This is a genomic window from Brevundimonas sp. NPDC092305 (genome assembly GCF_044755415.1).
In the GTDB taxonomy this organism is placed as follows: domain Bacteria; phylum Pseudomonadota; class Alphaproteobacteria; order Caulobacterales; family Caulobacteraceae; genus Brevundimonas.
This window is the reverse complement of record NZ_JBIVQY010000001.1, coordinates 997,636-1,109,780: the sequence shown is the minus strand read 5'-3', so window position 1 is coordinate 1,109,780 and position 112,145 is coordinate 997,636. Positions and strand designations below refer to the sequence as shown.

The window sequence follows — 112,145 nt, the reverse complement described above, 5'->3', positions numbered from 1 at the left end:
GATGAGCTGGCGTCGCTGGCCAATGCGGGGACACTGGCGGCGTTCTTCGCCGTGGGACTGAGCCTCGTCGTGCTGCGGGTGCGCGATCCGAATCGGCCGCGGGTGTTCAAGGCGCCGCTGTGGCCAGTGGTGGGGGCGATCACGATGATCGGCTGCGTGGTCTTTTTCCTGAGCCTGCAGGCGAAGACCCAGCTGTGGTTCCTCGTCTGGAACGTGGTCGGGCTGGTGATCTATTTCGCTTGGTCATCGCGGAACTCGCGGCTGGCCCGGGGCGAAGAGGTCGAGGGCTGATGGCGCGGCGCGACCTGTCCGGGGCGGTCGATTTCGGCGTGCTGGAGTCGATGACCGGCGGGGACGACGCGATCGGCGAGGAGGTGCTGGGCCTGTTCGCTCAGCAGGCGGCATTGTGGGAGCCGATGCTGGACGTGCGCGAAGAGGGCTGGCGCGACGCCGCCCACACGATCCGGGGCGCGGCTGCGGGCATCGGCGCAGGGGCGCTGGCCGAGGCGTGTCAGGCAGCCGAGGCGGCGGAGACCGCGGATGCGCCGCCGCTGCTGGAGCGAGTGCGGGACGCGCTGGAGACGGCGCTTACAGACGTGGCGGCGTATCGCCATGAACTGATGCTGAGATCGCTGAAAGGCTAGCCCCGCGTCCGGTCCCAGGCCGCGAACTCGTGGGCGATGCAGCGGTCGATCAGGGTGCGCCAGACGGGTTCGGCGATGTCGGCCGAGAGGCCGGCGGGACCGGCGGCGGCGAGGACCTTCGACACCACATCCTCAATACGGGCGTCGTCATGGACCACGTCCCGGCTGGGCTTGATGCGGGCGGCGGCCTCCATATAGCGCTGGCGCTCGGCCAGCATCAGGACAAGCGCGCGGTCGAGGGCGTCGACGCCCTGACGGACATCGGTCATGGACTGACAGGCCTCGGGCGCGACCCGGGCGTCGATGCGAACTTCATCCGACAAAGGCGCGCTCCAGCACATAGTCGCCCGGCTCGGCGTTCGAGCCTTCCTTCAGGCCATAGGTCTCGAGCAGTTCGCCCGTCTCCTTGATCATGGCCATCGAGCCGCACAGCATGATGCGATCGCTGTTGGGCGAGAAGCCGATCGGCAGGCCGAGGTCGGCGAAGATGTCGCCCGACTTGATCCGGTCGGTGATCCGGCCAGGCGTCTCGAATCGCTCGCGGGTGACCGTGGGATAGTAGGTCAGCTGCGCCTTCGCCTCGTCGCCGATCAGCGGGTCCTCGTGGATGCCGGCGGTGAAGAAGTCGCGGTAGGCGAGGTCGGCCACGTTACGCACCGTGTGGCAGACGATGACCTGTCCGAAGCGGCTATAGGTGTCGGGATCACGGGCAACCGAAAGCCACGGCGCGAGGCCGGTGCCGGTGCCGATCAGCCAGAGACGTTCGCCGCCGGTCAGGGCGTCCAGCACGAGGGTGCCCGTGGGCTTCTTGCCCATCAGGACGATGTCGCCCGGCTGGATCTTCTGCAGGCGGGAGGTGAGGGGGCCGTCCGGCACCTTGATGGAGAAGAACTCCAGTTCCTCGTCCCACGCGGGCGACGCGATCGAATAGGCGCGCAGGACGGGCTTGCCGCCGTCTTCGCCGGGCAGGCCGATCATCACGAACTCGCCGGAGCGGAAGCGGAAATCCTCGGGCCGGGCGATGCGGAAACTGAACAGCTGGTCGGTCCAGTGATGGACGGACAGGACTTCCAGTTCGTGGAAGGGCGAGGCCTTGGCGAGAGGGGCGGAGACGGCGACGTCGGTCATTGCGGGGGCTTATTAGGGGGTGCGGAGCCAATGCGGAAGGGCAGGCGGCGCCGCATCTCGCAACCGGGCCCCTGTCACTGGAAAAAGTGCGAAACCCTGTCTTCTCGATACTCCCTGCCAACGTAGCTCCCGCGAGCCGATCGCCACCGGGGCCGCCGCCAGACGGGAACTCAGGATTCGATTGTCAAAGATCCGGGTGGCCTGAGGTCTAGCAGGCGGCTGCGTCAGATCGGGTCGTACCGCGTGTTTCCGTCGTTCTGGTGCTCATGACATCGGTGCGGGATGGAGGCTTTGTGCAGGATTTGGCAGGGATGGAAGGTGTCGGGAGTGTTGGGGGGGTGACGACGGCGGATTCCGCCTCTAGCGTCCGGCCATGCGTAACATCCTGCTCGCCTCCACCCTGTTCGTCGCGTCGGTCACGCCGCTTTCAGCCGCTCTGGCGCAAACTCCGGACCCGGCGGTCCTGACGCCCGAGAGGGTGTTCGCCAATCCGAGTCTGGCCGGGCCGGTGGCCAAGGGCGTCAGCCTGTCGCCTGACGGGGCGCTGGTCGCATTCCTGCGGTCGCGCCCTGACGACGTGGACACGCAGGATCTGTGGGCGGCCCCGACGGGCGCCGGCGAACCCTTCAAGTTGATCGATGCGCGGGCGCTGGTTCCGGATGCTGGAGAACTGTCCGAGGCCGAGAAGGCCCGTCGCGAGCGGATGCGGATCAGCCAGCGCGGCGTCGTCGAATATTCATGGGACGAACAGGGGCGCTACATCCTTGCGCCGCTGGAGGGCGACGTGTTCCTCGCCAGCCGTGAAGGCGGGCAGGTGCGCCGCCTGACCGAGACCGCGGCGGACGAGATCGACGCCAAGGTGTCGCCCAAGGGGAACTTCGTTTCGTGGGTCCGGGACCAGGATCTGGTCGTCTATGATCTGGCGACCAACGCCGAGACCGCCGTTACGACGGATGGCGACGGCCTGATCACCTGGGCCACGGCGGAGTTCATCGCGCAGGAAGAGATGGATCGGGACACCGGCTACTGGTGGAGCCCGACCGAGCGCTACATCGCCTTGCAGCGGACCGACGAGTCAACCGTCGACGTCATTCCCCGTCTGGACATCACCGGCGCCGGCGCGACGACGGTTCAGCAGCGCTATCCGCGCGCCGGGCGGCCGAACGCCGTGGTCGAGCTTTATGTGCATGACCGGCAGTCAGGCCAGCGGGTGAAGGTGGATCTGGGCGACAACCCCGACATCTATCTGGCGCGGGTCAACTGGTCGGCCAACGGCGCAATCCTTTACGTGCAGCGCGAGAGCCGGGACCAGAAGACGCTGGACCTGCTGAGCGTCGATCCCGCGACGGGTCAATCGCGGGTGATCGTGACCCAGCGCTCGGACGCCTGGGTGTCGCTGAACAACGACTTCCGCGCGTTGGAAGACGGCAACTTCATCTGGTCGTCGGAAGAGAGCGGCTGGCGGCATCTCTACCTCTACAACCGCGACGGTCGCCGGCTGCGGGCGATCACGCGCGGCGACTATGCGATCAAGGGCCTGAGCGGGGTCAACCAGCGGACGGGCGAGGTCTTCTTCACTGCCTCCATGCGCGACGGCAAGGAAATGCCGATCGAGCAGCAGCTGTTCCGCGCCAGCCTGAACCGGACGACCACCCCGGTGGCGGTGACGCCGGCCGGCGGCTGGTGGAGCGCGTCGATGAACCGGACGGGCACGTCCTTCGTCGGCAACTACACCGACCTGACCACGCCGATGCAGTCGGGCCTGTATCAGGCGGACGGCACGTTCGTGCGCTGGATCGAGCAGAACAAGCTGGATGAGACCCACCCGTCCTGGCCCTACGTGTCGCGCCGCGGCGAGGTGACGTTCGGCGAGCTGGAGAGCCACGGCGAGACGCTGGTCTGGCAGATGACGACACCGCCGGGGTTCGATCCGACGAAGACCTATCCGGTCGTGATGCAGGTCTATGGCGGGCCGTCGGGCGGCGGGGTGCGTCGGGGCTGGCAGCCGGCGACCAACCAGCTTCTGACCGAGGCCGGCTACATCGTCTTCCGTCTGGACAACCGCGGCGAGGGCGACCGGTCGGCCCGGTTCAAGCAGGCGCTCTATCTGAAGATGGGTCAGCCGGAAATCGAGGACCAGGTGCTGGCGGCGGACTATCTGCGGTCGCTGCCCTATGTCGACGACGCCCGGATCGCGATGATGGGCTGGTCGTACGGCGGCTTCATGAGCCTGATGGCGATCACGGAGCCGAAGATGGGTCTGGCCGCCGCCGCCGTGGGCGCGCCGCCGACAGAGTGGGGCCTGTACGACACCCACTACACCGAGCGCTTCATGTCGACGCCGGAGCTGAATCCGGAAGGCTATGCGGCGTCGGACGCCATTCCGCGCCTGCCGAACATGACGGGCCGGATGCTGCTGATGCACGGCATGGCGGATGACAACGTCATCCTTGAGAACTCGACCCGTGTGATCAACGCGCTGCAGCAGAACAGCCAGCCGTTCGAACTGATGCTCTACCCCGGCCAGCGCCACGGCGTGCGGGGCAACGAAAGGCAGCTGCAGCAATGGCGGACGTATCTGGACTTCTTCGATCGCACGATCGGAAGACAGTCGCACGACGCGGAGTAGCGCTCGCGGGACTGATGACCACTCTGGTCATCGCAGGCTGTGCAACGCCCAATAGCGACGGGACATGGGCAATCTCGGCAGACGACGGCGGACGGGTGTTTCAGTCACCATCCGTCGCTGACGTTGTGGACGGGCGCGTTCCCGGGCGGAACGCCCTGGACGGCTCGATCGCCGTGATGCTGAGTGCGGATGCGGGAGATAGACCGCTGAACGCAGTGATCGCCGGCCACCCCGCGATCCTTGATGGCGGCGGCATCGCGATCCCGAATGGCCCATTGCGAGGCACGCCCATCCTGCTCAAGGACAATATCGAAACGGCGGACATGCCGACGACGGCCGGTTCGCTGGCGTTGGCGGGCAATGCGCCGGGCCGCGATGCGCCGCTGGTCAGAAGGCTGAGGGACGCCGGCGCGGTCATCATCGGCAAGACCAATCTGTCGGAATGGGCCAATATCCGGTCGAACAACTCCACCAGCGGATGGAGCGCGGTCGGCGGGTTGACGCGCAATCCGCATGCGCTGGACCGCAACACCTGCGGCTCGTCCTCGGGCAGCGGGGCGGCGGTGGCGGCGGGGCTGGCCCCGGCGGCGATCGGAACGGAAACGGACGGGTCGATCGTCTGTCCGGCGGCGATCAACGGCATCGTGGGCTTCAAGCCGACCGTCGGGCTGGTCAGCCGGACGCACATCGTCCCGATCAGCCATTCGCAGGACACGGCCGGGCCTATGACGCGGACGGTCGAGGATGCGGCAATGGTGCTCTCCGTCATCGCCGGGACTGATCCGGCCGACGCCGCGACGGCTGAGGCGGATGCGCGCAAGGTCGACTACCGGTCCGCGCTGGACGCCGGTTCGCTGCGCGGCGCGCGGATCGGCGTCATGCGCTTCGCCATGGGCTACTCGGCGAAGACGGATGCGGTGTTCGGGGCCAGTCTGGCGCGGCTTCGGGAAGCGGGCGCGGTGATCGTCGACCTGACCGAAGGCCCGGACGAGAACGCGATGGGCGGGGCCGAACTGACGGTGCTGCTGACCGAGCTGAAGGTGGATCTGAACGCCTATCTGGCCTCGACCGACCCGGCACAGGTGAAGACCCGGACTCTGGCCGACGTGATCGCCTTCAACGAAGCCAAGCCCCGCGAGTTGGCGCTGTTTGGGCAGGAGCTGTTCCTCCGCGCCGAGCAGACGAAGGGCCTGAGCGACCCCGAGTACATCCGGGCGCGCGAGACCTCGCTGCGGCTGGCGGGCGCGGAGGGCATCGACAAGCTGATGCGGGAGAACAATGTGGTCGCCCTCATCGCGCCGACGACCGGCCCCGCGTGGACGACGGATGTGATCAACGGCGACCACTACGGCGGCTCGGCGTCGAGCATGCCGGCCATCGCGGGCTATCCGCACTTGACCGTGCCCATGGGCTTCGTCGACGGCTTGCCGGTCGGGATGAGCTTCATCGCGGGCAAGTGGGAAGACGCCAAGGTGCTGTCGCTGGGTTATGCGTTCGAACAGCTGACGCAGGCCATTCGGCCGCCGACGTTCGCACGCTCGATCGATGACATGGAGGCGACGGCTCCGCTGCTGGCCCCGCTGCACTGAATCCAAAAGAAAACGCCGGGGCGGGATTGGGCCCGCGCCCGGCGTGAGGATGCTGCTTGGGAGCAGAGAGGGTCGTCAGAACTTGTAGCGGGCGCCCACGAAGACCTGACGGCCGGTGTGGTGGTAGACGTAGGTGCTGTCGCGCACCCCATCCAGTTCGCTGTGGTTCTGGCGGTTGAACTCGTCGGTCAGGTTGATGCCTTCCAACGACAGGGTCAGGTTATCGGTCAGGCTGTACGAGGCCGAGGCGTCGACGCTGAAGGTCTCCGTCTTGCCTGTGACGGCGATGCCGCGCGTACCGCCGTTGGCCGCCGGAACCTGCTGGTAGTAGTCGTCCCGGTAGGCGCCCGAGATGCGGGCGTTGAACTTGCCGTCGTCGTAGTAAAGCGTCGTGTTCCACGCGTTGGGCGACAGGTTCACCAGATTGGCGGTCACGAACACCGCGCAGGTGGCCGTCGTGCAGTAGTTGATCTCGGATTCGACGTGCGTGTAGTTCGCCTGGATGCCGAGGTTCGAGAATGCGCCCGGCAGGAAGGTGAAGGGCTGCTGATAGCTGATCTCGAAGCCTTTGAGGGGCCCCCCGGGCGTGTTCGTCGGGGTGGAATAGGCGTACGACAGGGTTGGGTCGCGCTGGGGGCTGGCGGGGAAGGCTACAGGATTGAGCGCCGTCAGCTGGGCGTATGGCAGGTTCTGGATCGTGGTCTGAACGTAGGTCGAGATGTCCTTGTAGAAGTAGGCGAAGGACAGCAGGGACTCGGGCGCGAAGTACCATTCCACCGAAAGGTCGTAGGTCTTCGCGCGATAGGGTTCGAGCTCGACATTGCCCAGCGAAGCGCTGGGGTTCGGAGCGGCGACGGCGCTGAGCGTGAAGACCGGAGCGAGACTGGTTGCGGGCGGGCGGGCCATGACCTTGGCCGCAGCGAACCTGACGATCAGATTTTCCATTGGTTCGATCGAGACGTTCACCGACGGCAGGGTGTCGTCATATTCGTTCAGGCCCGTCGTCGGAACCGCGACGCCCGCGACGGCGGAGTAGCCCAGGGCCTCGACTTCGGTCTTCACCTGACGGACGCCCACGTTGCCGCGGAAGGGCATTGAGCCGATCTCGGTGTTCCAGTCCATCTGGACCCACAGACCGGTGTCCTTCTCAGTCACGTTTCGCCAACTGCCCAGCGTCGAGGTGTTCGAGAGACCCAGCAGGCGGAAATCGCCGCCCGGCGCGCCGGTGATGCAGTTGCAGTCCCAGTCGAAGACGTTGCGATACTTCTCGAGGTCCGGAATGACCCAAGAGGTCGCCGAACCGGCCGGAAGGCCAAGGCCCTTGCCGAAACCGGTCAGGATGCTGGTGACGTCAGCGATAGTGACACCGGCGGGCAGGGCGGGGCCCGGGTTGGTCAGGCGGGCCGTGCCGGACCCGACAGACTCATACTCCTTGAAGCTGGCGCCGGCCTTCAGGGTGAAGATGTCGTCCAGCACCCATTTGAAGGCGCCCTCGGCGGTCGTGTAGGTGTTGACCTGCGCCGTGGTGCTGATGCGGATTTCCGACTGCAGCAGGCCGGTCGGGCCCGTGATGCTCCAGTTGGCCGGATTGGCGACATCAAAGCCGTAGGTGATCAGCGGCAGGTTCCGGTCCTGACGGAAATCCCAGCTGTAGCCGTCGGTATTCTGACGATCGATGATGGCCGTGATTGACAGGGGGATGCTGAAGCCCGACCGGGATTGGCCGACGGTGCCGGAGAAGCTGAGGCTGTCGCTGAACTCGTGCTCAAGTTCGGCGGTGTACTGGGTGAAGGTCGTCGCCAGTTCGTCGAAACGCTGCTCGCTGCGCATGTCCATGTCGTCCAGCACGACGTAGACCATTTCGCCGGTCTCGGGATCGACCTCGACGGTGTTGATGTCCACCTCGGGCTTGCCGCCCTGCGAGGCGTTGCGGCTCAGCGACCAGGCTTCGAGGAAGTTCTCGTAGCGGCTGGAGTCGAGCTTGGAATAGAGGGCGTCGACAGTGAGGGTCGTGCGGCCATCGTTCGGACGCCATTGCAGCGACAGGGTGGCGCCTGTGCGCTCTTGCGAATGCTCCAGTCGGCCGAAGCGGGGGATGCGCGGGTGGAAGATCCCGCCGGCTGCGGCCGCGCCGCCGGGCAGGGCGGCCGGGTTCTGGAAGCCGTTGTCGCCGTTAGCCGGACCCCAGCGAACCGAGCTGAAGCCTTCCTCGATCGAGTCCTTGTCGCTGTAGGCGATCGAGAACAGCACGCCGACCTGATCGTCGAAGAAGCGGTTCGAGACCAGCGCCGCGTAGCGGGGGCTCCAGGACTCCGACAGGTCGTTGTAACCGAACTGGACCGAGGCCGCGGAGGTGAAGCCGGAGTAGTCGAACGGCCGGCTGGTGCGCAGGTCGACGGTGGCGCCCAGCGACCCTTCCTCGACCTCGGCCGACGAGGTCTTGCGGACGGTGATGTTGTTGAAGAGTTCGGACGCGAAGACGTTGAAGTCGAAGCCGCGGCCGCGGTTGGTGCTGCCCGACGAGTCGGTGGCGCCCGTGGTGGCCTGCGATTCGATGCCGTTGATGCGGGTGCGGGTGAACTCGGAGCTCAGGCCGCGCACGGTGATCGAGCGGCCTTCGCCGGCGTCGCGGTCGATGGAAACGCCCGGGATGCGCTGGATCGATTCGGCGAGGTTGGTGTCCGGGAAGTCGGCGATGTCTTCGGCCGAGATGGCGTCGACGACACCGGCTTCATTGCGCTTGATGTTCAGGGCGCTGGCCAGACTGGCGCGGAAGCCCGTGACGACGACGTCCTCGACGGAGGTGGCCTCCTCGTCCTGGGGCGCAGGATCCTGCGCAGGGTTCTGTGCGGCGGCCGAGCTGGCGGCGGCGAGGGCGAGAACGCCCATGGATGCGCCAAGCAGGCGCGCGCGATTGCCCGTAATGGTTTTCATAGCCTTATCCTCCCAGACGCCGTCGAGCTTCTCGGGCCCGATCAATGCGAAGTAACCGGTGTCATTTCTGCACCACGCCTAAGTGCCACCGGTGTCATCAAAGCTACACCGATTTGCGTTTCCCGCAAGTGACAACAGCGCAACCTTCACTGTTCGGCGGGGTTATGCGGCCATGAACAGGTTCTTTGTCCGCTTCGCCACCTTGACCGCCAAGGTTGCGGGCAAGCCGTGGACATTCATCGGCTGCGTGCTGATCGTCCTGTTGTGGGCGGTGACGGGGCCGATCTTCAAGTTCAATGAAACGTGGCAGCTGGTGATCAACACCGGCACGACCATCATCACCTTCCTGATGGTCTTCCTGATCCAGAACACCCAGAATCGGGACGGCGCTGCAATGCAGGCCAAGCTGGATGAGCTGGTCTTTGCGGTACGGGCGGCGGATGCCCGGTTTATTGGCATCGAGCACCTGACCGAGGATGAGCTGGACAAGATCCTCGAGGAGGTTGAAGCGCGAGGCGCGGCCGTTCACAGCGGCAAGCCGGCGAGGGCGATCAAGGGCAGGCCCGCAAGGAAAGAAATCTCGGCCGACACGCAGCCGGGTGCTGCGAAATCCTCACGCACTTCGAAGGCCCGGGTATGAGCCAGATCTGGGCGAACGTGGTCGGCACCGGCGCCGCCTTGTGCTCCATCGCCAGCTTCGCGCCGCAGATGATCAAGATCTGGCGGGACAAAGACGCTTCGGCGGTGTCCCTGAAGACCTATTCGCTTACCGTCATCGGATTCATCCTCTGGACGACCTATGGGGTCATCAGTGGGGCGTGGCCGATCATCGTGGCCAACAGCTGCGCGCTGGCGATGTCAGCCGTCGTGCTGGGGCTGAAGTGGAAGTTCAGCCGATCAGGCGATCGCGGATAGCCGACAGGATCAGGTCGCAGGCCTCTTCGGGCGATGTGCGCGAGGCGTCGATGTGGATGTCGGGGTCGTTCGGCCGTTCATACGGGCTGTCGATGCCGGTGAAGTTGGTCAGCTGACCCGAGCGCGCCTTGCGATAGAGCCCCTTGGGGTCACGGGCCTCGACGATGTCGAGGGGGGCGTCGACGAAGATTTCAACGAACTCACCCGGCTGCATTCGCTCGCGCGCCATGCGACGCTCGGCGGCGAAGGGCGAGATGGCGGAGACGAGGACAATCAGGCCGGCGTCCGCCATCAGGCGGGCGACTTCGGTCAGGCGGCGAATGTTCTCGACACGGTCGGCTTCGGTGAAGCCGAGGTCGCGGTTCAGGCCGTGGCGGACGTTGTCGCCGTCCAGCAGGAAGGCGTGGCGGCCTTCGGCGAACAGGCGCTTGTCGATCAGGTTGGCGATGGTCGACTTGCCGGCTCCTGACAGGCCGGTGAACCAGAGCACGAGCGGTCGCTGGTGCTTCAGCTCGGCCCGGGCCTTGCGGGTGACGTCGATGGCCTGCCAGCGGACGTTGGACGCGCGGCGCAGGGCGAAGCGGATCATGCCGGCGCCGGCTGTTTCGTTGGTCTGGCGGTCGATCAGGATCAGGCCGCCGAGATCGCGGCTGACCGCGTAGGGTTCGAACGGCACGTTCGCGTCCAGACTCAGGCGGCAGATGGCGATGTCGTTGAGTTCAAGCGTGCGGGCGGCGAGCGGTTCCAGCGTCTCGACGTTCACCTTGTGACGGATCTCGGTGATCCGGCCGGGCAGGGTCGTCGCCCCCAGCTTCACCAGATAGGTCCGGCCGGGGAGCAGGGGGGCGGCCGACATCCAGGCGAGGTCGATCTCGAACTGGTCCGCGATCTCGGGCGCATCATCGGCGGCGGCAAGGACGTCTCCCCGGGCCACGTCTACGTGCTCACGCAAGGTCAGGGTGACGGAGCGATCGGCGCCGGCTTCGTCGAGGTCGCCGTCCATATCGACGATGCGGTCGATGATGGCTTCAGCGCCCGAGGGCAGGACGCGAATCCGGTCGCCGGGGCGAACGGTTCCGAAGACGATCCGGCCTGCGTAGCCCCGGAAATCCCGGTCAGGTCGGTTGACCCATTGAACGGGCATGCGAAACGGAGTCGGCGCGGCGTCGTCGATCGTGACGGTCTGGAGCCAACTCAGCAGGTTAGGGCCCTCGCGCCCGTCATCCGCGGGGCGGGCGACGTTCTCCCCTGTGAGAGCGGACAGGGGGATGGCGTCCACCTGATTCACGCCCAGTTGGGCGGCGAGGACCCGGTAGTCGGCGACGATCTCGTCGAAGACCTCCGGCGACCACCCGACCAGATCCATCTTGTTGACCGCCAGCAGGATGCGGCGAACGCCAAGCAGGGCGACCAGGTAGGTGTGGCGACGGGTCTGCGGCAGGACGCCCTTGCGGGCGTCGACCAGCACCACGGCGATGTCCGCCGTCGAGGCGGCCGTGACCATGTTGCGGGTGTACTGGGGATGACCCGGCGTATCCGCGAGGATGAAACGACGGCCGCCGGTTTCGAACTGGCGGTAGGCGACGTCGATGGTGATGCCCTGTTCCCGCTCTGCCGCGAGGCCGTCGAACAGCCGGGCCACGTCCGGTTCGCCCGAGGTGTCGCGGACGGCGTCGATCTGATCCGCCGGGATCGCGCCGACGTCGTGCAGCAGGCGGCCGATCAGGGTGGACTTGCCGTCGTCAACCGAGCCGCAGGTGATCAGCCGGATCAGGTCGCGAGCCATCAGAAATAGCCCTCGCGCTTCTTCAGCTCCATGGAGGCGCCGGGGTCCTGATCAATCACCCGTCCCTGACGCTCTGACGCGTCGGAGGCCAGCATTTCGGCGATGACGGCGGGCAGGTCGGCCGCGTCGCTCTCGATGGCGCCGGTCAGGGGCCAGCAGCCGAGGGTGCGGAAGCGAACGCGCAGCGTTTCGACGGTCTCGGATGGCCGCAGCGGTGCCCGGTCGTCGTCCAGCACGATCAGAGCACCGTCGCGACGGACGACGGGGCGCTCGGCCGCGAAGTAGAGCGACGCCACCTCAAGCCGCTCGCGCAGGACGTACCGCCACACGTCGATCTCGGTCCAGTTCGAGAGCGGGAACACCCGAACCGATTCTCCCGCATGGACGCGGGCGTTATAGAGCGACCAGAGCTCCGGCCGCTGCGCACGGGGGTCCCACTGGTGCGCGGCGTTGCGGAAGGAGAAGACGCGTTCCTTGGCGCGGCTCTTCTCCTCATCCCGGCGGGCGCCTCCGAAGGCGGCGTCGAAGCCGTGGTGGTCGAGGGCCTGCTTGAGGCCCTGGGTCTTCCACATGTCGGTGTGGACACGGGCGCCGTGGTCGAAGGGGTTGATCCCCGCCGCCTCAGCCTCCGGATTACGCCAGACCAGCAGAGGCATGCCGGCGAGCGCGGCGGCGGCGTCGCGACAGGCGTACATCTCCCGAAACTTCCAGGCTGTGTCGACATGCAGCAAGGGGAAGGGCGGCGGGGCGGGAAAGAAGGCCTTCCGCGCCAGGTGCAGCATGGCCGCCGAGTCCTTGCCCGCGGAATACAGCATGACCGGCCGGGCGCATTCGGCGACGGTTTCGCGCAGGATCTGGATGGCTTCCGCTTCCAGATGGTCGAGGTGGCGATCGTCGGTCAGGGCGCAGCTCTGCAAGGGATTGGCGGCGAACCTGACGGAGGCGGGGGCGGGGATCAAGCGGCCTGAAAGAACAGCCTTCGAAAGTCCGTTTGCATCCGGAATGCCACCGGTGTCATAACTGGCATCGGCCAGCCGGGAGGGCGGCCGCTTTCACCAAGCCCGACAAGAGGCCGTGTCCGATGCCCCATCCGTTGCGTCTTCATCCCGACCGCCTGTTTCCGGCCGATCCGGACACACGGACTGTGGCCCGTCGGCTGTACGCCGAGATCAAGGACCTGCCGATCATCAGCCCGCACGGGCACACGGATCCGTCGTGGTTCGCGCTGAACGAGTCGTTCGCCAACCCGGCGGAGCTGTTGATCACGCCCGACCATTACGTCTTCCGCATGCTCTACAGCCAGGGCGTGGCTATGGAGGACCTGGGCGTTCCCCGGGCGGACGGTGGGGCGGTGGAGACTGATCCGCGCAAGATCTGGCGGCGGTTCGCGGAGAACTATCATCTGTTCCACGGCACGCCGTCGCGCATCTGGCATGACTGGGTTTATTCGGAAGCGTTCGGGATCGACGTGCGGCTGTCGGCCGAGACGGCGGACCACTATTACGATGTCATCGATGCGGCGCTGAAGACAGACGCGTTCCGGCCACGCGCCCTGTTCGACCGCTACAATATCGAGGTGCTGACCACGACGGAGTCGCCGCTCGACGAACTGAAGCACCACCAGACCATTCGAGACTCGGGCTGGAAGGGTCGGGTGCTGACCGCCTATCGGCCGGACCCGGTGCTGGACCCGGACTATGAAGGCTTCCGCGACAATCTGAAGGTTCTGGCCGATCAGACGGGCCGCGATACGCTGAGCTGGGAGGGTTATCTGCAGGCGCTGCGGGACCGCCGGGCCTTCTTCGCGGAGATGGGGGCGACCTCGACAGACCACGGTCACCCGACGGCGTTCACCGCCGATCTGTCGAAGCCCGAGGCGGAGGCGCTGTTCCGTCGGGTCTCGACCGGACCGGCGAGCGCGGCGGACGCTGAGCTGTTCCGCGGTCAGATGCTGACCGAGATGGCGGCGATGTCGGTGGAGGACGGGCTGGTGATGCAGCTGCATCCCGGCAGCTTCCGCAATCACAACGGCACGGTCTTCGCCCGCTACGGCCGGGACAAGGGCGCGGATATTCCGACGCAGACCGACTATGTGCGCGCGCTGAAGCCGCTGCTGGACCGGTTCGGATCGGACCCGCGCCTGACGCTGATCCTCTTCACGCTCGACGAGACCAGCTACAGCCGCGAGCTGGCGCCGCTGGCGGGGCATTATCCGTCGCTGCGGCTGGGGCCGCCGTGGTGGTTCCATGACAGTCCGGAGGGCATGCGCCGGTTCCGCGAGCAGGCGACCGAAACAGGTGGCTTCTTCAACACCGTCGGCTTCAACGACGACACGCGGGCCTTCCTGTCGATCCCGGCGCGGCACGACGTGGCGCGGCGGATGGACTGCGGCTGGCTGGCGAAGCTGGTCGTCGAGCACCGGCTGGAAGAGGACGAGGCGCATGAGACGGCGCGGGCGCTGACCTATGATCTGGTCAAGGCGGCCTACAAGCTGTGACGCGACTGTCGGACCAGACGCTGGCGGGCTTGCCCGCCGAGGTCGCGCGGCCGGGTTATGACCGGGCGGCGGCGAAGACGGGCGTCGTGCATCTGGGCATCGGGGCGTTTCACCGGGCGCATCAGGCGGTCGTGTTCGACGATGCGCTGGCGAGCGGCGACCTGCGCTGGGGCGTGCTGGGGGCGTCGCTGCGGTCACCGGGCGTTCGGGATCAGCTGGACCCGCAGGACGGGCTCTATACGCTGGTCGTTCGCGACGGGGCGGAGGAGCACCTGCGGGTCATCGGCGCCTGTCGCGGCGTGCTGGTGGGGCCGGAGAAGCCGGCGGCGCTGGTCGCGGCGATGGCGGATGCAGATGTGCATATCGTGACGCTGACGGTGACCGAGAAGGGCTATCGGCTGGACCCGACGACGGGCGAGCTGCTGATGGATGATCCCGAGGTAGCGGCGGATCTCGCGGACCTGTCGGCTCCGCGCACGGCGCCAGGCTTCATCGTCGCGGCGCTGCGGGAGCGGAAGGCGAGGGGGCTGAGGCCGTTTACGGTGATCAGCTGCGACAACCTTCCGCATAACGGCAAGCGCATCCGCGCCGGCGTGCTGGCGATGGCGCGGCGGGTGGAGCCGGCGCTGGCCGACTGGATCGAGGCTGAGGGGGCCTTTCCGCAGACGATGATCGACCGGATCGTGCCGGCGACGACGCCCGACGATGTGGCGCGGCTGGAAGCGCGGCTGGGCGTACGGGACGAGGGCATGGTCAAGGCCGAGCTCTTCACCCAGTGGGTTATCGAGAATCGGTTCGCGGGCGAGCGGCCCGATTTCGCGGCTCTGGGCGTCCAGCTGACCGACGCGGTCGAGCCGTGGGAGGACGCCAAGCTGCGCCTGCTGAACGGGGCGCACTCAGCTGTCGCCTATCTTGGCGCACTGTCCGGATATGAGCATGTGCACGAGGCGGTGGCCGTGCCGGCGTTCCGGGCATTCATCGAGGCGCTGTGGGACGAGGCGGAGACGACGTTGAACCCGCCGCCGGGTCTGAACATCGCGGCCTATCGCGCTGAACTGATGGCGCGTTTTTCCAACTCGGCGCTTATGCACCGGACGCGACAGATCGCCATGGACGGGTCCCAGAAGCTGCCGCAGCGGCTGCTGGCCGGAGCGGCGGAACGGCTGGCGGCGGGGCAGGACATCAAGGCGATGGCGCTGGGGATCGCGGCCTGGATGCGCTGGCAATCGGGCGTGACAGAGAGCGGCGAGGCTGTGGTGGTGGACGATCCGCTGGCGGGCCGGACGGCCGGGCTGCTGGCGGGCGCGGACGGCGAAGAGGCCAAGGTCGCGGCCCTTCTGACGCTGTCGGCGGTATTCCCGTCGGCGCTGGCGGCGGACCCGCGCTTTGTCGAGGCGGTTACGGGCGCCTATCTATCCCTCAGCGCGAACGGCGCCGTCGAGGCCGCCCGACGCGTGACGGAGTAAGCCATGAGCCGCGTCCTTGTCCTGAACTCCGTCGACGACGTCGCGATCGCGCTCGACGACATATCCGTGGGCGAGACGCCGGACGGGCTGGTTGCGGCGGCGCGGGCCGAGGTGGCGACGGGCCACAAGATCGCGCGCAGAGCGATTGCGCCGGGCGGCGTGGTCCGGCGCTACGGTCAGGTGATCGGGCGGGCGAAGGTGGACATCGCTGTCGGCGACCATGTGCATGTGCATAACCTCGCCATGGCCGAAGACGGGCGTGAGGCGGAGGTGGGCGTGGATGCCGTGCCGCCGACCCCGCTGGACGGCGCGACCTTCATGGGGATCGTGAGGCCCGACGGGCGGGTCGGGACGCGGAACTATATCGGCGTGCTGACCAGCGTAAACTGTTCGGCGACGGTCGCGCGGCGGATCGCCGACGCCTTTCCCGATAACAGCCTGCCCGCGGGCGTGGACGGCGTGGTCGCCTTCACCCATCAGGGCGGATGCGGCGGCTCTTCGCTGAGCACGGACGTCGAACTGCTGCAACGGACGTTGGCGGGCTATGCGCGGCATCCAAACTTTCATTCGATACTGATCGTCGGGCTGGGCTGCGAGGCGAACCAGATTCCGGACTGGCTGGCGAAGTCGGGCCTTGAGACGGGCGCGGAGTTACGCAGCCTGACGATTCAGGAGGCCGGGGGCACGGCCAAGGCGATCGAGGCCGGGACGGCGATCGTGCGCGGGCTGGTCGAGGAGGCTTCGAAAATCGAGCGACAGCCGGTGTCGGCCGCGCATCTGACCGTCGGCCTGCAGTGCGGCGGGTCGGACGGGTGGTCCGGCGTGACGGCCAATCCGGCGCTGGGCAAGGCGGTCGACCTGCTGGTCGCACACGGCGGCTCGGCGATGCTGTCCGAGACGCCGGAAATCTGGGGCGCCGAGCATCTTCTGCTCAGACGGGCTGCGTCGCAGGGTGTCGCGGACCGGCTGAACGCGCGGCTGGACTGGTGGCGCGTCTACGCCGAGCGGCATCAGATGGAGCTGAACAACAATCCGTCGCCGGGTAATCTGAAGGGCGGGCTGACGACCATTCTGGAGAAGTCTCTGGGTGCGGTGGCCAAATCCGGCTCGACGCCGCTGAACGATGTGATCGGCTATGCCGAGCCCCTGGCGACGAAGGGACTCAGTTTCATGGACAGTCCCGGTTACGACCCGTGCTCCGCCACGGGCCAGATCGCGTCGGGGGCGAATCTGATCGTGTTCACCACAGGCCGGGGTTCGGTCTTCGGGGCCAAGCCGGCGCCATCGATCAAGGTGGCGTCGAATGCGAAGCTGGCCTCGTGGATGGATGAGGACATGGACATCGACGCTTCGCCCGTGCTGACCGGGACCAGTCTCGAAGAGGTCGGTCGCGAGATCTTCGAGGCCATGTTGGCCGTGGCGTCAGGGCAGCCGTCGAAGTCGGAGGCGCTGGGTATCGGCGACAACGAGTTCGTGCCCTGGGCCGTCGGGGCGTACCTCTGAGGGCACGCCCCGCGGTTGGCGATCAGCCTTCCAGCGTCTCGATCAGATCACCCATGTTGCGCACGAAGGCGGCGGTCGAGATGGCCTCGACCGGAAAATCGGTGCGATATGGCGAGGTGTCCCACAGGTCGCCAACGTCGGTCGCCTGATACTCGCCACCCGTGACCGCCGCCGGAGCCTCGCCGATGTAGGGGTTGGAGGTGTTGGTCATCGGCGCCGACCAGTAGTCCTTGCTGCGAAGCGCCGAGAGGACCTCGGCGGCGCGACCGGCGTCGGGCTTGCGCTCGCGACGGCCGTCCGTGGACATGTCCCAGACGTTGACGTCCTTGAGCGTGAAGTATTTCGGCAGTTTCAGCGCGCCGGGACGCTGCTTCAGCGGCGAGGTGCGGCTGATCTCGTCCTGGCTCATGGCCTCGGCGGCGGCGAGTTCAGCGCGCAGGGCGGCGGTGTCGACGATCCGGAACGAGCCGTAGTGGGCCACGACGTTGTTCGGGTTCGTGTCCGCGTAGTACTCGCCATTGGTGATGTTCGAGCCCCGGCGGTGGATGTAGACCGGGGTGTTCGAGCCTTCGAGGATGAAGGTCGGATGGGTCCGGCCTTGCGTGCGCAGCGCGGCCGGGGAGGCGACCTGATCGAGCCAGTCCAGCGCCTCGGGCAGGCGGGCGATGTACTTCCGGTCGCCCGTCAGGCGGTAGAAGCCGATCATCGCGCGGATGTTGCCGGCGGTCGTGTGGGTGGCGAAGGCCTGGGGCTCGTAGGTGCGGGCGCCGGCGGGTTTCAGGCTATCCGGGAAGTGCTGCAAGCCCCACGCCGGCTGGGGCATCGGCTGCTGGGTGCGCACGAAGATGTCCATGCCGCGGTTGATGGCGTCGAGCAGGCGTTCGTCGCCGGTGACCTGATAGGCGTAGAGCAGGAACTCGACGTTCTCGCCCGCCACGTCGTCATTGAAAGTGACGTAACCGGTGTAATCCTCGTGCCCGTGCAGGCCGGCGTCAGCGACGCGTGGGAAGCGCTGCGGCCAGCCGCCATTCGGGTACTGGCTGTCCAGCACGAAGGCGAGCGCCTTGTCGAGCGCGGCCTTGTAGTGCGGCTCGCGCTTCTCGGCCCACATCCGCAGCATGAGTTGGGAGGCCTCGGCGGTGCCGGCGTCGTCGAAGGTGGCGTTGCCGTAGTAGCGCTGGAATTCCTCCATCCGCCAAGCGTTCTTGCCGTAAGTGGCGTACCACTGGCGAAGGTTGTCCTCGCTGACGGTGTCGATGACGTAGTTCCACCCGCCGGCCGGGTGCTGGCCGCGGATAAGGGCGTCGGCGGCGGCCTTTGCGGCCTCGTAGAACTGTTCGTCGCCCGTCGCGTGATAGGCGTCGAGGTACAGGTGGCCGACCGTCGCAGTTCCGGGCGGCTGGACCCAGATCATGGTCGGCGCGGCTTCCAGCTCGCCCCAGCGGCGAGAGAAGTCCGGCAGAACGTTCCAGACATAGCCGCCACCGACGGCGACCTTGTCGGTCATGAAGGCGACTGCGCGCTTCATGGCAGTCAGAATGGCGCCGCGGTCAGGCGCGGCCTGGGCGAAGGCGGGGGCCGCGGTGGCGGTGAAGGCGGTCGCGGCGGCGGCCGAGAGGAGGGTGCGGCGGTTCATGCGCATGGACATGGGAGAACTTCCGATGACGTTTCCACTGGACGGTCTTGTCGCCGTTTGCTGGCGGCAATCAAGCATGGATGACACCGGTTTCCTAGAGGCTCTTTCGACAGTTTGACGCAGGGGAATGCGGGGTCACGACAGGTCAACCTGCCGGTGTCCGGCGATTGCGCGGACTGGGCTCAGCGATTGCCGAAAGGGTAGCGCCAGGCCTCGGAGGCGGCCTTTATCGGAGCGCCGGCCTTCGCCTTGGTCTCGGCGTATTCCGCAGCCGGATCGCTATCGGCGACGACACCGGCGCCGGCCTGAACGTGGATCTGGGCGTTCGCGAACAGGGCGGTGCGCAGGACGATGCAGATATCGGCCTCGCCGCCCGCCGAGATGTAGCCGACGCCGCCGCCGTAGCCGACGCCGCGCTTTAGCTGTTCCAGTTCGTCGATGATCTCCATGGCCCGGACCTTGGGCGCCCCGGAGAGAGTGCCCGCGGGCAGGGCGGCCAGCAGGGCGTCGACGGCGTCGAGGTCGTCGCGGGCGCGGCCCTGAACGTCCGAGACGATGTGCATGACCGAACTGTAGCGCTCGACCACGAAGCTTTCCGTCACCTCCACGCTGCCCGGCGCGGCGACGCGGCCCACGTCGTTGCGGCCGAGATCCAGCAGCATCAGGTGCTCGGCGCGCTCCTTGGGATCGGCCAGCAGTTCAGCTTCCAGCGCCCGGTCGGCTTCGGGGGCCTCGCCACGGGGCCGCGTGCCGGCGAGGGGGCGGATAGTGACGCGCCCGTCCTTGAGGCGAACCAGAATCTCGGGGCTCGAGCCGGCCAGCTGGAAGTCGCCGAAATCGAGGAAGTACAGATAAGGCGAGGGGTTCTGCCGACGCAGGGCGCGATAGAAGGCGAAGGGGTCGGCCTCCCATGTCGCCGAGAACCGGTGGCTAAGCACGACCTGAAAGATGTCGCCGGCGGCGATGTAATCCTTGGCGCTGGCGACCAGACCGGCGAAGTCCGCCTGATCCACCGGCGAACGGAAGTCGGGCGCCGGAACGGGAACGGCGGTCGGGGCGGCGGGCAGGGGCGCCCGGAGGTCGGCCTCGAAGGCGTCCAGGCGGGCCACGGCGGCCGCGAACGCCGCGCGGGCCGACAGGCCGCTGTCGGGATAGGCAGCCGAGACGAGGACAATCTCGTGCTTCACTGAATCGAAGATGGCCACGAGAGCGGGGCGGGTCAGAACAGCGTCGGGCAGGTTGAGCGGGTCGGGATTGGGCTCGCCCAGCGGCTCCAGCAGGCGGACCATGTCATAGCCGAACACGCCGAACAGGCCGGCGGCCATGGGCGGCAGCCCCTCGGGCAGATCGAACCGCGACGCGGCCATCAACGCGCGGAGAGAGGTGAGGACGTCGCCGTGTTCGGCGCTGAAGGCGTCGGCGGCTATGGCCTCGCCGCGGGCGACCTCGGCGCGGCCTGAACGGCAGCGCCAGACCACGTCGGGCTCGCGCGTGATGATGGAGTAGCGGCCATTGACGGCGCCGCCCTCGACCGACTCGAGCAGGAAGGCGTTGGTGCGGCCCCGGCCGACCTTGAGGAAGGCCGAGACCGGGGTCTCCAGATCATCGACCAGCCGACGCAGGACTACCTGCGGCCGGCCGGCTTCCCAACCGGCCGCGAAGGCCTCTGGCGACGGCTGCGCGTCGCCGTCGGTCATTTGGCGGGCGGAGCGCCCGGAGCTCCCGGAGCGGCGGCGGCCGGCGCTTCTGCCTCCAGACCCAGGGCGCGGCGCGCCTGGGCGAGATCGAAGCTCGCCTTCACGCGGCGGGCCGCGCTTTCGATGGCGGTCTCGAGGAAGGACTGACCGATTGTGCCGGCCATGCGCTGACGCCATTGTACGGCCTCGCCCGCGGCCAGCGCCGGGGTGGCGGCGATGATGCGGTCGACGCGGCCGATAACGATGCCGCCGGTTTGGGCCGGACGGCTGAACGGCTGGCCGCGCGGGCTGGAGAACAGGCCGGTGATGACGGCCTCGCCGTACTGCTGTGCGGCTTCCTGACTCTGGGCCACGCCGGCCTGTGTGGTCACCGGGGCGTTCAGCGAGGCGGCGACGGCGGCGAGGGTCTCGCCGCGACGCAGGCGGGCCGTCACTTCGTCCGACTTGGCCGAAAGCAGGCGGGCGTTCTCGCGGCCGACCCAGGCGGCGGTCAGCTGGGGACGGATCTGGTCCAGCGCCGGCATGGCCGCGGGGAGGATGTCGTCGATGCGGACCGCGTAATATTGACCCTCGGTCAGCGGAGCGACTTCGCTGACGCCGCCCTTGGTGAGGCGCACGATGTTCTGAAGCATGGCCGGCGGGATGTTCAGCTGCTGGCCTTCGGGCGTGGCGCCTTCACGGGTGATGGGCGGCAGGCTGATGAACCGGGCGCCGACCTGGGCGACGGCCTGCTCGGGCGTGCGGCCCTGACGACGGGCGGCCTCGTAGGCCTCCACACGGCCGAAGACCTTGGCCTTGGCCTCGGACTCGCGCAGCTCCTGCACGATCTGGTCGCGCACGTCCGCAAGCGTCGCTTCACGACCCGGGGTGATGCTGGCGACGCGGGCGACGACGAAGCCGACCTGCGCCTGAACCGGCGCGGAGACCTGATTGGCGGCGAGACCGAACACGGCCGCGGCCACCGCCGGATCGCCGATCGCGGCGCGCGGGGTCTCGGCGTAGTTGGCGGGCTGGATGTTGTTGGCCGAGGCCACGGCGGCCGGAGCCTGACCCGCGCGCAGGGCGGCGGCGATGCGGTCGGCGACCTGACGGTTCGGGGCGGTCAGGGTTACGAAGGTGCGCTTCTCCGGCACCGACAGCGTGTCGCGGCGGAAGTTGAAGCGCTCCTGAATCTTCTCTTCGCTGATCGGCGTCTGAAGGTCGGCCGGGTTGTCGAAGGCGATGATCGACGCCTTGCGCAGCTCCGGACGACGCAACTGGGCGGCGTTCTGGGTCATGAAGGTATTGAGCTGGGCGTCGGTCGGAGCGGGAGCCGCGCCGGCCATGGCCTGCGTCAGGATGAACCAGCTGCCGTCGCGGGTCTGCTGCGTCTGGTTGGCGATCACCGCGCCATAGATGCGGGGCAGGCGGGCGCCGGCCTCGACCGCCGAGCCGTAGTGCATCAGCACATACTGGTCGCGCATCTGCTCTTCCAGCACCTCGGGCGTCATCTTGGCTTCGGCCAGTGCGCTGACGTACGCGTCCTGACTGAACTGCCGGGTAATGGGGTCGAAGAAGCGCTCCACCTTGCGGATTTCACGCAGGACCAGTTCGTGGCCGGGGCGGATGCCGACCCGATCGGCCCAGGCGAGGAAGCCCAGTTCCTTGGCGCGCTGGCTCAGGCTGGAGGCGAAGCCCGGATCGGCGGCCAGTTCCTCGACGCTGGGCGCCTGACCGTTCTGGCGCTGCTGCTGGTCGCGCACCTGTTCCACCATCTGGCGGAACTCTGCGTCGTTCAGGCTGCGGTCGCCGGCCGAGATGACCTGGGCCGGCTGCAGGGCTCCGATGACGTCCATCTGCGAGCCGCCGGTGAACAGAAGGGCGACGGCGACGAGGGCGAGCAACCCTACGGCCCACTTGGACCGGGAGAAGTTGCGGAACAGGGTGATCATCGGAAAGGGGTCCTGCGAGCGGAGTCGTATGCGGCTATAGGCGGTGACGACCCGGCGCGGCAAGATGATGGCGGACGACAACGGCTTGGCTTGGGCCGCGACCTTGCCTAGACAGGCCACATGAAACAATCCGTGAAGTTGGTCGCCGGCAACTGGAAGATGAACGGCGTGGCCGCCGACCTGACCGAGGTCGCGGCGCTGCGTCAGGCCCTGTCGGACACGCCGCCCGCGTGCCGTGTCGCACTCTGCCCGCCCGCGACGCTGATCGAGCGGCTGGCTCGCGATGCCGGAGCCCTGATCGAGACCGGCGGGCAGGATTGCCGCGCCGAAGCGAAAGGGGCCTTCACCGGCGGCGTGTCGGCGGCGATGCTGAAGGACGCGGGCGCGACGCTGGTCATCGTCGGCCATTCGGAGCGCCGCCAAGAGTTCGGCGAGAGCGATGCACTGGTCGCGTTAAAGGCGGAAGCCGCGATCGAGGCCGGACTGGAGCCGATCGTCTGCGTCGGCGAGACGCTGGCCCAGCGTGAGGCGGGCGAGGCGGTCGAGGTGGTCCGGCGTCAGGTGATGAACTCCCTGCCGCTGGCGGCTGCGGGCCGACCGTTCGCTATCGCCTATGAACCGGTATGGGCCATCGGAACGGGCCTGACACCGACGCTGGAGCAGATCGAGGAGGTGCACCGGGCGGTGCGGTCCGCCATGATCGAGCGGCTGGGTCTGGCCGCCGCGACGCCCCCGATCCTGTATGGCGGCTCGGTAAAGCCGGACAACGCCCGCGACATTCTGGCCGTGCCGGAGGTAGGTGGGGCCCTGGTCGGCGGGGCGTCGCTGAAGGCGGCGGATTTCCTTGCCATCATCGAGGCGGCGTAACGCTCTATTCCCTTGGCGGCTCGCGGATGTTAGACGCGCGCCCTTGATCGGCGCGGGTCCGCGCCACACCTGTTGGACGTCATGCTTCAAACCATCCTGCTCGTCATCATGATCCTGATCTCCGTCTCGCTGGCGGGGGTCATCCTGCTTCAGCGGTCGGAAGGCGGCGCGCTGGGCATGGGCGGCGGGCCCTCGGGCTTCATGACCGCGCGAGGCGCCGGCAATCTGCTAACCCGTTCGACGGCCATTCTGGCGACGGCCTTCTTCGTCTGCGCCATCGCCCTGACCATCGCGGGCAACGTCGAGCGATCCAACCGTTCGATCGTCGATCCGGACGCCGTCGGCGCCCTGGCCGCTCCGGCTGAAGGTACGACCAACCCGGCCGCCGCGGCGGCGGACCAGCCGGCGACGCCCGCCCAGCCGAAGTCCGCGACGCTGGAAGATCTGGAATCGAGCATCGGCGGCGCCCAGCCGACGACCGCTCCGGCCCAGCCGGCTCCGGCCAACTGATGGGGGCGGGGACCTTATCCCCGCCTTCCGCCTCCCGCCCTCAAAGTCTCCACAGTTCCCGGTCGCGCTCTGCGCGACCTTTCTTTCTTACGCTTGCTGGATCGCTTGCGATCCATCGGGTCGAATCAGCGGTAGAGTGATCTCCCATGGCCCGTTACGTGTTCATCACCGGCGGCGTGGTTTCCTCATTGGGAAAAGGCCTCGCATCCGCCGCTCTCGGCGCGCTTCTGCAAGCGCGCGGCTACAAGGTTCGCCTTCGTAAGCTCGACCCCTATCTGAACGTCGATCCGGGCACGATGAGCCCGTACCAGCACGGCGAGGTCTTCGTGACCGACGACGGGGCCGAGACCGACCTCGACCTGGGCCACTATGAGCGCTTCACTGGCGTTTCGGCGGCCAAGTCGGACAACATCACGACCGGCCGCATCTATTCGACGATCCTCGAGAAGGAGCGGCGCGGCGATTATCTGGGCGCGACGGTGCAGGTGATCCCGCACGTGACCGATCAGATCAAGCAGTTCTGCCTGTCCAAGGCCCTGACCGACGACGGTCAGGATGTGGACTTCGTGCTGGTCGAGATCGGCGGCACGGTCGGCGATATCGAGGGCCTGCCGTTCTTCGAGGCTATCCGCCAGCTGGGTCAGGACCTGCCGCGCGGTCAGTCCTGTTTCGTCCACCTGACGCTGCTGCCGTTCATCAAGACCGCCGGCGAGATGAAGACCAAGCCGACGCAGCACTCGGTCAAGGAACTGCGCTCCATCGGCATTCAGCCTGATATCCTGCTGTGCCGGTGCGAGTTCCCGATCCCGCCAGACGAAAAGCGCAAGATCGGCCTGTTCTGCAATGTGCGCGAGAGCGGCGTCATTCAGGCCATGGACTCGGCCGACATCTACGCCGTGCCGCTGGACTATCATCGCGAGGGACTGGACGCCGAGGTCCTGGCCCACTTCGGCATCACCGACGCACCGGCACCGGACCTGACCCGCTGGGAGACGATCGCCCAGCGCCGCCTGCATCCCGACGGCGAGGTCACCGTGGCCGTGGTCGGCAAGTACACCGTGCTGAAAGACGCCTACAAATCCCTGATCGAGGCCCTGCATCACGGCGGGGTGGCCAACAACGTCAAGGTCAACATCGACTGGGTCGAGGCCGAGACGTTCGAGGGCGATCGCGACGCGTGTGAAGCACGCCTGCAGGGCGCGCATGCCGTGCTCGTGCCCGGCGGCTTCGGCGAGCGGGGCTCGGAGGGCAAGATCGAGGCGGCCCGTTTTGCCCGGACGCGCAACATCCCCTATTTCGGCATCTGCTTCGGCATGCAGATGGCGGTGATCGAGGCGGCGCGGAATCTGGCCGGCTATCCCAAGGCGTCTTCGACCGAGTTCGGCCCCACCGAGGAGCCCGTCGTCGGCCTGATGACCGAATGGACGCAAGGCAATGAGCGGGTGCAGCGGATGGCCGGCGGCGATCTGGGCGGCACCATGCGTCTGGGCGCCTATGACTCGACGCTGAAGGCGGGGTCGAAGATCGCGCAGATGTACGGCTCGACCACTATCAGCGAACGGCACCGCCATCGCTATGAGGTCAACATCAACTACCGCGAGGCGGTCGAGCAGAAGGCGGGCCTGATCTTCGCCGGCCTCTCGCCCGACGGCGTCCTGCCCGAGACGGTAGAGCGCGAGGACCACCCGTGGTTCATCGGCGTCCAGTACCATCCGGAGCTAAAGAGTCGCCCGTTCGCGCCGCACCCGCTGTTCGCCGGCTTCATCGAGGCCGCCGTGGTGCAGAGCCGGCTGGTGTGACCGGGGCGTCCGTACAGGTCGCCGCCCTCTATCAGTTCGCCAGCGTTTCTGATCCGCAGGCGGTTCGCGACCGCCTGACCGCCCTGTGCGGCGAGGAGGTGAGGGGAACCCTGCTGGTCGCCCGGGAAGGGATCAACGGCACGATCGCCGGCTCCGGGCCCGCCATCGCCCGCGTTCTGGCCGGCATCCGAACCATGCCCGGTTTCGAGGCGCTGGAGGTCAAGACTGCCGTTGCAGACGCCATGCCCTTCTACCGCATGAAGGTCAGGGTGAAGCCCGAGATCGTGACCATGGGCCAGCCTGATCTGGATCCGTCGCGCGACGCGGGGGTCTATGTGACGGCCGAAGACTGGAACGCCCTTATCTCGGATCCCGATACGATCGTGATTGATACGCGCAATGACTACGAGGGCGCGATCGGCGCCTTCGAGGGGGCGATCCAGCCGAATACGAAGAGCTTCCGCGATTTCCCGACCTGGTTCGAGACCGAGGGCCGCAAGCTGCTGGACCGGCCGAACCCGCCCAAGGTGGCCATGTACTGCACCGGCGGAATCCGTTGCGAGAAGTCGACGGCCTATCTGAAGGCGCAGGGCGTCGCTGACGTGCACCATCTGCAGGGCGGCATCCTCAAATATCTGGAGACGGTGCCCGAGGCGGAGAGCCTCTGGCGGGGCGAGTGTTTTGTCTTCGACGAGCGGGTCGCGGTCGGCCACGCGCTGGCGCCGGGCACCCACTCCCTCTGTCGCGCCTGTCGGATGCCGCTGGGCGAGGCGGAGCGGGCGTCGGAATGCTTCGTCGAGGGCGTCAGCTGCCCGCACTGTCATGACACCCGCACCGAGGCCCAGCGCGCCAGCTATCGAGAGCGACACCGGCAGGTCGCGCTCGCCGAGCTGAAGGGTATCGCCCACGTCGGGGCGAAGATCGGCGAAGACGCCCGGGCCTGAGGCTCAGGGCAGGCGGCGCGCCGTGGTGATGGTGATGCGCGGCTCCAGCATCTCGCCCTTCATCACGCCTTCGCCCAATGTCGGCGACACGGGCGCGACCAGCATCTGGCGCACCAGATCCATGCCCTCGACGACCCGTCCGAAGGCGGCGAAGCCCAGCGGGTCCAGCGAATCCCGCTTGCCGGCGTCATAGGGGATCAGGTTGCCGACGATGATGAAGAAGTCGCCCGTGGCGCTGCCCGGCGCATAGCGGGCCATGGAGATGGTCCCGTCCAGATGGCTGAGCCCCGTCTCGGTCGTCGGCTCGTGGGCGATGGGCGGCAGGACCCGGTCGCGGGCGTTGTCGGTCCCGCCCTGTACGAAGCCATAGCCGGGCGCAGCCTTCATGGCGCGATAGAAGCTGGTCCCGTCGAAGCGGTGCTCGTCGACATAGCGCAGGAAGTTGCCGGCCGTGATCGGCGCACGCTTGTCTTCAAGCTCGAGAACAATCTGGCCCATGGCGGTTTCGAGCGCGACCCGCGGCTTTGGTTCGGCCGACGGGGCCGCGACAGGAGCGGCCTGAACGGCGGCGACTCCGGCGAGCCCATGAAGAACGGTGCGTCTGTCCATGCAGTCACCATACCTCGTCCGCCCGTCCGGAGAAGGCCCGATCGTGTGCTCAGCTCTCAGGTGGAGGCTCAGCCTGTCTAGGCGACACGACACCCTCGAAAGGCTTGCGCAGATGACAGCGCACGCAGACCTGCACGCCCGGCTGACTACGGCTGTCGACGAACAGATGGCCCTTTCGGGCGCAACGCAACTTCTCGAACACGGCTGGCCCTTCCGCGCGACACCGGATTGAAACGCATCAGCCCGATCCCGGAGCCACATCACGCCAGATTTCAGAGGTCTGCAAGTTTTCGACGAGGAAGAGCGCCCGAAGTTGGCTTCGCTCCCAAAACCCTCTATCGAGCCGGTCCGCTCGCAGGACAGGTGGCCGAGTGGTTTAAGGCAGCGGTCTTGAAAACCGCCGTAGGTGGAAGCCTACCGTGGGTTCGAATCCCACCCTGTCCGCCAAGGCTTCGGCGTATCAGGCCGTCATTCCCCGGCCAGCGACCAAAAGTCCCGCCCGCAAGTGACGGGATGTTGACGCCACGTGATCTTGGCAGGCCCGAACGGGCGGTCTAGGTCGGAGGTTCAACCGCTCCTGGAGAGACGCACCATGGCCGATCTGGCTTCCGTCACCGAACACATCCGCGGCGCCGTCGGCGATAACTCCGGTCTGGGCAAGACCGTGAAAATCGATCTGGGCGACACCGGCAAGATCTACATCGATGGCGCCTCGGTTCCGAACTCGGTCACCAATGAGGACAAGCCCGCCGACGCGACCGTCTCCATCTCGTGGGACGACTTCATGTCCCTGTCGGAAGGCCGTCTCGATCCGATGATGGCCTTCATGCAGGGCAAGCTGAAGATCGCCGGCGACATGATGATCGCCCAGAAGCTGGCTCCGCTGCTGAAGCGCTGAGGCGCCGAATGCTCCCTCCCCGTTCGGGGAGGGTGACCGGCGCGTAGCGTCGGTCGGGTGGGGACGGCCCGACGGCCAGACGCCGGAATATGGGTCGCCCTGCCGCTCCCACCCGGTCGCTGCGCGACCACCCTCCCCGGGGTGGGGAGGGAGAAAGGGCTTCCATGGATTTCCGCCACAGCGACAGAGCCCTGCACTGGCAGGAGCGCGTGCGCCGCTTCATGGACGACAAGGTGCTGCCTCGCGAGTCGGAGTACTGGGCTCAGGTGCGTGAGGATCATACGCGCCAGCCGCCGATCATGGAGACGATGAAGGCGGAGGCCAGGGAGGCGGGTCTGTGGAACATGTTCCTGCCGGGCGAGCACGGCGCGGGCCTGACCAATCTGGAATACGCCCCGCTGGCCGAACTGATGGGCCATCACCTGTGGTCGGCCGAGGTGTTCAACTGCAACGCCCCGGACACCGGCAATATGGAAGTGCTGCACATGTACGGCAGCGCCGAGCAGCAGGCGCGGTGGCTGAAGCCGCTGATGGCTGGCGAGATCCGCTCGGCCTTCCTGATGACCGAGCCGGCGGTCGCTTCGTCGGATGCGACGAATATCGAGACGCGGATCGAGCGGGACGGCGACCACTATGTGATCAACGGCCGCAAATGGTGGTCCACCAATATGGGACACCCGAACGTCGCCATCACCATCGTGATGGGCAAGACGGACACCGGAGCGGCAGTCCACCAGCAGCAGTCGCAGATCCTTGTGCCGACGGACACGCCGGGCTTCCGCGTCGAGCGAATGCTGTCGGTGTTCGGCTATGACGAGCGACCTATCGGTCACGCCGAGGTAGTGCTGGAGAATGTCCGCGTGCCCGTAGAGAACCTGATCGCCGGCGAGGGCAGGGGGTTCGAGATCGCGCAGGGGCGTCTGGGGCCGGGCCGCATCCATCACTGCATGCGGGTGATCGGCGCGGCCGAACGGGCGCTGGGGCTGATGACCGAGCGACTGCTGAACCGCACGGCGTTCCGCAAGACGCTCGCCGAGCATTCGGTCTGGGAGCAGCGCGTCGCCGATGCGCGAACCAATATCGAGATGTGCCGGCTGATGGTGCTGAAGGCGGCGTGGATGATCGATCAGGCGGGCGCGAAGAACGCCAAGTCCGAGATCGCGCAGATCAAGGTCGCCGCGCCGCGGATGGCGCTGCAGATCATCGATGACGCCATCCAGGCGTTCGGCGGCGCCGGCGTGTCGGGCGATACGCCGCTGGCTGAACTCTATGCCGGCGTGCGGACACTGCGCCTGGCGGATGGCCCGGACGAGGTGCACAACCGCACGATCGCGCGGCTGGAGTACGCCAAGTACGGCGGTCGGGGCGGTTAGGTCAGGCCTGACCGGCGGACGGCTGCAGGGCGAAGATCTTGCGGTCCAGCCGGGTGACCTCCTCCTCCAGCCGAGCCTTCTCTGACGCCATGTCGACAGGCGTGCCGTCGTCATAGGTCAGGGTCGCGCCCTTCGCGATCAGGTCGAGGCGGTAGATCAGGGTGACGCGGCGCGCGGTCAGGCGTTCGAGCTCGGACTGGTCGGTCATCAGGCCGCCGCGTCCCGCCACGCCTTGAGGGCGTCCAGCCCGCGGATGCTCATCAGCCGCTTCTTGGCACGGCCACGATCCTTGGGCGGGATCTTCTTGCCGTCTTCATCGACGCGCGGGGCTTCGAGAGGCGGCAGCAGGCCGTAGTTGATGTTCATCGGCTGGAACTTCGAGCCTTCCAGATGGCCGCCGGTGATGTGCTCGACCAGCGCGCCGATGGCGGTCTCGGCAGGCGGCGGGGCCAGATCGCGGCCCAGCGCCTGGGCCGCGGCGAGGCGACCGGTCAACAGGCCCATGGCGGCGCTTTCGACATAGCCTTCAACGCCCGTGACCTGACCGGCGAAGCGCAGGCGCGGCATCGCCTTCAGACGGAGCTGGCGGTCCAGCAGCTTGGGCGAGTTCAGGAAGGTGTTGCGGTGCAGGCCGCCGAGACGGGCGAACTGGGCATCCTGCAGGCCCGGGATCATGCGGAAGGTCTCGGCCTGCGCCCCGTGCTTCAGCTTGGTCTGGAAGCCGACGAGGTTGAACAGGGTGCCCAGTGCATTGTCCTGACGCAGCTGAACGATCGCGTGCGGCTTGACCTGCGGGTCGCGCGGGTTGGTCAGGCCGACCGGCTTCATCGGGCCGTGCCTCAAGGTCTCGCGGCCGCGCTCGGCCATCACCTCGATGGGCAGGCAGCCGTCGAAATAGGGGACGTTTTCCCACTCCTTGAACTCGGCCTTGGGGCCGTCGAGCAGGGCGTCGATGAAGGCGTCGTACTGCTGTTTGTCCATAGGGCAGTTGACGTAGGCGGCGGCGTCTCCGCCCGGGCCTTCCTTGTCGTAGCGCGACTGACGCCAGGCGATGTCGAAATCGATCGAGTCGGCGTGGACGATGGGGGCGATGGCGTCGAAGAAGCTGAGGCTCTCCTCGCTGGTCGTCTTCAGGATCGCCTCGGCGAGAGCGGGTGAGGTGAGGGGGCCCGTGGCGACGATGACGTTGTTCCATTCTTCCGGCGGCAGGCCGGCGATCTCCTCGCGGACGATGGTGATCAGCGGATGGGCTTCCAGTTTCGTGGTCACGGCTTGCGAAAAGCCCTCGCGATCAACGGCGAGCGCGCCGCCGGCCGGGACCTGATTGGCGTCGCCGCAGGCCATGATGATGGAGTCGAGCGCGCGCATCTCGGCGTGCAGCAGGCCGACGGCGTTGTACTCCCAGTCGTCCGAGCGGAAGGAGTTGGAGCAGACCAGCTCGGCCAGCCCATCCGTATGGTGGGCGTCGGTCTTGACGCCCGGCACGCCGCGCATCTCGTGCAGGATGACGGGCACGCCGGCCGAAGCGATCTGCCAGGCGGCCTCTGACCCGGCGAGGCCGCCGCCGATAACGTGCACAGGAGATGGAGAGTTCGTCATGCGCGCGCTTCTAGCGGGGCGTCGGGCGCTGGGCTAGGTTGAGTCGTAACGACGGAGGGCAGGATGGCGTTTTCGGCTACGGATGCGGCGCTGGAAGGATTTCGGATCGCGAGGGCCAAGCCCAAGGCGATGCTGATCTGGACAGCGGCGTCGCTGGCGATCAGCCTGCTGGCCACCGTGGCCACGATCGTGCTGTTCGGCGACACCCTGACGCAGATCATGGCGGCGAGCGAGACCGCCGAGAGCGATCCGACGCAGATCTTCGCCCTGATGGGCCAGATGGCCGTCTTCTATCTCTTCCTGATCCCGTTCGTTCTGCTCATCTTCTCCATCTTCACCACGGCGGTCTATCGCGCCGTCCTGAAACCTGACGAGGACCGGCTGGGTTATCTGCGGCTCGGCGCGGACGAAGGCCGGCAGGCGCTGGTGCTGTTCGTGCTCGGGCTGCTCGGCTTCGCGGTCAGCATGGCGGCCATGATCGTGATGATCCTGATCGTGGCGCTGATCGCTGGTCTGGTCGGGGTGACAGGGGGAGGCGACAGCGTGGCCGCGGGCATCGGCGCGGCTCTGGGCGTGATGTTCGGCTATCTGGCGCTGGTGGCGGTCTCGATCGCCTTCTGGGTCAAGTTCTCGTTCGCGGGGCCGATGACCTTCGCCGAGAAGAAGCTGCGCATCTTCGGCTCATGGCGCGCGACGAAGGGGCATTTCTGGCCGCTGTTCGGCAGCTATCTGCTGGCCTTCATCCTGGGCCTGCTCGTGGCGATGCTGGGCGGGATCATCGGCTTCGCGGCCATGGCGGCGCTGGGCGCGCCGACGGCCGGCGGGCTGTTCGGCATGGCGGAGTCCATGGAGGGCGACTTCACCTCGCTCGCCGCCTATTTCACGCCCGCCATGATCGCCAACTCAATCGTCAGCGCCTTCTTCTCCGCCCTGACCTACGCGATCTTCCTGGCGCCCGCGGCGGTGGCCTATCGCGAGATTGTGGGCGTCCGCGGTCCCGGCGTCGCCGACAACTTCTCCTAGGAGCAGGTTCATGAAGGGTATTGAACTCTACGCACCGCGCGAGCCGAAACATCGGCGGACGTGGACGGCGGCGGCGCTGGTTCTGACCATCGTCTTCATCACGCTGGGCCAGATCATCGGGGCGATTCCCGGGATCGCGTCCGGCCTGATGACCATGCAGGGCGAGGCCAACGGCTGGCCCGGTACGGTCTATCTTCTCGCCTCGTTCGCGTTCGCGGCCATCATCACCATCCTCTGGGTGGTGTTCTTCGAGCGGCGCGGTCTGGCGACGATCGGCTTCAATGGAAACGGCCTGAAGCGGTTCGTGCGCGGCTATGCGATCGGTCTGGCGTTTCTGGTCGCCGTGGTCGGCATCATCTGGGCGCTGGGCGGTTACCGCATCGACGCCGGCGGGGCGTTCGCCTCCGCCAACGTCGGCGCGGCGCTGATCCCGATCTTTGTCCTGATGCTCGGCTTCATCATTCAGGGTTCCACCGAGGAGATCATCACGCGGGGTTGGCTGATGCAGGTCATCGCCTCGCGTCACGGCCTCGGCTGGGGCATCGGCCTGAGCGCCGGTCTGTTCGGTCTGCTGCACGCCGCCAATATCAAGCCGTCGCCGGAACTGCTGACAGGCGTCCTGAATGTCATCCTGTTCGGCGTCTTCATCGGCCTGTACGCCGCCAGAGAAGGCTCGCTGTGGGGCGTCTGCGGCTGGCACGCGGCGTGGAACTGGCTGCTGGGCCTCGGCTTCGGGCTGGAGGTGTCAGGTCAGGTGATCGAGACCACGCCGCTGATCGTTGACCTCGGCACGCAGACGACCGTGCCATGGTGGGTGACGGGCGCCGCCTTCGGGCCTGAAGGCAGCGTCATCACGACCGTCGTGCTGCTGGTCGGCGTCGCCGTCCTGATCTGGAAGGGCAAGACCCGCGACTTTGGCGTCGTGGCCGAGCCCGTCCCCGCTGCCGTGACTGCCGACTAGGCCTTTTCCTTCACCCGCGCGGCCTTCTTCGCCGGAACGGCTTTCGTCAGGCCGGCGACGCGGGCCTTGCGACGCTGTTCGTGACGGTCGAGGACCTCCTTGAGGTATTTGCCGGTCCAACTTGCCTTGTTGTCAGCGACCTGTTCGGGCGTGCCGACCGCAACGATCTCGCCGCCGCCGTCGCCGCCCTCGGGGCCGAAGTCGAGCAGGTAGTCGGCGACCTTGATGACGTCGAGATTGTGCTCGATGACCACGATGGTGTTGCCGGCGTCGACCAGTTCCTGAAGCACCTCGAGCAGCTTGCGCGTGTCCTCGAAATGCAGGCCCGTGGTGGGCTCGTCGAGGATGTAGAGGGTGCGGCCGGTGGCGCGCTTGCTCAGCTCCTTGGACAGCTTGACCCGCTGGGCCTCACCGCCGGACAGGGTCGTGGCCGGCTGGCCGACCTTGACGTAGCCGAGGCCGACGCGTTCCAGCGTCAACATCTTGTCGCGGATGGACGGCACGGCGGTGAAGAAGCGCGCGGCCTCCTCGACTGTCATATCCAGAACGTCGGATATGCTCTTGCCCTTGAAAACAATTTCCAGCGTCTCGCGATTGTAGCGCTTGCCCTTGCAGACATCGCAGGTGACGTAGACGTCGGGCAGGAAGTGCATCTCGATCTTGATAACGCCGTCGCCCTGGCACGCCTCGCAGCGGCCGCCCTTGACGTTGAAGCTGAAGCGGCCGGGGCCGTAGCCGCGGGCCTTGGACTCCGGCAGGCCCGCGTACCAGTCGCGGATGGGGCCGAACGCGCCGGTGTAGGTGGCCGGGTTCGAGCGCGGGGTGCGGCCGATCGGGCTCTGGTCGATGTCGATGACCTTGTCGAACAGCTCCAGCCCCTCGATGCGATCATGGGCGGCGGGGGCGTCGGACGCATTGTGCAGACGGCGAGCGGCGGCCTTGTACAGGGTCTCGATGGTGAAGGTGGACTTGCCGCCGCCGGACACGCCGGTGACGCAGGTGAAGACGCCGACCGGGATCTCGCCGGTCACGTTCTTCAGATTGTTGCCGCCGGCGCCGCTGATCCTGAGCATCTTCTTGCGGTTGATCGGGCGGCGGCCCTCAGGCGGCAGCTCGATCTCGCGCTCGCCAGTCAGGTATTTGCCGGTCAGCGACTTCGGATTGGCCATCACCTCGGCGGGCGTACCCTGAGCACAGACCTCGCCGCCGTGGATGCCGGCGGCGGGGCCCATGTCGATGACGTAGTCGGCCGTCAGGATGGCCTCCTCGTCATGCTCGACCACGAGTACGGAGTTGCCGAGGTCGCGGAGCCCGCGCAGGCTTTCGAGCAGGCGGGTGTTGTCGCGCTGGTGCAGGCCGATGGAGGGCTCGTCGAGGACGTAGAGGACGCCGGTCAGACCCGAGCCGATCTGGCTGGCCAGACGGATGCGCTGGCTCTCGCCACCGGACAGGGTGCCGGAGCTGCGCGAGAGGTTCAGATAGTCTAGGCCGACGTTGTTCAGGAAGCGCAGGCGGTCGTTGATCTCCTTCAGGATCCGCCGGGCGATTTCCATCTGCTTGTCGGACAACTTGCCGTCCAGCGCCGTGAACCAGGCGTGGGCGGCCTTGATGGACAGCCAGCTGATTTCCGCGATGTCCTCTCCGGCGATCTTGACCGCGAGAGCCTCTTCCTTGAGGCGCTTGCCATGACAGGCCTCGCACGGCGTCTCGGACTGGAAGCGGCCCAGCTCCTCGCGCACCCACGCACTGTCCGTCTCGCGCCAGCGGCGTTCGAGGTTCGGCAAGACGCCCTCGAACGCCTTTGATGTCTCGTATTTCCGGGCGTTGTCGTCATAGACGAACTTGATCTTCTCGCCGCCCGACCCCTGCAGGATCACGGTCTGGGCCTTGCCGGGCAGCTCGCGCCACGGCTTGTCCATCGAGAAGCCGTAGTGCTGGGCCAGCGATTGCAGGGTCTGGGTATAGAGGGGGGAGGGGCCGCGCGACCACGGGGCGACCGCGCCCCCGTGCAGGGTCTTGTCCTTGTCCGGCACCACCATATCGGCGTCGAAGGCCAGCTTGACCCCCAGGCCGTCGCAAGCGGGGCAGGCGCCGAACGGGTTGTTGAACGAGAACAGCCGGGGCTCGATCTCGCTGATGGTGAAGCCGGAGACCGGGCAGGCGAACTTCTCGGAGAAGGTGATGCGGCGCGGCGCCGTCTCGCCTTCCATCGTGTTGGCCCATTCGGCCACGGCGATGCCGTCGGCCAGACCGAGCGCGGTCTGCAGGCTATCGGCATAACGGCCCTCAAGGCCGGCCTTGGTGACGATGCGGTCCACCACGATGTCGATGTCGTGCTTGAATTTCTTGTCGAGAGTCGGGGCGTCCTCGATGGCGTAGAATTCGCCATCGATCTTCAGCCGCTGGAAGCCCGAGCGCTGCCACTCGGCCATCTCCTTGCGGTATTCGCCCTTGCGGCCGCGCACGACGGGGGCCAGCAGCAGAATGCGCTCACCGTCGGGCAGGGCGGTCAGCTTGTCGACCATCATGGAGATGGTCTGGCTCTCGATCGGCAGCCCGGTGGCGGGCGAATAGGGGACGCCAACGCGCGCCCACAACAGGCGCATGTAGTCATGGATCTCGGTGACCGTGCCGACCGTCGAGCGAGGGTTCTTCGACGTCGTCTTCTGCTCGATCGAAATGGCGGGCGACAGCCCTTCGATGAGGTCGACGTCCGGCTTGCCCATCAGCTCAAGGAACTGCCGGGCGTAGGCGCTCAGGCTCTCGACGTAGCGGCGCTGACCCTCGGCGTAGATGGTGTCGAACGCGAGCGAGGATTTGCCCGAGCCCGACAGGCCGGTCATCACGACCAGCTGCTCGCGCGGAATGTCGAGATCGACGCCCTTGAGATTATGCTCGCGGGCGCCGCGCACCCGGATGAAGTTGTGTTTTTCGGTCATGGATTCCGGGAACGCGGGAGGGCCGGAGCGGGTCCGGCGCGACAACGCAATATGGGAACTGGTTCGCTGAAATCAGCAAGAACATTATAGGAACAGGAACGCGGGTGCGCCAGCCTGCTGCCAGATTCCGTCAGCAGGCTGTCAGGGCCGGATGAACTCGCCGGTTCGCAGGCTGATCACGCACTCATGGCGATCGGCCTCGTCCTTCCAGCAGTAGTCGACGCCGAACAGGTTCCGCTGGACGGGATTGGTCGAGCGCCATGTGCGGCCGTCACGCACCACCTCCGAGCCCAAGCGGGCGCTGTGAGCCTGGAGCGCGTTATAGAAGTTCATGGCGGGCGTGCCGGTGCAGGTGAACAGGACCATGTCGGTGCTGTCGTCGAAGGCGCGGCCGTAGCTGCCCCGCGCCGCCGCCTGCCCGATGCAGTCGGCGTAGAAGCGCGCGTTCGGCGAGGCGCTGACGGTGATGGGGGTGAAGTCGGCCGGGCCTATGTTCGGCTCAGGCGCGTGAGCGCAGGCGGTGACGCAAAGCAACGTTGCAACGATCGTGAACACACGCATGGCGGGCCTCCCGACCACACGGTCTCACGGCTTCGTCAGATTGGCCACGGCGGAAACACCCTTGCGCCCTTCGGCCTTCGCCCCCATCCTCTGGGGACTGAGTGAGTTTCACGGAGGCCTGACGATCATGATCAGCACGCTGGAAATCGGTTTCGCCCTTTCCGCTCCCTTGCTGCTCGTGCTCGCCTATGTCCTCGCTCCCAAGCCAAAACCCGTCCCCATCCGCATTCGTGACGCTCAGCAGCGTCGCGGCCCGCGCGCCTGACGGGCGAACCCTTTTTGACAATCTGACGCTCGCCTTCGGGCGGGAGCGAACCGGCGTCGTCGGGCGCAATGGCGCGGGGAAGACCACGCTGCTGCGTCTGATCGCCGGTCTCGCGGAGCCGCAGGAGGGCGCGGTCGCGCGCACAGGGCGGATCGGCTGGCTGGATCAGAGAAACACGCCGGCGCCGGGTGAAACGGTGGCCGAGGCGCTGGGCGCGGCTGAGGGGCTGGTTCTGTTGGCTCGCGTACTCGCGGGCGATGGCTCTGGCGATGATCTGGCGGAGGCTGACTGGACGCTGGAAGCGCGTATCGGACAGGCTCTGGCGGAGGTGGGGCTGACCGAGGTCGCCTTCGACAGGCCTGTGGCTTCGCTCAGTGGAGGCGAGCAGACGCGCCTGCGGCTCGCCGGACTGATGCTGGATCGGCCGGACTTGCTCGTGCTCGATGAACCGACGAACCATCTGGACGGGGAGGCTCGCGCGTTGGTCGCGGAGGTGCTGGAGCGCTGGCCCGGCGGCGTGGTGGTCGTCAGTCACGATCGTGCCGTGCTGCGGCGGATGGACCGCATCGTCGAACTGTCTGCTCTCGGCGCCGCCGTCCATGGCGGGAACTACGAGCTCTACGTCGAGCGCAAGGCGTTAGAACGCGCCGCCGCGGAGCGGGGGCTGGATGCGGCCGAGCGTGAGGCGGATCAGGCGGCGCGGGAGAACCAGCGCGCGCTGGAGCGGAAGGCGCGGCGCGATCGTGCGGGAAAGGCCTCACGGATTGGCAGCTCCGACCCAAAGATACTCCTCGACTTCCGCGCGGAGCGGGCGGAGGTCTCAGGCGGGCGTGAGCGTCGGCTGGCCGAGCGGCGAACCGCGGACGCGGGAGTGGCTCTGGATGCGGCGCGGGAACGGGTCGAGAGGGTCCGGGAGCTGTCGATCCCCATGCCTTCGACCGCCCTGCCGGTCGGTCGCGTGGTTCTGGATATGCTTGAGGCGGCGTGGGACGCACCGGACGGTCGGCGGATCGTCGGCCCGATTTCCCTGACGCTGACCGGTCCGGAACGGATCGCGGTGACCGGACCAAACGGCGCGGGCAAGAGCACGCTGCTGCGGTTGATGGCGGGAGAGCTCGAACCGGCCACCGGGTGGATTGACCGGCCTGTGGCGGCCGCTCGACTGGATCAGTCGGCGGACATCCTCTCGCCGACCGAGACCCTAGTTGACGGGTACATGAGGCTCAATCCGGAAGCCTCGTCCAATGAAGCGAGGGCGGCGCTGGCGAGGTTCCTGTTCCGCAACGTGGCGGCGGACAGGGCGGTTGGAGAGCTTTCAGGCGGCGAGAGGCTGCGTGCGGCGCTGGCTTGCGTGATGACAGGCAGGTCGCCGCCGCAGCTTCTGATCCTTGACGAGCCGACCAACCATCTGGATCTGGACTCGATCTCGGCGGTCGAGGCGGCCCTTCGCGCCTATGACGGCGCGCTGGTGGTCGTCAGCCATGACGAGGATTTTCTCGACGCTATCGGCGTGACCCGCCGCTTGGCGCTGGTTAACCCCAGGCCTCGACCGCGCCACGACGCCGGACAGCAGGCTTAACCTCCGAGAGCGGGGTTTGCATGACAGGGTCGCGGGTCGGGCGGCCGAAGAACCAGCCCTGACCATGGTCGACGCCGAGTCCGCGCAGCACGTCGGCCTGGGCCTTGGTCTCGACCATTTCCGCGACCGTGTTCAGCTTCAGGTCGCCACACAGCTTGACCAGATGTTCGATAAGGGTGCGCGAGCGCTCGCTGCTGGTAATGTCGGTGACGAAGCGGCCATCGATCTTGACGATGTCGAGGCTCAGGCGACCGAGGTAGTCGAACGACGCAGCGCCGACGCCGAAGTCGTCCAGACAGACGCGCACACCAGCATTGCGGAGCGCGCGCAGACGGCGGTCCGCGCCTTCAAGATCCGACATGGCGGCGGTTTCGGTGACCTCCACCATCAGGCGCTTGCGGATGGCCGGTATGGCTTCGGTCAGTTGAAGCAGATGCTGAACATAGGCGTCGCCGGCCAGCGAGGCGCCCGAGACATTCACCGCAATCTCCATGCGGCTGAATCCGGGCCGCTTGAGCTGCTGCAGGGCCTTTTCGACGACGACGAAATCGAAGCCCTCGATCAGACCCAGTTCCTCGGCCATGTGGATGACGCCGGCAGGACTGTCTGCGCCGCCGGTAAACCGGGTCAGGGCCTCGAAATGGTGGGTGTCGCCGGACTTCAGATCGACGATCGGCTGGTACTCGAGCGCGAAGTCCCGTCCGCGCACGACGGCCCGGAACCGCTCGGCCCCGCGCACGGTGGCGGCGAGGCTTTCGGCGAAACCCAGGCCGGCGGCAGCCGCGCCGTCCTTGAGGCAGTTCTCGAGCGCCAGACGCAGGGCGCGGACGGTGACCTCGGCGGCGGCTCCGGCTTCGGGCGTGGCGCGGCCGATCTCCACGCTGAGATCGACCCCTTCCGCCGTGCCGGCGTCGCGAATGTCGCCGGCGATATCCGTCTGGTCGGTTCTGTCACGCACCACCGCGAACCGGTCCGGAGCCAGACGCGCCGCGCTTGCGCCGTCAACCGAGGCCATGAGGAGGATGTTTTCGATGCCCGCGATCACGCGCTGGTGGCTCTCCTGCGCCTCGTCCAGTCCGCCGACCTCAACGAAATCGACAGCGACGGGCGCGCCGGTAAGAAGGGCGGGCGTAGCATCCAGCAGGCCCTGCGCGTCCTTCAATCCTTCGCCCGCGCTGATGGTCTCGACCGCGTCGCGCCAGCTCAGCGAACAGGACACCGCCGGCGCCAGATCCGGCAGAAGGAAAGCGTGCAGCGCGCCGCGACGGAAAGCGGTGTCACCACAAAGAAACCGGATCTCCGTCGAAGGCGACCGCTTCCCGGGCTTCAGATCGCCCAGCAGCGTCGCCAGACGTTTGCGGTCGGCGGGCAGGACCAGATCCTTGATCGACTTGCCCGTCCAGGTCCGGGTGGGATCGACGCCCTGGCCCGGTCCGGCGCCCAGCGCGAATTGGACCTTGCCGTCGCCGGACAGCTCTACGAGCAGGTCCGCCGAGGCGAAAGCCAGTCCCAAAAGGCGCGACGTCATCCCCATCGGGATAACGTTGCCATGAAAGCCTTAAAATTCGGCTGCTTGAGCGTTCATGCGGTCTGATTGAACGCCACGGCCCTGCCATCGCCGTTCGTGGCGTGCCCGGATGAGCCGTAGGCGGAGGGATTTCCACGCTGTGAGGCGACTTCCGCCGCGATGGTTTTCACCAGTCCTTCGGAGATGATCCGCGCCGCCTCGACCGCACGGGCATGGCGCGAAAGCACCGCTTCGAAGGCCTCGGTGCACTCTACCAGCCTTTTGCGCGCATCCTGTGGAGCGGAGGCGATGCAGCCGGGATTGGCCTTCAGCTGCGCCGACTCCCGCCGGTACAGATTGGCCAGTTCCTGCGTGTCGGCGAGGGTCGCAGCCGCGTCCTGCGGGCGACGGGCCTCGAAGGCGTGGGACTCTTCGGTGAGGCGTTCAGTCAGGCGGACGGTCAGATCGGTCAACTGGCGCACCCGGGCGTCGGCGATCAGTTCAGCGTCGGTCACTGGCCCTGCTCCTGCATCTTCAACATCTGCGCCATCACCTGATCGGTCAGCCCGATCCCGCCGGCCTTGACGGTCTCCTTTGCCATCGCGTCGAGCTGGAAGCTGCGCCACGTGGCCTCGGCCTCGCCCCCGCCGAACATGCCATCGGTGCTCAGGCCCTCGAACATCGGCTTCAGCATCTGGGACAGGAAGGAGGCCTCGAATTGTTCGGCGGTTTCGCGCATCCGGTCGCGCGAGGCGGTCGGCGCCGGGGTCGACTGGAGCAGGGAAGGGGAAACGGCGAGATCGCTCATTCTCACATCACCTCGATTTCGGCCTGCAGGGCGCCCGCGGCCTTGATGGCCTGGAGGATGCTGATCATGTCGCGCGGGCTGACGCCGAGGGCGTTCAGGCCGTTGACCACGGTAGAGAGAGAGGTTCCGCCGCCGATGATGCGCATCTGGGTGCCGCGATCCTCTTCGACCGTGACATCCGACTGCGGCACGACTGCGGTTTGACCGCGGCTGAAGGCTTCAGGCTGGCTCACCAGCGGAGTCTCCTGCACCGAGACGGTCAGATTGCCTTGGGCGATGGCGACGGTGGAGACGCGGACAGCGTCGCCCATGACGATGACGCCGTTGACCTCATCGATGATGACCTTGGCCGGGGCGTCGACCTCGACCGGCAGGTTCTCGACCTGACTGATGAAGCCGGCCATGCCGAGATGGGCGGGCGCGCGCAGGGCGACAACGGTGCCGTTCTCGGCCAGAGCGGTGTTCGGGAAGGTCCGGTTGATCGCCGCCGCCACCCGCTGGGCTGTGGTGAAGTCCGGATTGCGCAGCGTCAGCCGCACCTCGTTCATATTGGCCAGCTGGAACCCGGTCTCGCGTTCGACGGTCGCTCCGCCGGCGATGCGGCCGGCCGTCGGCACACCGCGGGTGACCGAGGAGCCTGAAGCGCCCGATGCCGAGACCGAACCTGTCTGGATCGAGCCCTGGGCCACGGCGTAGATTTCCTGATTGCCGCCCTGGAGGCTGGTGGCGATCAGCGTGCCGCCCAGCAGGCTCTTGGCGTCGCACATCGACGAGACGGAGACATCAATGCGAGCTCCCGGGGCGGCGAAGGGCGGCAGGTCGGCGGTGATCATCACGGCCGCGAGGTTCTTGGAGTTGGCGTTCGAGCCGCGGATGTTGACGCCCAGCCGCTCGCTCATCCCTTCCAGGGACTGGCGGGTGAAAGGGCAGTTGCGCAGGCTGTCGCCCGTACCGTTCAGGCCGACGACCAGTCCGTAGCCGACCAGCTGGTTGGTCCGTACGCCCTCGATGGCGGCGATGTCCTTGATCCGGGACTGGGCCAGGGCGGGCGCGCCGATACTCGCTACGGCGAAGGCGGCGATCAGCGGGGCGAGCAGTTTCTGCATGGGCAGGGGGTCCAGCAACCAATGTCGTCAACCCTGATGCCAGACCCATGCCAGACAGATTTGTGCGTAAAATCAAAGCGCCGACTTTTCCTGCGCGCGTTTCAGCGGGCAGATTCTGCCGGGGCGTTAACCAAACGGTGACGGCGTCGGGCGATGGTCGGCCATGTACCGGAGACGACTCTCATGAAGGTCAGCGGCCCTTCAGGTCCATCGGCGCCTCAGGGCGTCTCAAGGCCGTCAGCGGCGTCGGGCGGATTCTCGGTCAAATCGACCGGAGGCGGTGCGCCCGCACAGGCCACGACGGCGGCCTCCAGCATGTCCGGCGTCTCTGATGTCTCTGCGCTCATGGCCCTGCAGGGCGTCGAGGATCCGACCGAGCGTCGCCGCCGCGCCATCCGCCGGGCCGGGGGGCTGCTTGACCGGATGGACGAGCTCAAACTGGCCCTTCTGTCGGAGGAAACCGGGGAAGCGGCGCTGGAACGTCTGGGCCGGACCCTGCGTGAAGAACGGCCCGAAGACGCCGACGAAGGCCTGAAGAGCGTGCTCGATCAAATCGATCTGCGGGCGGCGGTAGAGCTCGCCAAGGCGGAAATTCGCCGCAACGGCGCATAAGTCGGCGAAATCGTTCCCGAAAACGCGACTGCAAACCGCCGGGTGATGAAGAAATGTCACGCTCGCGCTATTCGTTAAGCGTGGCCGGCTCACGCTCGCGCGAGCGTTGTTGCTCCGACTCGTGCGCATGCCTATACGCATCCACTGCGCCACAGGGGGGCGCTGTCTACTTTGAGCGTGAGTGCGATGAACGCATTAGCGTCCGCCGTTATCGAACCGGTCCCTTACAGGCCGAGCGACGACGAGCCGTTCATGAATGAGCGGCAGCTGGCCTATTTCAAGGCCAAGCTCATGGACTGGAAGGACGACATCCTTCGTGAGTCCAAGGGCACGGTCATCAATCTGAAGGCCGAGACGGAGAACCATCCGGACCTCGTGGACCGGGCGTCTTCCGAATCCGACCGCGCGCTGGAGCTTCGCACCCGCGATCGCCAGCGCAAGCTGATCTCCAAGATTGAGGAAGCCCTGCGACGGATCGAGGACGGCTCCTATGGCTATTGCGAGGAGACCGGCGAGCCGATCAGCCTCGGTCGCCTTGAAGCCCGTCCGACAGCGACCCTGTCGGTCGAGGCCCAGGAGCGTCACGAGCGTCGGGAACGCGTCCACCGCGACGACTGAGGCGGCGACGCCTTGACTTGCGGGTGCGGGAGGGCGACCTAGCGCGCCTCTCGTCGCGAGGTCTTTTCCCGAATGTCCGTCAAGGTTCGTTTCGCCCCGTCGCCCACGGGCAAGCTGCACGTCGGCAATGTGCGCACTGCGCTGGTGAACTGGCTGTTCGCCAAGGGGCAGGGCGGGCAGTTCGTCCTGCGCATCGACGACACCGACCTGGCCCGCTCGACCGCCGAGTTCGAACAGGGCATCGAGATCGACCTGCGTTGGCTGGGTCTGGTCTGGGACGAGCGTCACAACCAGTCCAAACGCTTTGACCGCTATGAGGCGGCCGCCGAGCGCCTGAAGGCCGCTGGCCGGCTGTACGCCTGCTACGAAACCTCCGACGAGCTCGACCGTCGCCGCAAAGTTCAGCTCTCGCGCGGGATGCCGCCGGTCTATGACCGCGCCGCGCTGGCGCTGACCGACGCCGAGAAGGCGGCCTATGAAGCGGAGGGCCGTCGTCCGCATTGGCGCTTCAAGCTGGATGGCAAGCGCGTCGCCTGGGAAGATCTGGCGCGTGGGCATGCCGAGGTCGACACGGCCTCCATGTCCGACCCGGTGCTGATCCGCGAGGATGGCCTGTTCCTCTATACCCTTCCGTCCGTGGTCGACGACATCGAGATGGACATCACCCATGTGATCCGGGGCGAGGACCACGTCACCAACACCGGCGCGCAGATCGAGATCTTCGAGGCGCTGGGCGGCCCGGTTCCCGAGTTCGCGCACATGCCGCTGCTGGTCGGCGCCGACGGTCAGGCGCTGTCCAAACGTCTGGGCTCGTTGTCGATCTCGGACATGCGGGATCAGGGCTACGAGCCGATCGCCATCACCAGCCACCTCGGCCGGATCGGGACGTCGGATCCGCTGGAAGTCGGCGAATCGATCGAGGCGCTGGGCGACAGCTTCGCCTTCTCCAAGATGGGCCGCTCGCCGGCGCGCTACGACACGGCCGATCTGGATCGTCTGAACGCCCAGTCACTCCACGCAATGGCGTACGCGACCGCCCGCCCGCGTCTTCAGGCGCTGGACGCCGATCTGGGCGAGACCTTCTGGAACGCCGTGCGGCCAAACCTTCAGAAGTTCGCCGATGTCGTTGAAATGGCGAACATCGTGCGCGGCCCGGTCACGCCTGTAGTCGAGGACGCCGCCTTCGCCTCGGCCGCGCTTGCGGTCCTCCCGGAGACGATCGACGAGACCCTGTGGCCGACCTGGACCAATGCGGTGAAGGAGGCGACCGGCGCCAAGGGCAAGGCCCTGTTCATGCCGCTCCGCCTGATCCTGACCGGTCAGCCGCACGGGCCGGACATGGCCGCGATCGCGCCAATGATCGATCGCGAGCGGATCGTGAAGCGGCTGAACGGCGAAACCGCCTGATCCAGCGATCGGAAGACAACAGAAAGGCCGCCCCCGCGAGGAGGCGGCCTTTATGATTCCGTGCCGCGTATCAGGCCGCGTTGCAGACGGCCAGTTGCTCGGCCGAGAGGGCGACGCCCTTGTAGGTGAAGGCGGTGACCTGACCGAAGCGGGCCACGACGCGGCGGCAGGCGCGCGGAGCGGGCTGGTTCGCGCCGCCGGTCGCCATGCAGGCGGAGCCTTCGCAGCGCCAGGCGGCGCCGTCGATGATGGTGCGGCCGGCAGGCGCCCTGGCGGCGTCAGCGAGGACGGCGCTGGTGGCGTTGGTCTGGGCGGCGGCGGGAGCGGCGGCGAACAGGGCCGCGGCGATCAGAAGGGCGCGCATTGGAAGTCTCCGGAAGAGCTGGCGGGGTCGCTCTCCCAGTGTCAGTTTTTATTGAAAACTGTCAATACGCGTATTTTTGGAAAACTGACGCGGGAGTGATCAATGATCACTTATCGCAGATCATGTTGCAAGCGCGGCACGCTGTCGCTCTGCTGCATGGCGGCGATCGCCTCCTCGACCGTCTCGCAAACGCTCCAGGCCTGACGGAAGCTCTCCGGGCTCATCCGCTCGGCGATGCTGTGCTCCAGCACGGCGACCAGAGAGTCCCAGAAGCCGTTCAGGTTCAGAAAGATCACCGGCTTGCCGTGCAGGTCCAGCCGCTTCCACGACAGCACCTCGATGGCTTCTTCCAGCGTGCCAACGCCGCCGGGCGCAACGACAAAAGCGTCCGACTGGTCATACATGATCGTCTTGCGCTCATGCATCGAGGTCACGACCACGGTCTCGACATCGTCGAACAGGCGTTCGCGGCTGCGCAGGAAGCCGGGCATGACGCCCAGCACCCGTCCGCCGGCCTCGTGGGCCGCCCGGGCCGAGGCGCCCATCAGGCCCACGCCGCCGCCGCCATACACCAGCCGCCAGCCCGCCTCCGCCGTCTGCCGGCCGAAATCCTTCGCGGCCTGGATATAGTCGGGCGACACCGTTTCGGACGAGCCGCAGAACAGGCAGACGGAACGACCCTCGAAGGGCTGGATGGTGACGGACGACATGGGGCCTCGAACGACGCAGGGGGACAGCAGGCTCCGGCCACGCTATCTGGGATGACGTTCCTAGCGTTCGGAGGCGCGTGATGAAACCGGTGAAATGGGCAGCCGTCGCGGCGACCTTGACGCTTTCGGGTCTGGCGGCCTGCGGCGAGCGTCCCGTCGCAAAGTCGCAGCACGATCCCGCCAGCGACGGCTGGACCCAGCCGCCCGACATCACCGCGGCCCAACTGGCCGGCGCGACCCTGATCATCGAAGGTCGGGCCGAGCCGGGCGCCCGCGTGGTCCTGCGCAACGACGGCGACGCCGCCTACGCGGCCTCGGCCGACGGGACCGGCCGGTTCCAGATCCGTATCGTCGCCGGCTCTGCACCGCTGCTGCTTCGACCCGAGACGCAGGAGGGACAGGACGCCGCCGCCTCGCCCTCGCGCCTGTTGATCGTCGATGGCGGCAAGGGGCCGATCGCGGTGCTGCGTCCCGGCGCTCCGGCGAGGCGCTTGGGCGCATCACCCCCGCTGGCGGCCGTCGACAGCGATGGGCGCATGGCGCTGGCGTCGGGCGTGACGGCGGCCCCGGTCACGGTCTCGGCGGATGGCCAGACGGATGAGGCCATGCCGGACCCCGGCGGCCGCTGGAGCCTGCTGCTGGAATCGTCCACGGCCAGAGACATCCGCGTGGGTCAGCGCACCTTCTCATGGCCCGGCGCCGGACAACCGGCGGCCGACGACGCGGCGCAGGCCGTGCGGGCAGGGCAGGGGTGGATGGTGACCTGGTCCAGCGGGACCGGGACGCGGCAATCCACGTGGCTGCCGGATGTCTGAAGTGCGGTTTACGTCCGATTAACCAATTCGGCTCAATCGCAGGACTGTCTTCTCTTCTTCGAGGACACCCACCATCACCAGACTTTCAGCCCGGCGCCCGCGTCGGGCTTTTTTCTTTGGTGGAACCGAGTCGAGGGCGGCCCGCGTCTTCGTCGCGCGAGCGACCGCTTTCGCAGGAACGCCGACCCGGCCGGGCCGCGCTTCGTCGCGTGATCCTCGGCCTTGATCGCAGACTTCGGACTCGCGCGCCCCGTGCACGGCACCTTCCGGACCTTCATTCTGTCCAGTGGTCCGTGAGCACATGTCCTCCCCCAAATCCCCCGTCCGTCCCGCCGTCTCGCGCCGCGCGCGCGCCCTGATGGCGTCATCTGCGCTTGGCTGTTCGCTGGTTGTGTTGGCGAGCGGTGGCTCGGCGGCCGCGCAGGAAGCCTGCGGGCCGGTTGTCAATGGTCAGGTCATCTGCCAGCCAGGGACATACGACAGACTAGAGTATGTTGGTGCGGATGATACTGAACTGGTTCTCGGAAGTGGAGCGACCGTTACCGGGAGCACCATCCTTACTGGTGCGGGCGACAAGATCGTTACAGGCGATCAGCAGGCTAACTTATCCGAGATTGATGTGATTTCCGATGAGGGAGAGGCAACCGTTAATGTAAGCGATACAGGACGAATACTTGTTGAGGCGCATTCAGATGCGACAGTAAACGCCCGAGATGTTTCGCTTCGCATAAGTGTGGCATCAGAAATCGGAACATCAAAAATCAATGCGCGTTCTGTGGTTGCTGCGGATGGTAGCAACGAAAATGTGTATGCGGCGGGCAGAAATACATATATTGAGGTAGGTACCGTCACATCGGCTGATCCCTCTCATGTAATGTTTCAAGCTATACGTGGATATGCAAGCGAATATCTGAGCATTGAGGCCGGCAGCGTTGAAATAGCGATGCTTGGGACTGGAAGCTCCATTGGAAGGCCAACAGCGGTTTTAGCTGATGCGGCGAACGCCTTCGTTGATGTGGGTTCTCTGACGGTCACCGCAGGTCGAGCGGACGCGAGAGGCATTTCTGTCGCTGCGACTGAAACTGCGGTGGTCAAGAGTGGCTTTGCTACATTCAACGGTGGTGACGCTGCCATATATGCGGAGGGCACAGCCGACACGAGCGTAACCAGCGGCACGATCGCCGCGACCGGCGGCGCCAAGGGGATTGTGATGCGCAACAGCGGTGCGCAGACGGTCGAAAGCACCACCATCACGACCGAGGGCATGAACGCCCACGGCATCGACCTGTCGGGTTCGCGCGAATCGGTCAACGTCACCAGCGGCTCGATCAAGACCAACGGTGAATTGTCCTCCGGCATCAGGGTTCGAGACACCGTAGGACCGATCACAATCAATAGCACAACGATTGACGTGGAGGGCCGGTATTCGGACGGCATCACGATCGACGTCGCAGGCGGACCGGCCGCCCCAATTACCGTCAACGGAGGCTCCGTCCGGGTAACTGGCGAGCAGAGTTACGGAATATCGATCGAGGCAACTGGCGCGACGGCCGTCGAGGTCACCGGGTCAGTATCCACGGTGGGCGACCGCTCCACCGGTCTGTTTATCCGAAATGACGGCCGCACTCATGCTGACATGGGTATCGTCTCTGTGGATGGCGACGGCAGCCTTGGGATACAGGTGTCGAACGACGCAGCCGCGGGCTCTGCGGTGGACATCCACGTCGCCTCCCTGCGCATTCTGGGTGACAACTCATTGGGCGCGGACATTGAAGGCGACTCGGTCAAGCTCGATCTGGACGACTTGCAGATTTCGGGAGACGACTCGATCGGTGTATCTTTAGACCTTGGCGATGCCCGCACGGTCGACCTCACCATCGACAACGCCAACGTCACCGGCGAGGACAGCGCTCTCGCCACCGTCTATGCCGCCGAAACCATCAAGGCCGACTTCGGCCGCATCCGGATCGCCGAGGGCGCCGATCCGACCGTGTTGTTGTCCGCACAGGATGTGACAGCGACCGTTCGCGACTTCGAGTCAGCCTCGCAGCAGGCCGGCGGCGTGGTCATCGAGGCCGGGAATACGGCCGGTCTGAAGATCGGTCGTCTGGTGACGGCCGGGAACGCCGAAGGGGACGACAGGGCGGCCGCCACAATCACCGCCGGCGGCGCCGTCGTCGTCGAAGGGCTGGACAACCCGGACGGCTCGCGCGGCGGATCGGTCGCCACCAGCGGCGACGGCATGCGCGGGCTGGATCTGCGTTCGACCGACGGCACGGTGACCGCCACCCTCGCGTCTGTGACGACAAGGGGCGCTGACGCCTCTGCGGTCCGCGTCCGCACCGGCCAGATGGACGGCCCGGCGACCAGCGCGCTGGTCAAGCTGGATATCGCCGCCATCAGCACCGACGGCGACGGCTCCCATGGCGTTGACGTCATCGCCCGGAACGCGAACATCAAGGCAGGCAGCATCACCACCAAGGGAGACGCCGCCCACGGGGTGTATGTTCGGGGGGACCCGAACGAAGAGGGCGTCCTCACCGTCGCCGTGGACTCGGTCACAACCTCGGGCGTCCAATCTGAAGGCGTGTCGGCCAGTGGCCGAACGACGAACGTCACCGTCGGGGATGTCGAAACCACCGGAGACGGGTCGACAGGCGTATCGGCCACCGGTCGGGCGGCCGCATCTGTCACCGTCCAGCGGGAAATCACCACGTCGGGGACAGAGGCTGCCGGCATTTACGCCTATGTCTCCGATGAAAGGGGCAACGACAGCGGCCCCGTCGTGATCAACGCGACCGGCGCGAAGGTCAGCACCACGGGATCCCGATCAACCGCGGTGGTCGCGCGTGGGACGAATGTGACCCTCACGGGCGGTTCGTTCGAAACGGCCGGATATCAGTCTCATGGTCTTGATCTCACGGGATCCGGGACGGTCGTCGCGACCGAATTGGGCGCGGTCCGGGCGACTGGTGACGGCGCGATGGGCGTCGCGATCCACGCCGGCGGTGACATCACGCTTTCTGCCCAGTCCGTGGAGACCACCGGCGCCGGTCGTGACATCCGGACCGCCGGGGTCGACCTGGCGTCACTGAACGGAACTATCGATGTCGACATCGGGTCCGTGAAAACCGCTGCGGACCGTGGAGACGGCATCTACGCCACGACCGACGGCGACATCTTCATTGACGTCAACACGATCGAGACCAAGGGGCGCAGTTCCGCAGGCGTGCGGGCGCATGCGGGTTCGAACCTGACCCTGAACCTCGGCTCCGTGACGACCACCGGCGAACAGGCGGGTGGCGTGGTGGTCGGCGCCGATGGCGTCAGCACGGTCCGCATCGCGACGGTCACGACCTCAGGCAGCGAATCCACCGGCATCCAGGTTGACTCGGCGACGGCGGACGTCACCGTGAACAGCGTCACAACCACGGGCGCCCGCGCCGGCGGCGTGACCGTCAATGCGGAGGACCGGGCGGCCGTGACCTCGGCCGTCGCGATTTCCACGACCGGCGAACGCGCGGTCGGCGTCACCGCCTATGCGGACGGTGACGAAGGCGTTGTGGACATCAACCTGAACGCCGTCAGAACCGGAGGCACGATGGCGATGGGCGTCGTCGCGGCCGCCAGGGTTGTAGAGATCGCCGCCAACGCCATCACGACGACGGGCATCATGGCGGACGCTGTCTCCGTTATCGATTCCGGCGATGTCGATCTGGACCTTGGCGTCATCCGGGCCGAAGGCGAAGGCAGCCGCGGCGTGGTGGTCGCGGCGACGGGCCTGATCAATCTCGAAGCCGTGTCAGTCGACACGACGAAGGGCGTCTACAGCGCCCAGTCGCCCGACGCGATCGTGCTGGACAGCTCGGCTGGTGAGATCGTCGCCAACGTCGGCACGATCGGCACAGCTGGATATGGCGCGCGCGGTCTGGCCGCGACCGCCGCTGGCGACATCGGTATCGAGGTTACCACGATCACGACGTCCGGCGATGCCGCCCATGGCATCGTCGCCGCGGGCGAAGCAGTCGAGATCGAGGTCGGAACGATCACCACGACCGGTGCGGGCGCTCTGGCCATCGACGCCGACTCTCGCGGCGCCATGGAGGTCCGCGCCACGGCGCTGACCGGCCGTTCAACCCTGATCGACGCGACCTCGGGCGACGACATGACTATCACGCTCGGTCGTGGACGTGGCGCCGGCGAAGGCGCGGCCGTCGTGGCCCGTAGCGCAGGTGACATCACGTTCAATGTGCTGAACGAACTCACCTCGACCGGCGGCGCCGCCGCCGACCTGAACGCTGTGGGAGCGCTCGACTTCACCGTAGCCCAGGGCGCTGTCGTCCAGGGCGACGAGGTCGGCCTGAAGCTGATGTCCGGAACCGGGACTCACCTGATCCTCGACGGCACGGTTTCCGCGACCAGCGGTCTGGCCCTCGATATCAAGGGCGGAGCCGCGACCATCGACAACCGCGGCAACACCATCGTCGGCCGGGTCGATCTGACGGCGAATGATGATGTGCTGGACAACGTCGGCCGCTTCACCACCTCCGGGAACAGCGACTTCGGCGCCGGCACGGACGTGATCAACAACACCGGCCTGATCGAACTGGCCGAGGCCGCGGGCGCCCGCTCGGCGTCCTTCCTGAACCTCGAACGCCTGAACAACGCGGGGACCATCGACCTGTCGAATGGCCGCAGCGGCGATATCCTGAACGTCTCCGGGGTGTTCAACGGACAGACTGGCGGCACGGTGTTGATGGATCTGGACCTGCGCGGCGAACCGTCGGCCGACCGGATCGTCGCGGGCGGCTTCGAAGGCGTCACCCGGGTGATGCTGGACGTGGTCGGCAGCGGCCGTATTGGCGAGACCGGCGTGGTCATCGCCCAGTCCGGCCGGGCCCAGACGGGCGCCGAGGTCGTGGCCGAAGTCGCAAACGGCGGCTTCGTCGACTACTCCGTCCTGCTGTCGGGCAACGCCTTCGTGTTGCAGGGCTCGCTCGCGGCCCCGGCCTTCGAGCCGACCAAGATCGCGTCGGGGGCTCAGCATCAGTGGACCTCGGGCGCGAACGTCGTCTCCTCGCGCTTCGAACAGATGCGCGATGGCGGCCTCGGCGAAGGCAAGGGCGTGCAGATCTGGAGCCAGACTTTCGATGGCTCCGTGGACATCGACGCCTGGCGCAGCTTTGACATCGAAGGCGACACCGTCTCTGCCGACCTGAGCCACGAGGTGAAGAGCCGCGGCCTGCAGGCCGGCGTCGATCGCGCCATCGGCGATTTCGCCTTCGGCCTGCTGGCCGGAACGGGCCGGACCGACCTTCGCTTCGAGAACGGTGACCGGACACACTTCGTCGGAATGGGCGTGGGCGCGTACGGGCACTGGGGCCGCGGGCCGCTCTCGGTCGGCGGTGTCCTGAAGCTCGACAACTTTGACGTCGACTACGACTGGGCTGAGGCTGGCCTGCGCACCAGTGCAGACGGCCACACTCTTGGCCTGCGCGTCGATGTCGCTTGGCGAGCGACTGCTGGCGAAAGCTGGTATCTGGAACCGCAGGCCTCGCTGTCCTGGTCGGACACCTCGCTGGAAAGCATCGAATCCGATACCGGCACGGTCGATTTCGGCGACACCCGCAGCATGGTGGGCCGGATCGGCGTCCGGGCTGGCGGCATCATGCCGGTGGCTGACGGAATGGCGCTGCGACCCTATGCAAGCCTGAACGTCCTGAACGAGTTTAAGGGCGGCAATACATCGCGACTGCACCTGGATGATCAGTCCATTCAGGTTCAGGATCAGGCGAATGATGCCTGGGCCCGGGGCACGCTGGGGGTGAGCATCGGCAGCCAGACGGGTCTGGCCGGCTTCGTGCAGGCTGAGCAGGACTTTGGCGCGGTCGAAGGCTTCACCGCACGGGCGGGCGTTCGCTACGCCTGGTGATGAACGGCTGTCATAGGCGTGGGGACCGGGCAGAATCGGTCTCCACGTCGACAGTCTCAACTGAAATGAAGTCGTCGGCGGGACCCTGTCCCGCCGGCACTTCTGCGTTTTGTCGCCAGACAAGCTGACGAGCGTCCCTGCAGGTCCTTTCGGACCTGTGAGGGCACGCAAGCTGAGTTGTGTCGGGATTCAAGCCCTGAGTGGCTCCGCGGGTAGGATTCGAACCTACGACCAGCCGATTAACAGTCGGCTGCTCTACCACTGAGCTACCGCGGAACAGGTTTCACTCGGGAAGGCGCGGGCTATAGCAGCGGGACTCAGCGTCGTGCAACGGGAAAAATGAGCTTGGCTGTTATCCGGATCGAAGACCCTTGTGATGTGCGCGTCGCGCCCTTTCGCGATGTCCACGATCGCGACCTGATCGGCCGCAGCGGACGCTTCATGGCCGAGGGCGAAGTCGTGCTGCGCGTCCTGCTATCCGCAGCGAGCCGGTGCGCCGTAGAGGCGATCCTGCTGGCCGAGAACAGGGCGGAGAAGCTGGGTGATGCGCTGGACGCCGTCAAAAACCATAGGCCCGTCTACATCGCGCCGCAGGCTGTCCTGGACGAGGTAGCCGGCTTCCACCTGCATCGCGGCATCCTCGCGCTCGGCATCCGCCCCGAGACCTCAGGTCTGGACGCGCTTCTGCGGGAGGCGCCACAGAGGTCCGCGGTCGTCGTGGTCTGCGGCGTCGGCAATCACGACAACATCGGCGGCGTGTTCCGCAACGCGGCGGCGCTTGGGGCCAGCGGGGTGATCCTTGATGACCGCTGTTGCGACCCGTTCTATCGAAAGGCCATCCGCGTCTCGGTGGGGGCGGTCCTGCGCACGCCAATGGCGACCGGCGTGGACGCCGCTGCAGCGCTGGAGGCGCTGGCGGCTGAGGGGTTTGATCTCGTCGCCCTCACTCCGGGCGCGACCACGACTCTCTCCGGGCTGGAGCTCGGCGATCGCGTCGCCATCGTCCTCGGGTCTGAAGGGCCCGGCTTGCCGGCGGACCTGATCGCACGCTGTCAGGCCGCCTCAATCCCGATGAGCGGCGGGTTCGACTCGTTGAACGTCGCGACGGCAGGCGCGATCGCGCTGGAGCACATCACCGGAAAGCTGGGTCTGAGAGGGTAGGCGAGGGCCTATTCGGCTTTGGCCATCTCGCGCGCCACGCTCATCAGGATGTCGCGGCGCTTGGGATCGAGTGAAGCGAGGATGGCCAGCATCTCACGACCGCGCGGGGCGGCGGTGACCTCAGCTGCGGCGTCGCCGCCGGTCGCTTCGTCAGGGAAAAAGGAGTCGATCTTGACGTGCAGCGCCTGCGAGGCGCGCGCCAGCATCGAGGCCGAGACGCGGTTCACCCCTTTCTCGTACTTCTGGACCTGCTGGAAGGTGACGCCCAGCGCACGGGCCAGCTCGGTCTGGTTCATGCCGGCCTGAAGCCTGAATGCCCGCAGGCGTCCTCCGACGTGCGCGTCGATCGGATCCGCCTTGCCTTTACCCGCGCCCATTTGGCGACCTTCCTTGAGACTCTGAAGCAGCATTCCTGCTATGCTTGCGCGTCGGGGTAACCGCAGCAATAGCAGTGGTCAACATACTTCGGTTGCAGAGAGAAACGCACGTTTCTTTTTCAACGTTTCCGGGCAATTTTGTTCAAATTGAGCATCGCTTCATGCCGACAATGCATCGGATTCGGCGGGGTGGGGCGGCTTGATTCGAGACCGCAGCAGAATGCCGCTAGCCGGCGGCCGGCGGAGCCCGCCCTATGCCCGCCCGGCGTTCACGGGCGGAGATCCGGGCGGGCGCGACCGCCGCGGGAAAATAATCCCGATCAGCAGGGCGACCAGGAGCAAATCCCCCCAGACGTAATAGGCGGTGATGTACGCCCACTGTTCCAGGGCGTGAAATCTGATGAAGGCCAGATGGTTAGCCATCAACAGGATCTGGAACGCCGCCGCCCACAAGGTCCACGCCCGGCCCGAGAAAAGCGCGGCGTAGATCATGAACAGGCAGACCAGCGCATCCAGGAAGTTTCCGAACCACGGCGGATCGATCGTGTTGAAATCCGGGCCCAGTTCCGTGCCCAACCAGTTGAGCAGAAGCACGATCGCGGTCGCCCGTTCCCAGCCCCGACCCCGCCAGAATGCAGCTGCGGAGACCAGGACCAGGAAGGATTGCGAGAAAAGGTAGATCGGCGACATCACCGAGGCTTTGCCTGATCAGGACACCAAGGCAAGCCGGCCGATTGGACGGGTGTTGTCGTCGCCTTGTTTTTCATGGCCGCTCAACTCAATGCCTCGGAATGAGGACGACTGCTTCACGTCTGACAGGGCGTGATGAAGGGCGACCATGGCGCGCTGTGCCTGCACCTGTGCGGCGATCGCATCGGCCAAGGCGTCAAAGGCGCCCTGACCCATTGTGGTCGACATCCGCGCTTCACGACGCGTCCGGGTCAGCGATTGCGCCAGCTTCCCCAACTGGCTGACGGCCTCGTCCTGACTGGCCTCGGCATCGAAGAGGTCAGCTGCCAGATGGGCGGCAAGCTGCGCCGCATGTTCAGTGCGTTTCATGTCTTTCTCTCAATGAAGGGTGGCGCGGTCAGCCCTCGGGGTGACGAAGCCCCTGCAGCAGGAATGCGAACCGTTCCGCGCCCATGATGCCGGCGGTCACCAGTGCGACAAAGGCCGCGATGGCGAGGACGGCGAGGATACGCCAGAGGTGTTCAGGTCCAAGGCCGAGGGTTGAAAGCGCACGTCCAGCAAGGCCGCCCCTATGAAGAGGATTTCCTTGAAGGACCCCTCCGCCGGCAGGAAAGGCGCCTGCTTGCGGGTGGCTTCCACCAGATGTTTGACCATCGTCTTCTTGGCCGGCGTGTCCGCCATGTTCTCGAGGACGGTCTTCAGCTGGGTCCAGGTGATGCCTGGAATGAGGTCTTCGGTCGTGGTCATGCTCAGCCCCTGTTGCACCACCAGACTGGTCGGAGGTCGGGGCCGAAACGATTGGGGATGATCCGGATACCGAGTCATTCGGAATATCGAGTCCGGCCAGGATTAGCGCCGCATCGACCCGGCTGCCGACCTTCAGCTTACGGGCCGCGTTCTCGCAGTGGCGGTCGACTGTCGCGGGCTGGATGCCCAGCTGACGGGCGATCTGTTTGGAGTTCAGGTGCGCGTGGACGAGGCGCAGGCACTCGCGCTCCCTCGTCGTCAGTTTCTCCAAAGGCTCGCCCATCACTTTCCCCACGCCGGCGCCGTACACATTAATCATGTGTCCGCGACCGAAACCAGAGATTGCGGAGGGAGAGAACTCGCGATGGAGGCCTGAGCCGGAATCGAACCGGCGTACACGGATTTGCAGTCCGCTGCGTAACCACTCCGCCATCAGGCCGTAGAGCCTTGGTGACCAAGCCATCCATCGCGAGGCGGGTTCGCTATCAGATCGGATTGTCCGCCGCAACGCACAGACCTATAAGCGCCGCAGATTCACACGCCCACGATCGGAACGAAAGATGGACTACGCCGCCGCGCGCAAGATCATGGTGGACAGCCAGGTTCGCGTGAACGACGTCACCGACCGCGCCCTGCAGGCCGCCCTGCAGGCCGCGCCGCGTGAGCGTTTCGTTCCGCAGGATCGCGCCTTCTCCGCCTATGCCGAGATCGAGCCGGTGATCGCCGGCGATCGCCGTCTGATGCTGGCGCGTGATCTTTCCAAGCTTCTGGCCGCCGCCGAGGCGCAACCCGGTGAGCGCGCGCTCGCCATCGCAGCCCCCTATGCCGCCTCTGTGCTCGCCCGACTGGGCCTGACTGTCACGGCGCAGGAAGCCGACGCCTCGGTGTTCGAGGTTGTAGGCGAGGTTCTGGCCGAGGAAGGCGTGAAAACCGAGGTCGCGCCTTTCGATCGTCCGGTCGGCGAGGGATACGACGTCATCGTCAGCGAGGCCGCCACGCCGGGTCGCCCCCAGAGCTGGATCGAGGCGCTGGCCGTCGGCGGGCGACTGGTCGTCGTGGAGCGTTCGGGGCCGGCCGGCAAGGCCGTACTGTACATCAAGGGCGCCCAGGGCGTGTCGCGTCGGGAGCTGTTCGACGCCGCGCCACCGGTGCTTGCGGATCTTCAACCGACCCCCACCTTCGCACTGTGACGTCGGGGCGACGGGATTACGGTTCCGTCGCGTGAAAAAAACTTAACTGGCGCGGGCGCAAACCGTCCCGCATCACCGGTTTCGGGATACGAAAGGCGCGCAGTCGTCGCGCCGGGCAGGAATTCAGATGCTGATACGTTCGCGTGCGCTGGCCTCGGTCGCCGTTATTGCCATCGCTTCGAGCCTGGGCGCTCCGGCATGGGCCGAGAGCCTCAGGGACGCGATCGCCCTGGCCTACCAGACCAATCCGTCGATCCTGGCGCAGCGCGCGAATCAGCGGGCGCTGGATGAATCGATCGTTCAGGCCCGCGCCGGCCTGCGGCCCTCGCTGGATGTCACCGCGACCGGGGACTACACGCGCAGCCGCTTTCCCAATCAGACTTCACTGGTCGACACCGACGGCGACGGCATCCCGGACACGCCGGTGACAACGGACTCGTCTGAAAGCGAGTCGCTCGGCGCCAGCGTCGGCCTGTCGCAAACGATCTACTCGGGCGGTCGCATCGGTCACGGCATCACGGCGGCCGAAGCGAACATCCTCGCGGGTCGCGAAAACCTGCGTGACATCGAGCAATCGGTTCTGGCGTCGGTCATTCAGGCCTATGCCGACGTCCTGCGCGACACCGAAATCCTGCGCATCCGGCAGGAGAACCTGACCGTCCTCCAGCGCCAGCTGGACGAATCCTCGGCCCGTTTCGAAGTGGGCGAGATCACCCGCACCGACGTCGCCCAGTCCGAAGCGCGTCTGGCGCAGTCCGAGGCCGATCTGGCCAACGCACAGGCCCAACTGTCCGTCTCTCGCGCCAGCTACGCGGCCGTCGTCGGTCAGTCGCCGACCAGCCTCGAGCCGATGCCGGTCCTGCCGGGCATCCCGGCGGATTTCGACAGCGCTCTGGACGTCGCCATTCAGGACAACCCCGGCATCCGGGCGGCCAACTACACCTTGCAGGCCGCCGAGGCGAACGTCGCCGCGGCAAAGTCCGAATACCTGCCGTCGGCCCGGTTGACCGCCTCATACGGCGGCGGCTCCAATGATTTCGGCGACCTGAACATCGCGGATCGCACGACCTTCCGCGCCGGCGCCAGCATCTCGGTGCCGCTGTTCACCGGCGGCCTGAACAGTTCGCGCGTCGCCCAGCAGCTGGAACGCGCCAACGCGGCCCAGATCAACGTCGAGGGTGAACGCCGCAACACCCTGCAGGCCGTCAGCTCGGCCTACGCCCAGACCATCTCGGCTCGCGCGACTCTGCAGGCCGGCGACGAAGCCGTCCGCGCCGCCACCGTCGCGGCCGAGGGCGTGCGTCAGGAAGCCCAGGTCGGCCTTCGCACGACCCTCGACGTGTTGAACCAGGAACTGGAACTGCGCAGCGCGCAGGTCACGCTCGCCAGCGCCCGTCGCAACGAATACGTGGCCCAGGCCCAGCTGCTGGCCGCGATGGGCCGCCTTGAAGGCCCCGATCTGGATCCGTCGCTGGAAGCCTACGACCCGGCCGACAACTACAACCGCATCCGTAATCGCGGCGCCCTGCCATGGGATGGCGTGATCGAGTCGATCGACCGCATCGCGACTCCCCCGGTTGTGCCCGCGACCGACGCGGCCGACGCTCCGATCGATCAGCAGCTGAAGTCGGAAGTCATCCAGACCGCCCCGCGCACCTGACGAGTCGCCTTTCAGGCGAAATCTTCGTTGATTCCAGCGAGCCGAGGTGCGACGACAGGGCAGGGCGGGCGGTAGACGAAGCCGGACGCCGACCAGATTCGCGCCTCGGGGTTGAGCCAAATGACCGATCAGAACGCCCAGGAACCGACGATGGAGGAAATCCTGGCGTCGATCCGCCGGATCATCTCCGAAGACGACGCCCCGGCTGAAGCCGCGGCGGAAGAGCCCGCGGCCGAGGCCGCGCCTGAGCCCGCCCCGGAGCCGGTGAGTTCGCCGGCGCTGATGGACGAGACGCCGTCGGTGCAGGAGCCTGTCGCCGCCGAGGAAGACGTCCTCGAGCTGACAGACACCTACGAAGCGCCGGCCGCCGAAACCATCGGCGATCTGGACGTCACTACGCCAGAGCCCGCGCCGGAGCCGGTTAGCGAATCGGTGTTCGCGCCCGAACCTGTCGAGGTCGCGGAGCCCGAGCATCCCTCGATCCCGACTCCGGCCGAAAGCCTCGTCGGGCAGACCGCTGCCGCCAGCGCCGCCAGCGCCTTTGCCGGACTGGCCTCGACCGTGCGGAAGCCTGATCCCATCGAGACCGGCACGGGTACGGGCCCGACCGTAGATGAACTCGCCCGCGCCCTCCTGAAGCCGATGCTGAAGGAGTGGCTGGACGCCAACCTGCCGGGCATCGTCGAGGCCCAGGTACAAAAGGAAGTCGAACGCATCGCCCGGAACGCCGGCTAGCTTCACTCGGGACCTGATCCAGACTAGATCATTCCGGGGCGGCTCCAGTCGGGGCCGCCCTTTCTCTTTGTCCGTAAGACCACCCAATGCTCGACAAGACTTTCGACCCCCGGTCCGCCGAACCTCGCCTGTACGCGATGTGGGAGGACAGCGGCCTGTTCGCGCCGAAGACCGACGGCGCGGCCGACGCCTATTCGATCGTCATCCCGCCGCCGAACGTGACGGGCTCGCTGCACATCGGGCATGCGCTGAACAACACGCTCCAGGACATCCTCGCCCGCTATCACCGGATGAAGGGCAAGGCTGTGCTCTGGCTGCCCGGAACCGACCACGCCGGCATCGCCACCCAGATGGTCGTCGAGCGCCAGCTGGCCGCCGCCGGCAACGTCGGGCGGCGCGACATGGGCCGCGAGGCCTTCGTCGACAAGGTCTGGGAATGGAAGGCCGAGTCCGGCGGGACCATCGTTCGCCAGCTGCGTCGTCTGGGCGCGAGCTGCGACTGGTCGCGCGAGCGCTTCACCCTCGACGAGGGTCTGAACGCCGCCGTCCGCAAGGTCTTCGTCCAGCTCTACAAGGACGGCCTGATCTATCGCGACAAGCGGCTGGTGAACTGGGACCCGCATTTCCAGACCGCCATCTCGGACCTCGAGGTCGAGCAGAAGGAGGTCGACGGCGCCTACTGGCACTTCGCCTATCCGCTGGCCGACGGCGTGACCTACGAACACCCGGTCGCCTTCGACGAGGATGGCAAGGCGACGGAGTTCGAGACGCGCGATTACATCGTGGTGGCGACGACCCGGCCCGAGACCATGCTGGGCGATACCGGCGTGGCGGTGCATCCGGGCGATGAGCGTTACGCCGATCTGGTCGGCAAGTTCGTGACCCTGCCCATCGTCGGCCGCCGCATCCCCATCGTCGCCGACGACTATGCCGATCCGACCAAGGGGTCGGGCGCGGTGAAGATCACGCCGGCCCATGACTTCAACGACTTCCAGGTCGGCAAGCGGGCTGGCCTCGCCTCGCTCAACATCATGGACGCATACGGCCGGATCACCGCCGTCGACACCCCGGATGTGCCCGTCGAGTACGAGGGCATGGACCGCTTCGCCGCGCGCAAGGCCATCGCCGCGCTCGCCGAGGAGCAGGGGTGGCTGAAGGAGATCGAGAAGACCCGCCACATGGTCCCGCATGGCGACCGTTCGGGCGTGGTCATCGAGCCGTGGCTTACGGATCAATGGTACGTAGACGCCCATACCCTGGCCCAGCCCGCGCTGAAGGCAGTGGAGCAGGGCGACACGGTGTTCGAGCCGAAGTCCTACGAGAAGATCTATTTCGAATGGCTGCGCAACATCGAGCCATGGTGCATCTCGCGCCAGCTCTGGTGGGGGCACCGCATTCCGGCGTGGTACGGCCCGAACGGCGAGATCTATGTCGCCGAGACGGAAGAGGACGCCCGCGAGCAGGCGCTGTCCGACTACGATTCCGAAGTGCCGCTGACGCAGGACGAGGACGTTCTCGACACCTGGTTCAGCTCCGCCCTGTGGCCGTTCTCGACCATGGGGTGGCCCGAGAAGACCGAGGATCTGGAGCGCTTCTATCCGACCAGCGATCTGGTCACGGCGGCGGACATCATCTTCTTCTGGGTCGCCCGGATGATGATGATGGGCCTTCACTTCATGGACGAAGTCCCGTTCAGGCGCGTCATCATCAATGGCCTCGTCCGGGACGAGAAGGGCCAGAAGATGAGCAAGTCGAAGGGAAACGTCATCGACCCCCTCGGCATTATCGACGAGCTGGGCGCCGACCCGCTGCGCTTCACCATGGCCATTCTCTCTGGCACGCGCGACATCAAGTTGTCCAAGCAACGCATTGAAGGCTATCGCAACTTCGGCACCAAGCTGTGGAACGCCGCCCGCTTCGCCCAGATGAACGAGGCCAAGCGTGTCGAGGGCTTCGATCCGGCGGGCGTCGAGCAGACGATCAATCGCTGGATCCGCGGCGAGCTGACCAAGGCCGAGCGGCAGGTGTCGGAAGCCATCGAGGGCGGCCGTTTCGACGACGCCGCCTCGGCGCTCTATCGCTTCGTCTGGAATGTTTTCTGCGACTGGTATCTGGAGCTGGCCAAGCCGGTGTTCAACGGCGCAGATGAGGCTGCGAAGGCAGAGACGCGGGCCATGACCGCGTGGACGCTGGATCAGACGCTGAAATTGATGCACCCGGTGATGCCGTTTATCACCGAGGAGTTGTGGGACAAGCTGGCCGACGAAGGCGCTGCGCGGTCGGAAGCGACCCTGATCGGCGCGGCCTGGCCGGAGCTGCCGGACAGTTTCATCGATGCGTCGGCGGAAACCGAGATCGGCTGGCTGGTCGATCTGGTCACGGAAATCCGTCAGCTGAAGGCCGAGATGAACGTGCCGCCGTCGGCCAAGCCGCCGCTGGCTTTCGTGTCGCCTGACGCCGCGACGGCGGATCGCATCGCCCGCCACCGCGACCTGATCCTCACGCTTGGCCGCGTTTCCGAACTCACCACGGCGGACGCTGCGCCAGAGGGGGCGGTCACCTTCGTCTCCGGGGGCGCCACGGCGGCCCTGTCGCTGGCGGGCATCATCGACCTGGCGGCGGAGCGGACGCGACTGGGCAAGGAGATCGCCGCGCTGGACAGCGACATCGGCCACTTCGGCAAGAAGCTTGGCAACCCCAACTTCGTCGCCCGAGCCGCACCTGAGGTGGTGGAGGAGCAGCGCGAGAAGCTGGCCGAGGCCGAGGCGGGCAAGTCCAGGCTGCAGGCGGCCCTGGCGCGTCTGGACGCCGTGGGGTGAAACGCCTTCGCCTTGATCAGGCGCTGGTCGCCCGCGGTCTCGCGGAAACGCGGGCCCGGGCGCAGGCGGCGATCGAAGCGGGCGGCGTCACCGTGAACGGCCAGCCCGCGCGCGCGTCTTCCCAAAAGGTGGCGGACGACGCCGAGCTAACCTTCGTCGAGGCGCACCGCTTCGTCGGCCGGGCGGCATTGAAGCTGGATCACGCCCTGGCTCTGTGGCCGGTTCCAGTCGAGGACCGGGTCGTGCTCGACGTGGGTTCCTCCACAGGCGGCTTCACCGAAGTCTGTCTCGAACGCGGTGCACGGCGGGTCTTCGCCGTGGACGTAGGGCAGGGGCAGTTGCATCCCCGCTTGGCGGGCGACCCGCGCGTCATCAATCTCGAACAGACCGACGCCCGCGACCTGACGCCGGCCCTCATCGACGAGGCGCCGGCGCTGATCGTCTGCGACGCCAGCTTCATCGGTCTGGCCAAGGTGCTGCCGGCTGCGCTGGCGCTCGCGGCGGCGGATGCGGATCTGGTCACCCTCGTGAAACCGCAGTTCGAGATGGACAACCGGAACGATGTCGGCCGCGGCGGCGTCGTGCGCGATGCAATGGCCCGCGAGGCGGCGCTGGAACGCGTGTCCGCCTGGTTGACGACGCAGGGCTGGACGGTGCGGGAAACATCGGAAAGCCCGATCACCGGCGGTGACGGCAACGTCGAATATCTGCTCTGGGCGAAGCGGGCCTGACCCGCGCTCAAGCAGCAAGCCGCCGCGCGGCGAGCGCTAGCGCCCAAAAATGAGAAACCGCCGGTGGATTGCTCCACCGGCGGCTCCCGTCACATCGCCGATCGACAGGGGGGCTGAGATTTAACCGGCGACGCGAACCTTTGAGCGGGCCTAGCAGACCTGCCGATAATGGGTCACCAGACGACCGTCGTAGTCGCGGGTGGTCGACGACACGGTCTGGCAGGTCTGGGTGTAGCCATAGCCGGAACCGTAGCTGTACGAGCGGTCGTAGTTGTAGGACCGATCGCTGTAGCGCGAGCCGTTGTCGTAATAGCCGCCGCTGACGTAGCGCTGGTCGTAATACCGGTCGCCGTCATAGCGATAGCGGGTGTCGTCACGGTAGCGATAGTCGTCGCGATACCGGTCATCGTAGTAGCGGTCGTCGCTGTAGCGGTCGTAGTCGCTTCGGTCATAGCGATAGTCGTCACGGTAACCGTCGCTGGCGCAGCGGCCGCTGGCGTTGTTGCCTACGGCTCCGCCGATCACGGCGCCAACGACACCGCCCAGGATGCTGCCTTCGGTCCGGCGGCCATTGGCCGCGAACTGCGACCCCGCAACGGCGCCGAGTCCGCCACCGATGAGAGCGCCTGAGCCGGTGCGCGAGTTGCGGTCATAACGGCACTGGTCGTACGGGCGATCATAGCGATCGCCATAATAGGACTGGGCGGCGGCCGGCGCGGGGGCCGCCATCACGCCAACGGCTGCGAGCGCGAGCGCTCCGGCCGTGGTCTTCTGGAACAGTTTCGACATCGACGTTCTTCCTCGACGAGTTAACCCTGATTGCCGAACGGCCAAGGTCCCTCTCTGTTGCATTGAGAGATAGGACCGCGAAGCTGAACGGCCTTTGAGCATCCTGTTCATCTTCGTTCATGTTGAACCGCAAGGCCAAGCGGGCCACAGGAGGCGGATGAGCCAGACCTTCACCATCGCGCGCGTCGCAAGTCAGGGCGACGGCGTCGCCGAGACGCCGGACGGTCCGGTGTTCGCGTCCCTGACCCTGCCCGGCGAGGTGGTGCGAGGCGATGTGACGGAGGGCCGGCTGGAGGCGATGGAGCTGGTGCAGGCCAGCCCCGAACGGATCGCGCCGGTCTCTCCGCAATACGGCGACTGCGGCGGGTGCTCGCTGCAGCACTGGGCGGCGCGGCCCTATCTGGACTGGAAGCGGGAACAGGTTCTGTTGGCGCTGGCGCGTGAGCGGATCGAGACCGAGGTTGAGGCCACCGTCGCCACACCGCCGGGATCGCGCCGCAGACTGGCGCTGCATGCACGCCGCGGGCCGGACGGGCGGGCCATTCTCGGCTTCAAGGGGCGGCGCAGCTGGCGACTGGTCGAGGTCAGGACCTGCCCGGTCGCGGATCCCCGGCTGGAAGCGGCGATACCGGCGCTGACGCGACTGGCTGATGCATTTCTGGAGCATCCGAAGTCGGCTCCGACCCTGCACGTCACCCTGACCCTGACCGGGCTGGACGTGGACGTGACGGGCGTGGAGCGCCGGACGGGCTTCTCGGGCGACGCTCGAACAAAGGCTATACAGGCGGCGGTCGCAGCCGATCTGGCGCGATTGAGCCTGGCTGGCGAGACCCTGGTCATGACCCGCCAGCCCATGGTGGCGTTCGGGCGTGCGACGGTCGCTCTGCCGGCCGGCGGCTTTCTGCAGGCCGTGCCGCAGGCGGAAGCCGCCATGGTCGATCGGGCGGTCGCGGCGGTGAAGGGATCGAAGAAGATCGCCGACCTGTTCTGCGGCGCCGGGACTTTCACCTTCCCGCTGGCCGAGGTCGCGCCCGTGCTGGCGGCGGACGCTTCCGCAGCGGGAATCGCGGCCCTGAAGTCAGGCGTGCCGACTGCAAAGGGGCTGAAGCCGATCACGGCCGAAGCCAGAGACCTGTTCCGCCGCCCGATGGCCCCGTACGACCTGCGCGGCTGCGACGCCATCGTCTTCGATCCGCCTCGCGCCGGAGCGCTGGAACAGGTGGGACAGATCGCCCAGACAAAGGCCGCGACGGTCGTGGGCGTGTCCTGCAACCCCGTGACCTTCGCCCGCGACGCCCGCGTGCTTATCGAAGCCGGCTTCCGTCTTGAGCAAGTGACGCCCGTGGATCAGTTCCTGTGGTCGGCGCATGTGGAACTGGTGGGCGTGTTCCGCCGGTAGAGCGGTTCTGGTCTCAGGTGATTGAAAAGTCCGTATCGGGGCCGGAAACAATCCCGCTCTTTTTCGGTGTCGGCGAGGAACGGGGCAGGGGCTCCATCAGATCGAACAGATCCAGCTGGCTCTTCATGTCCGCAGGCACGCGGAACTGGCTCTCGTCCTGCTGATTCCTCGGCGCATCCAGCTTGTAGCGCTTGATGGCGGCCTTGAAGCGGGCGGCGACGAGATCTGCCACAGGGCCACGGCCGGTCATGCGCTGGTTCCAGTCGGGGTCGTAGTCCTTGCCGCCGCGGGTCTGGCGGATCAGGGACATGACCCGGGCGGCGCGGTCGGGCCGGGCGTCGGCCAGCCATTCGCGGAACAGGTCCTTGATCTCGAGCGGCAGGCGCAGGGTGACGTACATGGCCTTTGTCGCGCCGGCCTTCGCCGCCGCCTCGAGCACGGCCTCCATCTCATGGTCGTTCAGACCCGGGATGACCGGCGCGAAGCCGACCCCGACGGGGCAGCCGGCGTCTACAAGTCTGGAGATCGCTTCCAGCCGCTTCGCCGGCGTCGAGGCGCGGGGCTCCATCGCGCGGGCCAGCTTGCGGTCGAGAGTGGTGATCGACACAAAGGCCGAGGCCATGCCCCGCCGGCCCATGTCGCCGAGAATGTCGGCGTCCCGCGTGATCAGCACCGACTTGGTGATGATGCTGAACGGGTGGTTGAACCGCTGCAAGACCTCAAGGACTGACCGCGTCGACTTCACCTCGCGCTCGACCGGCTGATAGGGATCGGTGTTGCCGCCTATGTGGATGCGCTTGCAGACGTACCGGGGTTTCGAGAGCTCCCGCTCCAGCAGACGCGCGGCCTCGGGCTTCCAGAAGATCCGGCTCTCGAAATCCAGGCCCGGGGATAGGCCCATCCAGGCATGGGACGGACGGGCGTAGCAGTAGATGCAGCCATGTTCACAGCCCTTGTAGGGGTTGATGGACCGGTCGAAACCGATGTCGGGACTGGTGTTGCGGGCGATGATCGTCCGGGCGTGCTCTGGCGTCAGGGTCGTGCGCAGGGGCGCGGCCTCGGCGTCCTGATCGGTCCAGCCGTCATCGAAAGCCTCTACGGTTTCCGGTTCGTAGCGCCCCGTCGCATTCGACCGCGCACCTCGTCCCTTCGCCGTTTCAGCCATATTCCAACGATAGGCGTGAACGAGAACAAAGCAAGAACTTTATGGTCAGTAAAAAGGCCCGCCGAAGCGAGCCCTACATGATGTAGCCGACAGCCCTGCTACGCCCAAGGCTTCTCGGGACATCGTGCCTCGCCGTCTCTGACAGGACTTGTCCTGCGAAGCCCGCAAGGGCGAAACAGGATGGTGCGGATGAGAGGACTCGAACCTCCACGCCTCGCGGCGCTGGAACCTAAATCCAGTGCGTCTACCAGTTCCGCCACATCCGCAAGGTTCGGGAGAGCCTCTAGGGGAGGTCGCGGCGGGCGGCAATGAAAAAGGCCCGGGATATCTCCCGGGCCTCGTTCATCTCGACTAGATGTCGATCAGGTCGTCGCCGGCGGCGGCGGCAGATCGGAGTCCTGTTCGTGAACCTCGACCAGACCGCGGCCGAGGTGGCTCATGCGACGACCGTACAGGAAGTAGACGATCAGGCCGATGCCGCCCCAGATCGGCAGCACCATCTTGGCGTCGTGCGGCAGGTTCCAGAACAGGAAGGCGCATCCCAGTGCCGACAGCGGCGCGATGATCCACACCAGCGGGGTGCGGAACGGACGATGCCGGTTCGGCTCCTTCTTGCGCAGGATCAGCACGGCGATCGACACCATGAAGAAGGCGAACAGGGTGCCCGAGTTCGAGATGTCGGCCAACTGACCGACCGGGAACAGGGCGCCGGCGATGGCGACCGCGATACCGGTGAACAGGGTCACGATGTACGGCGTCTTCCACTTCGAGTGGATCTTGGTCAGGCCTTCCGGCAGCAGACCGTCACGCGCCATCACGAAGAAGATGCGGGTCTGGCCGTAGATCATCATCAGGATGACCGACGGCAGGGCCAGCATGGCCGCGACGCCGAGGGCGTTGCCGACCTGCGGATGACCAATGACGCGCAGCACGTGGGCGAGCGCCTCGTTCGAGCAGACCAGCTGTTCGGCGTTTGCGGGCAGGGCGCAGGCCGCGATGAACGCCGGCGAGCCGGGCTGGACGGCGGAACCGTCAGCGCCGAGCACCGGCTGGGCGCCGATCGCACCGGCCGCGCCGAGGGCGACCAGCAGATAGAAGACCGTACAGATGGCCAGCGAACCGATCAGGCCGATCGGTACGTTGCGCTGCGGGTTCTTGGTCTCTTCGGCCGCGGTCGAGACCGCGTCGAAACCGACATAGGCGAAGAAGATCGACGCCGCGGCGCCGACGATGCCCATGCCCGAAGAGGCGCCGAACATGCCGTTGGGCGAGAAGGGCGAGAGGTTGGCGGTGTCGATGACCGGCAGGGTCAGCACGATGAAGATGGTCAGGGCCAGAACCTTGACCGCCACCAGCGCGGCGTTGACGCGCGCCGATTCCGTCGTGCCGATCATCAGCAGGGCGGTGACCGACAGGGCGACGATGATCGCCGGAACGTTGATGATGCCGGCCGAGAAATCCGGGCTAGGGATCAGGCCGTTCATCGACCAGGCGGGGCCGGCGGACAACAGGTCAGGGAAGTCGAATCCTATCCCGTTCTCTATCAACCCCAGCACATAGCCGGACCAGCCGACCGAAACGGCCGAGGCGGCGACGGCGTATTCCAGGATCAGGGCCCAGCCGACGCACCACGCCAGCAGTTCGCCCATCACGGCGTAGGTATAGGTGTAGGCCGAGCCCGAAACCGGGGCCATGGCCGCCAGTTCGGAGTAGCAGAGCGCCGCCACGGCGCAGACGGCGCCAGCGATGACGAAGCTCAGCATCATGCCCGGGCCAGCCTTCTGCGAGGCGGCGGCGGTGAGCACGAAGATACCCGTACCGATGATGGCCCCGATGCCCAGCAGCGTCAGCTGAATGGGCCCCAGCGAGCGATGAAGCGATTTCTTCTCGGCCGTGGCCAGGATCGCGTCGAGCGACTTAACGCGCCACATAAATTCCCCTCCGACTATTTACCGCCCTCTGCGGCTTTGCGCGGGACGCTAGCGGCGCAAATCCCCGCTGGCAACGCGGTTTAACTACGACGACGTTCTGGCGACGGTTTCACGAAGGCGGCTTTCGGACGGGAGATTTTTGCCTGAACAGCGGTTCGCGCTAGGGGGAGCGCGATGTCCCTGCCGATCCACGCCGTCCTCGAGCCGCTGAAAGTCGCGCTTGCGTCCGCGACCGCCGTGGTGCTGGCCGCACCGCCGGGAGCGGGCAAGACGACGGTCGTTCCGCTGGCCCTGCTGGACCAGCCGTGGCTGGGCGCGGGCAAGGTGCTGGTGCTGGAACCGCGGCGACTGGCCGCGCGTGCGGCGGCCGAGCGGATGGCGCGGACGCTGGGCGAGGCGACAGGCGACACGGTCGGCTATCGCACCCGCCTGCAGAGCCGGATCGGCCCGTCGACGCGCATCGAGGTGATCACCGAAGGCGTCTTCACCCGCATGATCCTCGACGATCCGGGACTGGAAGGCGTCGGCGCAGTCCTCTTCGACGAATTCCATGAGCGCAGTCTGGACGCCGACCTCGGTCTCGCCCTCGCACGGGAGACGCAGGGCGTACTCCGCGAGGACCTGCGGCTGCTGGTCATGTCGGCCACGCTGGACATCGCCGGCGTGTCGCGCCTGCTGGACGGCGCGCCCGTGATCGAGGCGGAGGGGCGGGTTTTCCCGGTCGAGACCGTCTATCTGGGCCGGAACCCGGTCGAGCGACTGGAGGAGGCAACGGCGAGGGCCGTCGTTCAGGCCCTGTCCGCGCAGACGGGGTCGGTGCTGGTCTTTTTGCCGGGGCAGGGCGAGATCCATCGCACCGCCCGGGCGCTGGCGGACCGGCTGCGCGATCCGGCCGTGGATGTGGTCCCGCTTTATGGCGCGCTGGACAAGGCCGAGCAGGACCGGGCCATCGAGCCGGCCGCGCCGGGACGCCGCAAGGTGGTGCTGGCCACCTCGGTCGCCGAGACCAGCCTGACCATCGAGGGCGTGCGGGTCGTGATCGACAGCGGCCTGTCGCGCGTGCCCCGGTTCGAACCCGCCAGCGGCCTGACCCGACTGGCGACGGTGAAGGTAAGCCGGTCGTCGGCCGAGCAACGACGCGGCCGGGCGGGCCGCACGGAGCCCGGCGTCTGCTATCGCCTGTGGGACGAGGAACAGACCCGCGGTCTGGTTGCGCACCAACGACCGGAGATTCTGGAAGCCGACCTGACGGCCTTCGCGCTTGATCTGGCGCGATGGGGTTCGCGGTCGACAGACGGGCTTGCCCTGCTCGATGCGCCCCCGGCAGGGGCCTTCGCTGAGGCTCGAAAGGTGCTGGAGCGGCTGGGCGCGCTGGGCGAGACCGGTGATCTGACCGAGCACGGCCGCCGTCTGACGCGCATACCCCTGCCGCCCCGGCTGGCGCATCTGGCGGCGAAGGCCGGCGACACCGGCGATGCCCTGACCGGAGCCCGGATCGCAGCGGTGCTGAGCGAGCCGGGACTTGGCGGGACGGACGTGGACCTGCGCGAACGCCTGCGAACCTTCGAGCGGGACCGCACGCCACGGGCGCGGGATGCGATGAAGCTGGCCGAGCGATGGGCGCGGGCGGCCGGCGGAGGGCAGGGCGGCGAGGTCGACGCGGGCGCCCTGCTGGTCGAGGCGTTTCCGGAGCGGGCCGCCAAGGCGCGAGGCAAGCCGGGTGAGGTGCTGCTGGCCTCCGGCCGCGGCGCCTTCCTCGACCCGAACGATCCGCTGGCGCGCGAGCCGTGGCTGGCCGTGGCCGAGCTGGGCGGCGGCGACACCCGCGACCGGATCCGGCTGGCCGCGCCGGTCGATCTCGCAGCGCTGGAGGACCGGATCGAGATCGAGGACCGGCTGGCGCGGACGCCTTCCGGCCGAATGGAACTGCGACGCGTCCGTCGGCTGGGCGCTATCGTCATCGACGAAAAGGCGATGGGCGCGCCGGACCGGGCGACGATCACCGCCGCGCTGAAAGCCGAAGTCGAACGAGAAGGTCTGGTGGCCCTGCGATGGGGCGAACGCAGCGCGGCGCTTCGGGCCCGACTGGCCTTCCTCGCCAGCGTCGACGACGGCTGGCCCGATGTGTCGGACGACGCCCTGTTCGCCGCGCGCGAAGAGTGGCTATGGCCCCTGCTGGGCGACGTGCAGTCGCTGCCGGGGATGTCCGACGTCACGCTTGAACAGGGCCTGCGCAGTCTCGTCCCGTGGGACCGCCAGCGCGCGCTGGACCAGCTGGCCCCCGCGAGACTTGAAACGCCTTTGGGGTCGGCGGCCATCGACTACGCCGCCGAGGGCGGGCCTCGCGTCGATATTCGGGTGCAGGAGTTGTTCGGCGTGAAGAGCCACCCGGTCGTCGGGCGCGGAACGCCCCTGACGCTGGCGCTCCTGTCTCCTGCACGGCGGCCGATCCAGATGACGAGGGACCTGCCGGGTTTCTGGGCGGGGTCGTGGAAGGATGTCCGGTCAGACATGCGCGGCCGCTACCCCAGACACCCTTGGCCCGAGGACCCCGCGAACGCCGAGGCGACCAGCCGGGCCAAGCCGCGCGGGCAGTGAATTCAGCACGCCAGAGCCTGAACATGCCCCGCGCGGGCATAGTCAAGAATCTTGTTGTCCCGGGTGACGAGCGCCGCCCCGATCTCGCGGGCTGTCGCGATCAGAAGGCGGTCAGCCGGATCGCCGTGAAGCTCACCGGGCAGTGTTCGCGAATCCATCGCCGCCGTCGCCGTAAACGGCGTCTCGGTCAGACCCGGAGCGGACAGGGCCATCGCATACCATGCCTTGGGATCCGGCTTCAGCACGAGGGGCGCCCTGCTGGGCCTCGGCGCGCACAGCATGCCGATCTCCCAGGCGCTGACCGGGGAAACGAAGACGCCGTCCGCGAGTGCTGCAAAGACGATGGCGTCCTGGACGGATTTGGAAAGTTCGACGCCCTCCACCAGCCAGATCAGTGCGTGGGTGTCGAGCAGCAGCTTCGAGGGCGTCATTTCGCCCAGCCGTCCTCTGCATTGAAGGCATCAGTCGATACTGGCGCGACCAGATCAAGGGAGCGGGGGATAACGGCCGCGCCGCGCATGAACCCGAACAGACCGGCGACCCTGTCCTTCCCACCGGGCGGCGGCGTCAGGACAGCGACCGGGCGGCCGCGCTTGGTCACCACGAGTCGATCTATGCGATGATCCGCGAGACGGTCGAGAAGTTCGAGACAGGTGGCCTTGAACTCCGTGGCGCTGATTTCCAGACTGGTCATGATGACTGGTCATATAGAGCGGCCTTGGCTTGAAAACAAGGTGCCGCTTGCCTTTGCCCGCCAACTCCCCTACATGCGCGCTCACTTCACACGCAGGTGTGGCGCTGGCGGGGAGACATCCCGTCCGCTCCGTTCCGAGGACTTCGGTCTTTACAGCACCTGCGGCGGATCAATCGGATAAAGGACTACACCAATGGCTCTGCCAGAATTCTCCATGCGTTCGCTGCTCGAAGCCGGCGCGCACTTCGGCCACCAGACGCACCGCTGGAACCCGAAGATGGACCGCTACATCTTCGGCTCGCGCTCGAACATCCACATCATCGACCTGTCGCAGTCGATCCCGCTGATGCACCAGGCGCTGGTCGCCGTGCGTGACGTCGCCGCCAAGGGCGGACGCGTGTTGTTCGTCGGCACCAAGCGCCAGGCCGCCGATCCGGTCGCCGAGGCCGCCAAGCGCTGTGCCCAGTACTACATGAACAACCGCTGGCTCGGCGGCACGCTGACCAACTGGAAGACGGTCTCGGGTTCGATCGCCCGCCTGCGCGAGCTGGACGGCCTGCTGGAAACCGGCGGCGAAGGCCGCGTGAAGCGCGAGCTGCTGAGCCTGCAACGCGAGCGTGACAAGCTGGAAGCCTCGCTGGGCGGCATCAAGGACATGGGCGGCATTCCCGACATCATGTTCGTGATCGACACCAACAAGGAGGCCATCGCCATCCTTGAAGCCCGCAAGCTGAACATCCCGATCATCGCGATCCTGGACACCAACTCGGATCCGGACGGCATCACCTATCCGATCCCGGGCAACGACGACGCCGCGCGCGCGATCCAGACCTACTGCGACCTGATCGCCGACGCCGTCCTCGACGGTCTGGCAGCCGGCGCTGGCGCCTCGGGCGTTGACCTCGGCGCCGCCGTGAACCCGGACGAGCCGATGCTGCGTGAAGCCAAGGCGCCGAAGGCCCAGGCCGAAGCCGCCCCGGCCGGTACGGAGTCCGTGGCCGCCGAGCTGGAAGCCGCCGCTGAACCGGCTGCCGAAGAGACACCGGCCGTCGCCGATGAAGCCGCCCAGGACGCGACTTCGGAAGCCAACGACGCCGTCGAAACCGAGAAGGCCGCGGTCTGATTTCAGACCCACGGCCTTCGACCTGAAGGCCGTACGTCCAACTGACATACGGCCGGGGCATAAAGCTCCGGCCGTTACCGCATTCGAATACCCCAAGGAGCTACACAATGGCCGAGATCACCGCCGCCCTCGTCATGGAACTGCGCGCCAAGTCGGGCGTGGGCATGATGGACTGCAAGAAGGCGCTGCAGGAAACCGACGGCGACATCAACGCTGCGGTCGACTGGCTGCGCGCCAAGGGTCTGTCCAAGGCCGCCAAGAAGGCCGACCGCGTCGCCGCCGAAGGCCTGGTGGCCGTCGCCTCGAAGGAAGTCGGAGCCGGTGAAGTCGGCGCCGCCATCGAGTTCAACGCCGAGACCGACTTCGTCGCCCGCAACGAGCTGTTCCAGAACGCCGCCAACGCCTTCGCCGCGCATGCGCTGGACCACGACACCATCGAGGCCCTGCACGGCGCCACGCTGGAAAACGGCACGACCGTTCAGGACGAGATCACCAACATGATCGCGACCATCGGCGAGAACATGCAACTGCGCCGCGCCGCCCGCCTGTCGGTCGATGAAGGCGTCGTCGCCTCCTACGTCCACAACGCGGTGTCGCCGGGCGTCGGCCGCATCGGCGTTCTGGTCGCCCTGCACGGCGGCGGCGACAAGGCCGCGCTGCGCGAACTCGGCCGCAAGATCGCCATGCACGTTGCTGCGACCGCTCCGCTGTCGCTGAACACCGACGATCTGGACCCGGCCGCCATCGAGAAGGAACGTCAGGTCCTGACCGAAAAGGCCAAGGAAGAAGGCCGTCCGGAAGCGATGATCGCCAAGATCGTCGACGGCCAGATCGCCAAGTTCCAGAAGGACGTGGTGCTGACCAAGCAGCCGTTCGTCATGAACCCGGACGTGACCATCGAGCAACTGGTCGCCGACGCCGGCAAGGACCTGGGCGCGCCCGGTCTGCACCTCGCCGGCTTCGTCCGCCTGGCTCTGGGCGAAGGCGTCGAGAAGGTCGAGGGCCCGGACTTCGCTTCCGAAGTCGCCTCCATGATGGGCGGCCAGTAAGCCGATCCATTCCGCTTCGGCGGAACTGATGAGACAAGAGAGGTCGGCGACCCGTTCGCCGGCCTCTTTTTCATGCGGAGGACCTGATGAGCGACGAAGCGGACTTTGGCGAGGATGGCGGCGGATACGACGCCGAGGACTGGTCGCGGCTCAAGGCCTTCACCGGCAAGATCGCGACGCTGGATGATGTGCAGGCCAAACGCGCCGTCTTTGCGCTGGGCGACACCGAGGATCCCCGCGTCATCGACATGGACCTGCCCCAGCCGCTGATCTGGTGGGAAGCCGACGGCGAGCAGGCGGCGGTGGCGGTGCAGGCCGAGAGCCACATCGGACCCGACGGTGACGAGATGGACGTGTTGGGCCTGATCCTGCCCGACGGCAGCGCGGTCGTGGCGCTGATGGACGACGTCGATCTGGTGGACGACACCGATCCGGTCTGGCGCCGTCTGGTCGACGAAGCCGTCGATGCGGACGACGGAGCCGACTGACGGCCTTATCCCTTTGCAGAAGCGCGCCGGTTCGCGTCATATCCCCCTCGATTTTCAATTCAGGGGAGTTTCCACATGCGTCTGGCCGCCTTGTTGTCTGCATCCGCCCTCGTGCTCGCCATGCCCGCCGCCGCCCAGTCTCCGGACCGGGGCGCAATCAACGGGATCATCGATCAGGGCTTCAACCATTCCGAGGTGATGCAGACGGCGGCCCACCTGACCGACCGGATCGGCGGGCGGATGACCAACTCGCCCCAGATGCGTCAGGCCGAGCAGTGGACCCAGGACAAGTTCCGCGAATGGGGTCTGTCCAACGTTCACACTGAGGGTTTCGAGTTCGGCCGCGGCTGGTCGATCGTTCGCTCCAGCGCCCGGATGACCGAGCCGCGTCCGATCGAACTGCGCGCCATCCCGATCGCCTGGACGCCCGGCACCAACGGCGTGATCAGCGGCGGCGTCGTGGTCGCCCCGATCACCGCCGCCGGCCAGTTCGATCAATGGCGCGGCAAGCTGCGGGGCAAGATCGTCATGGTCACCCGCCCGGACACCGGCTCCGAGCCGACCGAGCCCGCGTTCAAGCGCTGGACGGATGAGGAACTGGCCGGCCGCACCGCCTTCGTTCAGCCGCGCAACGATCCGGACGCCGCCGACCGCGCCGCCCGTAGCGGCCGCGCCGACTTCGCCTCCCGCCTCGACGCCTTCCTCGCGGAGGAGGGCGCGCTGGCTGTCGTCCGCATGTCCGCCCGCGACGGCGGTCTGCTGCACGGCACGGGCTACACCTATCAGGTCGGCAAGACCCCCAAACTGCCCGGCATGGAGCTGGCGGCCGAGGACTACCGCCGTCTCGCCCGCCTGGCCCTGACCGACACCCCGCCGACGCTTGAGCTGATGAGTGAGGTCCAGTTCCACGATGAGGACGTCAACGCCTACAACGTCTTCGCCGACATTCCCGGCACCAGCCGCTCCGGCGAGTACGTGATGGCCGGCGCCCACCTCGACAGCTGGGTCGCCTCGGATGGCGCGGTCGACAACGCCGCCGGCAGCGCCGTGATCATGGAGGCTGCACGCATACTGAAGAGCATGGGCGTTCGTCCGAAACGCACCATCCGCTTCGCCCTGTGGAACGGGGAAGAGCAGGGGCTGCTCGGCTCGTTGGCCTATGTGGACCAGCATCTGGCGACCCGCGCGCCGCTCAACGACCCGGAACTCGCCAACGCTTCCAATGGCCAGACGTGGCGGGCCCGCTGGCCGATCCAGCCGCGCGCCGGCTATCGCGATCTGGTCGCCTACTTCAACCTCGACAACGGCTCCGGAAAGATCCGCGGCATTAATGTCGAGGGCAATGTCGCCGCCGCGCCGGTGTTCGAGCAGTGGCTGGAGCCGTTCGCCAGCATGGGCGCCTCGACCGTCTCCCTACGTTCGTCGGGCGGCACTGACCACGTCTACATGCAGACCGTGGGCGTGCCCGGCTACCAGTTCATCCAGGACCCGCTCGACTACTCCAGCCGCCTGCACCACACCTCGATCGACAGCTACGATCACCTGAAGCCGGAAGATCTGCGTCAGGCCGCCGTGGTGCTGGCCAGCATCCTGCTCAGCGCCGCCAACAGCGACGAGCCCCTGCCGCGCATGCCGCTGCCGACCCGCCCGACGGCCAGCGATCCGTTCGCCTATCCGGGCGCGGAGTGACCGGCGACGATCGGTCCGGCTTCTCCCCCGGCGATGCAATCGCTAAGGGGAGCAGCATGATCGGAAGACTGAACCACGTCGGCGTCGCCACCCCGTCTATCGAGGCCAGCGTCGCCCTCTACCGCGACCTGCTGGGCGCAGCGAAGGCCCACGACCCGTTTGACCTGCCAGCGCAGGGCGTGCGTGTCTGCTTCGTCGACCTGCCGAACAGCCAGATCGAGCTGATCGAACCGCTGGGTGACGACAGCCCGATCCACGGCTTTCTGGCGAAGAACCCGAAGGGCGGACAACACCACGTCTGCTTCGAGGTCGAGGACATCCTCGCCACTCGCGACGCGTTGCGGGCCAAGGGCGCGACCATTCTCGGCACCGGCGAGCCCCGCATCGGGGCGCACGGGACGCCGATCATCTTCGTCCATCCGAACGACATGGGCGGCGTGCTGGTCGAGCTGATGGAAACGCCGAAAGGGGCGCACTGATGAACTTCCCGATCGGGCCGGTGACCATGGCGGCCATCTACATCACCTGCTGGTGGACGGTGCTCTTCGCCGTCCTTCCCATAGGTATGAACCAGCAGGAGCAGGAAAAGCCGACCGACGGAGCCCAGTGGGGCGCGCCGGACAATCCCAACCTGAAGAAGAAGTTCATCACCACGACCTGGATATCGGCCCTTGTCTGGCTGTTCATCATGGTCCTTATCGGCACCGGCTGGCTGCCGTTGCCGACGCTGCCGGGGCGATGACCAGATGGCCGAGACAATGTTCCTGCTGAACCCCGGCTGGACCGATGATCAGGGCGGTCCTTGGTACTGCCCGGCCGGCGCGGTGGTTGAAGGAGTCTTGTCCTTCTATCCGCAGCTGAGGACCGAGCTCGAAATCACCTACGTCGATCATCCTCGCCCGCGCCCTGCGGTGATTGAGCAGGTCGGGGAGGATCACCAGAGTTGCCCGATCCTCGTGCTGGACGGCGCCTTTGACTGGCCCGAAGCGCACACCGCCCCGACCGGCCGCCGCTTCCTGCAGGACGAGGCGATCATTCCCTATCTCGCGGCGCGGTACGGCATCGGTTTGCCGCATCCCTGACCGATGTTCGGGCGCGGCCTAGCTTTCGCCCCGTCCTCCCGGCTAAAGCTCGTCGTCCCGCTTCGCTCCTCGAGAATCCCCCATGCGCCTGTCGCGCTACTTCCTGCCCACGCTGAAAGAGGCGCCTTCGGACGCCCAGATCGTTTCCCACCAGCTGATGCTGCGCGCTGGCCTGATCCGTCAGGAAGCAGCGGGCATCTACGCCTGGCTGCCGCTGGGTCTGCGGGTGCTGCGAAAGATCGAGCAGATCGTGCGCGAGGAACAGGTCAAGGCGGGCGCCGTCGAGCTGCTGATGCCGACCCTGCAACTGGCCGACCTGTGGCGTGAGAGCGGCCGGTACGACGCCTACGGCCCCGAGATGCTGCGCATCACAGACCGGCACGAGCGCGAGCTGCTGTACGGCCCCACCAACGAGGAGATGATCACCGACATCTTCCGGGCCTATGTGAAGAGCTACAAGGCGCTGCCGCTGAACCTCTTCCACATCCAGTGGAAGTTCCGCGACGAGCGCCGCCCACGCTTCGGCGTGATGCGCGGGCGCGAGTTCCTGATGAAGGACGCCTACAGCTTCGATATCGACGAGGCCTCGGCGCGCAAGGCCTACAACCGCATGTTCGCGGCCTATCTTAACACCTTCGCCCGCATGGGCCTGAAGGCCGTGCCGATGCGCGCCGACACCGGCCCGATCGGCGGCGACCTGAGCCACGAGTTCATCGTTCTGGCCGAGACCGGCGAGAGCGAGGTCTTCTGCGACCGCAAGCTGGTCGAAATGGCCGCCCCCGGGCACGACTTCTCGGACGAGGCCGTGCAGGCCGTATTCGACGAGCGCACCGCCCTCTACGCCGCCACCGAGGAAATGCACGACGCCGCCCGGTTCGAAGACCAGACCGCCGAGGGCGACCGCCTGTCCGCCCGCGGCATCGAGGTCGGCCACATCTTCTACTTCGGCACCAAATACTCGGCCGCGATGAAGGCCAATGTGCAGGGCCCGGACGGCAAGGAAGCGCCCGTCCACATGGGCAGCTACGGCGTCGGCGTCTCGCGTCTGCTGGGCGCCATCATCGAGGCCAGCCACGACTCCAGCGGCATCATCTGGCCGGACGCCGTGGCGCCGTTCGACGTGGTCGTCATCAATCTGCGCGCCAACGACGAGGGCGTGAGCACCGCCTGCGAGGAAGCCGTGCACCGGCTGGAAGCGGCGGGCAGGGAGGTGCTCTACGACGACACCGACGAACGCCCGGGCGGCAAGTTCGCCACCGCCGACCTGATCGGCGTGCCGTGGCAGCTGACCATCGGGCCCAAGGGTCTGGCCGACGGCGTGGTCGAGCTGAAGCGCCGCGCGACCGGCGAGAAGTTCAGCCTGCCGCTGGACGAAGCGATATCGAGGCTGCTCGGATGACCGACGCCACGACGGCCGCGAAGCCGATCAAGCCGGCGGGGCCCTTCTCGGGCTGGGAATTCGGCCTCGCCCTCCGCTACCTGCGCGCCAAGCGCAAGGAGGGCGGCATCGCCCTGATCGCCATCATCTCCTACGTCGCCATTGCGCTTGCGGTCATGGCTCTGATCACGGTGATGAGCATCATGGCCGGCTTCCGCGCCGAGCTGCTCAGCCGCATGCTGTCCTTCAACGGGCACCTGTATGTGCAGGGCCAGATCCTGCAGAACCCGGAACGCGACGCGGCGCTGGCTCGCCTCGGCAAGGTTCCGGGCGTCGTCAACGTCACGCCCCTGACCGAAAACACGACCGTCTTCCGCGGCGGGACCGGACCGGTCACCGGCGGCATCGTGCGCGGCGTCCGCCCGCAGGATCTCGCCTCCACCCGGTACGTCTACGACAGCCTGACTCCCGAGATGCGTCGCAGCTTCGGGCAGGGTGCATACGGCGGAGACAATGTTCTGGTCGGCCAGTCGCTGGCGAGCTCGCTCGGCCTCGGCGTGGGCGGCGAGATCACCATCTATTCGCCCACGGGCGCCGACAGCGCGCTGGGCAATCTGGGCGGGCTTGAGAAGACCTATCGCATCGGCGGCATCTTCACCTCGGGCACGGCGGACTTCGACCGCGCCTTCATCTTCATGCCGCTGGAACAGGCCCAGCTCTTCTTCGGCAAGGAGGGCGTCTGGGACGTCATCGAGATGAAGGTCGCCGAGCCCGACCGCGTCATGCAGATGCATGAGGCCGTGCGTCAGGCCGCCGGACCGGGCGCCTATGTCACTGACTGGACCGACCGCCTCGCCGCCTTCTGGGGCGCGTTGAAGGTCGAGCGGGTGGCGATGAGCATCATTCTGGGCCTCGTCGTCGCCATCGCCGCGCTGAACATCATCTCCGGCATCGTCATGCTGGTGAAGAACAAGACCCGCGACATCGCCATCCTGCGCACCGTGGGCGCCAGCCAGTCGTCCATGCTGCGCATCTTCTTCCTCGCCGGCGCCATGATCGGCGTGGCGGGAACGCTGACCGGCCTGCTGCTGGGCCTGCTGTTCTGCCTGAACATCGGCGCGATCCAGCATTTCCTCGAGGCGATCACGGGCGTCCAGCTGTTCAACGCCGACGTCTACATGCTGGACGCGGTGCCGGCGCTGGTCGATCCGACCGACGTATTCTGGGTCACCATCTGGTCCTTCTTCATGAGCTGCGTCGCCGGGCTGATCCCGTCCTGGCAGGCGGCCAAGCTCGATCCGGTCGAGGCGCTGCGTTATGAGTAAGCCCCCGGTTCTTTCGGTGCGCGGCCTGACCCGCACCTACGACACCGCCGATGGCGGTCTGGATGTGCTGAAGGGCGTCGATCTGGACGTCCGGGCTGGCGAGGTTGTCGGCCTCATCGGACCGTCAGGCTCGGGCAAGTCCTCGCTGCTGCACGCCGCGGGCCTGCTGGAGCATCCGACCGCAGGCGAAGTGCTGATCGACGGCGACGCCGTGGGCGGCCTGCCCGAGCGGGCGCGAACCCACATCCGTCTGGCCAGCATCGGCTTCGTCTATCAGTTCCACCACCTGCTGCCGGAGTTCGACGCCCGCGACAACGTGGCCCTGCCGCTTCGCATCGCCGGCTACCGTCAGGTCGACGCCCGCGCCCGGGCCGAGGAACTGCTGGTCACGCTGGGCCTCGGCGACCGCCTGACCCACCAGCCGTCCCAGCTGTCGGGCGGCGAGCGTCAGCGCGTGGCCGTGGCGCGAGCCTTGGCCAACCGCCCGCGCCTCCTGCTGGCCGACGAGCCGACCGGCAACCTCGACCCCGCCACCAGCCAAACGGTGTTCGAGGCCCTGCATGACGTGGTCAAGCGCACGGGCGTCGCCGCCCTGATCGCCACCCACAACATGGAGCTGGCCGGCCACATGGACCGCGTCTTCGCCCTGAAGGACGGGCATCTGGAAGAGCGCCCGACAGAAAGCCACGAGTACTGATGCCCTGACGGCATTGGCCGCGCGCTTGAACGCGGTCTAGGCTCGGCGCCTTCAACACAAGGAGGATCGCCGTGCGCCGTCTTATCGTTTCCGCCGCCATCGCCACCGGTGTCATCGTCGCCGCCTGCCAGCCGTCCGCACCGGCGTCCGACGCTGCGCCAGAGGCGCCCGTCGCGCCAAAGACCGACATAACCCCGACCGCCGCGTCTGATATTCCCCCGGCGGTTCAGGCCGCCGTTCAGGCTGCAAAGCCCGGCTTCGTCATCGCCGAGGCCGAGCTGAAGGAACGGGAAGGGCGGCGCTACTACGACGTCGAGGGCACGCTGAACGGCGCCGAGCTGGAGCTGGACCTGCTGGAAACGCCGCAGGGATGGACCGTCGTCGAGACCCAGCGGGACCTGCCGTGGACCGAGGTCCCCCAATCCGTCCGCACCGCGACCGAGGCCGCCCGCGCCGGCTTCGCGCCCGTCCGCATCATCGAAAGCACCCAGGCCGAGGACGGGGCCGTGATCTACGAACTGTTCGCGGACGGTCAGCCGGCCACGCCCGCGCTCGAGGTTCGCGTGAAGGACGGCCGCACCGAGGTGCTGAAGGAAGTCTGGCCGCACTGACGGCCGGCGCGGCTACTTCTTGAGCGGCTGCGTGAACGGAGAGGTCCCGACCGACACCGCCGGTTTGGGCTTCTCCGCCTTGGGTTTCCGGATTTCCTTGTTGCCGCGTACCTGACCCTTGGCCATGACCGCACTCCTGCGACGCCCGCCGCCAGAAGGCGGATTACAGACGGCGTCGGGTTGACCCTACACGCGCGGCTCCGGAACGGACAGGACGATCGACCTCAGGTGACGGCCGCGGCGCCCCACACGCGACGCAGGCTCTCCGTCCGGCGGCACCCGACCTTGTAGGCTTCGTAGTGCACGGGATTCCGCTCGGCGTAGTCCTGATGCTCGCGCTCCGCCGGCCAGAACCGGGCCGAGGCCCGCACCGGCGTCACGAACCGCCGGCCCAGCGCCTGTTCCGCCGCCGTTCTCGATGCCGTCGCCGCCGCCGTTTGGGCGGGCGTGGCGAAGACGGCGGTCCGGTACGACGGCCCCTGATCGCAGAAGACGCCGTTCGGGTCGGTCGGATCGATCGTGCGCCAGAACCGGTCGACCAGCGCGCGATAGCTGACCACGCGCGGATCGAAGGTAACCTGTATCGCCTCCTGATGCCCGGTCCCGCCGCGCACGACCTGCATATAGGTCGGGCTGGCCACGGTCCCGCCGGCGAACCCCGACACCACGGAACTCACGCCCCGCACATGTTCGAACGCCTTTTCGGCTGACCAGAAGCAGCCGCCGGCGAACACGGCCGTCTGGCTGCCGGCCGGAGGCGGCGGCGCGGCGGGCGCCGGCGGAGCGGGAGAACAGGCGGCGATGAGGGCCGCGAAGGCGAGGATGGTGCGGGTCATGATCCAGATACGTGGCGCTGGCGAAGCGGGTTTCAAGCGCAGGCCTATTGACGAGAACAGGACGAGAACATAGAACAGGACAAGAACATTCGAACAGGAGCGTCAAATGGTGCGCGTGGCTCGGGATCTGTTGTCGCTGGCGGTCTGCGGCGGCTTTGTCGTGATGGTTTGGCAGGCGGCTCTGCTGGCTCCGATCGGCTAGTGGCTGATGCGACCCCGGGCGGACCATCCGGACGCATCGGACGCATCGGACGCTTCGGACTGTGTTTTTCGGAGTCCGGAAACTTGTCCACCGCTGTTTCCGTCTCTTGTTCATGAAGGCGCCGCTGCCGGGTGGCCCTCGACTCGGTGGCGGGTGATAGGCTCTCGCGGAAGGTCCTCGTCATGGCGAGGATGAGCGGAGCGGTGACGGTGGCGGACGGCGGGGAACAGACGGGCTTCATCCATCTGCGTGTGCGCTCGGCCTATTCGCTGCTGGAAGGCGCGATCAAGGCGGGCAAGGTTCCGGTGCTGGCGGCGGATGCGGGCATGCCGGCGGTCGGGGTCGCCGACCGGGCCAACCTGTTCGGCGCGCTGGAGTTCAGCGAGGCCGCGCGCGGGGCGGGGGTTCAGCCCATCATCGCCTGCGCCCTGCCGGTCACCGGCATTGGCGGCCAGATCTCCGATCGCTGGGCCAAGGTCCCGACCGTCGTCCTGATCGCGCAGAGCGAGGCCGGCTGGCTGAACCTGTGCACCCTGTCGTCATCGGCCTACCTCGACGCCGGAGCCATGGACGAGCCCAGCGTGCCCTGGAACAAGGTGGTCGAACACTCCGACGGCCTGCTGCTCCTGACCGGCGGCCCCGACGGCCCCGTTGACCCCCTGTTCGTGCAGGGCAAGACGTTCGAGGCCAATGCGGCCCTGAACGAGATGCAGGCCACCTTCGGCGACCGCATGTACGTCGAGCTGCAGCGCCATGGCCTGCCGACCGAGGGCAAGGCCGAACGGGGGCTGGTCGCCTGGGCCTATGAGAGCGACATCCCGCTGGTCGCCACCAACGACGTGCACTACGCCAAGGCCGCGCAGGCGAAGAGCCACGACGCCCTGCTGTGCATCGCCGACGGCGCCTTCACCGGTCAGGAAGACCGGCGTCGCATCACTGACCAGCACTGGTTCAAGCCCGCCGCCGCCATGCGCGAGCTTTTCGCCGACCTGCCGGAAGCCTGCGACAGCACCATCGACATCGCCCGCCGCTGCGCCTTCCTCGTCACCACCCGCGCGCCGATCCTGCCCCGCTTCGACACCGGCGCCGGCCGCTCCGAGCCTGACGAACTGGCGCATCAGGCGCGAGAGGGCCTAAAGGTCCGCCTGCAGGAAGTCACGCCCGCTGCGCCGGAAGACGAGTACTGGAAGCGCCTCGAATGGGAGGTCGGGATCATCACCCAGATGGGGTTCCCCGGCTACTTCCTGATCGTGTCGGACTTCATCAAATGGGCCAAGTCGCACAGCATCCCGGTCGGCCCCGGCCGGGGCTCGGGCGCCGGCTCGCTGGTCGCCTGGGCCCTGACCATCACCGACCTCGACCCCCTGCGGTTCGGCCTGCTGTTCGAGCGGTTCCTGAACCCCGAGCGGGTCTCCATGCCCGACTTCGACATCGACTTCTGTCAGGAGCGTCGGGAAGAGGTCATCACCTATGTGCAGGAGCACTACGGCAAGGATCGGGTAGCCCAGATCATCACCTTCGGAACCCTGCAGGCCCGCGCCGTGCTGCGCGACGTCGGCCGGGTGCTGCAGATGCCGCTGGGGCAGGTCGACCGTCTGGCCAAGATGGTCCCGGCCAACCCCGCCAATCCCGTCACCCTCGCGCAGGCGATCGACCTCGAACCCCGCCTGAGAGAGGCGCGCGACTCCGAGAAGTCGGTCGAGACCCTGCTGGCCACGGCGCTGGAGCTTGAGGGCCTCTACCGCAACGCCTCGACGCACGCCGCCGGCATCGTCATCGGCGACCGTCCCCTGACCGAGCTGGTGCCCCTGTATCAGGACCCGCGCTCCGATATCCCGGCCACCCAGTTCAACATGAAGTGGGTCGAACCGGCGGGGCTGGTGAAGTTCGACTTCCTCGGCCTGAAGACCCTGACCGTGCTGGATCGCGCTCACGGCTATCTGTCGCGGCGAGGGGCCGCCCCGGTGTGGAACCAGCTGCCGCTCGACGACACGCCGACCTATGAGCTGATGGCGTCGGGCCAGACCGTCGGGGTGTTCCAGCTGGAATCCCAGGGCATGCGCGACACCCTGCGCAAGATGCGCTGCGGCTCCATCGAGGAGATCACCGCCCTGATCTCCCTCTACCGGCCGGGGCCGATGGAGATGATCGACACCTACATCGACCGCAAGTTCGGCCGGGCCGAGGTCGACTACCTGCACGACACCCTGAAGGAGACCCTGTCCGAGACCTACGGCGTCATCATCTACCAGGAACAGGTGATGAAGATCGCCCAGATCCTGGCCGGCTATTCGCTCGGAGAAGCAGATTTGCTTCGCCGCGCCATGGGCAAGAAGAAGAAGGAAGAGATGGACTTCCAGCGCGCCCGCTTCATCGCGGGGGCGTCCGAGAAGGGCGTGTCGGAACAGCAGTCGGGCGGCATCTTCGATCTGGTGGCCAAGTTCGCCGGCTACGGATTCAACAAGTCCCACGCCGCCGCCTATGCCCTAATCAGCTTCCAGACGGGCTGGCTGAAGGCCAACCATCCGGTCGAGTTCATGGCCGCGTCCATGTCTCTGGATCTCAGCAACACCGACAAGCTGGCTGTTTTCTACCAGGATTGTCGTCGCTTCGAAGTTCCGGTGAAGGCCCCGGACGTGAACCGGTCCGCGGCCGACTTCGACGTCGAATGGAGTGAGGGGCAGGGGGCGGTGCTTTATGCGCTGGGCGCCATCCGCAACGTCGGGCTGGAGGCGATGAAGCATCTGGTCGAGGTGCGCGAGACCGGCGGTCGCTTCACCGACATCTTCGACTTCCTCGAGCGGGTCGATCCGAAGTTCGTCAACAAACGCGCGCTCGAGAACCTCGCCCGCGCCGGCGCCTTCGACAGCTTCCACAACAACCGCCGTCAGCTGGTCGAGCAGGCGGACAAGCTGATGGCCTATTGCCAGAGTGTGGCCGCCGAGCGCGCCTCCTCGCAGGTCAGCCTGTTCGGCGGCGATCAGGTCGCGGCCGGCCGTCCCCGCCTGTCCCCGGTCGAGCCATGGGTCGGGCCGGAGAAGCTGGATCAGGAACTGGCCGCCGTCGGCTTCTATCTCTCCGGCCACCCTCTGGAAGACATGGCCCCCGCGCTAAAGCGCAAGCGGGTGACCTTCGTCGCCGAAGCCACCGCTCTGGCTGAAAGCGGCCACGAGGCTTTCATGATGGCCGGGGTCGTCCGCCGCCGTCAGGAGCGCGCCAGCCAGCGCACCGGTGAGAAGTTCGCCTTCGTCACCTTCTCCGATCCTACGGGCGAGTTCGAATGCCTGTTCCCGCCGGAACAGCTTCGCAAATGCCGCGAGGTGCTGGAGACCGGCGCCTCGGTCATGGTGCGGGTGCGCGCCAAGTCGGCCGATGGCGAGGTGCGCTTCTTCGGCGACGACGCGACCCGTCTAGACGCCATCATCGACGACGGCGGCATGGGCCTGCGCATCCATGTGTCCGGCCGCACCGCCGACGCCGAGGCCCTGCGCTCGCGGCTGGAACGGGCCAAGGCCAACGGCAAGGGCGGCGAGGTCTCGCTGCTGGCCTCGCTGGAAGGACGGCGGGAGGTCGAGATCCGGCTGCCCGGCCGCTACCGTCTGGACGGCGCCCTTCGCGGCGCCCTGAAGTCGGCCCCCGGGGTCGTGATGCTGGAGGATGCATGATGGGAGAAGTGACGACGCACAGCGGATCCTGCGCCTGCGGGGCCGTGGCCTATGAGGTCGACATGGCGCTGGACGGCCTGATCGAGTGCAACTGCTCGCACTGCTACCGCAAGGGCTTCGTCCTCGGCTTCGTCGAGCCCGAGGCCTTCCGTCTGACCGCCGAGGGTCCGCAGACCGAATATCTGTTCAACAGGCACAAGATCCGCCACCGCTTCTGCAACACCTGCGGCGTCCAGACCTTCGCCCGCGCAGACGGACCCGACGGCAACCCAAAGGTGGCGATCAACGTCCGCACCCTGACCGACATCGAACCCTGGAGCTGGAATGCCACACGGGTCGATGGGCGCAGCTTCTAGGCCGCGTCCGTCACCGCATAGGCCATCACGCCGGTGGCGATGGCGAGGTTCAGACTGTCGGCCCGGCCGCGCATCGGGATCTTGACGTTGACGTCGCAGGCGGCCGCCAGTTCGTCGGTCAGGCCGGCCTGCTCGTTGCCCATCAGAACCAGCGTCGGGTGCTGGTAGGCGGCGTCCCGATAACCGTGGGTCGCGTCCAGCCGGGTGCCGACCACGCTGCCGGGCCAGTTCTGACGCCACGCGAGGAACTCGGCCGGCGTCGCGCGGGCGATAGCGACCGCGAAGACCGAGCCCATAGTCGCCCTGACCGCCTCGACCGAATAGGGATCGGTGCAGTCCCCGATCAGGATCACGCCCCCGCAACCCGCGGCGTCTGCCGTGCGGATGATGGTGCCGAGGTTGCCCGGGTCCCGCACCTGCTCCAGCGCTATCCAGCAAGGCGCCGTTGCGGGCTGGATAGAGGACAGCGTCGTATAGGTCTGCTCGAATACGCCCAGAACCGTCTGCGGGTTATCCCGCCGGCTGATCTTCTCGAGGATGGCGTGGGTGACCACGACCACCTCGCCCCCCGCGGCGCGGGTTTCGGTCCGGGCGCGGTCCAGCAGCGGGTGCGGACGAGCCTCCTCGCCGACCATCAGCAGTTTCGGCGTCCGGCCCTGATCCAGCGCCTCGCCGATGAACTTCAGCCCCTCGGCGAGGAAACAGCCGCTCGTCTCGCGCTCCTTGCGCATATGCAGGGCCCGCACGGCCTTGACCGTGTCGTTAGTCAGGGAGGTGATCAGCCGGTCCGTCATGCCGACCATCGCGCGTAGAAGCTGAGGCCGATGGCGCGGGCGTCGGGACCGTCCTCCGACAGGGCCAGTTCGCCCCAGTCGATCACGCCGCCCCGCGTCGCCGTCGCCTCCGCCGTCAAATGGGCCAGCGACAGGCCGGAGATGCGCGCCGCGTATCCGTTGACCAGCAAGAACGACGCGTCATCGCCCAGCAGGGCCGCGCAGTCGGCAAGAAGCCCGGGCAGGTCCTCGAACAACCGCCAGACCTCGCCAGTCGGCCCGCGACCATACTTTGGCGGGTCGAGGATAATGCCGTGGTACTTCGAGCCGCGTCGAACCTCGCGCGCCACATACTTGCGGGCGTCGTCCACGATCCAGCGGATCGGGCGGTCGGCCAGCCCCGACATCTCCGCATTCTCACGGGCCCAGGCGACCGACTTCTTCGATGCGTCGACATGGGTGACCTCGGCGCCCGCAGCCGCGCACGCCAGGCTGGCGACGCCGGTGTAGCCGAACAGGTTCAGGATACGCGGGCGCTCAAGGGTGCGCACGCGGGCATCCAGCCATTCCCAGTTCGCCGCCTGCTCGGGGAAGAAGGCGAGGTGGCGGAAGGGGGTGAAGCGACCGGTAAAGCGCACATCGCGCCACGCCAGCGGAAAGGTCTCTACCGGCTTGTCGCGGAATCGCCAACGGCCGGCTTCGTCCTCGTCGGTCGGGTCGAAGACGGCGTCGGCCAGATCAAAGGCGGCCGGATCGCGGGGCGCCCACATGCACTGCGGCTCGGGCCTGACCACAGTAAAGGGGCCATACCGCTCCAGCTTGCGGCTATGACCGGAGTCCAGCAGGGCGTAGTCAGACCACGCCCGGGTGATCAGGCTCTCAGACGACGGGTTCAGGCGCGGCGACATGTCCGGCTGATAGGACGCCCGGCGGCCTCGCGTCCAGCATCGTTTCCAGCACATCCGGGTGGCCGTCCGCCGTATCAGCCCGATGTGGGGTCTTGTCCCAGGCGAACGGCTGGACCAGCAGCCGCCACGCCGCATGGGCGAAGGCGATACTGAGCATGGACCAGTAGAGCGGCGCTTCCGCCATCTCCCGGAGACCATAGGCAAGGCCGGCGCGCCGGGATCCGACCGCACAGGTCAGCCAGGCGACGAGGACTCCGGCGCCCAGAATGAGAAGACCCAGCGCCGGGAGGGCTGGCGATGTCGCCGACGCCGCCGCCAGCATCAGCGCGGCCGCCACCCACAGCAGGGAGGGTCCGTGGCAGGCCGCCGAGACCAGACCCGCCCCGACCGTGAGCAGGAAGGCGGCTCCACCACGCCAGCCCAGTTCCCATGGCCGGCGCGTATGAACGCCGAAGGTCTGCATATATCCCTTCAGCCAGCGGGTGCGCTGGGGCAGCCAGTGCGAGACCGGGCCGGGCGGCGTCTCCCATGTCGGCTTCGACAGGACGCCGAGCCGATAGCCGGCGCGCCACAGACGAAAGCCCAGATCCGCGTCCTCGGTTACGTTGTGCGCATCCCACGCTCCGAGGCGTCGCAGGGCGTCGACCCGGAAGTGATTGCTCGTTCCGCCAAGAGGGAAGGGAAAACCGAACACGGCGAGCCCCGGCAGGACCACCTCGAACAACGCGGCGTACTCGGCTGCGAACTGGCGGTCCACGAAGGGCGTCGGATCAAGGGCGGCGTGGCGGCGTCGGATACGCAACGGGGCCTGCAGACAGCCGGTCCGGCCATCGAGGTCCGACGCGAAACGGGAAGCGGCTTCGCGAAGCTGGCCGGGGTCTGGAATATCCTCCGCATCATAGATGGTCATGTACTCGCCCGTCGCCTGCTTCAGGGCCTCATTGAGCGCGCGAGGCTTGGTCTGGGGACTGCCGGGCGGAACGATGAGGATGCGCAGCCAATCTGGAAGAGACGTGGTCAAGGCCGCGTCGCGAGTGGCGGTGTCGTGCTGCTCCAGCACGATCAGACCCTGAAGCCGATCGACGGGATAGTCGATGCGGGCCAGTCCCCGGATCAACTGGCCGACGACGTGAGGCTCGTCGTGAAGCGCACAGACGATCGTATAGGGAGGCCAGTTCGATGGGGAGGGCGGTGAGACGGGCCGCCTGCGGGTCATCCAGATTAGGATCAGGCGGACAGCTGATGCGGCCCCGAACATTCCCGCCGCAACCCACATCGTCAGGGAAGCGAGCAGGTGAGGGGCGAACGCGACACCGCTCATCACACCCGTCGACAAGATCAGGATCGCAAGGAACTGGAAGGTCGAAAGACCGCGCCAGCGCGCGCTGAGACTCAGAGGCAGAGCCTCGGTCTGGTACAAGGTTACGCCACCCACGGATATGTCCCCACCTATCCCTGAGTTGAGCGTTAAGCATCAGGTTGTATGGAATGCAAGTCTGGGCTGTGTCGATTGGCGAATGCGATGGTTTGTCGCTATTCAGGGCCGAAGTTCCCGGAGCCGCAGTTTGACAGCCGCCACGCTGACTTCCCGATCACAGCGAAAGCCCAAGGGTGAAGGTCACGCGCGGCGGGCCGAAATCCTCGCGGCTGCCGAGCGCATCTTCGTCGAGCACGGCTATGAAGGCGCGACGATCCGCAAGATCGCCCAGGAAGTCGGCCTCTCCTCGACGGCGCTCTACATGCACTTCGCGGACAAGGGCGAAATCCTGCGCGAGATCTGCCGGGGCGCTTTTGAGTCCTTGATGGCGGCCAACGCCGCCGTTCTCGCTGAAGCCTCCGATCCGGAGGCCCGTCTGCGGCTCATGCTGGAGCGCTATGTCGCATTCGGCTTCCAGAATCCGAATGCCTATCGGCTGGCGTATATGACCCGGCCGCTGGAGATGCAGGCGGGCCTGGAGCAGCCCGCGCGGGAACTGGGTCAGGATCTGTACCGGTCGTTCGAACAGGTGGTCGAGGATCTGGCGGCGGCCGGGCGCTTGAGAGCCCCGTCGAAACCCGCCGCACAGGCGATGTGGGCCGGCGCACACGGCGTCGTCTCGCTGATGATCACCAAGCCCTATTTCGACTGGGTCGAGCGGGATGAACTGGTCAGAACCCTTGTCGACGGGTTGTTCTCAGGCCTGCTGAAGCCGTGAGAGCCTATCTCTGCGCGCTCGCCGCCCTGACCGGATCGCTGGTCGCGGCGTCCGTCGAGGCGCGCCCCTTGAAAGTTATGGCGCTGGACCAATGTGCGGATCAGTACGCGCTTGCTCTCGCGCCGGACGCCGACCTTGCGCTGTCGCCTCGCGCCGATGATCCGGACGCGTGGTTGAGAAACGCGGCGGCGGGTCGATTACGCGTGCGACCGACCCTTGAGGTCGCCGTGGCGATAAAGCCGGATGTCGTGGTTCGATACTGGGGCGGCGACGCAAGATTGCTGGCCCGGCTGGAGCGAGACGGGGTCAGGGTCCTGACCATCAACGACGCGAGCGACTTCGACGGCATCCGCGCCAATATCCGCATCGTCTCCGCGGGCCTGAACCGGCCGGACCGGGGCGAGGCTTTGATCGCTCGCATGGACGCTAGGCTTGCGACCGCCGCGTCTGCGACCCAACCGAACCGGATGGCGCAGTATCTGACGCCGGGAGGCTTCACCGCCGGCCCGGGCACCCTGATTGATGCAATCCTGCTGGCCGGAGGCTTCCGGAATGCAGCGCGGGATCCGGGCTTCAACCCGGTCAGCGTCGAGCGGATTGCGCTGTTTCCGCCCGCGCGCTTCATCCTTGCCTTCTTTGATCAGCCCCGGGCAGACTGGCGCGGGCCGGGGCGGCACCCTGTGGTGAGGAAGGCTGCCGAAGGACGGGTCGCGGCGCGTTTGCCGGCGGCGGCGCTGACTTGCCCGGCATGGTTTGCGGCGGACGCAGCGGCGATGATCGGACACGGCAAATGACGGGCTCTTCGAGACTTGTCCCCGGACTGCTGATCCTGATCGGGCTTGCGGTCGTCGCAGGTGTTCTGTTGGGTGAGACCGGCATGGCTGCCGGCCAGATCGCTCAGGCGTTTCAGGATCCGGGCTCAGGACCGGGGGAGGTCCTGTGGGCGGTTCGCGCGCCAAGGGTCGCCACTGCGCTGACCGTCGGGGCGGCGTTGGGGCTGGCGGGCGCGGTGATGCAGGGACTGCTGCGCAATCCGTTGGCGGACCCGGGCGTGCTCGGGGTGTCCGCGGTGGCGGCTCTGGGGGCTGCCTTGGCGATCGTGCTGGGCCTCGCCGCCATTCCCGGGGCTGTCGAAGTCGCCGCGCTTGTCGGGGCGGCGCTGGCGGGCGGTCTGCTGATCCTGTTTTCGATGCGGGTGCGCTCGCCCGAGGCGTTGATCCTCTTTGGTGTGGCGCTGTCGAGTTTCGCCGGATCGCTGACGGCGCTGATCTTCAACCTGTCGCCGTCACCAATCGCGACGGCCGAGGTGATGAGCTGGCTGCTGGGCTCGGTTCAGAACCGTAGCTGGATCGATGTGGCGTGGGTTTTACCCGCGACCCTGATCGCTGGCGGCCTCGCCGCAGCTGCCGCGCCCGGCCTGCGGATGCTGAGCCTTGGCGAAGAGACGGCGCGGACCTCTGGCTTGCCGATGGCGAGATTGCGGCTGCTGGCCCTGCTGACGGCTGCGCTCGCGACAGGGGCTGCGGTTGCGGTGGCGGGGGTGATCGGCTTTGTGGGCCTGGCGGCGCCCCATCTGGTGCGGGCGGCGGTTCGGGGCGATCCGGGACGGATATTGCTGCCTTCAGCCTTGACCGGCGGGCTGATGCTGGTTGCGGCGGACCTTCTGGCCCGCCTGACGCCTACGGATCAGGAGCTGAAGCTGGGGGTGTTCACCGCGCTGGTCGGCGCGCCGCTGTTCGCGCTGATTGCGTGGCGGGCGGCGCGGGAGTGGCGGCTGTGACCGCTCTGGAACTCAAGGGCGCAACCGCCCGACTGGGCGACCGCACGGTGTTGGACGGTGTGAACCTGTCCGTCGAACCCGGCGAACTGGTCGCTGTGGTCGGCCCGAACGGAGCGGGCAAGTCGAGCCTGATCCGGGTGCTGGCGGGGCTGATGCCTCTGGTCGCCGGAGAGGTGCGGGTCGACGGGCGCGTGGCGGCAGGCTGGTCCCCTCGCGAGCGGGCTGATCGGATCGGCTACCTGCCGCAGGAACGGCGCATCGCGTGGAACCTGCCGGCTATCGAGGTCGCGGCGTTGGGCGCCCCGTTCCTGACGGCTGATCTGGCTTTGGCGCGGGCGAGGCAGGCGCTCGAGGATGTCGAAGCCGGGCATCTGGCGGATCGCGGCGTGGGCGAGATGTCAGGGGGCGAGAGGGCGAGAGTGCTGCTGGCCCGCCTTCTCGCGACCGGGGCGCGAAGCCTTGTGGTCGACGAGCCGATCGCCGGGCTGGATCCAGACGCCCAGTTGATGGTGCTTGACCTTTTGAAGGCCCGCGCGACGGCGGGGCAGGCGGTTCTGGTCAGTCTGCACGACCTGCCGTTGGCGGCGCGGAACGCCGACAGGGTGATTGTCCTTGATGGCGGCAGGCTCGTTGCCGACGCCCCGCCATTGGCAGCCCTGACTCCGGAAGTCCTGCAGCAGGTCTTCGGCCTCAACGCCACATGGATCGAAGGCCCGGAGGGGCAACTACTGGCGACCCGGCGTTACTCGGACGGTTCGGCAGACGGCTCGGTCAGGGTGGGCTCTCCGGCCGAGGCCTGATAGGCCTGTGGCCCTCTCGGCGTACCGCGGCGAAGGTCCTGTGACAGGGTCAGCGAGCCGGTCCCGCCGTTCAGCCTGGCCTTGTAGATCTGCATGTTTTCCATGACCCGCATCATGTAGTTGCGGGTCTCGGTGAACGGCGCGCACTCGATAAAGTCCGCCGGATCGACGGTCCCGGCGCGCGGGTCGCCGCAGCGGGCCACCCATTGCGGCGGGCGGGCCGGGCCGGCGTTGTAGCCGACCGTAGCAAGCAGCATCGAGCCGCCGAAGTTGTTCATCAGCTCGCCGAGGTGGTAGCTGCCCAGCGTCATATTGTAGCCGGGCTCCCACAGGCGTTCGGCCGAGTAGGACATGCCCAGACGGCGCGCGACGCCGGACGCGGTGGCGGGCAGGAACTGCATCATGCCCCGTGCATCGGCATGGCTGCGGGCGCGGGGATCGAAGCTGGATTCCTGACGGGTGATGGCCAGGGTGAACTCGATCGGCGCGGCGCCCGCGACCTGCGGCGGCATGCGGACGGGGTACTGGCGCTCGGGCATCAGGTAGCCGCGCTGGCTGGCGGCTCGGCCGACCATCATGGCGGTGAAGCCTTCGCCATAGGCGCGCGACAGATCCATCAGTTGGGCCAGATCGGTCGCGTCCGGAAGATCATCGTCCAGCTGGTAGGCGAAGACCCGGAACAGGCTGGTCTCGCCGGTCTCGCCGAGGATACGCAGGGCCCGGACCACTTCGTTGGATTCGAAATCGCGGCGGTTCCTGTCGGTGACGGTCGGATCGGCGGGCAGGGTGATGGTCGTCTGACCCGCCTTCTCCGCCGCGAGCTGGCCGTAGAAGGTCTGGATGTGACGCGCGCCGGCTCGATAGAACTCCACGGCCTGCGGGGTGTTGCCCTGCGCCTCGGCGGACCGGCCCAGCCAGTACAGGGCGCGGCCCTGGGTGATGGGGGTCGAGGACGCCTGACGCAGAGTCTCGAAGTGGCGCGCGGCACGGGCGGGGTCGTTCAGCTTCACCAGCGCGACCCAGCCGGCGAAGAACTCGGCGTCGACCATGCGGTCGCCCGAGGGGAAGCCGTGGCCGTTCATGGCGTCATAAGCGGCTTGCCAGTTGTTCAGGCGCAGGGCGTCGAGGAAGTAGTTCCGGCGCTCGGTCCAAAGGGTGGCCTGCGCCTCGGTCGAGGTGGGGGCGGCGGGGAGGGCGGACAGCAGGCTCCACGCCTCGGACTGGCGGTTCTGGGAACGCAGGATGCGCACGCGCTCGAAGGCGACGGCGGGATCGCGCGCCTGCGACGGCGTAAGGGAGGCGACTGTGGCGTCAGGCGCATAGGCGGAGCGGAGGGCCAGCACGGCGTCCGCCACCGTCCGGCGCTCGGGCGAAGCCATCTCGATCATCGCGCGCGTAGCCGGCCCATGCGGCCCGAGCAGCAGCATGTTCAGGCGGGTGTCGTGGTCGTCCTGATTCAGCCACCCGCCCCAGCGGGTCAGGATGCGGCTCTGGTAGGCCTGATCGAACGAGCGGGTGCGCCACCAGGTGGTGATCAGGCTGCGGGCCTCGTCCTGACGGCCGCGCTGCTCCAGCGCCGAGGCGAGAGCGATGGCGCCCTGGACCGTCGTGGGCGCGGCGCCCGAGAACATCTGGATCGCGGCGTCAGGGCCGAGGTTTGCGTTGTCGAGCGCACGCTCGGTCGCCTCGTTCCGGCTGCCTGCGCGGGGCCAGTCAGCAAGGGCGGTGCGGGCGGTTTCCAAATCGCTGTACGGCAGTTGGGCGGCGGAGGTGTCGATCAGGGCCCATTCGATCAGCTTGCGGGCGGCGGGGTCGGAGGTGCGGGCGATGGCGTTGCGGGCGCCGATGACGTCGCGGGCGCGGGCGGCGGCCAGACCCTGACGGAAGTTGGCGGTGTCGGAATCACTGAGCACGCGCGCCTGCGTGCTGGCCGGGGCGACGGACGTGTAGGGCGTGGCCTGGGGCGCGGCGGCTTCCGGCTGGGCGGTGACGACGGCCAATGCCGCAGCGAGGCTGGTTGCGATCATGCCTGTGGCGATCCCTGTTCTCATGCTTGACGGTTGCGGACGACGGACCGGCAACCTAACGTCGGCAGCTTCGCCGCAGGCGTTCTTGCCCGCGACTCTGTCTTCGATTTCAGGACCATCGTCCCCATGACCGCCCCCTTGTTCAAGGGCGTGATCACCGCCCTGATCACACCACTTCGTGACGGAAAGTTGGACGAAACTGCGTTCGTCAAATTACTCGAGCGCCAAATCGCGGCCGGCGTGCACGGCGTGGTCCCCATGGGCACGACCGGAGAGAGCGCCTCGCTGAGCCCGGACGAGCACAAGCGCGTGGTCGAACTGTGCGTATCGGTCGCGGGCGGACGGGCGCGGGTGATCGCGGGGGCGGGATCTTCGTCCACAGAAAAGGCGATCGAGCTGGTCCGGCACGCCAAGACCGTGGGCGCGGACGGCGCGCTGGTGGTCACACCCTACTACAACCGACCGGGTCAGGCGGGGCTGAAGGCGCATTTCGAGGCGATCGCCGAAGCCGTCCAGCTGCCGATCCTGCTGTACAATGTGCCGGGGCGCACGGGCGTGGATCTGGCCAATGAGACGGTCGCCGCGCTGGCCGGACATCCGAACATCGTGGGCATCAAGGATGCGACCGGCGATCTGGGCCGGGTCAGCTGGATGCGGGCCAATATCGTCGGTGAGCAGTTCGACCTGATCTCGGGCGATGACCCCAGCTATCTTGGCTATCATGCCCATGGCGGGGTCGGGGTCATCTCGGTCACGTCGAACGTCGCGCCGGAGCAGATGGTCGCCCTGCATCGGGCGGCGGAGGCCGGCGACTACGCCACAGCGCGCGACTGGCAGGACCGCCTGATCGGACTGCACAGGGGCCTGTTCCTCGACGCCTCGCCGGCCCCCGCGAAGTACGCCCTGTCGCGTCTTCAACTGTGCACCGAGGAGTTGCGGCTGCCGCTCGTGTCCTGTTCTGACGCGGTGAAACCAGCCATCGATCGGGCGATGGCGGACGCCGGTCTCTGAAATCCTCCGGCCGGGCCGGACCGCGAAAACACCGTCCGAAGCGTCCGATCCGTCCGGATCGTCCGGATGGGTGAGCCAAGTCGGCGGCGGTTCAGGGTGGACGATCATTGCGCCAGCATAGCTGACAGGTACGCCAGAATCGGTCGTCGGCGGAGCGACCGGCTTCGCGACGGGCGGCGGAGCGTGTAGGAGACGCGCATGGCGTCCGAGAAACCGAAGATGAAAATTCTCGCCGAGAACCGGCGGGCGAAGTTCGACTACTTCCTTGAGGACTACACCGAAGCCGGAATCGCCCTGCTGGGCACCGAGATCAAGGCGCTGCGCGACGGCCGGGCCAATATCGCGGAGTCGTATGCGGCGGTGGAGGGCCGCGAGATCGTCCTCGTGAACGCCGACATCCCGCCGTACAAGCAGGCCAACCGCTTCAACCACGAGCCCCGCCGTCACCGGAAGCTGCTGCTGCATCGCAAGCAGATCGACAAGTTCATCGGCGCGGTCCAGCGGGACGGCCAGACCATCATCCCTGTGCGGCTGTATCTGAACGAGGCGGGCAAGGCGAAACTCGAGATCGCGTTGGCAAAGGGCAAGAAGTTGCACGACAAGCGTCAGGCCAGCGCGGACCGCGACTGGCAGCGGGACAAGGCGCGGCTGATGAAGGAGCGGGGGTAGGGCTGTCTCAACCTTCCGTCATCCTCGGGCTCCGCGCAGCGGAGAACCGAGGATCCAGCAGGCTGGGGCGAAAACGCATGCGGCAAGAGATTCGCTGCTGGGTCCTCGGTTCCTCGCTCGCGAGGCCCGAGGATGACGGCCTTGAGATAGCGGCAGGCAACTCACGCCCTTGGACGCCCAACCTCCGGAAGCAGGTCGTTCAGATCGACAAACGCGTCCGCCTGACGACGAAGCTCATCCGCAATCTGGGGCGGCTGGCTTTTAACCGTCGACACGACCGTGACGCGCACACCCTTTGACTGCACCGCCTGAACCAGCCTGCGGAAGTCGCCGTCGCCGCTGAACAGGACGACGTGGTCGAGGTGCGGAGTGAGCTCCAGCATGTCGACCGCGATCTCGATGTCCATATTGCCCTTGGTCCGGCTGTGGCCCTGGGCGTCGGTGAACCGCTTGGCCGCCTTAGTCACCACGGTGAAGCCGTTGTAGTCGAGCCAGTCGACCAGAGGCTTGATCGGAGAGAACTCTTCGCCCTCGACGACCGCCGTGTAATAGTACGCGCGAACCAGACGGCCTTCGGCGCGGTATTTCTCGACCAGCTTTTTGAAGTCGAGGTCCGCGTTCAGCGCCTTGGCCGCCGAGTAGAGATTGGCCCCGTCGATGAACAGGGCGATGCGGTCGGACGGATGGAAGGTCATGGAAATCAGCCCTGCGAATATGGATGTCCGCGGACCGGTCGAAATGGATGCGGCCGCTGATCTGGACACCGCCGTCATCGTCGCGCTGGGCTGCAATGACAAGGGGGCCTGGAAGGATTGCAGGGAGGCGCTGGAGGCGGCCTTGGCCCGGTTCCGGTGCGAGGGGATCGATGTGGTGGCGCGCTCGTCATGGTGGCGGTCGGCGGCATGGCCTGACCCGACCGACCCGCCTTTCCTGAATGGCGTCGTCCTGGTCAGGACGGAGCATGGGCCGCATGAGTTGATGGCCGCGCTGGGTCGGATCGAAGAGGCGTTCGGACGTCAGAGGGGCGCACTGAACGCGCCGCGGACGCTGGATCTGGACCTGATCGCCTATGGCCGCGAGGTCGGGGATCTGGACGGATTGATCCTGCCGCACCCGCGCGCGGCGGACCGGCTGTTTGTGATGGGGCCTCTGGCGGAGATCGCGCCGGAGTGGCGGCACCCGGTGAGCGGGGAGCGGGCGGAGGCGCTGACCTTTGTCGCGACGATTGGCCTTGATGCTGCGAGATGTGGAGGATGACTTGATCGCTTCAGGAGTGTTTCTCGCGATCCTGTCAGGCCCGGTTCAGGAGCCTGCTTCACCCCGGAACTGGGATGCGGCAGATCAGACCGTGCAATTTGTCCAGGGCACGCGACCGCCGATGGTCACGCCCCGGGGCAACTGGAACGGCTCGGAGAGCATAACTATTCGATGCTCAATTGAACTTGATGGCGGGCTTGACGACTGCACTGTCGTCGCTGAATCCACCCCCGGACGCCTGAGCCGACGCGAGGCGGAACGTGGCACGGGTCTGATGAGACTGAAACTTGGAGAGGACGGTCCCCGGCCGGGAGACACCCTCACAGTGGAAGTTGTGGTTACGACCAACCGGTGATCACGCGGTCGCGCCGCAATACCGCCCATGTGGCGTTGCACAATCAGCTTCAACTCTATATTTTGTGCGGCTCGCCCTCGTCGCCCGAGGCCCAAATTTCAGGATTGTCATGGCTCGCGTCACTGTCGAAGACTGCATCGAGAAGGTGCCCAACCGCTTTGGTCTGGTTCTGCTGGCCGGTCACCGCGCCCGCAGCATCGCCAATGGCGCCGCGCTGACGATCGACCGCGACAACGACAAGAACCCCGTCGTCGCCCTGCGTGAACTGGCGGACGACACCGTCGTGCCGGCCGAGCTGGAAGAGGCGATCGTCGTCACCCTGCAGCGCGTCGACGAGCGCACCGAGGCCGAGGATGAGGCGGAAGTCGTCGCCCTGCTGGCGGAGCCGCAGCACATGAATATGGCCGAGGCCGAGTTGATGCGCGCGATGCAGAGCGACCGCGACGGCGGGCAGGAGGACCGGTACTGACGGCCGAACCCGCCAACGGTATCACCATCCTGCCGGCGCGGCAGTCCGCGCCGGTTCCAAAGGCTGCCAATCTGAACGACCCGGGCGGTTCGCCGCCCGTGAAGGAAGCACCCGAGGCGAAAGCCCGGGTGCTTCGTCAATTCGAGCTGGTCGAGGCGGTCCGCGCCTATGATCCGACCGCCGACGAGGCCCTGCTGAACCGGGCCTATGTCTACGCGATGAAGATGCACGGCTCGCAGCTGCGAGCATCGGGCGACCCCTATTTCGCCCACCCGATCCAGGTGGCGGGCATCCTGACCGACTACCGGCTGGACACGGCGACCATCGTGACGGCCCTGCTTCACGACGTGGTCGAGGATACCTCGGCCACCCGCGACGATATCGCCGGCATGTTCGGCGAAGAGATCGCCGTGCTGGTCGAGGGCGTGACAAAGCTGTCGCGGCTGGAACTGCAGGCCGAGCACACGCGGCAGGCCGAGAACCTGCGCAAGTTCATCCTGGCCATCTCCAAGGACGTGCGCGTCCTGTTGGTGAAGCTGGCGGACCGTCTGCACAACATGCGGACGCTGAAATACGTCAAGCCGGAGAAGCGCGAGCGGATCAGCCGCGAGACGCTGGAAGTCTATGCGCCGCTGGGCCGGTCGATCGGCATCCATTCGATCGCGTCCGAACTGGAAGAACTGGCGTTCGAGCATCTGAACCCGACGGCGCGCACGGCCATCGAGCGTCGGCTGGAGGCGCTGAAGCTGGAGCACGGGCGGGCCATCGAGGGCGTGTCGCGAGAGGTCGAGCGGGTGCTGGCCGAGGCGGGGGTCAAGGCCCACGTCATGGGGCGGCAAAAGACGCCGTACTCGATCTGGCGCAAGCTGCAGCGCAAGTCGGTCGGCTTCTCGTCGCTGTCGGATATCTATGGCTTCCGGGTGATCGTCGAGGCTGAGGACGACTGCTACCGCGCGCTGGGCGTGATCCACCGGGCCTGGCCCATGGTGCCGGAGCGGTTCAAGGACTTCATCTCGACGCCGAAGTCGAACAACTACAGAAGCTTGCACACGACTGTTGTCGGCCCGTCCGGGCTTCGGATCGAGATGCAGATCCGCACCGAGGCCATGGATCGGGTGGCCGAGGACGGGGTGGCGGCGCACTGGGCCTACAAGAACAAGTCCTACGGCCTCGACGAGGAGGCCATGGCGCGGGACGGCAACCGTGATCCGCTGCAGAACCTGCGCCACCTCGTGCAGGTGATCGAGCACGGCGAGGGCGGCGACGACTGGGTCGAGCACGCCAAGCTGGAGATGTACCTCGAACAGGTGTTCGTCTTCACGCCGAAGGGCGCGCTGATCACCCTGCCGCGGGGCGGCATGCCGCTGGACTTCGCCTACGCGGTGCATACCGAGGTGGGCGATACGGCGGTTGGCGTCAAAATCAACGGTGAACTCAAGCCTCTACGGACCCAACTTCAGAACGGAGATGTGGTCGAGATCATCCGGGGATCGAAGCGGGAGATCCCCGTCGACTGGCGGTCCCTGACCGTTACCGGCCGGGCGCGGTCGGCGATCCGCCGTCACATCCGCACGACCGAGAGGGGCGAGTTCCTCAAGCTGGGCCGCGCCACGCTGGAGCAGACGCTGGAGCGGGCGGGCAAGTCGCCGGCCGAGGTTACGCTGAAGCCGGTGCTGGAAACGCTGGGCTTCGCCAACGACGAAGATCTTTACGAGGCGATCGGCCGGGGCCGGCTGTCGGCCGCGAAGGTCGGAGAAACGCTGTTCCCGGCGCTGAAGGGGCGGCTGAAGGCCGGACCGGAGCGCAAGCGTATCGGCGACGATCAGGGGCGGCTGTTCGTGCGCGGCGGAGGCTTGACGCCCGGCGTCAGCGTTCACTTCGGCCACTGCTGCAGCCCGGTGCCCGGCGACCGCATCGTCGGCATCCTGGAGCCTGAGTCGGGGCTGACGGTGCACACCATCGACTGCCAGCGTCTGGCCGAGTTCGCGGACGACGACTCTGTCTGGCAGGACCTGCAGTGGACGCCGCAGGCCGAGCGGGGCGCGGTGGCGGCGGCGCGGCTGCGCGCGACGATCAAGAACGCGCCCGGGGTGCTGGGGCAGGTGACGACGATCATCGGCGAGGCCGGCGGCAACATCATCAATCTGGCCATGACCCACCGCCAGCAGGACTTCTTCGACGTCGACATCGACGTCGAAGTCGAGGACGCCCGGCACGCCACGATGATCATGGCGGCGCTGCGAGCCAATCCATCCGTGGACACGGTCGAGCGGTCGCGGGGGTAAGGCCTTTGCGCCCACGGCGACGCTCGCTATGAGGCCTGCATGACCTCCGAAGACGTTCTCAACGAATTCCGCGCCGCGGGCGCCCTGCGCGAAGGCCACTTCGTGCTGTCGTCAGGGCTGCACAGCCCTGTGTTCCTGCAAAAGAACCTGGTGTTCATGGACGCGGAACGCTGTGCGCGCCTGTGCAAGGCGCTGGCGGTGAAGATCGTGGATGCGGTCGGCAAGGTCGATGTCGCCATTTCACCGGCTGTCGGAGGGATTATCCCCGGCTACGAGACCGCGCGCTGGCTCGGCGTGCCGTCCATGTACGTCGAGCGCGAAGGCGGCGAGTTCAAGCTGCGGCGTGGCTTCCACGTCGAGCCCGGCCAGAAGGTGGTGATGGTCGAGGACATCGTCACTACGGGCCTGAGCTCGCGCGAATGCATCGCGGCCATCAAGGCGGCGGGCGGAGACGTCGTTGCGGCGGCCTGTATCGTGGATCGCTCGGGCGGACGGGCGGATGTCGGCGTACCGCTGGTCGCGCTGGCGACGCTGGATGTGCCGGCTTACACCGCCGACGCCCTGCCGGCCGATCTGGCGGCCCTGCCGGTCGAGGATCCCGGCAGCCGGCGGTTGTCGAAGTAGGAGCGCGCGAAGTGGCGGGACACGTCCGGCTTGGCGTCAACATCGACCATGTGGCGACCGTACGGAATGCGCGGGGCGGGGTGCATCCCGATCCGGTTCGTGCGGCACAGGAAGCGCTGGCGGCGGGGGCTGACGGCATCACGGCGCACCTGCGGGAAGATCGCCGCCACATCACCGATCCGGATATCGCGGCGCTGAGCGAGTTGTGCGCCGAGGCCGGCAAGCCGCTGAACCTGGAAATGGCGGTCACCGACGAAATGCTGGCCATCGCCCTGCGGCACCGCCCGCACGCGGCCTGTCTGGTGCCGGAACGCCGGGAAGAGGTGACGACGGAGGGCGGACTGGCCGTGGCCGGGCATGAGGCGCGGATCGCGCCGGTGGCCCTCGCTCTGGCCGACGCCGGCATCCGGGTGTCGCTATTCATCGAACCGGCCGTCGAACAGGTGGACGCGGCGCACGCCGTGGGCGCGCAGGTGGTAGAGTTTCACACCGGCCGGTATTGCCATCTGTCCGGCGATGAGCGGCTCGTCGAACTCAGGCGGCTGCAGGCGGCGGCGACGCGCGCTGCCGATCTGGGGCTTGAGGTCCATGCCGGCCACGGACTGGACTACGTCACCGCGGCGGAGATGCTTGCCATTCCGGAAGTGCGCGAGCTGAACATCGGCCACTTCCTGATCGGGGAGGCGGTGTTCGTCGGGCTGACGGCGGCGATCCATCGCATGCGGGCTGCGATGGATGCTGTCTCGTGATCGTCGGGGTGGGTGCGGACCTGTGCGACATCCGGCGCATCCAGGCGTCGCTGGATCGCTTTGGCGACCGGTTTAAAAATCGCTGCTTCACCGAGCTGGAGCGAGCCCGGTCGGACCGCAAGCCTGACGCTTCATGGAGCTACGCCAAGCGGTTCGCGGCCAAGGAGGCCTGCGCCAAGGCGCTGGGCACCGGGATGCGGGCGGATGTCTACTGGCGCGACATGGGGGTGGCCAACCTGCCGTCAGGCCAGCCGACGATGAAGCTGACGGGCCACGCCGCAGAGCATCTGGCGCGCCTGACGCCGCCGGGACATGAGCCGCGCATCCATCTGACGCTCAGCGACGAGCACCCTTACGCGCTGGCCTTCGTCGTGATCGAAGCCTTGCCGACGCCGTGATGACGCTATACCGCTGGCCGACTTTCGAAGAGCGCCGCGCGCGCCGGGACGCCTGACTAGATGAGCGACGAGACCAAGCCGACTTCCGAAGCGCCCGCTGTCGAGTCCGGAGCCGTCTATGCGACGGACAAGCCCCGCAAGACGGGCAAGGACAAGGGCGGCGCCGCCAACGAGACGTTCGAGATCCTGAAGACGATTGTCTTCGCGCTTCTGATCGCGCTGGTCCTGCGCGTCCTGTTCTTCCAGCCCTTCACCATCCCGTCGGCCTCGATGGAGCCGAACCTGTATGAGGGCGACTACATCGTCGTGTCCAAGTGGGACTACGGCTATTCGAAACACTCGATTCCGTTCAGCCCGCCGATCTTCGAGGGCCGCCTGTTCGACAAGAAGCCCAAGCGCGGCGACATCGTCGTTTTCAAGCTGCCGAGCGACAACAAGACCGACTACATCAAGCGCCTGATCGGCCTGCCGGGCGACCGGATCCAGATGATCAACAACGTGCTGTACCTGAACGGCGCGCCGGCGAAGGACATCGAGCTGTCGCGGGCGGAACTGGGCAACCTGTTCTCGTCGGTGATTCAGCTGAGCGAGACCCTGCCGAACAGCGACCGGACCTTCCGCATCCAGGACTTCGGTCCGGGCAATAACGCCGATGACACCCAGGCGTTCGAGGTGCCCGAAGGCTTCTACTTCATGATCGGCGACAACCGCGACAACTCGCTGGACAGCCGGTTCGACCCGATGCAGGGCGGCGTCGGCCTGGTGCCGGAAGAGAACCTGATCGGCAAGGCGCGGATCATCATGTTCTCGTGGACGCCCGGCGCGTCGCTGTGGAACCCGGTGACGTGGTTCGCCAACCTGCGTCTGAGCCGGTTCTTCAACGTCCTGAACTGATGACGGACCGTCGGGCCGAAGCGGTCGCGGCGCTGAAGGACAGGCTGGGCCACGCCTTCCGCGATCCCTCATTGCTCGAGATCGCCCTGACGCACGCCAGCGTGGGAGAGGGGGCGGAGCGCGACCCGCGTGGGCGCCCGTTCGTCGACAACCAGCGTTTCGAGTTTCTGGGCGACCGGGTGCTGGGGCTGCTGGTCGCAGACACGCTGGTTCGAGATTTCCCGGATGCGGACGAGGGCGAGATGTCGGCGCGGCTGCATGGGCTGGTCGACAAGGCGGCCTGCGCCCGCGTCGCCGATGCGATCGGCGTAGGGCCGGCCATGCGTCTGTCGCCGGGCGAAGCGAAGCAGGGCGGTCGGCGTCGCGAAGGCGTGCTGGGCGACGCGATGGAGGCGCTGCTGGCCGCGGTCTGGCTGGATGGCGGCATCGACGCGGCCCGCGCGGTGTTCGACCGGGTCTGGGCGGCGGAGTTGACTGCGGCGCCGCGCAGGACCCTGACCAATCCCAAATCGGCGTTGCAGGAATGGGCGCTGAAGCAGGGCAAACCCCTTCCGACCTATCGCGTGGTTGAGAGGACGGGCTCGGATCACGCGCCGACCTTCACCGTCGAGACCGAGGTTGCCGGACTGGCCCCGATGCAGGGCAGGGGACGGTCGCGGCAGGATGCGGAGAAGGCGGCGGCGACAGCGCTGCTGACCCGCGAAGGCGCACTCTGAACCGCGCTTACCCCCGGTTCACCACGTCATTTCACCAAATCTCAGGCGGGTAGCGGTCATAAGGGACCGTGGGCGGAAGCCTGCGCGTTCAATGACAAGGCCTCCCCGGCATGTTCCAGATCCTGACTGAAGCTGCTCCTCGTCGTCGCAAGACCAACTGGACCTCGGTAACCATCGTCGTCATCGCCCTGATGATCGCGAGCGTCATCGGCGGCTTCGCCTATATCGCCCATCAGCAGCAGCAGCTCGAGGCTGTGCGCGAGACCTCGCGCGAAATGCGAAAGGCGCGGCAGGCGCTGATGGAGACCGACACCGCCGTTCTGAACGCCGTGATCCACTCGGACGAGCAGGCCAGTCTGCTGGCCTATGCGCAGGCCCTGAACAAGCTGGACACCCATCCGGCCGGCCACTTCCCGGCGACGGTGCAGATGGATGGGCGAGCCGTTCCGGCGATGGAGATGGTGCGGTCGCTGAAGACGACCTGGGCGGCGATGATCGCGCAGACCAGCTTCGGCGACACGGCGGCGGCTCGCCAGACCTATGTCGAACGACAGGCCCAGCCCCTGATGACCCGGTTGGTCCAGACACAGGTCACGCGGCTGGAACAACTGGATGCCGACTATTCCAATCTGCAGCACCGGATCGACTTCGCCATCATTCTGGTGATGACGCTTCAGATCATCACGGGCGCGGCCTGTATCGGCGCCTTCGTCGTCGCCTCGCGGCGCGGGTCGCGGGAAGCCGCGGCCAAGACCAGGGCTATTGTCGCCGCAACGACCTCCCGCGAACAGGTCATGCGTCTGTTCGAGATGACCGACACCCTGCAAAGCGCCTCGGACCAGAACGACGCCAACGCCGTGTTGCGCTCGACCGCGGCCGAGCTGATCCCGGATTTCGGCGGGGCGCTTTACGTCTTCAACAACTCGCGCGACCGGCTGGTGCTGTCGACGGCGTGGGGGTCTGAAGAGGCGGCGCTGGTCGACGCGATCACCATCGACGACTGCTGGGCGCTGAAGCGCGGCAAGTCACATGTGAATCATCCGGGCGCCGACCGGCTGTGCTGCGACCACGCCCTGTGCAAGGGCTCGACGCTGGAGATCCCGATGGCGGCGCGGGGCGAAATCCTGGGCCTGCTTCAGGTCCATGCCGAAGGACCGGACGCCGAGGCCCGGCTGGCCGAGGTGACACAACTGGCGACGGCGCTGGCGGATGCGATGTCGCTGGCCTTGGCCAACCTCGCCTTGCGGGACCGTCTGCGCAGTCAGGCCCTTCGCGACCCGCTCACCGGCCTCTACAATCGCCGCTACATGGAGGACACGCTGGAGCGGGTGGTCCGTCTGGCCGAGCGCGAGCGACAGGAAGTCGCGGTGATGATGATCGATCTGGATCACTTCAAGCGGCTGAACGACCAATACGGCCACGCCAAGGGCGACAGCGTCCTGCGCGATGCGGCGGCGGCGATCACGGCGCAGCTGCGCGACAGCGACGTGGCCTGTCGCTATGGCGGCGAGGAGTTGATGGTCGTCATGCCCAACTGCGGGCTCGAGGACGCGGCGGCCAAGGCCGAGGGTATTCGCGCCAGCATCGCGGCCCTGACCGAGCCGGGAGGCGCGCAGGTGTCAGCCTCGATCGGGGTGGCGGCCATACCGTCTACCTCGGGCGCGATGAAGGATCTGCTCGGCGCGTCGGATGCAGCCCTCTACGAGGCCAAGGGCGGAGGTCGAAATCGCGTGGTCTGCGCGCCCCTGCAGAAGGCGCGGGCAGGGCGGCGGGCGGCGCGTCCCGTCCAGACGCAAGTGGTCGCCGCGTAGCGCCGGCACTTGACCCGGGACGGGCTTGGGGCCACCACGCGGCGACCGCGGATCGTCCGCGCGATCCAGACCGAAGGCGACCCTTGACCGAGACCTCCAACCAGCGCGCAGGCTTCGCCGCGATCATCGGCGCGCCCAACGCCGGCAAGTCCACGCTGGTCAATCGCCTGACCGGGACCAAGGTCTCGATCGTCACCCAGAAGGTCCAGACGACCCGGTTTCCGGTTCGGGGCATCGCTATCTATGGCGATGCGCAGATCGTGCTGGTCGACACCCCAGGCATCTTCACCCCGCGCCGCCGACTTGACCGGGCGATGGTCGCCTCGGCCTGGGGCGGGGCGGACGACGCCGATGTGGTGGTTCACCTGATCGACGCGGCGTCCCATATCGCCGCCGAGGGTCGCGACGGCACGCCGGCGGACCGCCGCTCCGCCGAGGACACCGAGACCATCATCGCCAGCCTGAAAGCGGCGGAGAAGAAGGTCATTCTGGCCCTCAACAAGATCGACGGCATGCGTCGCGATACCCTGCTGGCCCTGTCCCAACGGCTGTTTGACAGCGGCGTCTACAACGAGGTCTATATGATCTCGGCCTTGAGCGGCGACGGGGTGGACGACCTCGGTCAACGTCTGGCCGCGGCTATGCCGGAGGGGCCATGGCTCTATCCGGAGGATCAGTCGGCCGATGTGCCGATGCGGGTGCTGGCGGCCGAGATCACGCGTGAGAAGGTCTACCTGCGCGTCCACGAGGAGTTGCCGTATTCTGCGGCGGTTGAGACGACGGCCTTCACCGACATGCCCGACGGCGCGGCGCGGATCGAGCAGACCATCTATGTCGAGCGCGAGAGCCAGCGACCGATCGTGCTGGGCAAGGGTGGCCAGACGCTGAAATGGATCGGCCAGAAATCGCGTGAGGAGCTGACCGAGCTGCTGGACCGCAAGGTTCACCTGTTCCTTACGGTCAAGGTCGATCCCAAGTGGCAGGACTCCAAGGCCCTCTACGCCCAGTTCGGACTGGATTACGACGTCTAGGATGCAACGACCCAGACTTGCGATGGCGCTGGGCGCCGCGGTCACCCTGATGGCGACCTTCTCCGCCGCCGGCTGGTTCGTGGCCGGCCGGGCGCACGAGGTGGCGCAGGAACAGGAAGCGCCGCTTCGCGAGGACCCGACCGCCCTGCCGCAACTTCGAGCGGCCCTGCTCGACATGACGGCCCAGGGCCGGTTCATGGGCGCGGTGCTGGTGACCAAAGGTGACGAAATCCTGCTGCGTCAGGCCTATGGCATGGCCGATGTCGAGGCGAGCACGCCGCTGGAGATCAACTCGCGTCTGCGGCTGGCCTCGCTGAGCAAACAGTTCACCGCGGCCGCGATCCTGAAGCTGCAGGACGACGGCAAGCTGTCGATCGACGATCCGGTCTGTCGCTGGATCCAGCCCTGCCCTGAAGGCTGGGCGGATATCCGGCTGTCGCATCTGATGTCCCACACCTCAGGCCTGCCCGATTTGATGGATCGCCCGGGCTGGGGCATCCGTCGGGGCACGCCCGCGACGATGGCCGAGCTGACGGCCGACACCATTCTGTACCGGCCGCGTTTCCCTCCAGGCAGCAAGGCTGACTACAACAACGCCGGGTTCAACCTGCTGGCCGCCGTGGTCGAGCGGGTCAGCGGGCTGTCGCTCGAAACCTATCTGAACGAGACCTTCTTCGAGCCGCTGGGCATGAACGACACGGGGTCCGACGCCGACGGGCAGGGGCACGGCATCGTCAAGGGCTACAACGACGGCGGCGGCGTTTCGAAGGTCGAGCGCAACAACGCCAATGTCTCGATCATCCCGGGCGCGGGCGCGCTGTATTCGACGGCCGACGACATGCTGCGATGGGAGCGGGCGCTGCACGGCGGGCGGCTGCTGTCGCCCCGCAGCTATGGCCAGATGATCGCAGACCATGCGCCGGCGGATCATGGACTGCGTCCCGGCGCCCGGCCCCGAGGCTGGGGCTTCGGCCTGTTCACCAGCGATCTGGGAACCGGCGCCGTGCCGGAGTTCTCCGCGCCTCAAATCTATCATACCGGCAGCTGGGCGGGGTTCCGCAATCTGGTCAGCTATCAGCCGGACGAGCATGTTACGGTGATCGTGCTGACCAACAACTACGACCAGCGTGACCGGGTGTTCCTGATCGTGCAGCAGGCGATGGCCGAGGCGATGGGCAAGCCGTTCCCGACGGGCCTGAAGAGCTAGTCGCGCGCCCAGCGCTCACGGCGGGCCAGTTCAGCGTCGCTCGGGTTATCGTCAGCGAATGAACCGATGGGCACCTCGCCCGCGCGACGGTATGTGGCGACGATGACCCCGGTAGCGGAGGTCTCGCTGCTCTCGAGCGTCCAGCGGTGCGGATGCGAGCCGTCATCGAACAGCCGACGGCCCCGGCCGAGGATCACCGGGAAGGTCAGGACGGTCAGCTGGTCGATCAGATCGGCGGCCAGCAGGGTGTGGATGACCTCACTCGATCCCTGGATGAGCAGGTCCCGGCCCTCGGTCGCCTTCAGCGCCCGCACCGCCTCGGCCAGATCGCCTTCGAGACGATGACTGTGCGCCCAGTCGAGCGGCGTGTCGGGGCCGGCGGCGACGTACTTGTTCACGGCGTTGAACGTGCGGCCGATCTCGTCGTCCTGATGCGGCCAGAAGGCGGAGAAGATCTCGTAGGTGCAGCGGCCGAGAAGCAGGTCGTAGTCCTCGCCCATGGCCTGATGCATCAACGAGCCGATCGTCTCGTCGAAGAAGGGGAAGGTCCAGCCGCCGAAGCGGAAGCCGTCCCGCGGGTCCTCGGTCGGGCCGCCGGGCGCTTGCATGACTCCGTCCAGCGAGACGAAGGTGGCGGTCCTGAGCGTACGCATGACGGGGCTCCTTCCGAGCGGTTTCAGGCGGCTCTGCGCAGGGGCAACAACGCGCGAAGGGCCGGATCGCGCAGCCACAGGCCGCCCCACATGATCAGGCCCAGATAGACGCCGAACAGGATGTGGCTGAACAGGGGACTGGCGGCGTTCATGTGGGTGGCGATGGCGCCGCCCAGAACGGCGGTCATGGTCACCGCGCCGAGCAGGGCGGTGCGCCGCCAGGCGTAGAGCAGGGTCCCGACCAGTTCGATGGCGCCGATCAGGGGGATGGTCGCGTCCCGCACGCCTTCCGGAGACGCCGCCCTCGCCATCTCGGGCATCAGGAACTTCGGCATGACCGAGGCGAACAGCATGAACAGGACGAACAGGGCGCTGAGCACCCGCCCCGTCCAGACGAGAGGTGTGGCTTTCATTGTCGATACCTGATGAAAAGAGAGGGAGGGGCGGCCGAAGCCGCCCGGAAGCGTCAGCCCTTGGGCGTCCAGCCTTCGGCCGGAACGGTGTTGACCATCCACGGCACGCCGAACCTGTCGATCAGACCGCCGTAGCCCGGCGACCAGAAGGTCTCGGCGAACGGCATGGTGGCGCGGCCGCCGTCGACCAGCGCGTTGAACCAGCGCTCGGCCTCGGCCTTGTCGGGCGTGTGCAGGGTGACGTCGAAGCCGTTCTTGGGCTTGTCGATATTGGGCGCCCAGTCGACGTCCATGTCGGCGCCCATGATGGACTGGTCGCCCACGTCCATCCAGCAATGCATCAGCCAGTCCTTGTACTGCTCGCCCACGGGCATGCCGGGAGGGCCGTCGGCATAGGGGATGGCGGCGGTGATCTTGCCGTCCAGCACCTTCGCGTAGAACTCGAACGCCTCGCGGCACTGGCCACGGAAACTCAGGCTTGGCACGATCTTCATGGTCCTCTCCTCTCTGATGGGTTCGGAAGTCAGTCGGGGTTGGCGGCGAGCCAGGCTTCCAGACGGTCGGCGGTGCTGGTCCAGCCGTGTTTGTGACCGGTCAGGCTGCGCTCGTTCTTCAGGCCGGCATGGGTGAAGTCCATGACGGTCCTGCCGTCGCCGGTCTCGGACAGGACGACGGTCACCAGCGTATCGACGGCCGGGCCGTCCTCGTGCGCGTCGCCTTCCCATTTGAAGGTGAAGGCCAGACGTTCTGGCTCGACAATCTCGCGATAGACGCCGCCCTGCCACAAATCCTCGCCGGTCTCCGGCGATTTCAGGCAGATGCGCCAGGCGCCGCCGACACGGAAGTCGCTGACGACGCTCACGGCCGGCCATTCGACCGGACCCATCCACAGCACCATGACCTCCGGCCGGCTCCACGCGTGCCAGACGAGGGCGCGCGGGGCATCGAACGTGCGCTGCATGTTCAGCGTCGGTCGGACGGCGATGTCTTCAACAAGGGTCATGGCGGACAGATCCGGTCGCAGGGAGATCACAGGGTCTTCAGCAGCTCAGCCAGCTGGTCGGCGACCTGACCCCAGCCTTCGTGGAAGCCCATCTGCTCGTGCTGCTTCATGGTCTCCTCATTCCAGTGGCTCGCCGTGGCGGTGTATTTCGTCTTGCCGTCGCCAGTGGGCTCCATCTCGATCCGGGCCACCATGAACGGCTGACCCGAGGGCTTCCAATCCGGCGTGAAGGCGTCGGTGGAGATCAGGCGTCGGTTCGTCACGACCTCAAGGAAGACGCCGGTGTTGGGGAAGCGCTCGCCGTCCGGGCCATGCATGACGAACTGGAAGCGTCCGCCGGGGCGGGGCTCGACGATCGCGTCGGTGATGGACCAGGGCCTTGGCGCGAACCACTGGGATAGGATCGCCGGGTCAGTATAGGCCTTGAAGACCTTCTCGGGCGGAGCATCGAGGACGCGTTCCAGAACCAGATCGAAGGTGTGGGCGGCGCCGTCCGTGTCGCACGGGTTGTTGTCAGTTTCGTTTGCCATCGTCTTTTCCTTTCTGAACGTTGCGAAGATAATCTTCCAGGCGATCGAAGCTCTTGTCCCAGTAGCGGCGGTAGTGTTCGAGCCATTCGGCGATGCCCTTCATGGCCATCGGCTCAAGGCGGGCGGGGCGCCACTGGGCCTCCTTGCCGCGGCTGATCAGGCCGGCCTTTTCCAGCACCTTGAGATGCTTCGACACGGCCGGCAGGCTCATGTCGAAGGGCGCGGCCAGTTCGTTGACGCTGGCTTCGCCTTCGGTCAGCCGCGCCAGGATGGCCCGACGGGTCGGATCGGCCAGGGCGGCGAACTGGGCTGAGAGGGGATCGGATTGCATCGGGCGACTTCGTATCTAACTGAGAGGTTAAATGCGCCCGTCGACATCTGTTGTCAACCGCTCGGTTAAATAAAATAACCGGAACCTCGTCGGGGCGGGCGACTTGGACTTTCAAGCGGAAGGAAACCCATGAAAGCCCTCATCCTCAACTGCACCCTCAAGCCCTCGCCCGGTACGTCGAACACAGAGGCGCTCGCCGATGTCGTCATCGCCGAACTGAAGAAGGGCGGCGCCGAGACCGAACTGGTTCGTCTGGTCGATCTGAACATCAAGCCGGGCGTCACCGGCGACGAAGGGGAGGGCGACGACTGGCCGTCCGTCGACGAAAAGCTGAAGGCGGCCGACATCGTCGTCCTCGCCACGCCTACGTGGCTTGGTCAGATGTCGAGCGTCTGCATGCGGGCGCTGGAGCGGATGGATGCCTGGTTCGAAGAAACCGATGACAGCGGCCGTCCTGTCGCCTTCGGCAAGGTCGCAGGCATCGTCATCACCGGCAACGAGGACGGCGCCCATCACATTGTGGCGACCATCTCGCAGGGCCTGATCGACATGGGCTTCACCATTCCGGCGCAGAGCTGGACCTATTGGCACCTCGGACCGGGGCCGGGGCCGGATTACACCGACACCGATCAGGGCCACGACTACTCGGACCGCGTCGGGCGCAATGCGGCGCGGAACATGCTGGCGCTGGCGAAGGTGCTGAAGCCGGAGACCTATCCGGTCCCCGAGAGCGCCGACTAGCCCCGCAGTTCGATCCCGTTGCCGTCCGGGTCCCTGAGATAGATCGACATAGCCTCGCCGCCGGCGCCGAACCGGCTGGCGGGCTCCTCAAACGCCACGCCGTGCGCTCTCAGGTGCGCCATGGTCGTGTCCGGATCGTAGTCCTTCAGGCGCAGGCAGACGTGGTCGAGGTTGCGCCCCTCGACGGCCGGGCCCGCGCCGCCGGCCAGACCGATCTTGCCGTCCAGCGTCACGAGGTCGATCAGGCTGTCGCCGGCGCGCAGGTGAAACAGGCCCAGCGGCTCGTTATGCTTCTCGACCGGGCAGCCCAGCACGCCGTTGTAGAAGGCGATCGCCGCGTCCGCGTCCTTCACACGCAGAACCACGTGATCGATTCCGGCGACTGTCAGCATGGCGCTCTCCCTTCGGTGCGAGACCTAGGATAGGGTCGCCGACATGCTCGCGCCACTCGCCGCCCTCATCCTCGCCGTCCAAAGTCCCGCATCCAACCCGGAAGCCGAGGTGGCCGCGGTGCTGGACCGGTTGAATGTCGCATCCGCCGCCGCGGACGGCCCCGCCTATTTCGCCCTGTTCACGCCGGACGCCCGCTTCGTCGGGACGGACGCGTCCGAGCACTGGACGCTCCCGCAGTTCCGGGCCTTCGCTGAACCCTTCTTCTCACGCGGGAGGGGCTGGTCGTATCCGGCGACGGAGCGAACCATCACGATCGCGCCGATCGAGTGCCGCTGCATTGCCTGGTTCGAAGAGAAGCTGACCAACGACAGCTATGGCGAGACGCGCGGCTCTGGCGTGCTGCGGCTGACCGACGACGGCTGGAAGATCGAGCAGTATGTGCTCAGCCTCGCCGTGCCCAATGACAAGGCGGACGCTGTCGTCGAGGTAATCCGGGGCGACTCAGCCGACTGATGGATTTCGCCGAGGACGCCTATGTGCTGTCGGCCCGCGCCCATGGCGACACGGGCGTGGTGGTCGACCTGCTGACGGAGAACCACGGCCGTCGCGCCGCCTATGTGGCCGGTGGCGCGTCCCGGAAGATGAAGCCGTTTCTGCAGGCGGGCGCCCGGGTGGTGGCGGAGTATCGGGCCCGGACGAGCGATCATCTGGGCTCCGCCCGGCTGGAGCCGGTCGGGGAGGGGCCGAGCGCCCTGTTCGACGACCCGCTGGCCC

At 67.0% G+C, this 112,145-nt stretch carries 107 protein-coding genes, 4 tRNA genes and 1 pseudogene (2 of these 112 only partly in view); 66 read left to right on the top strand and 46 right to left on the bottom strand.

Annotated features, from left to right (window positions below):
- On the top strand, positions 1-291 hold the 3' portion of the coding sequence (locus tag ACIQC9_RS05535) for an amino acid permease (protein ID WP_400613247.1). It extends 1,125 nt beyond the left edge of the window; the window shows 291 of its 1,416 coding nt (coding positions 1,126-1,416); the start codon falls outside the window, past its left edge; it ends in the stop codon at positions 289-291.
- Positions 291-644: an Hpt domain-containing protein gene (locus ACIQC9_RS05530; protein ID WP_400613245.1), complete on the top strand. Its 354-nt coding sequence runs from the start codon at positions 291-293 to the stop codon at positions 642-644. Before ACIQC9_RS05535 ends, ACIQC9_RS05530 begins: the two co-directional genes overlap by 1 nt.
- On the opposite strand, the gene ACIQC9_RS05525 is transcribed toward ACIQC9_RS05530, so the two are convergent.
- Positions 641-985: a chorismate mutase gene (locus ACIQC9_RS05525; RefSeq protein ID WP_400613242.1), complete on the bottom strand. Its 345-nt coding sequence runs from the start codon at positions 983-985 to the stop codon at positions 641-643. The two genes, ACIQC9_RS05530 and ACIQC9_RS05525, sit on opposite strands and share 4 nt — an antisense overlap.
- Entirely contained in the window at positions 957-1,772 is an 816-nt protein-coding gene (locus ACIQC9_RS05520; RefSeq protein WP_400613240.1) for a ferredoxin--NADP reductase, read from the bottom strand. The genes ACIQC9_RS05525 and ACIQC9_RS05520 overlap by 29 nt, the downstream gene beginning before the upstream one ends.
- Before the next feature lie 373 nt (positions 1,773-2,145).
- On the opposite strand from ACIQC9_RS05520, the gene ACIQC9_RS05515 reads away from it, so the two are divergent.
- Both ACIQC9_RS05515 and ACIQC9_RS05510 read left to right on the top strand, forming a co-directional pair.
- Positions 2,146-4,401, top strand: coding sequence for a S9 family peptidase (locus ACIQC9_RS05515; RefSeq protein WP_400613238.1), 2,256 nt, complete (start codon positions 2,146-2,148; stop codon positions 4,399-4,401).
- Between the two features lie 14 nt (positions 4,402-4,415).
- A complete protein-coding gene (locus ACIQC9_RS05510; protein WP_400613235.1) occupies positions 4,416-5,990 on the top strand; it encodes an amidase in 1,575 nt (524 codons plus the stop codon).
- Positions 5,991-6,065: 75 nt separating this feature from the next.
- Here ACIQC9_RS05510 and ACIQC9_RS05505 read toward each other — a convergent pair whose 3' ends face one another.
- Positions 6,066-8,924 carry a TonB-dependent receptor gene (locus ACIQC9_RS05505; RefSeq protein WP_400613234.1) on the bottom strand — a complete coding sequence of 953 codons (2,859 nt, stop codon included), beginning with the start codon at positions 8,922-8,924 and terminating at the stop codon, positions 6,066-6,068.
- A 172-nt stretch (positions 8,925-9,096) separates the two neighbouring features.
- On the opposite strand from ACIQC9_RS05505, the gene ACIQC9_RS05500 reads away from it, so the two are divergent.
- Together ACIQC9_RS05500 and ACIQC9_RS05495 are read left to right on the top strand one after the other, a co-directional pair.
- A complete protein-coding gene (locus tag ACIQC9_RS05500; protein ID WP_400613231.1) occupies positions 9,097-9,564 on the top strand; it encodes a low affinity iron permease family protein in 468 nt (155 codons plus the stop codon).
- Positions 9,561-9,839 (top strand): SemiSWEET family sugar transporter, encoded by a 279-nt coding sequence (locus ACIQC9_RS05495; RefSeq protein WP_400613230.1) that lies wholly within the window; start codon positions 9,561-9,563, stop codon positions 9,837-9,839. Before ACIQC9_RS05500 ends, ACIQC9_RS05495 begins: the two co-directional genes overlap by 4 nt.
- Here the strand turns inward: ACIQC9_RS05495 and cysC are convergent.
- Together cysC and cysD are read right to left on the bottom strand one after the other, a co-directional pair.
- Entirely contained in the window at positions 9,814-11,625 is a 1,812-nt protein-coding gene (cysC, locus tag ACIQC9_RS05490; RefSeq protein WP_400613228.1) for an adenylyl-sulfate kinase, read from the bottom strand. The genes ACIQC9_RS05495 and cysC overlap by 26 nt on opposite strands.
- Positions 11,625-12,542 carry a sulfate adenylyltransferase subunit CysD gene (gene cysD, locus ACIQC9_RS05485; protein ID WP_400615396.1) on the bottom strand — a complete coding sequence of 306 codons (918 nt, stop codon included), beginning with the start codon at positions 12,540-12,542 and terminating at the stop codon, positions 11,625-11,627. The genes cysC and cysD overlap by 1 nt, the downstream gene beginning before the upstream one ends.
- Positions 12,543-12,706: 164 nt before the next feature.
- Here cysD and uxaC point away from each other — a divergent pair, with 164 nt between their 5' ends.
- From uxaC to ACIQC9_RS05470, 3 genes are read left to right on the top strand one after another with little or no spacing between them, the layout of a single operon-like run.
- On the top strand, positions 12,707-14,122 hold the full coding sequence (gene uxaC / locus ACIQC9_RS05480; protein ID WP_400613226.1) for a glucuronate isomerase: 1,416 nt from the start codon (positions 12,707-12,709) through the stop codon (positions 14,120-14,122).
- On the top strand, positions 14,119-15,588 hold the full coding sequence (locus ACIQC9_RS05475; protein WP_400613224.1) for a mannitol dehydrogenase family protein: 1,470 nt from the start codon (positions 14,119-14,121) through the stop codon (positions 15,586-15,588). Before uxaC ends, ACIQC9_RS05475 begins: the two co-directional genes overlap by 4 nt.
- A 3-nt stretch (positions 15,589-15,591) precedes the next feature.
- Complete coding sequence (locus tag ACIQC9_RS05470; protein ID WP_400613221.1) at positions 15,592-17,091, top strand: UxaA family hydrolase; 1,500 nt, start codon at positions 15,592-15,594, stop codon at positions 17,089-17,091.
- A gap of 22 nt (positions 17,092-17,113) precedes the next feature.
- Here ACIQC9_RS05470 and ACIQC9_RS05465 read toward each other — a convergent pair whose 3' ends face one another.
- The 3 genes from ACIQC9_RS05465 to ACIQC9_RS05455 all read right to left on the bottom strand — a co-directional run bounded on the left by ACIQC9_RS05465 (position 17,114) and on the right by ACIQC9_RS05455 (position 22,355).
- The gene (locus ACIQC9_RS05465; protein ID WP_400613219.1) at positions 17,114-18,739 is read right to left on the bottom strand and encodes a pectate lyase; all 1,626 of its coding nucleotides are present in this window, start codon (positions 18,737-18,739) and stop codon (positions 17,114-17,116) included.
- Between the two features lie 170 nt (positions 18,740-18,909).
- Entirely contained in the window at positions 18,910-20,424 is a 1,515-nt protein-coding gene (trpE, locus tag ACIQC9_RS05460; RefSeq protein WP_400613217.1) for an anthranilate synthase component I, read from the bottom strand.
- The gene (locus ACIQC9_RS05455; RefSeq protein WP_400613215.1) at positions 20,421-22,355 is read right to left on the bottom strand and encodes a peptidyl-prolyl cis-trans isomerase; all 1,935 of its coding nucleotides are present in this window, start codon (positions 22,353-22,355) and stop codon (positions 20,421-20,423) included. Before ACIQC9_RS05455 ends, trpE begins: the two co-directional genes overlap by 4 nt.
- Positions 22,356-22,475: 120 nt before the next feature.
- Between ACIQC9_RS05455 and tpiA the strand changes: the two genes are divergently transcribed.
- From tpiA to ACIQC9_RS05435, 4 genes are all read left to right on the top strand, one after another.
- The gene (tpiA, locus tag ACIQC9_RS05450; protein ID WP_400613213.1) at positions 22,476-23,222 is read left to right on the top strand and encodes a triose-phosphate isomerase; all 747 of its coding nucleotides are present in this window, start codon (positions 22,476-22,478) and stop codon (positions 23,220-23,222) included.
- Between the two features lie 81 nt (positions 23,223-23,303).
- Positions 23,304-23,732, top strand: a complete 429-nt coding sequence (gene secG / locus ACIQC9_RS05445) for a preprotein translocase subunit SecG (RefSeq protein ID WP_400613211.1) — start codon at positions 23,304-23,306, stop codon at positions 23,730-23,732.
- 146 nt (positions 23,733-23,878) lie between these two features.
- The gene (locus tag ACIQC9_RS05440) at positions 23,879-25,531 is read left to right on the top strand and encodes a CTP synthase (RefSeq protein WP_400613208.1); all 1,653 of its coding nucleotides are present in this window, start codon (positions 23,879-23,881) and stop codon (positions 25,529-25,531) included.
- Positions 25,528-26,475 (top strand): rhodanese-related sulfurtransferase, encoded by a 948-nt coding sequence (locus ACIQC9_RS05435; protein ID WP_400613206.1) that lies wholly within the window; start codon positions 25,528-25,530, stop codon positions 26,473-26,475. The genes ACIQC9_RS05440 and ACIQC9_RS05435 overlap by 4 nt, the downstream gene beginning before the upstream one ends.
- 3 nt (positions 26,476-26,478) lie before the next feature.
- On the opposite strand, the gene ACIQC9_RS05430 is transcribed toward ACIQC9_RS05435, so the two are convergent.
- The gene (locus tag ACIQC9_RS05430) at positions 26,479-27,084 is read right to left on the bottom strand and encodes a peptidylprolyl isomerase (RefSeq protein ID WP_400613204.1); all 606 of its coding nucleotides are present in this window, start codon (positions 27,082-27,084) and stop codon (positions 26,479-26,481) included.
- Between the two features lie 357 nt (positions 27,085-27,441).
- Between ACIQC9_RS05430 and ACIQC9_RS05425 the strand changes: the two genes are divergently transcribed.
- The 3 genes from ACIQC9_RS05425 (at position 27,442) to ACIQC9_RS05415 (ending at position 29,355) form a co-directional block, all read left to right on the top strand.
- Positions 27,442-27,531 (top strand) — tRNA-Ser (locus ACIQC9_RS05425).
- A 145-nt stretch (positions 27,532-27,676) separates the two neighbouring features.
- A complete protein-coding gene (locus ACIQC9_RS05420; protein ID WP_400613201.1) occupies positions 27,677-27,982 on the top strand; it encodes an SCP2 sterol-binding domain-containing protein in 306 nt (101 codons plus the stop codon).
- Positions 27,983-28,146: 164 nt separating this feature from the next.
- Positions 28,147-29,355 (top strand): acyl-CoA dehydrogenase family protein, encoded by a 1,209-nt coding sequence (locus ACIQC9_RS05415; protein ID WP_400613198.1) that lies wholly within the window; start codon positions 28,147-28,149, stop codon positions 29,353-29,355.
- Between the two features lies 1 nt (position 29,356).
- Here ACIQC9_RS05415 and ACIQC9_RS05410 read toward each other — a convergent pair whose 3' ends face one another.
- Both ACIQC9_RS05410 and trmFO read right to left on the bottom strand, forming a co-directional pair.
- Positions 29,357-29,563 (bottom strand): hypothetical protein, encoded by a 207-nt coding sequence (locus ACIQC9_RS05410; RefSeq protein WP_400613196.1) that lies wholly within the window; start codon positions 29,561-29,563, stop codon positions 29,357-29,359.
- Complete coding sequence (gene trmFO, locus ACIQC9_RS05405) at positions 29,563-30,954, bottom strand: methylenetetrahydrofolate--tRNA-(uracil(54)-C(5))-methyltransferase (FADH(2)-oxidizing) TrmFO (protein ID WP_400613194.1); 1,392 nt, start codon at positions 30,952-30,954, stop codon at positions 29,563-29,565. The genes ACIQC9_RS05410 and trmFO overlap by 1 nt, the downstream gene beginning before the upstream one ends.
- Before the next feature lie 63 nt (positions 30,955-31,017).
- Between trmFO and ACIQC9_RS05400 the strand changes: the two genes are divergently transcribed.
- Together ACIQC9_RS05400 and ACIQC9_RS05395 are read left to right on the top strand one after the other, a co-directional pair.
- Positions 31,018-31,977, top strand: a complete 960-nt coding sequence (locus ACIQC9_RS05400) for a hypothetical protein (protein WP_400613191.1) — start codon at positions 31,018-31,020, stop codon at positions 31,975-31,977.
- A gap of 10 nt (positions 31,978-31,987) precedes the next feature.
- A complete protein-coding gene (locus ACIQC9_RS05395; protein ID WP_400613188.1) occupies positions 31,988-32,938 on the top strand; it encodes a lysostaphin resistance A-like protein in 951 nt (316 codons plus the stop codon).
- Here the strand turns inward: ACIQC9_RS05395 and uvrA are convergent.
- Together uvrA and ACIQC9_RS05385 are read right to left on the bottom strand one after the other, a co-directional pair.
- Entirely contained in the window at positions 32,935-35,877 is a 2,943-nt protein-coding gene (gene uvrA, locus ACIQC9_RS05390; protein ID WP_400613185.1) for an excinuclease ABC subunit UvrA, read from the bottom strand. The two genes, ACIQC9_RS05395 and uvrA, sit on opposite strands and share 4 nt — an antisense overlap.
- A gap of 141 nt (positions 35,878-36,018) precedes the next feature.
- Positions 36,019-36,438, bottom strand: a complete 420-nt coding sequence (locus ACIQC9_RS05385) for a hypothetical protein (RefSeq protein WP_400613183.1) — start codon at positions 36,436-36,438, stop codon at positions 36,019-36,021.
- Positions 36,439-36,565: 127 nt separating this feature from the next.
- Between ACIQC9_RS05385 and ACIQC9_RS05380 the strand changes: the two genes are divergently transcribed.
- Positions 36,566-36,703 (top strand): hypothetical protein, encoded by a 138-nt coding sequence (locus tag ACIQC9_RS05380; protein WP_400613181.1) that lies wholly within the window; start codon positions 36,566-36,568, stop codon positions 36,701-36,703.
- Positions 36,669-38,282, top strand: coding sequence for an ABC-F family ATP-binding cassette domain-containing protein (locus ACIQC9_RS05375; protein WP_400613178.1), 1,614 nt, complete (start codon positions 36,669-36,671; stop codon positions 38,280-38,282). Before ACIQC9_RS05380 ends, ACIQC9_RS05375 begins: the two co-directional genes overlap by 35 nt.
- Here ACIQC9_RS05375 and ACIQC9_RS05370 read toward each other — a convergent pair.
- From ACIQC9_RS05370 to ACIQC9_RS05355, 4 genes are read right to left on the bottom strand one after another with little or no spacing between them, the layout of a single operon-like run.
- On the bottom strand, positions 38,236-39,810 hold the full coding sequence (locus tag ACIQC9_RS05370) for an EAL domain-containing protein (RefSeq protein ID WP_400613176.1): 1,575 nt from the start codon (positions 39,808-39,810) through the stop codon (positions 38,236-38,238). The two genes, ACIQC9_RS05375 and ACIQC9_RS05370, sit on opposite strands and share 47 nt — an antisense overlap.
- A gap of 53 nt (positions 39,811-39,863) precedes the next feature.
- On the bottom strand, positions 39,864-40,304 hold the full coding sequence (locus ACIQC9_RS05365) for a flagellar basal-body protein FlbY (RefSeq protein WP_400613174.1): 441 nt from the start codon (positions 40,302-40,304) through the stop codon (positions 39,864-39,866).
- On the bottom strand, positions 40,301-40,597 hold the full coding sequence (locus ACIQC9_RS05360; protein WP_400613171.1) for a rod-binding protein: 297 nt from the start codon (positions 40,595-40,597) through the stop codon (positions 40,301-40,303). Before ACIQC9_RS05360 ends, ACIQC9_RS05365 begins: the two co-directional genes overlap by 4 nt.
- A 2-nt stretch (positions 40,598-40,599) precedes the next feature.
- Entirely contained in the window at positions 40,600-41,703 is a 1,104-nt protein-coding gene (locus tag ACIQC9_RS05355) for a flagellar basal body P-ring protein FlgI (RefSeq protein ID WP_400613169.1), read from the bottom strand.
- Between the two features lie 153 nt (positions 41,704-41,856).
- Between ACIQC9_RS05355 and ACIQC9_RS05350 the strand changes: the two genes are divergently transcribed.
- The 3 genes from ACIQC9_RS05350 to gltX all read left to right on the top strand — a co-directional run bounded on the left by ACIQC9_RS05350 (position 41,857) and on the right by gltX (position 44,340).
- Entirely contained in the window at positions 41,857-42,315 is a 459-nt protein-coding gene (locus ACIQC9_RS05350) for a flagellar assembly protein FliX (protein WP_400613167.1), read from the top strand.
- A gap of 186 nt (positions 42,316-42,501) precedes the next feature.
- Positions 42,502-42,933 carry an RNA polymerase-binding protein DksA gene (gene dksA, locus ACIQC9_RS05345; RefSeq protein WP_400613166.1) on the top strand — a complete coding sequence of 144 codons (432 nt, stop codon included), beginning with the start codon at positions 42,502-42,504 and terminating at the stop codon, positions 42,931-42,933.
- A gap of 72 nt (positions 42,934-43,005) precedes the next feature.
- On the top strand, positions 43,006-44,340 hold the full coding sequence (gene gltX, locus ACIQC9_RS05340; RefSeq protein ID WP_400613164.1) for a glutamate--tRNA ligase: 1,335 nt from the start codon (positions 43,006-43,008) through the stop codon (positions 44,338-44,340).
- A gap of 70 nt (positions 44,341-44,410) precedes the next feature.
- On the opposite strand, the gene ACIQC9_RS05335 is transcribed toward gltX, so the two are convergent.
- A complete protein-coding gene (locus ACIQC9_RS05335) occupies positions 44,411-44,704 on the bottom strand; it encodes a CC_3452 family protein (protein ID WP_400613163.1) in 294 nt (97 codons plus the stop codon).
- 110 nt (positions 44,705-44,814) lie between these two features.
- Positions 44,815-45,414: a TIGR00730 family Rossman fold protein gene (locus ACIQC9_RS05330; RefSeq protein WP_400613161.1), complete on the bottom strand. Its 600-nt coding sequence runs from the start codon at positions 45,412-45,414 to the stop codon at positions 44,815-44,817.
- Positions 45,415-45,494: 80 nt separating this feature from the next.
- Between ACIQC9_RS05330 and ACIQC9_RS05325 the strand changes: the two genes are divergently transcribed.
- The gene (locus tag ACIQC9_RS05325; protein ID WP_400613158.1) at positions 45,495-46,229 is read left to right on the top strand and encodes a hypothetical protein; all 735 of its coding nucleotides are present in this window, start codon (positions 45,495-45,497) and stop codon (positions 46,227-46,229) included.
- Between the two features lie 1,210 nt (positions 46,230-47,439).
- The gene (locus ACIQC9_RS05320) at positions 47,440-52,161 is read left to right on the top strand and encodes an autotransporter outer membrane beta-barrel domain-containing protein (RefSeq protein ID WP_400613156.1); all 4,722 of its coding nucleotides are present in this window, start codon (positions 47,440-47,442) and stop codon (positions 52,159-52,161) included.
- 201 nt (positions 52,162-52,362) lie between these two features.
- On the opposite strand, the gene ACIQC9_RS05315 is transcribed toward ACIQC9_RS05320, so the two are convergent.
- Positions 52,363-52,437: transfer RNA gene (locus ACIQC9_RS05315), tRNA-Asn, on the bottom strand.
- A gap of 69 nt (positions 52,438-52,506) precedes the next feature.
- Here ACIQC9_RS05315 and ACIQC9_RS05310 point away from each other — a divergent pair.
- Positions 52,507-53,322: a TrmH family RNA methyltransferase gene (locus ACIQC9_RS05310; RefSeq protein WP_400613153.1), complete on the top strand. Its 816-nt coding sequence runs from the start codon at positions 52,507-52,509 to the stop codon at positions 53,320-53,322.
- A gap of 8 nt (positions 53,323-53,330) precedes the next feature.
- Here the strand turns inward: ACIQC9_RS05310 and ACIQC9_RS05305 are convergent, their stop codons facing one another.
- The 6 genes and pseudogenes from ACIQC9_RS05305 to ACIQC9_RS05280 form a co-directional block, all read right to left on the bottom strand.
- Positions 53,331-53,699, bottom strand: a complete 369-nt coding sequence (locus ACIQC9_RS05305) for a helix-turn-helix domain-containing protein (RefSeq protein ID WP_400613151.1) — start codon at positions 53,697-53,699, stop codon at positions 53,331-53,333.
- Between the two features lie 252 nt (positions 53,700-53,951).
- Entirely contained in the window at positions 53,952-54,392 is a 441-nt protein-coding gene (locus ACIQC9_RS05300; protein ID WP_400613149.1) for a hypothetical protein, read from the bottom strand.
- Between the two features lie 15 nt (positions 54,393-54,407).
- Complete coding sequence (locus ACIQC9_RS05295; RefSeq protein WP_400613146.1) at positions 54,408-54,758, bottom strand: hypothetical protein; 351 nt, start codon at positions 54,756-54,758, stop codon at positions 54,408-54,410.
- A gap of 96 nt (positions 54,759-54,854) precedes the next feature.
- Positions 54,855-55,136: a hypothetical protein gene (locus ACIQC9_RS05290; RefSeq protein WP_400615467.1), complete on the bottom strand. Its 282-nt coding sequence runs from the start codon at positions 55,134-55,136 to the stop codon at positions 54,855-54,857.
- 112 nt (positions 55,137-55,248) lie between these two features.
- A pseudogene (locus ACIQC9_RS05285) lies at positions 55,249-55,419 on the bottom strand (response regulator transcription factor); the annotation flags it as partial.
- An 82-nt stretch (positions 55,420-55,501) separates the two neighbouring features.
- Positions 55,502-55,575: transfer RNA gene (locus ACIQC9_RS05280), tRNA-Cys, on the bottom strand.
- Positions 55,576-55,696: 121 nt separating this feature from the next.
- Between ACIQC9_RS05280 and ACIQC9_RS05275 the strand changes: the two genes are divergently transcribed.
- From ACIQC9_RS05275 to ACIQC9_RS05255, 5 genes are all read left to right on the top strand, one after another.
- On the top strand, positions 55,697-56,326 hold the full coding sequence (locus ACIQC9_RS05275) for a protein-L-isoaspartate O-methyltransferase (protein WP_400613144.1): 630 nt from the start codon (positions 55,697-55,699) through the stop codon (positions 56,324-56,326).
- Positions 56,327-56,453: 127 nt separating this feature from the next.
- Positions 56,454-57,986: a TolC family outer membrane protein gene (locus tag ACIQC9_RS05270; RefSeq protein ID WP_400613141.1), complete on the top strand. Its 1,533-nt coding sequence runs from the start codon at positions 56,454-56,456 to the stop codon at positions 57,984-57,986.
- A 120-nt stretch (positions 57,987-58,106) separates the two neighbouring features.
- Positions 58,107-58,721, top strand: coding sequence for a DUF2497 domain-containing protein (locus ACIQC9_RS05265; protein ID WP_400613139.1), 615 nt, complete (start codon positions 58,107-58,109; stop codon positions 58,719-58,721).
- Between the two features lie 86 nt (positions 58,722-58,807).
- On the top strand, positions 58,808-61,540 hold the full coding sequence (locus ACIQC9_RS05260) for a valine--tRNA ligase (protein WP_400613137.1): 2,733 nt from the start codon (positions 58,808-58,810) through the stop codon (positions 61,538-61,540).
- Positions 61,537-62,271, top strand: a complete 735-nt coding sequence (locus ACIQC9_RS05255) for a TlyA family RNA methyltransferase (RefSeq protein ID WP_400613135.1) — start codon at positions 61,537-61,539, stop codon at positions 62,269-62,271. Before ACIQC9_RS05260 ends, ACIQC9_RS05255 begins: the two co-directional genes overlap by 4 nt.
- A 150-nt stretch (positions 62,272-62,421) precedes the next feature.
- Here ACIQC9_RS05255 and ACIQC9_RS05250 read toward each other — a convergent pair whose 3' ends face one another.
- Positions 62,422-63,060, bottom strand: a complete 639-nt coding sequence (locus ACIQC9_RS05250; RefSeq protein WP_400613133.1) for a glycine zipper 2TM domain-containing protein — start codon at positions 63,058-63,060, stop codon at positions 62,422-62,424.
- 157 nt (positions 63,061-63,217) lie between these two features.
- Here ACIQC9_RS05250 and ACIQC9_RS05245 point away from each other — a divergent pair, with 157 nt between their 5' ends.
- The gene (locus ACIQC9_RS05245; protein WP_400613131.1) at positions 63,218-64,459 is read left to right on the top strand and encodes a class I SAM-dependent RNA methyltransferase; all 1,242 of its coding nucleotides are present in this window, start codon (positions 63,218-63,220) and stop codon (positions 64,457-64,459) included.
- Positions 64,460-64,472: 13 nt separating this feature from the next.
- On the opposite strand, the gene ACIQC9_RS05240 is transcribed toward ACIQC9_RS05245, so the two are convergent.
- The 3 genes from ACIQC9_RS05240 to ACIQC9_RS05230 all read right to left on the bottom strand — a co-directional run bounded on the left by ACIQC9_RS05240 (position 64,473) and on the right by ACIQC9_RS05230 (position 67,555).
- Entirely contained in the window at positions 64,473-65,624 is a 1,152-nt protein-coding gene (locus tag ACIQC9_RS05240) for a PA0069 family radical SAM protein (protein ID WP_400613128.1), read from the bottom strand.
- A gap of 181 nt (positions 65,625-65,805) precedes the next feature.
- Positions 65,806-65,890: transfer RNA gene (locus ACIQC9_RS05235), tRNA-Leu, on the bottom strand.
- Between the two features lie 96 nt (positions 65,891-65,986).
- On the bottom strand, positions 65,987-67,555 hold the full coding sequence (locus ACIQC9_RS05230) for an amino acid permease (RefSeq protein ID WP_400613127.1): 1,569 nt from the start codon (positions 67,553-67,555) through the stop codon (positions 65,987-65,989).
- Between the two features lie 174 nt (positions 67,556-67,729).
- On the opposite strand from ACIQC9_RS05230, the gene hrpB reads away from it, so the two are divergent.
- Positions 67,730-70,153, top strand: coding sequence for an ATP-dependent helicase HrpB (hrpB, locus tag ACIQC9_RS05225; RefSeq protein ID WP_400613125.1), 2,424 nt, complete (start codon positions 67,730-67,732; stop codon positions 70,151-70,153).
- Positions 70,154-70,155: 2 nt separating this feature from the next.
- Here hrpB and ACIQC9_RS05220 read toward each other — a convergent pair whose 3' ends face one another.
- Together ACIQC9_RS05220 and ACIQC9_RS05215 are read right to left on the bottom strand one after the other, a co-directional pair.
- Complete coding sequence (locus ACIQC9_RS05220) at positions 70,156-70,584, bottom strand: type II toxin-antitoxin system VapC family toxin (protein WP_400613122.1); 429 nt, start codon at positions 70,582-70,584, stop codon at positions 70,156-70,158.
- Positions 70,581-70,847, bottom strand: a complete 267-nt coding sequence (locus tag ACIQC9_RS05215) for a type II toxin-antitoxin system Phd/YefM family antitoxin (RefSeq protein WP_400613120.1) — start codon at positions 70,845-70,847, stop codon at positions 70,581-70,583. The genes ACIQC9_RS05220 and ACIQC9_RS05215 overlap by 4 nt, the downstream gene beginning before the upstream one ends.
- Before the next feature lie 193 nt (positions 70,848-71,040).
- Between ACIQC9_RS05215 and rpsB the strand changes: the two genes are divergently transcribed.
- The 11 genes from rpsB (at position 71,041) to ACIQC9_RS05160 (ending at position 80,289) form a co-directional block, all read left to right on the top strand.
- Positions 71,041-71,970, top strand: coding sequence for a 30S ribosomal protein S2 (gene rpsB / locus ACIQC9_RS05210; protein WP_400613119.1), 930 nt, complete (start codon positions 71,041-71,043; stop codon positions 71,968-71,970).
- A gap of 107 nt (positions 71,971-72,077) precedes the next feature.
- Positions 72,078-73,019: a translation elongation factor Ts gene (gene tsf, locus ACIQC9_RS05205; RefSeq protein WP_400613117.1), complete on the top strand. Its 942-nt coding sequence runs from the start codon at positions 72,078-72,080 to the stop codon at positions 73,017-73,019.
- 86 nt (positions 73,020-73,105) lie between these two features.
- On the top strand, positions 73,106-73,507 hold the full coding sequence (locus tag ACIQC9_RS05200; protein WP_400613114.1) for a hypothetical protein: 402 nt from the start codon (positions 73,106-73,108) through the stop codon (positions 73,505-73,507).
- Between the two features lie 75 nt (positions 73,508-73,582).
- Positions 73,583-75,196 (top strand): M20/M25/M40 family metallo-hydrolase, encoded by a 1,614-nt coding sequence (locus tag ACIQC9_RS05195; RefSeq protein ID WP_400613112.1) that lies wholly within the window; start codon positions 73,583-73,585, stop codon positions 75,194-75,196.
- Positions 75,197-75,252: 56 nt separating this feature from the next.
- Complete coding sequence (gene mce / locus ACIQC9_RS05190; protein ID WP_400613110.1) at positions 75,253-75,675, top strand: methylmalonyl-CoA epimerase; 423 nt, start codon at positions 75,253-75,255, stop codon at positions 75,673-75,675.
- A complete protein-coding gene (locus ACIQC9_RS05185) occupies positions 75,675-75,938 on the top strand; it encodes a DUF1467 family protein (RefSeq protein ID WP_400613108.1) in 264 nt (87 codons plus the stop codon). The genes mce and ACIQC9_RS05185 overlap by 1 nt, the downstream gene beginning before the upstream one ends.
- A 4-nt stretch (positions 75,939-75,942) precedes the next feature.
- Positions 75,943-76,278, top strand: coding sequence for a DUF3088 family protein (locus tag ACIQC9_RS05180; RefSeq protein ID WP_400613105.1), 336 nt, complete (start codon positions 75,943-75,945; stop codon positions 76,276-76,278).
- An 82-nt stretch (positions 76,279-76,360) separates the two neighbouring features.
- Entirely contained in the window at positions 76,361-77,677 is a 1,317-nt protein-coding gene (proS, locus tag ACIQC9_RS05175) for a proline--tRNA ligase (RefSeq protein ID WP_400613104.1), read from the top strand.
- Complete coding sequence (locus ACIQC9_RS05170; protein WP_400613101.1) at positions 77,674-78,981, top strand: lipoprotein-releasing ABC transporter permease subunit; 1,308 nt, start codon at positions 77,674-77,676, stop codon at positions 78,979-78,981. The genes proS and ACIQC9_RS05170 overlap by 4 nt, the downstream gene beginning before the upstream one ends.
- Positions 78,974-79,678, top strand: coding sequence for an ABC transporter ATP-binding protein (locus tag ACIQC9_RS05165; RefSeq protein ID WP_400613099.1), 705 nt, complete (start codon positions 78,974-78,976; stop codon positions 79,676-79,678). The genes ACIQC9_RS05170 and ACIQC9_RS05165 overlap by 8 nt, the downstream gene beginning before the upstream one ends.
- Positions 79,679-79,749: 71 nt before the next feature.
- Complete coding sequence (locus ACIQC9_RS05160; protein WP_400613097.1) at positions 79,750-80,289, top strand: hypothetical protein; 540 nt, start codon at positions 79,750-79,752, stop codon at positions 80,287-80,289.
- Positions 80,290-80,301: 12 nt separating this feature from the next.
- Here the strand turns inward: ACIQC9_RS05160 and ACIQC9_RS05155 are convergent, their stop codons facing one another.
- Together ACIQC9_RS05155 and msrA are read right to left on the bottom strand one after the other, a co-directional pair.
- Positions 80,302-80,415, bottom strand: a complete 114-nt coding sequence (locus ACIQC9_RS05155; RefSeq protein ID WP_400613095.1) for a hypothetical protein — start codon at positions 80,413-80,415, stop codon at positions 80,302-80,304.
- 98 nt (positions 80,416-80,513) lie between these two features.
- Complete coding sequence (gene msrA, locus ACIQC9_RS05150) at positions 80,514-81,125, bottom strand: peptide-methionine (S)-S-oxide reductase MsrA (RefSeq protein ID WP_400613093.1); 612 nt, start codon at positions 81,123-81,125, stop codon at positions 80,514-80,516.
- Between the two features lie 393 nt (positions 81,126-81,518).
- Here msrA and dnaE point away from each other — a divergent pair, with 393 nt between their 5' ends.
- Both dnaE and ACIQC9_RS05140 read left to right on the top strand, forming a co-directional pair.
- Positions 81,519-84,992, top strand: a complete 3,474-nt coding sequence (gene dnaE / locus ACIQC9_RS05145; protein WP_400615394.1) for a DNA polymerase III subunit alpha — start codon at positions 81,519-81,521, stop codon at positions 84,990-84,992.
- Positions 84,989-85,348, top strand: coding sequence for a GFA family protein (locus ACIQC9_RS05140; RefSeq protein WP_400613091.1), 360 nt, complete (start codon positions 84,989-84,991; stop codon positions 85,346-85,348). Before dnaE ends, ACIQC9_RS05140 begins: the two co-directional genes overlap by 4 nt.
- Here ACIQC9_RS05140 and ACIQC9_RS05135 read toward each other — a convergent pair.
- Genes ACIQC9_RS05135 through ACIQC9_RS05125 form a run of 3 tightly spaced genes read right to left on the bottom strand, consistent with a single transcriptional unit; the run spans position 85,345 to position 88,464 of the window.
- Entirely contained in the window at positions 85,345-86,142 is a 798-nt protein-coding gene (locus ACIQC9_RS05135; RefSeq protein WP_400613088.1) for a TrmH family RNA methyltransferase, read from the bottom strand. The genes ACIQC9_RS05140 and ACIQC9_RS05135 overlap by 4 nt on opposite strands.
- On the bottom strand, positions 86,139-87,029 hold the full coding sequence (locus ACIQC9_RS05130) for a class I SAM-dependent methyltransferase (RefSeq protein ID WP_400613086.1): 891 nt from the start codon (positions 87,027-87,029) through the stop codon (positions 86,139-86,141). The genes ACIQC9_RS05135 and ACIQC9_RS05130 overlap by 4 nt, the downstream gene beginning before the upstream one ends.
- A complete protein-coding gene (locus ACIQC9_RS05125; RefSeq protein WP_400613084.1) occupies positions 87,001-88,464 on the bottom strand; it encodes a glycosyltransferase in 1,464 nt (487 codons plus the stop codon). The genes ACIQC9_RS05130 and ACIQC9_RS05125 overlap by 29 nt, the downstream gene beginning before the upstream one ends.
- 130 nt (positions 88,465-88,594) lie before the next feature.
- On the opposite strand from ACIQC9_RS05125, the gene ACIQC9_RS05120 reads away from it, so the two are divergent.
- From ACIQC9_RS05120 to ACIQC9_RS05105, 4 genes are read left to right on the top strand one after another with little or no spacing between them, the layout of a single operon-like run.
- On the top strand, positions 88,595-89,224 hold the full coding sequence (locus tag ACIQC9_RS05120) for a TetR/AcrR family transcriptional regulator (RefSeq protein ID WP_400613081.1): 630 nt from the start codon (positions 88,595-88,597) through the stop codon (positions 89,222-89,224).
- On the top strand, positions 89,221-90,018 hold the full coding sequence (locus ACIQC9_RS05115) for an ABC transporter substrate-binding protein (RefSeq protein ID WP_400613078.1): 798 nt from the start codon (positions 89,221-89,223) through the stop codon (positions 90,016-90,018). Before ACIQC9_RS05120 ends, ACIQC9_RS05115 begins: the two co-directional genes overlap by 4 nt.
- The gene (locus tag ACIQC9_RS05110) at positions 90,015-91,004 is read left to right on the top strand and encodes a FecCD family ABC transporter permease (protein WP_400613076.1); all 990 of its coding nucleotides are present in this window, start codon (positions 90,015-90,017) and stop codon (positions 91,002-91,004) included. The genes ACIQC9_RS05115 and ACIQC9_RS05110 overlap by 4 nt, the downstream gene beginning before the upstream one ends.
- Entirely contained in the window at positions 91,001-91,804 is an 804-nt protein-coding gene (locus ACIQC9_RS05105; RefSeq protein WP_400613074.1) for an ABC transporter ATP-binding protein, read from the top strand. The genes ACIQC9_RS05110 and ACIQC9_RS05105 overlap by 4 nt, the downstream gene beginning before the upstream one ends.
- Here ACIQC9_RS05105 and ACIQC9_RS05100 read toward each other — a convergent pair.
- Positions 91,747-93,831 (bottom strand): transglycosylase SLT domain-containing protein, encoded by a 2,085-nt coding sequence (locus ACIQC9_RS05100; protein ID WP_400613072.1) that lies wholly within the window; start codon positions 93,829-93,831, stop codon positions 91,747-91,749. The genes ACIQC9_RS05105 and ACIQC9_RS05100 overlap by 58 nt on opposite strands.
- A 126-nt stretch (positions 93,832-93,957) precedes the next feature.
- Here ACIQC9_RS05100 and dapA point away from each other — a divergent pair, with 126 nt between their 5' ends.
- Positions 93,958-94,842, top strand: coding sequence for a 4-hydroxy-tetrahydrodipicolinate synthase (dapA, locus tag ACIQC9_RS05095; protein ID WP_400613069.1), 885 nt, complete (start codon positions 93,958-93,960; stop codon positions 94,840-94,842).
- A gap of 198 nt (positions 94,843-95,040) precedes the next feature.
- Positions 95,041-95,511, top strand: a complete 471-nt coding sequence (gene smpB / locus ACIQC9_RS05090) for an SsrA-binding protein SmpB (protein WP_400613067.1) — start codon at positions 95,041-95,043, stop codon at positions 95,509-95,511.
- 161 nt (positions 95,512-95,672) lie between these two features.
- Here the strand turns inward: smpB and ACIQC9_RS05085 are convergent, their stop codons facing one another.
- A complete protein-coding gene (locus ACIQC9_RS05085) occupies positions 95,673-96,206 on the bottom strand; it encodes an NYN domain-containing protein (RefSeq protein WP_400613065.1) in 534 nt (177 codons plus the stop codon).
- On the opposite strand from ACIQC9_RS05085, the gene folK reads away from it, so the two are divergent.
- The 11 genes from folK (at position 96,205) to ACIQC9_RS05030 (ending at position 107,307) form a co-directional block, all read left to right on the top strand.
- Complete coding sequence (gene folK / locus ACIQC9_RS05080; protein ID WP_400613063.1) at positions 96,205-96,768, top strand: 2-amino-4-hydroxy-6-hydroxymethyldihydropteridine diphosphokinase; 564 nt, start codon at positions 96,205-96,207, stop codon at positions 96,766-96,768. The two genes, ACIQC9_RS05085 and folK, sit on opposite strands and share 2 nt — an antisense overlap.
- 464 nt (positions 96,769-97,232) lie before the next feature.
- Positions 97,233-97,592: a DNA-directed RNA polymerase subunit omega gene (gene rpoZ / locus ACIQC9_RS05075; protein ID WP_400613060.1), complete on the top strand. Its 360-nt coding sequence runs from the start codon at positions 97,233-97,235 to the stop codon at positions 97,590-97,592.
- Positions 97,593-97,720: 128 nt separating this feature from the next.
- Complete coding sequence (locus tag ACIQC9_RS05070; RefSeq protein ID WP_400613059.1) at positions 97,721-99,877, top strand: RelA/SpoT family protein; 2,157 nt, start codon at positions 97,721-97,723, stop codon at positions 99,875-99,877.
- A gap of 39 nt (positions 99,878-99,916) precedes the next feature.
- Positions 99,917-100,501: an orotate phosphoribosyltransferase gene (pyrE, locus tag ACIQC9_RS05065; RefSeq protein ID WP_400613057.1), complete on the top strand. Its 585-nt coding sequence runs from the start codon at positions 99,917-99,919 to the stop codon at positions 100,499-100,501.
- A gap of 11 nt (positions 100,502-100,512) precedes the next feature.
- On the top strand, positions 100,513-101,250 hold the full coding sequence (locus tag ACIQC9_RS05060; RefSeq protein ID WP_400613055.1) for a pyridoxine 5'-phosphate synthase: 738 nt from the start codon (positions 100,513-100,515) through the stop codon (positions 101,248-101,250).
- On the top strand, positions 101,247-101,648 hold the full coding sequence (gene acpS, locus ACIQC9_RS05055; RefSeq protein ID WP_400613053.1) for a holo-ACP synthase: 402 nt from the start codon (positions 101,247-101,249) through the stop codon (positions 101,646-101,648). The genes ACIQC9_RS05060 and acpS overlap by 4 nt, the downstream gene beginning before the upstream one ends.
- A 60-nt stretch (positions 101,649-101,708) precedes the next feature.
- Complete coding sequence (gene lepB, locus ACIQC9_RS05050) at positions 101,709-102,542, top strand: signal peptidase I (protein WP_400613051.1); 834 nt, start codon at positions 101,709-101,711, stop codon at positions 102,540-102,542.
- Positions 102,542-103,258, top strand: a complete 717-nt coding sequence (gene rnc, locus ACIQC9_RS05045) for a ribonuclease III (protein WP_400613049.1) — start codon at positions 102,542-102,544, stop codon at positions 103,256-103,258. The genes lepB and rnc overlap by 1 nt, the downstream gene beginning before the upstream one ends.
- Before the next feature lie 110 nt (positions 103,259-103,368).
- The gene (locus tag ACIQC9_RS05040; RefSeq protein WP_400613047.1) at positions 103,369-105,069 is read left to right on the top strand and encodes a diguanylate cyclase; all 1,701 of its coding nucleotides are present in this window, start codon (positions 103,369-103,371) and stop codon (positions 105,067-105,069) included.
- 83 nt (positions 105,070-105,152) lie between these two features.
- Entirely contained in the window at positions 105,153-106,100 is a 948-nt protein-coding gene (gene era / locus ACIQC9_RS05035) for a GTPase Era (RefSeq protein WP_400613045.1), read from the top strand.
- A gap of 1 nt (position 106,101) precedes the next feature.
- A complete protein-coding gene (locus ACIQC9_RS05030) occupies positions 106,102-107,307 on the top strand; it encodes a serine hydrolase domain-containing protein (RefSeq protein WP_400613043.1) in 1,206 nt (401 codons plus the stop codon).
- On the opposite strand, the gene ACIQC9_RS05025 is transcribed toward ACIQC9_RS05030, so the two are convergent.
- Genes ACIQC9_RS05025 through ACIQC9_RS05000 form a run of 6 tightly spaced genes read right to left on the bottom strand, consistent with a single transcriptional unit; the run spans position 107,304 to position 110,237 of the window.
- On the bottom strand, positions 107,304-107,960 hold the full coding sequence (locus ACIQC9_RS05025; RefSeq protein WP_400613041.1) for a dihydrofolate reductase family protein: 657 nt from the start codon (positions 107,958-107,960) through the stop codon (positions 107,304-107,306). The genes ACIQC9_RS05030 and ACIQC9_RS05025 overlap by 4 nt on opposite strands.
- Before the next feature lie 23 nt (positions 107,961-107,983).
- Positions 107,984-108,373, bottom strand: a complete 390-nt coding sequence (locus ACIQC9_RS05020) for a DoxX family protein (protein WP_400613039.1) — start codon at positions 108,371-108,373, stop codon at positions 107,984-107,986.
- Positions 108,374-108,426: 53 nt separating this feature from the next.
- Positions 108,427-108,867 (bottom strand): VOC family protein, encoded by a 441-nt coding sequence (locus ACIQC9_RS05015; protein WP_400613037.1) that lies wholly within the window; start codon positions 108,865-108,867, stop codon positions 108,427-108,429.
- 29 nt (positions 108,868-108,896) lie between these two features.
- Entirely contained in the window at positions 108,897-109,376 is a 480-nt protein-coding gene (locus ACIQC9_RS05010; RefSeq protein ID WP_400613036.1) for an SRPBCC domain-containing protein, read from the bottom strand.
- 26 nt (positions 109,377-109,402) lie between these two features.
- Positions 109,403-109,906 (bottom strand): SRPBCC family protein, encoded by a 504-nt coding sequence (locus tag ACIQC9_RS05005; protein ID WP_400613034.1) that lies wholly within the window; start codon positions 109,904-109,906, stop codon positions 109,403-109,405.
- On the bottom strand, positions 109,890-110,237 hold the full coding sequence (locus ACIQC9_RS05000; RefSeq protein ID WP_400613032.1) for an ArsR/SmtB family transcription factor: 348 nt from the start codon (positions 110,235-110,237) through the stop codon (positions 109,890-109,892). Before ACIQC9_RS05000 ends, ACIQC9_RS05005 begins: the two co-directional genes overlap by 17 nt.
- A gap of 129 nt (positions 110,238-110,366) precedes the next feature.
- Here ACIQC9_RS05000 and ACIQC9_RS04995 point away from each other — a divergent pair, with 129 nt between their 5' ends.
- Positions 110,367-110,978 carry a flavodoxin family protein gene (locus ACIQC9_RS04995; protein ID WP_400613030.1) on the top strand — a complete coding sequence of 204 codons (612 nt, stop codon included), beginning with the start codon at positions 110,367-110,369 and terminating at the stop codon, positions 110,976-110,978.
- Here ACIQC9_RS04995 and ACIQC9_RS04990 read toward each other — a convergent pair.
- A complete protein-coding gene (locus tag ACIQC9_RS04990; RefSeq protein WP_400613028.1) occupies positions 110,975-111,370 on the bottom strand; it encodes a VOC family protein in 396 nt (131 codons plus the stop codon). The genes ACIQC9_RS04995 and ACIQC9_RS04990 overlap by 4 nt on opposite strands.
- Positions 111,371-111,413: 43 nt before the next feature.
- Here ACIQC9_RS04990 and ACIQC9_RS04985 point away from each other — a divergent pair, with 43 nt between their 5' ends.
- Together ACIQC9_RS04985 and recO are read left to right on the top strand one after the other, a co-directional pair.
- Positions 111,414-111,884, top strand: a complete 471-nt coding sequence (locus tag ACIQC9_RS04985; RefSeq protein ID WP_400613026.1) for a nuclear transport factor 2 family protein — start codon at positions 111,414-111,416, stop codon at positions 111,882-111,884.
- Positions 111,884-112,145: the 5' end (the start) of a DNA repair protein RecO gene (gene recO, locus ACIQC9_RS04980; protein WP_400613024.1), read on the top strand. Its footprint extends 470 nt past the window's final position; only the first 262 of its 732 coding nucleotides appear in the window; its start codon is at positions 111,884-111,886; its stop codon lies off the right edge, out of view. Before ACIQC9_RS04985 ends, recO begins: the two co-directional genes overlap by 1 nt.

Coding starts and splice junctions, on each gene's coding strand:
- dapA (WP_400613069.1), top strand. CDS start 93,958: ATGACCGCCCCCTTGTTCAAGGGCGTGATCACCGCCCTGATCACACCA.
- ACIQC9_RS05005 (WP_400613034.1), bottom strand. CDS start 109,906: ATGGCAAACGAAACTGACAACAACCCGTGCGACACGGACGGCGCCGCC.
- ACIQC9_RS05290 (WP_400615467.1), bottom strand. CDS start 55,136: ATGACCACGACCGAAGACCTCATTCCAGGCATCACCTGGACCCAGCTG.
- ACIQC9_RS05180 (WP_400613105.1), top strand. CDS start 75,943: ATGGCCGAGACAATGTTCCTGCTGAACCCCGGCTGGACCGATGATCAG.
- msrA (WP_400613093.1), bottom strand. CDS start 81,125: ATGACCCGCACCATCCTCGCCTTCGCGGCCCTCATCGCCGCCTGTTCT.
- ACIQC9_RS05000 (WP_400613032.1), bottom strand. CDS start 110,237: ATGCAATCCGATCCCCTCTCAGCCCAGTTCGCCGCCCTGGCCGATCCG.
- ACIQC9_RS05325 (WP_400613158.1), top strand. CDS start 45,495: ATGAAACCGGTGAAATGGGCAGCCGTCGCGGCGACCTTGACGCTTTCG.
- ACIQC9_RS05170 (WP_400613101.1), top strand. CDS start 77,674: ATGACCGACGCCACGACGGCCGCGAAGCCGATCAAGCCGGCGGGGCCC.
- rnc (WP_400613049.1), top strand. CDS start 102,542: ATGACGGACCGTCGGGCCGAAGCGGTCGCGGCGCTGAAGGACAGGCTG.
- ACIQC9_RS05130 (WP_400613086.1), bottom strand. CDS start 87,029: ATGTCGCCGCGCCTGAACCCGTCGTCTGAGAGCCTGATCACCCGGGCG.
- cysC (WP_400613228.1), bottom strand. CDS start 11,625: ATGGCTCGCGACCTGATCCGGCTGATCACCTGCGGCTCGGTTGACGAC.
- ACIQC9_RS05020 (WP_400613039.1), bottom strand. CDS start 108,373: ATGAAAGCCACACCTCTCGTCTGGACGGGGCGGGTGCTCAGCGCCCTG.
- ACIQC9_RS05275 (WP_400613144.1), top strand. CDS start 55,697: ATGGACTACGCCGCCGCGCGCAAGATCATGGTGGACAGCCAGGTTCGC.
- ACIQC9_RS05320 (WP_400613156.1), top strand. CDS start 47,440: ATGCGCAACAGCGGTGCGCAGACGGTCGAAAGCACCACCATCACGACC.
- ACIQC9_RS05330 (WP_400613161.1), bottom strand. CDS start 45,414: ATGTCGTCCGTCACCATCCAGCCCTTCGAGGGTCGTTCCGTCTGCCTG.
- ACIQC9_RS05230 (WP_400613127.1), bottom strand. CDS start 67,555: ATGTGGCGCGTTAAGTCGCTCGACGCGATCCTGGCCACGGCCGAGAAG.
- ACIQC9_RS04995 (WP_400613030.1), top strand. CDS start 110,367: ATGAAAGCCCTCATCCTCAACTGCACCCTCAAGCCCTCGCCCGGTACG.
- smpB (WP_400613067.1), top strand. CDS start 95,041: ATGGCGTCCGAGAAACCGAAGATGAAAATTCTCGCCGAGAACCGGCGG.
- ACIQC9_RS05015 (WP_400613037.1), bottom strand. CDS start 108,867: ATGAAGATCGTGCCAAGCCTGAGTTTCCGTGGCCAGTGCCGCGAGGCG.
- ACIQC9_RS05010 (WP_400613036.1), bottom strand. CDS start 109,376: ATGACCCTTGTTGAAGACATCGCCGTCCGACCGACGCTGAACATGCAG.
- ACIQC9_RS05195 (WP_400613112.1), top strand. CDS start 73,583: ATGCGTCTGGCCGCCTTGTTGTCTGCATCCGCCCTCGTGCTCGCCATG.
- ACIQC9_RS05415 (WP_400613198.1), top strand. CDS start 28,147: ATGGATTTCCGCCACAGCGACAGAGCCCTGCACTGGCAGGAGCGCGTG.
- rpoZ (WP_400613060.1), top strand. CDS start 97,233: ATGGCTCGCGTCACTGTCGAAGACTGCATCGAGAAGGTGCCCAACCGC.
- ACIQC9_RS05335 (WP_400613163.1), bottom strand. CDS start 44,704: ATGCGCGCCCTTCTGATCGCCGCGGCCCTGTTCGCCGCCGCTCCCGCC.
- ACIQC9_RS05260 (WP_400613137.1), top strand. CDS start 58,808: ATGCTCGACAAGACTTTCGACCCCCGGTCCGCCGAACCTCGCCTGTAC.
- ACIQC9_RS05240 (WP_400613128.1), bottom strand. CDS start 65,624: ATGGCTGAAACGGCGAAGGGACGAGGTGCGCGGTCGAATGCGACGGGG.
- gltX (WP_400613164.1), top strand. CDS start 43,006: ATGTCCGTCAAGGTTCGTTTCGCCCCGTCGCCCACGGGCAAGCTGCAC.
- ACIQC9_RS05215 (WP_400613120.1), bottom strand. CDS start 70,847: ATGACCAGTCTGGAAATCAGCGCCACGGAGTTCAAGGCCACCTGTCTC.
- trpE (WP_400613217.1), bottom strand. CDS start 20,424: ATGACCGACGGCGACGCGCAGCCGTCGCCAGAGGCCTTCGCGGCCGGT.
- ACIQC9_RS05520 (WP_400613240.1), bottom strand. CDS start 1,772: ATGACCGACGTCGCCGTCTCCGCCCCTCTCGCCAAGGCCTCGCCCTTC.
- mce (WP_400613110.1), top strand. CDS start 75,253: ATGATCGGAAGACTGAACCACGTCGGCGTCGCCACCCCGTCTATCGAG.
- ACIQC9_RS05085 (WP_400613065.1), bottom strand. CDS start 96,206: ATGACCTTCCATCCGTCCGACCGCATCGCCCTGTTCATCGACGGGGCC.
- uxaC (WP_400613226.1), top strand. CDS start 12,707: ATGCCCCATCCGTTGCGTCTTCATCCCGACCGCCTGTTTCCGGCCGAT.
- folK (WP_400613063.1), top strand. CDS start 96,205: ATGGAAATCAGCCCTGCGAATATGGATGTCCGCGGACCGGTCGAAATG.
- ACIQC9_RS05465 (WP_400613219.1), bottom strand. CDS start 18,739: ATGTCCATGCGCATGAACCGCCGCACCCTCCTCTCGGCCGCCGCCGCG.
- ACIQC9_RS05305 (WP_400613151.1), bottom strand. CDS start 53,699: ATGGGCGCGGGTAAAGGCAAGGCGGATCCGATCGACGCGCACGTCGGA.
- ACIQC9_RS05455 (WP_400613215.1), bottom strand. CDS start 22,355: ATGATCACCCTGTTCCGCAACTTCTCCCGGTCCAAGTGGGCCGTAGGG.
- ACIQC9_RS05495 (WP_400613230.1), top strand. CDS start 9,561: ATGAGCCAGATCTGGGCGAACGTGGTCGGCACCGGCGCCGCCTTGTGC.
- pyrE (WP_400613057.1), top strand. CDS start 99,917: ATGACCTCCGAAGACGTTCTCAACGAATTCCGCGCCGCGGGCGCCCTG.
- ACIQC9_RS05265 (WP_400613139.1), top strand. CDS start 58,107: ATGACCGATCAGAACGCCCAGGAACCGACGATGGAGGAAATCCTGGCG.
- ACIQC9_RS05470 (WP_400613221.1), top strand. CDS start 15,592: ATGAGCCGCGTCCTTGTCCTGAACTCCGTCGACGACGTCGCGATCGCG.
- ACIQC9_RS05355 (WP_400613169.1), bottom strand. CDS start 41,703: ATGCAGAAACTGCTCGCCCCGCTGATCGCCGCCTTCGCCGTAGCGAGT.
- ACIQC9_RS05250 (WP_400613133.1), bottom strand. CDS start 63,060: ATGTCGAAACTGTTCCAGAAGACCACGGCCGGAGCGCTCGCGCTCGCA.
- hrpB (WP_400613125.1), top strand. CDS start 67,730: ATGTCCCTGCCGATCCACGCCGTCCTCGAGCCGCTGAAAGTCGCGCTT.
- ACIQC9_RS05110 (WP_400613076.1), top strand. CDS start 90,015: ATGACGGGCTCTTCGAGACTTGTCCCCGGACTGCTGATCCTGATCGGG.
- secG (WP_400613211.1), top strand. CDS start 23,304: ATGCTTCAAACCATCCTGCTCGTCATCATGATCCTGATCTCCGTCTCG.
- ACIQC9_RS05410 (WP_400613196.1), bottom strand. CDS start 29,563: ATGACCGACCAGTCCGAGCTCGAACGCCTGACCGCGCGCCGCGTCACC.
- ACIQC9_RS05040 (WP_400613047.1), top strand. CDS start 103,369: ATGTTCCAGATCCTGACTGAAGCTGCTCCTCGTCGTCGCAAGACCAAC.
- ACIQC9_RS05165 (WP_400613099.1), top strand. CDS start 78,974: ATGAGTAAGCCCCCGGTTCTTTCGGTGCGCGGCCTGACCCGCACCTAC.
- uvrA (WP_400613185.1), bottom strand. CDS start 35,877: ATGACCGAAAAACACAACTTCATCCGGGTGCGCGGCGCCCGCGAGCAT.
- ACIQC9_RS05530 (WP_400613245.1), top strand. CDS start 291: ATGGCGCGGCGCGACCTGTCCGGGGCGGTCGATTTCGGCGTGCTGGAG.
- ACIQC9_RS05505 (WP_400613234.1), bottom strand. CDS start 8,924: ATGAAAACCATTACGGGCAATCGCGCGCGCCTGCTTGGCGCATCCATG.
- tsf (WP_400613117.1), top strand. CDS start 72,078: ATGGCCGAGATCACCGCCGCCCTCGTCATGGAACTGCGCGCCAAGTCG.
- ACIQC9_RS05135 (WP_400613088.1), bottom strand. CDS start 86,142: ATGACGGACCGGCTGATCACCTCCCTGACTAACGACACGGTCAAGGCC.
- ACIQC9_RS05510 (WP_400613235.1), top strand. CDS start 4,416: ATGACCACTCTGGTCATCGCAGGCTGTGCAACGCCCAATAGCGACGGG.
- ACIQC9_RS05220 (WP_400613122.1), bottom strand. CDS start 70,584: ATGACGCCCTCGAAGCTGCTGCTCGACACCCACGCACTGATCTGGCTG.
- ACIQC9_RS05385 (WP_400613183.1), bottom strand. CDS start 36,438: ATGCGTGTGTTCACGATCGTTGCAACGTTGCTTTGCGTCACCGCCTGC.
- rpsB (WP_400613119.1), top strand. CDS start 71,041: ATGGCTCTGCCAGAATTCTCCATGCGTTCGCTGCTCGAAGCCGGCGCG.
- trmFO (WP_400613194.1), bottom strand. CDS start 30,954: ATGACGAACTCTCCATCTCCTGTGCACGTTATCGGCGGCGGCCTCGCC.
- ACIQC9_RS05360 (WP_400613171.1), bottom strand. CDS start 40,597: ATGAGCGATCTCGCCGTTTCCCCTTCCCTGCTCCAGTCGACCCCGGCG.
- ACIQC9_RS05500 (WP_400613231.1), top strand. CDS start 9,097: ATGAACAGGTTCTTTGTCCGCTTCGCCACCTTGACCGCCAAGGTTGCG.
- ACIQC9_RS05200 (WP_400613114.1), top strand. CDS start 73,106: ATGAGCGACGAAGCGGACTTTGGCGAGGATGGCGGCGGATACGACGCC.
- ACIQC9_RS05185 (WP_400613108.1), top strand. CDS start 75,675: ATGAACTTCCCGATCGGGCCGGTGACCATGGCGGCCATCTACATCACC.
- tpiA (WP_400613213.1), top strand. CDS start 22,476: ATGAAACAATCCGTGAAGTTGGTCGCCGGCAACTGGAAGATGAACGGC.
- ACIQC9_RS05430 (WP_400613204.1), bottom strand. CDS start 27,084: ATGGACAGACGCACCGTTCTTCATGGGCTCGCCGGAGTCGCCGCCGTT.
- ACIQC9_RS05440 (WP_400613208.1), top strand. CDS start 23,879: ATGGCCCGTTACGTGTTCATCACCGGCGGCGTGGTTTCCTCATTGGGA.
- lepB (WP_400613051.1), top strand. CDS start 101,709: ATGAGCGACGAGACCAAGCCGACTTCCGAAGCGCCCGCTGTCGAGTCC.
- ACIQC9_RS05245 (WP_400613131.1), top strand. CDS start 63,218: ATGAGCCAGACCTTCACCATCGCGCGCGTCGCAAGTCAGGGCGACGGC.
- ACIQC9_RS05525 (WP_400613242.1), bottom strand. CDS start 985: ATGTGCTGGAGCGCGCCTTTGTCGGATGAAGTTCGCATCGACGCCCGG.
- ACIQC9_RS05295 (WP_400613146.1), bottom strand. CDS start 54,758: ATGAAACGCACTGAACATGCGGCGCAGCTTGCCGCCCATCTGGCAGCT.
- ACIQC9_RS05100 (WP_400613072.1), bottom strand. CDS start 93,831: ATGATCGCAACCAGCCTCGCTGCGGCATTGGCCGTCGTCACCGCCCAG.
- ACIQC9_RS05270 (WP_400613141.1), top strand. CDS start 56,454: ATGCTGATACGTTCGCGTGCGCTGGCCTCGGTCGCCGTTATTGCCATC.
- ACIQC9_RS05030 (WP_400613043.1), top strand. CDS start 106,102: ATGCAACGACCCAGACTTGCGATGGCGCTGGGCGCCGCGGTCACCCTG.
- ACIQC9_RS05370 (WP_400613176.1), bottom strand. CDS start 39,810: ATGACGTCGCGCCTTTTGGGACTGGCTTTCGCCTCGGCGGACCTGCTC.
- ACIQC9_RS05395 (WP_400613188.1), top strand. CDS start 31,988: ATGAAGGGTATTGAACTCTACGCACCGCGCGAGCCGAAACATCGGCGG.
- dnaE (WP_400615394.1), top strand. CDS start 81,519: ATGAGCGGAGCGGTGACGGTGGCGGACGGCGGGGAACAGACGGGCTTC.
- ACIQC9_RS05025 (WP_400613041.1), bottom strand. CDS start 107,960: ATGCGTACGCTCAGGACCGCCACCTTCGTCTCGCTGGACGGAGTCATG.
- proS (WP_400613104.1), top strand. CDS start 76,361: ATGCGCCTGTCGCGCTACTTCCTGCCCACGCTGAAAGAGGCGCCTTCG.
- ACIQC9_RS05350 (WP_400613167.1), top strand. CDS start 41,857: ATGGTCGGCCATGTACCGGAGACGACTCTCATGAAGGTCAGCGGCCCT.
- ACIQC9_RS05155 (WP_400613095.1), bottom strand. CDS start 80,415: ATGGCCAAGGGTCAGGTACGCGGCAACAAGGAAATCCGGAAACCCAAG.
- ACIQC9_RS04990 (WP_400613028.1), bottom strand. CDS start 111,370: ATGCTGACAGTCGCCGGAATCGATCACGTGGTTCTGCGTGTGAAGGAC.
- ACIQC9_RS05140 (WP_400613091.1), top strand. CDS start 84,989: ATGATGGGAGAAGTGACGACGCACAGCGGATCCTGCGCCTGCGGGGCC.
- ACIQC9_RS05400 (WP_400613191.1), top strand. CDS start 31,018: ATGGCGTTTTCGGCTACGGATGCGGCGCTGGAAGGATTTCGGATCGCG.
- ACIQC9_RS05515 (WP_400613238.1), top strand. CDS start 2,146: ATGCGTAACATCCTGCTCGCCTCCACCCTGTTCGTCGCGTCGGTCACG.
- ACIQC9_RS05380 (WP_400613181.1), top strand. CDS start 36,566: ATGATCAGCACGCTGGAAATCGGTTTCGCCCTTTCCGCTCCCTTGCTG.
- ACIQC9_RS04985 (WP_400613026.1), top strand. CDS start 111,414: ATGCTCGCGCCACTCGCCGCCCTCATCCTCGCCGTCCAAAGTCCCGCA.
- ACIQC9_RS05420 (WP_400613201.1), top strand. CDS start 27,677: ATGGCCGATCTGGCTTCCGTCACCGAACACATCCGCGGCGCCGTCGGC.
- dksA (WP_400613166.1), top strand. CDS start 42,502: ATGAACGCATTAGCGTCCGCCGTTATCGAACCGGTCCCTTACAGGCCG.